This is a genomic window from Rodentibacter genomosp. 1, assembly GCF_001999285.1.
In the GTDB taxonomy this organism is placed as follows: domain Bacteria; phylum Pseudomonadota; class Gammaproteobacteria; order Enterobacterales; family Pasteurellaceae; genus Rodentibacter.
This window is the reverse complement of the sequence record NZ_MLHN01000016.1, coordinates 1-98489: the sequence shown is the minus strand read 5'-3', so window position 1 is coordinate 98489 and position 98489 is coordinate 1. Positions and strand designations below refer to the sequence as shown.

Here is a 98489-nt window from a genome sequence, read left to right as displayed (position 1 = left end):
GACTGACTGACTGACTGACAAAATGATATTTCTCCATAGCGTTACACTGCAATGAAACTATTTTATTACATATAATACATTTTCCTATGTCGATTTTAACCAATGGTTTATATAGAACTCAATATCATCATCACTATAACCAAGTAATTTCCCGATTTTTCTTTCTAAATCAGGATCAAACTTATCGTAACTTTTCAACAAAACCGAGCTTAATTCCTCTGCTTTTTCTATATGTTCCGGTCGGTATATTAAGTAATAGGAAAAATCACCCAGTGATGTTTTTAAATTAATCGTTTTTAGTTCAAAGGTCTTATTCTCTAAATAAGGGAAAAAATCCTCCGGCACCTCAGCATCGGTGTAAAATAAAGCAATCTCTTTTTGATGATTTAACATCAACTCTAATTCTCTCCCTTCATGCGGTCCTAAAACACCCATCTTATTATCTCCCAAATAATTTATTACTATTACACCAAATAACCTCTTTTATTTGATCGAATTCCTCATTCCTTAGCTCACATAAGGAATGAAATACCTGAATAATCCGCTCTGGGCGATTTGGCTGTCCCTGAAAACCAAACACCGGCATATCGGGGGAATCCGTTTCCAACACCAAGGTATCCAAAGGCAATTTTGCAATGGCTTGGCGGGTTTTATTCGCCCGTTGATAAGTAATCGTACCGCCTACACCGATTTTATAGCCCAAATCCACAAACCGTTTAGCCTGTTCGTAACTGCCTGCAAAACCATGTATCACGCCATATTTAGGCAATGAAATACGTTTTAAAAAGGTAAACACTTGATCATGAGATTTTCGACTGTGAATATTTACGGGTAAATTAAATTGTTTCGCTAAATAAAGCTGACTTTCAAAAAAATGACATTGTTTTTGCCAAAGTTCGTCCGTCAATAAATCGGGGATCGCTCGTTCCAAACCAATTTCCGCCACCGCTGTACCATTTTTATCACGCTGTTCTAACGCTTGTTCCAACAGGGATAAATCCTTTTCTGAATGTTCTTTAATATAAAGTGGGTGCAAACCCAGCCCATAATATAAATTTTCAGGATAAAGTGCGGCCATTTTTTGGATTGTTTTGAAATCCCGTTCAAGCACAGCAACAATCAAAATTTTTTGTACACCGGCTTGCTTGGCATTTTCCACTAATTGAGAAAGAGGCTCGCCGGTGAATTGCTGTAAATAATCAAGGTGAGTATGAGTATCGAAAAAAGGCATAATATATCCGCTTTGAAATGAAAGGAGAAAACCTGAGACAAAGCTCAGGTTTCCTTCATTATTCTACAGTAACAGAATTAATCACCACATCGTCTTTCGGCACGTCTTGGTGGAAACCTTTATTGCCGGTTTTCACGCCTTTGATTTTATCCACGACGTCCATACCTTCAACTACCTCACCGAACACGGCATAGCCCCATTCTTGCACCACAGTTTTGCCGAACATTTCTTTGGAACGATAATCCAAAAACGTATTATCCGCCACATTAATAAAAAATTGTGCTGTTGCCGAATGCGGATCGGAAGTGCGAGCCATAGCAATCGTACCACGCTTATTGCTCAATCCATTTGATGCTTCATTTTGGATTGGCGCATTGGTATTTTTCTCTTTCATACCGCTTTCCATACCGCCACCTTGGATCATAAATCCATCAATAACACGGTGGAAAATTGTGTTATCATAAAAACCATTTTTACAATAAGTTAAGAAGTTTTCTACTGTGATTGGTGCTTTTTCTGCATTTAATGCCAGTTTAATATCGCCAAAATTTGTGTGTAAAATAACCATTTTGATTTCCCTATGAAATTTAAAGGACGCCATTATTCCATAAATAGCCAATAAGTGCTATAAAAGTGCGGTCAGTTTCAATATCAATTTTTATCCGAGAAAAAAATGCTAAAAATCTTCAATACCCTAACCCGAGAAAAAGAAATTTTTAAACCTATTCACGAAAATAACGTGGGAATGTATGTGTGCGGTGTCACGGTTTATGACCTATGCCATATCGGTCATGGACGAACGTTTGTTTCCTTTGATGTGATCGCCCGCTATCTACGTTATTTAGGTTATAACTTAACTTATGTACGTAATATTACCGATGTAGATGACAAAATCATTAAGCGAGCATTAGAAAATCAAGAAAGCTGCGAACAATTAGTTGATCGTATGGTTACTGAGATGTACAAGGATTTTGATGCCTTGAATATTTTACGTCCGGATTTTGAACCAAGAGCGACTCATCATATTCCTGAAATTATTGAGATCGTTGAAAGATTGATTGAACGGGGACACGCTTATGTGGCTCAAAACGGCGATGTGATGTTTGATGTGGAAAGCTTCAAAGAATACGGTCAATTATCCCGTCAAGATTTAGAACAATTACAGGCCGGCGCACGGGTTGATGTCTCTGACGTGAAGAAAAATCCGATGGATTTCGTGCTGTGGAAGATGTCAAAAGAGAACGAGCCGAGTTGGCAATCACCTTGGGGTACCGGTCGCCCGGGCTGGCATATTGAATGTTCAGCGATGAACAGTAAGCAGTTAGGCGAACATTTTGATATTCACGGCGGTGGCTCTGATTTAATGTTCCCTCACCATGAAAATGAAATTGCCCAATCTTGCTGTGCCCACGGTGGCGATTACGTCAATTATTGGATTCACTCCGGTATGATTATGGTGGATAAAGAAAAAATGTCGAAATCTCTTGGCAATTTCTTCACCATTCGTGATGTGCTTAATCATTATGATGCGGAAACAGTACGCTATTTCTTATTATCCGCCCATTATCGCAGCCAACTCAATTATAGTGAGGAAAACCTCAATTTAGCCCATGGTGCATTGGAACGGTTATACACCGCATTGCGGGGAACAGATCAAAGTGCGGTCGCTTTTGGCGGAGAAAATTTTGTCGCAGCATTCCGTGATGCGATGGATGATGATTTCAACACACCAAATGCCATTTCTGTGTTATTTGAAATGGCACGTGAAGTGAATAAATTAAAATCTGAAGCGATGGAAAAAGCCAATGGATTAGCCGCACGTTTACGAGAATTAGCTCAAATTCTGGGACTATTGGAACAAGATCCGGAAACCTTTTTACAGGCAGGTTCAAACGATGATGAAGTCGCTAAAATCGAGGCATTGATCCAACAACGCAATGAAGCCAGAGCCGCCAAGAACTGGGGAGCGGCTGATGAAGCCCGAAATGCATTAAATGCGATGGGAGTTATATTAGAAGATCGGCCAAATGGAACTAGCTGGCGTAAACAATAACGATGAAAGATAAATAATATTGTTAAATCAGATATTTTTTAAGCGAATAAAGCGGAGGTTTTTCCTCCGTTTTTTCATATCATTTAAATAGTATTTTGTATCTAACTTACTGAATATAAATCAAAAATAAGTTTTCCTTGGCTTTTTCATTCTTGCTTATGGTAGAATACCAACCCTTTCAAAAACTCTTATTATTTAATTTGGATCTTCGGAGGAATCAATGTCCAATGCATCAAGTAAACGTTTTGTTATGACACTTTTCTCAAATAAAGATGACATTTACTGCCATCAAGTGAAAATTGTGTTAGCAGAAAAAGGCGTAGCTTATGAAAATGAAGAAGTTGATCCACAGGCATTAACAGAAGATTTAATGGAATTAAATCCTTATGGTTCTTTACCAACATTAGTCGATCGTGATTTAGTGTTATTTAATTCACGTATTATTATGGAGTATCTTGACGAGCGTTTTCCTCATCCTCCACTTATGCCTGTTTACCCCATTGCACGTGGTAAAACCCGTCTTTTAATGTTACGTATTGAACAAGATTGGTATCCAACCTTAATGAAAGCAGAAAAAGGCAATGAAACTGAACGAGCGGAAGCACTTGGACAGCTAAAAGAAGAATTATTGGCAACTTCATCTATCTTCCAACAAATGCCTTATTTTATGAGTGAAGAATTCAGTTTGGTTGATTGCTATGTTGCACCATTATTGTGGAAATTAAAACAGTTTGGCGTAGAATTTACCGGAGCGGGTAGCAAAGCATTAAAAGGTTACATGGATCGCGTATTTAGTCGTGATTCGTTTTTACAATCCGTTGGGGAAGCAGCACCTAAAAATTTAATGGATGATAAATAATGGAATATAAATCTTCACCAAAGCGCCCCTATTTGTTACGAGCTTATTATGACTGGCTAGTCGATAACAACTTTACACCTTATTTAGTGGTTGATGCCACTTATTGGGGAGTAAATGTGCCACTTGAATATGTTCAGGACGGACAAATCGTACTTAATCTTTCTGCTAGTGCCACGGGTAATTTGCAACTGACAAATGACTTCATTCAATTTAATGCGCGTTTCAAAGGGGTGTCACGAGAACTTTATATTCCTATGGGCGCAGCACTTGCTATTTACGCACGTGAAAACGGTGATGGCGTGATGTTTGAGCCGGAAGTCATTTATGATGAATTGAATAAAGAACCAGATACAGATCAACCTAATAATTTCACTGAAGCCGTTGTTCCCCCAAAAACAACAAAGAAAAAATCTTTGCCTAAACCAACGTCTCATCTAAGAATCGTTGACTAGACTGATAAACAGCTCAAATGCGATAATTTATACTTATTTGAACGATTAAGAGGGGTCAATCTCTCATTCAGTAAAGTTATAAATGATAAGTATAAAAAATTAGCATTTGTCTGAAAAATATGTATAATACGCAGACCCTGTAAATGCACGAATTCCCATCGTGCATTATTTTATCAAGATCACACTCGAAGGGGTGCTGATTCAGATTACTGGTTGTGTTCATTAGAACACTGGGTATCAAACTAATTTTTTGGTAATTAATTAATGAAAACTTTTGTAGCAAAACCAGAAACGGTTAAACGCGACTGGTACGTAGTAGATGCGACAGGTAAAACTTTAGGTCGTTTAGCGACTGAATTAGCACGTCGTCTTCGTGGTAAACACAAGGCTGAATACACGCCACATGTAGATACCGGTGATTACATCATCGTGATCAATGCAGACAAAGTAGCGGTAACCGGTCGTAAAGAAACTGATAAACTTTACTACTGGCACACTGGCTATGTAGGCGGTATCAAGCAAGCCACGTTCAAAGAAATGATCGCACGCCGTCCTGAAGCAGTGATTGAAATTGCGGTTAAAGGTATGTTGCCAAAAGGTCCATTAGGCCGAGCAATGTTCCGTAAATTAAAAGTGTATGCAGGTTCAGAACACCAACACGCAGCACAGCAACCACAAGTTTTAGATATTTAATCACGAGGTTTAGGATATGGCAGAGAATCAAAACTACGGCACAGGTCGCCGCAAAAGCTCTTCAGCTCGTGTATTTATCAAACCGGGCAGTGGTAAAATCACTATCAACCAACGTGAATTAGACGTTTACTTCGGTCGTGAGACTTCACGAATGATAGTACGTCAGCCGTTAGAATTGGTTGAATTAACAGACAAATTAGATCTATATATCACTGTAAAAGGTGGTGGTATTTCAGGTCAAGCGGGTGCAATCCGTCACGGTATTACCCGTGCATTGATGGAATACGATGAAACCCTACGCCCAGCACTCCGTGCTGCTGGATTCGTTACTCGCGATGCACGTCGCGTTGAACGTAAAAAAGTGGGTTTACACAAAGCACGTCGTCGTCCACAATACTCCAAACGTTAATACGGAAACTCGTTATACTTACGGATATTTATCCTTATGTATCAAGAGTTTATTCAAGAAAGGTTGGTTTTACCAACCTTTTTCTATTTTTTCAATTCCTCTATCAGCACGATAAAAATGCTCTATAAGAATTACTTGAATTCTGCATTGAGATTTCTGTTACCATAATATCCCATAGTGTTCTCTCTCCCTATCATCAAAAAATCTGACTGAAATCTCACATTCCTATTATTTCCCCTGCCCTCATCATTCCGGTAGATTCAAATCAAGAAAACTATAAAGAATATTGATGTGTTCAGAATCAGAGTAAAAATTAAACAACTCAGTATTAATTTCCTCCCATGCAATATAAAAAACAGCCTTGCTCTAAAACCGGTAACATTTTCTATATTTGTAGATTCAATAAGAAAAACGTAAAATAGTGACCGTTTTTGACTTTAATCAAGAGGAAAATCATGGTAACACTTACCGCTCAAGAAGTTATCGAGCTTCTTCATCAACGCAGTTCAACCCGCTATTACGATCCGAGTAAAAAAATCAGTGACGAAGATTTCCACGCCATTTTGGAATGTGCACGCCTTTCCCCGAGTTCTGTGGGATCAGAGCCCTGGAAACTCTTAGTGATTCAGAACAAAGCGTTAAGAAATAAAATCAAGCCATTTAGCTGGGGTATGATGAATCAGTTGGACAATTGTAGTCATCTGGTGGTTTTACTGGCGAAGAAAAACGCGCGTTATGATAGCCCGTTTTTTGTTGATGTGATGGTTCGTAAAGGGCTGACGGAAGAACAGCAGCAACAAGCGTTAGCAAAATATAAAACCTTGCAAGAAAACGATATGAAATTGTTGGAAAGTGACCGCACTTTATTCGACTGGTGTAGTAAACAAACTTACATCGCCCTAGCCAATATGCTGACCGGTGCGGCGGCGATGGGAATTGATTCCTGCCCGATTGAAGGCTTCCATTATGACTTAATGAATCAGGCGCTTGCTGAAGAAGGCTTGTTTGATCCGAATGAATATGGCGTATCCGTTGCCGCAACATTTGGCTACCGAGCCCGTGATATTACAAAGAAATCCCGTAAAGCGATGGATGAAATTGTCACTTGGGTAGAATAATCCCAGTATTATCTTACACAGATTCAATTTGTATTTATTTTGTAGGGATACACTGCATGTGTCCGTTATAAAATCAAATTATTTCAATATGTTATAAGTGGACACACGCAGTGTGTCCCTACAAAGTACATCAATTTAATTGCTTACTATCATCCATCAGACTATCGCATTCCCAACCAATATAATCTCCCATAAATTGTTGGGCTAATTTTTCAAATTTTTCGACCAGTTCAAAAATCTCACCATTATCAAGGGCGAGTTCTTGCTCAAGCTTCACCAGATAATAAGGCTCATCATCTTCATTAAACTGAATAGGTTGTGCGGAATATTGCAATGTCACGAAGGAATAATCCCCTAAGCTCAATTCATCCATAAAAGGAAACATTTTCTGTTCTTCATCAAAATGAAAACTATGTTCGACCAAATAAGTATCACTTAAATTACGCCCTTTACTTTGCAATAAGCCTAACAATTCTTCAGTGGCGTTCATTTTTATCTCAAGGGGAGAAGCAAGTAAAAAATCAAAATAAGTATCCCAATTGGGATCCTCTTGAACACTCACCTCTTCCACAAAATCAATTTGCGATAAGGTTTCAAGTAACAGCTCGGAATGTTCGCAATAAAAATGCATTTTAGCCTGTCCATTACAAATAAAATGTCCGGCAAAAAATACATTCGGAAGTGCGGTCAATTGTGCCAAAATTTTGAATATACGATTAATAAGCTTATCATATTCCCCTTCTGACGGAAGCCCACTTTCATCAGTGTCATAACTAATAGCAAATTGCACAATGCTATTACAATTTTTACCATGAAATTGATCGATATTTTCAATGTTTGCGGTAAACACAGCAGGCATGTCATTAACCATAGAACGATAATTCTGCCAATTTGCCATATCCATGTTTTCGTCCTATTTAAATTCCGCCCAAATCGGTGCATGATCAGAAGGCTTTTCCATTGCCCGAATATCCAAAGCAATACCAACATCAACACAGCGTTCTGCTAATACTTGATTTACCAAAATATGATCAATGCGTAAACCACGATTATCATCAAAGCCTTTTGAACGGTAATCAAACCACGAGAATTTATCATTTGCTGTTGGGTTTAATTTGCGGAAACTGTCCTCTAAGCCATAATCATATAAGCGCTGATACCACTCACGTTCTTCAGGTAAGAAAGAACATTTTCCGGTACGCAACCAACGTTTACGGCTTTCCTCACCAATGCCAATATCTAAATCTGTCGGGCTAATATTCATATCCCCCATGATTAAAATCGGATTAGCTTTATCGTGATCTTGCTCTAAATAACGTTGCAAATCTGCATAAAATTTTTCTTTTGCCGGAAATTTGGTTTCGTGGCTACGGCTTTCGCCTTGTGGGAAATAGCCGTTAATCACCGTCAATAAACCAAAATCCGTTTCCAAATCCGCCATAATAATCCGTTTTTGCGCATCCTCATTATCCGTCGGGAAACCACGGCGAACGGCTTTCGGCTCTTGTTTGGTCAATAACGCCACACCATAATGCCCTTTTTGTCCGTGGTGAAATACGTGATACCCCAAATTTTCTGTGATTTCATAAGGAAAAGCCTCATCCGCCACTTTAATTTCCTGTAAACCAATCACGTCCGGTTGGTATTTTTCAATCACCGCCTCCAATTGATGCGGACGTGCACGTAACCCATTAATATTAAAAGAGATAAATTTCATTTAAGTTCCTGTTTGTAAGAAAGAGGGAGAAAGTGCGGTGTATTATACAGAATCTCGCCAAATTCTCCCCTATCTAAATTTCAAGGTCTTTAATTCTTACAGAATTTATGTTTCTAGACTTTATCCTTAGCAAAGATATTCACATAACACCTTCCACATCAAAGACTTAAAGACCTGTACAATACATTGTAGTTTCTTACATTGATCTACTTTCCGTAGATAATGCTTAATGAATGTAAAATAACTATATCTTTCACTGGCTAGCATTCCAAAATTATCAACACGTTACCCCCAATGTTATTATATAAATCAAATTTAGTTCCTAACTTTACACTGTGCCAAAATATCAAGCTTTTTATCGTAAATATTTAAATCATTTTTTATATCTAACATTGAAAAAATCGTGTGAAAATAATTATCGTGAGAATATTCTTGGGTTTCAGCATTTTTACGTAAACAATTCAAGTCAAATCCCTCATTTTTTACCCATGCCGGTGAAAACCACATCACCATAGGAACTCGAGTTTGATAAACCGGGGCAATAGCGTAAGGTGTTGCATGCAAATAAATACCGTCTTCACCTAAACTTTCGCCATGATCGGACACATATAGCATAGTACTTTCCCAATCTGTTCTTTTTTCTAGAAGTTTGATTACTTCATTTAACAAATTATCAATATAAAGAATACCATTATCATAAGTATTCACTAATTGTTCATTTGAACATTTCTGAATTTCATTAGTTTCACAAGTTGGTGTAAATTGCTCAAAATCTTTGGAGTAACGCTCATTATAGGTTGGACCATGACTACCAATAGTGTGTAATACAATCACTGTATCTTTGTCCGACTTATTCAATTCCTTATCCAAATCTTTTAATAAAATTTCATCTAAACATTCCCCATTTTTACAATATTCAGGTAAATTTAATTCCGTCAGATTTTGTGTAGGAACACGTTCGCATACCCCTTTGCAGCCTGTATCATTATCACGCCATAAAACATCAACACCAGCACGCTGTAAAATATCTAATAAATTATCTTCATGTGCAGCTTTCGTCGCATTGTAATCAGAACGGGTATAGCGAGAGAACATACAGGGCACGGAAATTGCCGTTGCCGTACCACAACTTGAAACATTTTTAAAATTGATAATATCATTACGAGCTGCCAATTTTGGTGTAGTTTGGCGAGCATAACCATTCAATCCCCAATTTTGTGCTCGTGTCGTTTCCCCTACCACTAAGATAGTCACATGACGATATATATCCGGTTTCTCGACAGACGCCCCCGTCCCAATTTCTGTAAATGGTAAATTCGCTTGATAATTTTTCTTCACCAACTTTATTGTTGAGCCGATGAAATTCGACGGCACAATCAAATGCACAATTTCCTTATTATTACGTGAAAATGCCGCATAATCCTTATAGTAAAATTTCCCAATAATGATCACAACCACGCAAGAAAGTACAATCATTCCTAAACGAATCAAGATTTCTTTATACCAACGACGATAATTTATTTGTGTGCAAATATATAACCAAGCAGGAATAACCCCTAAAATAAAGATCCATAGCAAATAAACGGGAGTGATCATCCTAGAACTTTCCGCAACGTTCGTTTGAAGAACATTATTCAGCTGATCACTATCAAAATAAATACCAAAGAAAATCCCCTGATAACTAATTGCCGCACCAATGACTAAAAGCAATGGAATAATCACTTTATGTAGAATGGGTAAACTAATGAGCTGAAATGCGGCATTGAGCGTAAAGAAAACAAAAAATGGGACAGTAAATAAAAAATAGTCTTCAGAATTACCTGTAAAAGGATGGAGTTTTAATACGGTTTGATAGAATTGATAATTTAAAACCAGTGTAAAATAAAGTGAAACTAAAGCAATAAGTGCGGTTGATGAAAGAAAAAACTTTCTAAAAATATATTGTGAGAATCGCATAAAAACCTCATTTAATCTAAACACGACGCTAAGCAAATAATACAGAGTTCCCCTAAGACAATCTTATAATATTTAAAGTTCATCCTCGCTCATTCTAGTCCATTAGAACTTAGTATTTTGTTCACATCACAAAATCATTCTTTGTACAGCCTCCCTCCGCCACCATTCCCCTTCTTTCGGCATGGCTTTCACGTCAAATTTCTCACCGTGAAATTCAAATTCCAACCTTGCGGCATGTAAATAAGTGCGGTCAATTTCAGCCGTGTTTTTGCCATAGAGCTCATCACCTAAAATCGGGCTGCCCAAGCTTTTCATGGCAACCCGTAATTGATGGGTTTTGCCGGTTTGGGGTTTGAGAATAAACAAACGTAAATTCGGTTCGCAACTAACGCTTTCAAATTGGGTTATCGCAGGATTTTCTTTGCTTTGGCAAAGTTTCCACGCACCATTACGGGCTTTTTTCATATCACCGATAATCCGGCCTTGTTTCTTTTTCGGTTTTTGATGGCTTAATGCGAGGTAGGTTTTCTGTATTTTATGTTCGGCAAAAAGTCGCGAAAATTCAGCCGCACTTTCTGCATTTAAGGCAAGAATTAATAATCCTGAAGTGACTTTATCCAATCGATGTACCAACCACACTTGCGCCATACCCAGTTGATTCGCCACCTGCGTGGTGAGACCAACGGTTTCCCGATCTTTATGTACGCTTACGCCACAAGGTTTATAAATAATGATAAAATCACGATGTTGATAAAGAATCTCGAATTCCATAAGTGCGGTTAAAATTTTATGAGTTTTGAACATATTATACTGGTTTATATTGCCCCAATGATAGTTTGGGTATCAGTGATTTCTGTTACCTTGCGTTTACTCGTAAAAAAACAGGCGGTTTCTGCCACGCTTTCTTGGCTGATGATCATTTATTTAGTACCGCTTATCGGTGTCGCTGCCTATTTGGTTTTTGGCGAGATAAAATTAGGTACAAAACGTGCTAAGGCGTTCAAAACATTACACCCGAAATATAGTAAATGGTTGGCTCATTTATCACAACAATCTTCGCTTGTCGGTATGCCAAAAAATCGACAATACCGACCGCTCTTTGATTTGAATTATCAACGCCTCGGCATTCCTTGTATCAAAGGCAATGAGTTGCATATTCTAGATACCCCCGAAAGCATTATTCACAGCATTATCAAAGATATTCAACAAGCACAGCATTCCATAAATATGGTGTTTTATATTTGGTCGAACCAAGGCATGATAGAAAAAGTCAGCCAAGCCTTGTTGGATGCCAAACAACGAGGGGTAGAAATCCGCATTTTATTGGATTCCGTAGGAAGTCGCCCTTTTCTCAAAAGTAAAGCATGTCGGGCGTTACGCAAACAAGGCATCGAAATTGTCGAAACCCTTTATGTCAATCTATTTAGGATGTTTTTTAGTCGGATTGATTTACGCCAACATCGCAAAATCATTGTCATTGATAATCAAATTTCCTACACCGGCAGTATGAATATGGTCGATCCTGCTTTTTTTAAACAAAACAGCAAAGTTGGAAATTGGGTGGATATTATGGTGCGGGTTAACGGCGCGGTTTCGGCCGTGTTAAACAGCCTACACGCTTGGGATTGGGAAATTGAAACCGGCGTTGAATTGCCATTATCTTTACCAAATTGTCCGCTTGTGCCAATTGATGATTATGACACTCACTCCGTTCAAGTTATCGCCACCGGCTCTGCATTCCCCGATGATCTTGCTCCGCAAAGTTTAGCCTTGGCAATTTATGCCGCTAGAGAAAGCATTGTCATCACCTCCCCCTATTTCGTGCCAAGTCACAGTATTGCCGAAGCGTTACGCATTGCCGCCTTAAGGGGCGTAGAAGTTTCAATTATCCTACCGAAGAAAAATGATTCCCTAATGGTGGGTTGGGCAAGCCGTACGTTTTTTGACGATCTCCTTGCTGCCGGCGTTAAAATCTATGAATTTAAAGCAGGTTTATTACACACCAAAAGTGTTCTGGTTGATAATAAACTCGCCTTAGTCGGTACAATGAACATGGATTTACGCAGTTTCTTCTTGAATTTTGAACTGGCACTTGCCGTAGAAGATCTTGCCTTTGCCAATGAAGTTTCAATTTTACATGAGAGCTATATTGCCAATTCAGCCCCTCTAGACAGCGAAAAATGGCGCTCCCGACCATTCTATAACCGCATTATTGAACGCTTGTTCTTTTTATTCAGTCCATTGCTGTGAGTGGTATGGAGAAGTTGAAATAAGAATAATTTTCACATAGAATAAAACCAATTTTGTTGTTTGTTCTCGGGTAATTTGTGTTTCAACTTCAGCAAGTTTCATTTTCTATTCCCCAGCGTACCTTACTCCACCCCACAAGCCTTTCTTTTGAAAGCGGTAAGATTTATGGGCTAATTGGGCATAACGGTTCCGGTAAATCAACATTAATCAAACTCATGGCACGGCAACAATCCCTCTCGAGTGGTGACATTTTGTTAAATAATCGCACTATTCAACATTGGAATAGTCGGGATTTTGCCAAACAGGTGGCTTATTTACCGCAACATTTGCCACAAGCCACCAATATGACAGCAAAAGAATTGATCACGATGGGACGTTATGCGTGGAATGGGTTGTTTGGGCGTGAAAGAGAGGCGGATAGACAAGCTGTCACCAAAGCGTTGCAACTGACCCATACCGAAAAATTTGCCGATCAATTGGTCGATACCCTTTCCGGTGGTGAACGTTCGAGAATTTGGCTTGCCATGTTATTGGCACAAGAAAGCCGATTTTTATTACTTGACGAACCCTTAGCCGCCTTAGATATTGCTCATCAGGTAGAAGTCATGCAACTCATTCACCAGCTGAGCCGTGAATTAAACCTAGGCGTGGTTATTGTGATTCACGACATCAACCTTGCCGCCCGTTTTTGTGATCATTTAGTGGCATTACACAGTGGAAAATTATTAGCACAAGGCAATGCCCACGATATTGTCAATACCACCTCATTACAACAAATTTACGGCATTGAACTCAATGTGATCGAACACCCCGAAACCCATCGTCCTGTGAGTTTTTATTAATATGCCTAACTTTATTAAAAAAACATTCACTATTTTAACCGCACTTTTCGGCAGTCTCCAGGTGTCGGCAGGCGAATCGCAAGCCGGCTATGCGACGGTGGATTGGTCGGTGGCTGAAACCTTAATAGCACTAGGCGAACCGCCCCTTGCCGTGGGCGATGTAAAAAGCTATCAAACTTGGGTAATGGAACCCAAATTGCCTCACAATACGGTTGATTTAGGTGTGCGTTTACAGCCTAATTTTGAACTGATTTCAACCTTGTCACATTCCCTAAATGCACAACCGCTGACGTTTATTCACAGCCATTTTTATGCGGCGTTGAATGAGAAATTATCCGCTTATGGAAAAGTCTATAACGTGGAATTTTACAAAGAAGGAAATGCTTGGCATAACCTTGTAGCGGCAACCCAACAAATCGGTAATATCATAGGCAAACCACAAGCCGTACACAGCTTACTTGAAAACTATGAGAAAAAAATTGCTGAATATCGACCGCACTTAATGCCTTTTACAGATCGCCCTGTGGCTTTGGTACAATTTATTGATACACGCCATTTACGCATTTATGGCGAAAACAGTTTGCTCGGTGCGGTGATTCAGCAACTTAGCTTTCAAAATGCCTATTCACACAAAGTGAATGATTGGGGATTTCAAAATATCGAAATTACCGAACTGGCAAAATTACCCCCAAATACCCGTTTTGTGGTGATTAAGCCTTATCCGAATAATATTGCCTCGGCACTCACGCATAATACCTTATGGCAGCATTTACCGATGGCGAAAGAACCCTTGATTCTACCGGCTGTTTGGACATTTGGCGCCTTACCTTCCGCAGAACGCTTTATCACGATTTTTGCCAATGGCTTATTACAGGGCGGTGAAACATGGTAAATCGAGGTTTGGCTTTAACGCCGGTGTTAATCGGCATTTTCATTGTGCTTAGCGGTTTCTTATTGAGTGTGCAACTTCCTATTGAATATCGTGTTTTTGATCTTTTTCGTTTTACCGATAATCTTGATTTATTGTTAATACAAAGCTATACCCTTCCACGTATCACCATTGCCCTACTTGCCGGAGGAAGCCTCGCCTTCGCCAGTCTCTTATTACAACAAGTCATGGGAAATCCGCTCGCCTCCGACAGCACACTGGGTATTAACAGCGGTGCGCAATTCAGCCTATTTTTGGTGGCAATTTTTGCCCCGACGTTATTGGAATACGGTTCAAGCGTTATTGCTCTCGCCGGTGCGGCATTAAGTCTGTTATTGGTGATGACCCTTGCCATGCGTAAAATGATGTCACCGTTATTATTAATTTTAGCCGGTCTTGTGGTGAACCTGTATTTTGGATCTTTCACCGCTATGATGATGTTGTTCTACCCTGAAGAATCACGGGGTTTGGCACAATGGGGGGCAGGCTCATTAGTTCAAGAAAGTTGGCGTGACAGCCAATTATTATTGGTGCAAAGTGCGGTGAGCTTTGCCCTAATTTTTGCATTACGTCGCCCGCTCACTATTCTTGCTTTAAATGACAGTAACGCCAAAAGCCTTGGCGTACCGGTAGGAAAACTCCGCTTTATCGGCGTGGCTGTCAGTGCTTATTTAATCGCTTCCGTTGTCAGCGCAGTGGGCATGATCGGTTTTGTGGGATTATCCGCCTCCACCATCGTACGCCAACTGGGAATTCGCACCTTAACTTGGCAATTAATCTCAGCCTTTATCATCGGTGCATTGTTGTTGGCGATCACCGATTTAGTCTTACAAATCATCAATTTCTATTATCAAATCAGTCTGCCGACCGGTGCAGTCACGGCTCTGCTTGGCACACCGTTATTACTTTGGTTGATGTTCCGTGCACTACCTCATAGCGGACGTTTGACAGACGCCCCCCCCCAAAAACTTCTCCGATATCAACCGCACTTTACCCGCTTTACTATTGCCTTATTTGCGGTCAGTTTACTTGTTGCTCTTTGTCTCGGCAAAGACGCATTCCATGCACAATGGAAATTCCTCGTTCCCGATAATGCCTTTGATTGGGAGATTTTTGTCTTACGTTATCCACGCATATTGATCGCCATTTGTGCCGGAATTTTGCTTTCCGTAGCAGGCGTGTTATTACAACGTTTAACCTTAAACCCAATGGCAAGCCCCGAATTACTTGGCGTGTCATCAGGCGCAAGCATAGGAATTCTCGCCTTACTCTTTATTTTTTCCGCACAACAAACCATTTGGTTTTGGCTTGCCTGTATCAGCGGTGCGTTGATTGCCTTAATGATTCTTGCCACCATCAACCAACGCAATGGAATGCTGCCGGAAAAAGTGTTACTAACAGGGATCAGCCTCTCCGCACTATTCGACACGCTGCAACGTCTTGCCATTGCCAGTGGTGATCCACGTGCGAATCAACTCATCAGCTGGACTTCGGGGTCAACACAAAATACTGATCCGAATCTTGCCATACCCTTTATTCTATTAACATTAGTATTATTGGCGATAAGTTTAATTTTTAGTCGTTGGCTGGATTTATTATCGCTTCAAACGCCGATGGCACAAGCCCTTGGTTTGAACATCAAACGCACTCGATGGATACTGATTATTTTTAGTGCCTTTTTAACCGCACTTGCCACACTCATGATCGGCCCGTTGAGCTTTATCGGTTTGCTTGTGCCGCACTTAAGCCATTTTTTAGGGGTGTATAAAGCACGGCAACAATTACTGATTTCCGCACTGCTTGGCAGCACCATTATGCTGATCGCCGACTGGATCGGACGACAAATTTTATTCCCTTACGAAATCCCTGCGGGGTTGGTCGCCACCTTAGTGGGCGGCACTTATTTTTTACTAATGATGCGAAAAGTTTAACTTAATTTATTCACCTTCATAGAGGACTCAACATGAAGAAAACCTTTGTTTACAGCGCACTAACAAGTGCGGTCATTTTTGCCATGAATTCTGCTTATGCCGAAGAGCAAAAAGTGGAAGAATTGGATGAAATCACCGTGACGGGCGGTTCTATGTTTAGAATGGGTGAAGTACCGGTTTATCAAGCTAAATCTGCCGTAGCAATCACACGTGAAGATTTGGATAAACAAGACGTACTGAAAGCCGATGAAATTGGCCGTTATCAAGCTGGATTTGCCAATCAAATCTACGGTTCCGACACCAATACTAACTGGTTCCGCGTTCGTGGTGCGGAAGTAACGCAAGCCGTTAATGGTTTACCGACATTTTCTTACGGTTTCTTTACACCGCAGGTCGAGACCTTTGGTTTAGAAGCGATTGAAGTTACAAAAGGGGCGGATTCAATGACCTTTGGTGCGGCGCAAGCGGGTGGTTTAATTAACTATGTCACCAAACGCCCACACAAAGAACAAGTGGGTAAAGGAGAGGTAAAACTAACGGCCGGCAATAAAAATCAATATGGCATCGGGGTAGATTATACTGTCGGGTTAAATGCCGATGATTCCGTGCGTCTTCGTAGCGTATTAAGTTACGGCACACGTGATGGTGATTGGGATAAAACCGAAAATGAAACCTTCTATATCGCCCCCACCTTAGAATGGGACATTTCCGATCGAACACATTTAACCATTTTAGCCGGCTATCAACGCGATCACGGCATCCCAAGTTCAAACTTTTATCCGCAAGAAGGAACGCTCCGCCCATTACCTAACGGTGGCTATTACAGTCGTAATGTAAACTTTGGCGATCCATTAAATGACACGGAAACCAATCGCCAATACCGTATTGGTTATGAATTCAATCATGATTTTGCTAATGGCTTAAAAGGTTATTCAAGTTATAGCTATTCACACATTCAAAACTACCACCGTGGCGGATATATTTATCCTTCCGCATACTCGGCAACATTTGCCCCTGTTGCACCAAGTGCGAATAACTATATGGTCAGTGGCAATACGGTTTACAACAACGGCAAAATGATCACCCATACGCTGGATAATCACCTTAATTGGGAATATGAAAATACTTGGTTAAAAAACACCCTAAGTATTGGTATGGATTATCGTCACGCAAAAGTTGATGCTTTATATAGCCAATACGCTTTGGCTTATTCCGCTAATTTAGCCAATTATCATCAAAACTGGGGGCAATCCGCTACTCCGGTTGGTACGCTAACACACATTAAAGCCCGCCAATTAGGCTTATATTTACAAAATCAAGCCCGTATCGCTGAAAAATACGTTTTAGGTTTGGGTATTCGTCACGATAAAGCAAAACAAGATGAATATACGTCATCTCAAACGGTGAAAAACAACCATACTTCATACTCCGGTTCTTTCATGTATGAAGCACCGTATGGAATTAACCCTTATTTTAGTTATAGTGAATCTTTTAGCATTCCAGTCGGTCTTTCCGGTAATGAACGCCTTTATGATCCGCAAATCACCCGACAATATGAATTAGGTGTGAAATATCTACCAACCTGGTTGGATGGCGTAATTAGCGTAGCCGGTTTCCGTGCGAAAGATAATGGCGCATTAAGAATGAACGGTGTTGGCACAACAACCCAAGATGACAACGTATATCGCAAAGGGTTTGAACTGCAAGCCGATGTAAGTATCACGCCTAACTGGAATCTTGCTCTCGCTTACACCTATACTAAATCCGAAACCAAAGATAACGCCACTGGCGAAAAGGTTCGCAGACCATCAATTCCAACGAATGTCTTTGCATTAAGAACGAACTACACATTTAACGAGGGAGCACTTAACGGCTTAACATTAGGAGCCGGTTTACGTTATAACGGTCATAGCGTTACCTCAAAAGGCTCGCTTTACTCTCATGTACAAGTACCCTCTTACACGGTTGTTGATCTCATGGCGCGTTATGCAATTACGCCAAACTGGATTGCACAAGTAAATGTCGATAACGTTGGTAATCGCCGTTATATCGCCTCTTGTGACTACTATTGCTATTACGGGCAAGAACGTAAAATGAACGCAAGCTTAACTTACAAGTTCTAAAACAAAAATGCGCGTTATCTTGTCAAATAACGCGCATTTTTTATCACATTAATTCCTTTTCCTTCACTTTCTTATTCAATACCACCTCTTTTATTGTGGTCAAAAGTTCTTTTTGAATATGGGAAAGTTTCGGTTTTTCTTTGGGTTGGAAAGCAAGCGGACGACAAAATTCCATCGCTTTTACCCCCAAACGTGCGGTTAATAACCCCACACCGATCCCCTGTGCCGCACGAGCGGAAAGTTTCGCTGTAATATCTTGCGAAAGCCAATCCATACCAACCTCTTGTACCACTTCGGTGACACCGGCAAAGGCGATGTTCACCAACACCATACGCAATAAACGAATACGGGCAAAATAACCGAGTTCAATCCCATAAATATCTGCAATTTTGTTGATTAACCTAATACCCCGCCATGCCACAAAAAACATATCCACGACGGAAAGCGGGCTAATCGCCACGACCACGGCAGACTCTGCCACCATTTTGCTAATCAATTTTTTCGCTTTGAGATCAAAAGGTTTCAGCACATTTTGACTGAATAATTGGGCGACCTCTTGTGCGGAATACGCCTCATTCAGCAGGCTTTGCCATTGAACAATGGCAGGCGATTGCTCATCTAATTGCAAACCTTTTGCCATTTCCAAGCAAAGTTTTTTACCTTGTTCACCATCAGCTGCAAAAACATCTGCATTTTTGACCGCACTTTTCTGCCAGAATAATCGACTTTGTTGCTGTAATTTTTCACGTTTTTTCAGATAGACTAAACGCCGCCATTCACCCACAATCTCTTTTACGCCAAACAACACAACAACCAAACCGACAAGGGAAAATGCAAAATAAATCCATTGGTGATTTTGAAAACTATCCCAAATCCATTGAACAGATTGCGCCACCGTTGCTACACCGAATAAAAGTGCGGTCAATTTCAACAGCCTTTTCCAACCTTTTGATTTTGGTTTCATTGCCTGATTAAATTGTTCGTCAAGCCATTCCCCTTCTAAAGGTTCATCTTCAATGGTTTCCACATCAGTAAATTCTTGTTTTGGCTGGAAACTTTCTGCTAAAGGTTCATCATATTGGTTGAAAATTTGCTTTTCCATTATAAAATACGTCCTATTTCTTATTCTTGGTCATCATATTGAGACATGACGATGACACTCACATTCACCATAAATATCACATGACAACACAAACTAAAATTTCATTCCCAACTTACGTCCAAATGTATCCCTATTCAAAAGACCGTCCATTAGCAAAACAATTACGTGAAAGACTTCGCTATTATGCCTATACATTAATGTTCCGCAAACAATGTCATCAACTCATTGAATTTCTCAATAAAAATACACAATGGCAACCACTTTTTACACAAGATTATTATCGTTTTAATCCGCTTTTAACCACTTATTGCGATAAACGTTTTTCCGCGCCGCAACGTTTTAGTGCAATCACACAGCATTTACAACTTGCCGAAGAAAAATGGGGCTTGCCGTTCTGCTCTGCCTTACTTAAGGAGCAAGTTGTTTTGTTGAGCCAATTAACTGACGATCTTTCTCTCAATTTAAGTTTAAATTTTATCGATCCTTTTGAAGGTTATTTTGCCCTGAATATTCGCAATAAAAATGATGAACGCATCTATGATGCCTCATTTACTTTTTTATCACCAAATCAATTGCTGATTGCCTCTATGCAGGGCCCTCGCCATGGAAATTCACAGGAATTAATCAAGCAAGCAACGAAAGATTTACACGGCATTCGTCCGATGTTTATGTTGATGCATGCATTCCGTGAGTTGGCGAAACATTGGCAATGTGATTTGGTCGGTATTCCACATAAATTTCAAGGTAAATATCGCCTCTCCGCACGAAGTAAAATCTTGTTTAACTACGATGAATTTTGGCAAGAAAACCAAGGCATTTATCAAGATCGTTATTGGCAACTCCCCCTTAATATTGAACGCAAACCCTTAGAAGACATTGCCAGTAAAAAACGCTCAATGTATCGTAAACGTTACGAAATGCTGGATCGACTGACCTCTGAGATTGCAATCCATTTTAGCTAACCTAATCAAACCGATCCCCTAGCAAAAATTGTAACACGGCATCCATGCGCAAATGGGGGATCGCCTCACCTTGTTCAAGGGGTTGCGGATCAAAACTGTCAAAGTCAAACAGCACCGGTTTTCCTTCCTTTTCCGTCAAGTGCGGTTGATTTTGCCAAAATTCTTGGCTTGGTAATTTGCTCGGCACACTGCCCGGATAAAGGGTAATCCATCGCTTATCTTTGCTCCGAACGCCTTGAACCGCTTTCATCTGTTTACCGTTTTGATTGACGATCACTTGTTTCGTTGCACGAATTGCGGCAATTGCCGTGTATTCCGTTTCGATGCCTTCAAATTCCACATGGCGACCGCCTTCTTGAACCAATTGCCGCATTAGGCTCACTAAATTCGGCATTTGGTCAGTGGTAATATGATCCGCCTTCGTCGCAATAAACATCAATTTATCAATCCGTGGAGAAAATAAACGGTTCAGAAAATGCCGTTTACCATAATGAAAATTTTTGAATAACTGATTTAACCCCGTCTGCATCTCTAAAAAAGCTTGTCGGCTATGATTCAGCGGTGTTAAACAATCCGCCAGAATCACTTGGCGGTCAAATGTCGAAAAATAATTTTCATAAAACCCTTTCACAATACGATTGCGATAATAATCATAGCGTTTATTCAATACGGCAAAATAGCTATTTGGTTTTGCCTCTTTTTTAAGGCTTCTCCATTGCTCTTGTGTAAGATGCAATAAAGGGAAAAACTGCAATACCGGTGCGCCTTCCAATTCCCCCGCTAAAACAAACCGTCCCGGCTGAATAAACTGCATCCCCTGAGCTTTACATTGATGAAGATACGCCGTGTAAATGTTTGCCAGTTTTGCTAAAACATCTTCATTTACGACCGCACTTAAATCTAATTTTTTTACCTCATCCAACCAAGGTTGGGCAAGCGCCGCCCGCATTCCTTGATGAATTTGCTTTTGTTCTAAGGACCATTGTTCAAAATCCAAATGTAACAAAGGTAAATCAAGCAACCATTCCCCCGGGTAATCAAAAATATCTAAATAAAGTGTGCCTCGTTCTTTCAGATGGCGTAATAAACCGCTTTGACGCTGAAAACGAATGGCGAGGCGTGTTTCACTCACCCCTCGTGTCGATTGACACCATTGTGGCGGTTGTTGGGAAAGTGCACTAAGATTCGCTTCGTAATCAAAACGTGGCACACTCAAGTCTTGTTGCGGAACACGCTTGACAGCAATAATTGTGCCGTTTCTCGCCGCTTCCAATAACGGTAAAGGATTCCTTGAGGTTTGATTAACAGACAATAATTGATTGATGAGGCTGGTGATAAAAGCGGTTTTGCCACTACGACTCAGCCCTGTGACAGCAAGGCGTAAAGTGCGGTCAAATCCGCGATTAATTATTTGGTTGAGTTCTTGATGTATAGAATTAAACATGAGGATCTAGGATAAATTCGACAATTGCGGATTAAAGATGACAATAATCTCATCATTTTTTGATGATCAACAATTCAATATATTCAATAAAAGCAGCGTCTAGCCATTTTGACTAATATATCTTAAAATTTACAGCATAATTTACCATAACACATTCATTATGTTACGCCAAAATCTGATATTTTTCTGTATTCTGTTAAATGTGAGCTTATTTAACCAAGTTCAAGCGGCACCGCGTGTGCCGCTCAGCCTTACAGAAAATGGTTTAATTTATTGCACGAATTCCTCAGGATTTTCGTTTAATCCGCAAACTGCAGATGCCGGCACCAGTATGAATGTGGTAACAGAACAAATTTACAACAAGCTGTTTGAAATTAAAAACCACAGTGCCACTGTCACGCCATCTTTAGCACAATCTTACACTATCTCGCCCGATGGCAAAGAAATCCTCATTAATTTACGTAAAGGGGTTAAATTTCATCACACACCGTGGTTTACGCCTACCCGTGATTTTAATGCAGAAGATGTCATATTTTCTATCAACCGTGTCTTAGGGCATGACACCTATTTACCTATTTTAAATCAAGACAATCCTGAACATAGTAAAAATCCACAATATCGTATATTTCATGAACAAGCGAAAAAAGTGCGTTTCCCCTATTTTGATAGTATTAGATTAAATCAAAAAATTAAGTCCATCACCGCCGTGAATCCTTATAAAATAAAAATTGAATTATTTGAACCTGATTCCTCTATTTTGTCGCATCTTGCCAGCCAATATGCCATTATTTTTTCACAAGAATATGCTTATCAGCTAAGTGCTGACGATAATCTCACCCAATTAGACAGCCACCCTGTCGGTACAGGGCCCTATCAAGTACAAGATTACGTCTATAATCAATATGTCCGTTTGTTACGTCACGAAAATTATTGGAACAAAGATGCCAAAATTAAGCATATTTTGGTTGATTTATCCACCGAGCGCACCGCACGCTTAACTAAATTTTTCAATAATGAATGCCAAATTGCTGCTTATCCGGAAGTGAGCCAATTGGGTTTATTGCATGATAATCACGAGCGCTATTATTTACAGTCCGCTGAGGGGATGAATCTTTCCTATCTTGCGTTTAATTTTAATAAACCGCTTATGCGGGACGCTCAAATTCGCCAAGCCATTTCTCAAAGTATTAATCGGGCACGCATTGTCCGCAATATTTATCACAATACAGCTACGGTTGCGAACAATATTATTCCTAATATTTCTTGGGCATCGGATATTAATACACCTGAATTTGAGTTTGATTATTCGCCAAAACACGCCCAAAACGTGCTGGCAAACAAAAATTTACAGCTCAATATGTGGGTGCTTAACGAAGAACAAATGTATAATCCTTCCCCCCTAAAAATGGCGGAATTGATCAAATGGGATTTGGCACAAGCAGGGGTAAATGTTAATGTGCGCTCGGTGACACGGACATTTTTACTAGAACAACGGAACAAAAAAGCAGAAGATTACGATATGATTCTCACCGGTTGGCTTGCCGGAAACTTAGATCCCGATGGTTTTATGCGCCCAATTTTAAGCTGTGAAACGAAAGGTGATATGACCAATTTATCCAACTGGTGTCATCCTAAATTTAATAGCCTAATGGATAAAGCACTCACTGATACACAATTACATGAACGCGCTAAAAACTACAACCTCGCTCAAAACCTCGTGCTAGAAGAGCTGCCAATTATCCCTATTGCCAATGCAAAGCGTTTTTTAGTTGCCAATAACAATGTGAAAGGGGTGCAAATGAGCCCTTTTGGCAGCATAAATTTTTCAATGCTTTATTTTACTAAGGAGAAAAAATAATGTTGTGGTCAGCATTGCGTCATCTCCTTTGGGTTACACTGTTATTATTTATTTTAACAATCATCAGTTTTGCTATTTTAATGCGTGATCCGCTTAATGCCGAGTTCATCCAAAATAACATTTTGGCTAGCTATTTTCATTATCTCAGAGCCTTATTACAAGGGGATTTGGGAATTACTTATAATGGTGGGCAATCACTAAAATCTCTTATTTTTACGGTGTTACCCCCCACATTAGAGCTGTGTTTTACTGCTCTATTGCTTGCCTTCATTTTAAGTATTCCACTTGGTATTCTAAGTGCGGTCAATAATCAGGGTGTTTTTTCTAAAACCTTGCAAACCTTATCTTATGTGGGCTTATCTATTCCGATTTTTTGGCTAGCACCCATTTTGCTCTATATGTCTGCGATTTATCACTGGGAAATCTCCGCAATCGGACAATATAATTTGCTCTATGAAATCCAACCGATTACCGGCTTTCCTGTGATTGATGTATGGTTTATTGATGTACCTTATCGCACAAAAATCGTACAAAGCGTATTACAACATCTCGCTCTCCCAACACTCATACTCTGTATTTTACCAACCATGGAAATCATTCGGACAATTCAACAGCGGGCAGAATATATTCTTCAACAAAATTACACCAAAACAGCCGTCACCCGTGGATGGTCAAAATGGAAAATTTTGCAACAATATGTTTTTCGCAATACCTTTCCATTACTCGTGCCACAAATTACACGCGTATTCACCTTAGTCATCACCCAATGTATGCTGGTAGAAACCGTTCTCGGTTGGCCCGGTATCGGGCGTTGGCTCATTGATGCGGTAAGCATCCAAGATTACAACAGCATTTCAGCCGGTGTCATTGTATTAGGCATTTGTATTATTACAATTGATACCTTAGCCAAAACTGTGATGTTTATTCTCGATCCATTTAATAAGAAAGGTTGGTATGCAAGATAAAGAACCGGACGAATTTCGTGAAAGTGCATCGATTTATCAAATTTGGTTACAGTTTCGAAAAAATCGCCTTGCCTTAATGAGCTTTTACCTCTTTTTTCTGTTAATTTTAACCGCACTTTTCGCTCCCCTTATCGCACCATATAGTGAGAGTATGCAATTTGTCGGGCAAGAATTAATGCCCCCTTCATGGGTAGAAAAAGGACAGATCGCCTTTTTCTTCGGGACAGACGACCTTGCCCGCGATGTACTAAGTCGGGTGATTATCGGCACAAGCTATACGCTAGGATCATCCCTCATCGTGGTTATCCTCGCCGCCATTATCGGGGGGGCACTAGGCATTTGGGCTGGAATGTCCGGTGGCATTAAAGCCCGTTTCCTTGGGCATATTTTTGATGCTTTTTTATCTATCCCCATTTTACTCATTGCGATCATCATTTCCACATTTATGGAACCAAGCTTGATGAATGCTGTGATTTCCACATTATTGGCTGTACTTCCCTACTTTACTCACGCCATTTATCGTGCGATTCAACAAGAATTGAAAAAAGAATATGTGATGATGCTAAAATTGGACGGAATTTCAAACAGTGAATTGCTACGTAGTACGATTTTACCCAACATTACCGTCACCTATATTCAGGAAATTTCACGGGCATTTGTTGTCACAATTTTAGATATTAGCGCCTTAAGCTTTATTTCCCTTGGTGCACAACGCCCAACGCCTGAATGGGGGGCAATGATTAAAGACTCTCTAGAGCTCATCTACCTCGCCCCTTGGACAGTATTACTCCCCGGCTTTGCAATCATCATTACGATTTTGTTAAGCATTGTATTTACTAACGGCTTATGCAAAGCTATTAACCAATATTATCAATAACTATGGCTCTACTGGATATTCGTAACCTAAACATTGAAATCAAAACACCATCAGGCCGTGTTAAAATTGTTGACGGAGTCAATTTAACCCTCAATGACGGCGACATTTTAGGTCTTGTGGGAGAATCCGGCTCAGGCAAAAGTTTAATTGCAAAAGTCATTGGTAATGCCACCAAAGAGAATTGGGTTATCACCGCAGATCGCTTCCGTTTTAATGATATTGAACTGTTAAAACTTTCCCCCACACAACGCAGAAAATTAGTGGGTAAAGAAATTTCGATGATTTTTCAAGATCCGCTCACCTGTTTAGATCCCAGTCGGAAAATTGGTAAACAGTTAATTCAACATATTCCAAACTGGACATATCGTGGAAAATGGTGGCACTGGTTTGGTTGGAAAAAACGTCGTGCGATTGAATTACTCCATCGTGTCGGAATAAAAAATCATAAAGACATTATGGCAAGCTATCCTAATGAACTCACAGAAGGAGAAGGTCAAAAAGTGATGATTGCGATTGCGGTGGCAAATCAACCTCGTCTGTTAATTGCTGATGAACCCACTAATGCTTTGGAATCCATTACCGCACGCCAAGTATTCCGGTTGCTTTCCAGTATGAATCAAAACCAAGGTACCAGCATTCTGTTAGTCAGCAATGATATTCCCAGTGTGAGTGATTTTTGTCATACCGTATCTGTACTCTATTGTGGGCAAAATACAGAATCAGCACCAACACAAACCTTACTGGAATCTCCTCATCATCCTTATACACATGCACTGGTTCACTCTGTACCGGATTTTACCCAACCGCTCGGTTTTAAGGCTAAACTTGCTACATTAGAAGGTACTGTACCACTTTTAGAACAAATGCCGATGGGATGCCGATTTGGGCCACGTTGCCCTTTTTCACAAAAACAATGTATCAAAAAACCGGCACGTTATCGTATTAAACAACATGAATTTTCTTGCCATTTTCCGATTAACTTTCGAGAAAAACATATCAAAGAAACGGTGGTCAATTCTCCATTAACCTTATCCACTGAACCCAATAAGGACTAATCTATGCCTTTATTACAAGTCATCGATCTCTGTAAAATCTTTGATGGCCCAGCCCGTTGGTTTGGCTCAAGATCATTTAATGCGGTGGACAACGTGAGTTTTAATCTTGAACGAAAACAAACACTTGCGATCATTGGAAAAAACGGTTCGGGAAAATCCACATTGGTGAAAATGATAGCCGGAATGACAAAACCCACTTCGGGAGAAATAAAATTCAACAATCAACCTCTTGATTTTGAAAATCCTCGTTACCGAACCCAGCACATTCGTATGGTATTCCAAGATGCCAATTCAGCTTTTAACCTACGTCAAAATATCGGTCAAATTCTCGATACCCCTCTTCGACTCACAACGGATTGGGATGAAGAAACACGTAATCAGAAAATTTTTCAAACTCTCACAATGGTCGGACTTTATCCTGATTACACCAATTTAAAAATCAAACATCTTTCAATCAGCCAAAAACAACGTATTGCCTTAGCCCGAGCCCTTATTTTAGAACCTGAAATTATCATTGTGGATGATTCCCTCGGCGGACTTGACGCGTCTGTACGCATACAACTGGTTAATCTCACCCTTGAGCTTCAAGCCCGGCTTGGCATTGCCTATATTTATGTGGGACAGGATTTAGGTTTAGTCAAACATATGGCAGATCAAGTACTCGTGATGGAGGAAGGAAAAATCATTGAATACGGCCCGCCTAAAGATCTGTTTTGCACGCCTCAAACAACCGTAACAAAACGTTTAGTCGAAAGTCATTTTGGTCGCCTACTTGATGAAAGTGCTTGGATTCGTCAAAACATAGATGATTGATTGATAAGAAAAATACTTTTAGAATCAACCGCACTTTCTATTACTTAATCAGGAAAAACCATGCAAACACTACTTAAATTAACCCAATTTTTCAGTAAAACTTTTGCACTATGGGCGATCGTTTTTGCTGTTCTTGCTTTTCTATTTCCAGACACATTTAAATTTTTTACCCCTTACATCCCCTATTTACTTGGCTTGGTTATGTTTGGTATGGGCATCACACTCACTTTCAATGATTTTGGTGAAGTCGCCAAACATCCGAAAGCGGTATTTATTGGTGTGGTAGGTCAATTTGTGATTATGCCGGCTATCGCATTTTTCTTGGCTAAAGCCTTTCATTTACCCTCTGACCTTGCCGTAGGTGTCATCTTGGTCGGCTCTTGCCCCGGCGGGACTTCATCAAATGTAATGACCTATCTGGCAAAAGGTAACACAGCTCTCTCTGTTGCCTGCACCACGATTTCGACTTTACTTTCACCACTTCTCACTCCGGCAATTTTCTACTTACTGGCAAGTCAATGGCTTGATATTAATGCCTCCGCAATGTTTATGTCGGTCTTAAAAATGGTCTTATTCCCGATTTTCTTGGGATTACTCATACGTATGCTATTCAAAAACGTCATTGCTCAAGCCGGCCAAATTATGCCATTAATCTCCGTTATTTCAATTGTCTTAATTTTGTCTGCCGTAGTGGCGGTGAGCAAAGATAAAATTGTGGAATCAGGATTATTAATCTTTAGTGTCGTTGTATTACACAACTGTTTAGGTTATTTCACGGGTTTTCTTGCCGCAAGATTGTTTAAACTCAATACGGTGGATAGCAAGGCCATTGCCATTGAAGTCGGTATGCAAAATTCCGGTTTAGGGGCTGCACTTGCAGCAGCACACTTTAATCCAATTTCTGCCGTACCTAGTGCATTATTCAGCTTCTGGCACAATATATCCGGTCCGATTTTGGCAAATATTTTCTCGACGATGAAGGATAAAAAATAAGCAGTATTATGCCACTATTATACAAATCTAACGTCGGGTTTATTTGTAGGGAGATGCTTAGTAGTCCTTAAATTTCTATCCTTGAACATTTGCTGCATAATACCTAAAATAAGGATAAATTTGACCGCTCTTTATAAAAGAAAAGCAGGTATTACCCTGCTTTTTTAATTAAAATCAATTCCTTGAATACAATTTTCATATACGAATTGAAGCAATATTTCCCATTTATTTTGATCTTGATAATCAAGCAGAAAGCTTTAAATAAAATTTATCAAAATAATTTTCACTACTTCACTTCCCCACAACTCAAACAATACAAATATTGTCCTTTGGGATCATTAAATTTATTTAGCTGATTGAAATGCTGTTTAAATTGTTGGAGAGGTTTGGGAAGATCAAGCCATTGTGCAAACAGTAACTGTCCGCTTTGTCTAAAATCACGAAATAATTTACTCACCAAACCGGTATCGTCTTCAAGCATCCATTCCACTGTAAAATCTTCAATCACAGGATCACGATGAAGATTTACCAATTCACCTGCCTTTTCTACGGCACGATCAAAATCTCCCAGCTCATCTACAAGATTATGTTTGAAGGCATCTTTACCCAACCATACTTGACCTTGTGCTATGTTATCTACGGCATTTTTTGACATTTGGCGACCTTTACTGACTAAAGTCAAAAATTTATCATAGCCATGCTCAATTTCTAACTGATAAATATCTTTTGTATTTTTTGTGAGCGGACTAAAAATCGAGCCTTCAGCCAATTCTGTGGTTTTTACCCCATCTGCATTCACGCCAATTTTTTTCATCGCATTTTCAAAAGTTGGCAACATTGCAAAAATGCCGATAGAACCGGTGATGGTATTTTTATCCGCAATAATGTAATCGGAGGTAGCAGAAATCCAATAGCCCCCTGATGCTGCCATCGCTCCCATAGACACGACAACGGGTTTACCTGATTTTTGTAGATTATCGACTTCTTGACGAATCAATTCCGAAGCGAAAGCACTTCCCCCCGGTGAGTTTACCCGTAATATCACCGCTTTCACGCTTTCATCGTCATATGCCCTACGCAGTAAACGTGCCACGGTGTTGCCACCGACATCCCCTTCTGCACTTTCGCCATCAATAATCGCCCCTTCCACATTCACCACGGCAATTTTATTTTCCCCCATTGAAGAAGATGCCATTCTATCTTCAAATCCGGACAAATACGTAGAGAAATCCACCATATTCACCTCACCTTCCGTGTTTTTGCCAAAAAGTGCGGTCAATTTTTTATCTAAATCTAAATTGCTAGCAAGATCTGTCACTAATTTACGCTGTTTAGTATAAGCGGTACTGTCCCCCTTTAAGGCTTTCAAGTCGGCTAAATATTGCTTCGCATTCGGTAATAGTGTTTCCTTCGAGATATGGCGGTTCATGCTGACAATCTGAACGTAACTTTCCCACATACCGTTTAACCATTGATTCATATTTGCCTTTGCTTCCGGCGACATATCATTACGTAAAAAAGGTTCAACGGCAGATTTATAAGTACCTACACGGAAAATATGAGGCGTGATAGCCAATTTATCCAATAAATCTTTGTAGTATAAATTCTCTTGTGCCAAGCCTTGAATGGATACCTGCCCGATTGGGTTCAAATAAATTTGATCGGCAAAACTGGCTAAAAAATACTGGCCTTGGGAATAATTATTAGCAAAGGCAATAACGGGTTTCTCTGAAGTTTTAAAATCCTGAATCGCTTTGCCGATATAGCCCATCGCCGGCAAATCTCCACCGGAAAAATAATTAAGATCCAATACCAAGCCTCGAATGCTATCATCATTTTTAGCCAAGTTAATGGCATAAACTACATCGAAAGTCGATATTTGTAATGGAGTGTGATCGTTTGTGCTTAACTCTCGTAGTGCTTGTTGCCAACCAAATGCCTCATCACGATTGTCTGCTAAATAACCGTCTAGATTAAGCAACAATGCCCCTTTATCAGCAGTTAAATTCATACTGCCTTTTTTCGTATTACTAGTGAAACTAAACAGGCTAATTAACAATAAAACAAACACTAAAAAGAAAAAATTCATCACTAAATCACGAATAAAATTTAGTGCGTGCCAACAAAATTTAATCACTCGAAAAATAGGGTTCATAGGGTATTAGACAGATCAAAAAAATTGCGCCTAGGGTAACATAAACCCGTACTAAAAACTATGCTATAATCCACCGCACTTTTATTTTATATGAGAGAGAAAAATGGATGCTTTAACCCTTTTAACCACCCGCCGTTCCAATAAAAAACTCGCTGCACCTGCACCGGATAAAGCCCAACTTGAACAAATTTTCCAAGCCGCTCTTCGTACACCGGATCACGGCAAATTACACCCCTATCATTTTGTCGTTATCGAAAATGAGGGTTTAAATAAATTAGAAGGTTTGCTCAAAGATGCCGTGGTTGAACTCAACCTTGGTGAAGAGCGGTTAAAAAAAGCGGAGAATTTGGCACACCGTGCCCCTATGGTGATCGCTGTTATCGCAAAAATTAGTCCTGATGTAGCAAAAGTACCGGAATGGGAACAATTAGTCACCGCAGGTTGCGCAGCATACGGCATTCAACTTGCTGCCCATTCACAAGGCTTTGACAATGTTTGGATCACCGGTAAATGGGTAAACGGCAGCGCACTACGCCAAGCCCTAGATTGCCGTGAACAAGATGAAATCGTGGCACTCTTAATGATCGGTACGGCGGCAGAAAAAACGGATAGAGAATGTCGCCAAGAAAATATTGAAGAATTTGTGAGTTATTTATAAAAATCCTTCCTTTAAAAAAGTGGGTGAACAAGATTCACCCACTACACTATCTCCAATAAATTTAAAAAGATTTCTCAAAAATCAAATTCAGGTTTTGGCGGTCGTAGGAATACATTGTCGGGATATTACTTTTTTGTTTTCGGTAGGAAAATTGTAATTTGGGTGTAATACCGAGAAAATGCCAATCCCGTTTCCATAAAGTCAAATTCACATTAAAAATACGATCTTTACGAACTTTTCCTAAAGTAATCAGCCTGCCTAGCACCGCTTCGTCTTTGTAGTGACGTTGTGAAATGCCGAAACCCAAACGGCTTGAAATGCCTTTGCCCCATTCTTGCCCCCAGCCTAAACGGATGGATTGAGTATCGGAGCTATATTGTTTCACTCTTGTAGTTTCACGGTTAAAATCACCGCCAAAGTAGAAAAATTGCCGTGGCGTTCTTGCCCAAACCAGCGTGGCAGAAATGAGTTTTCGATTACCGTCTTGGCTGTAAGCGTCAAAATAACGCTGTTTGGCAAATTCTGCGGCACTTGAAAGTTGCCAATTCGGATTGAGCCAATGGCTTAATTCCAATCTTGCGCCATTTGCCCATTGGTAACTTTCGCCACCATACCAACGTTTTTCATAAAAGGGCTGCAGGCTCAAGGTAGATTGTGCGGTTTTATAACGCAGTCCAAGGGAAGTGCGGTTATAAATATCATCATAATCGTGATTATCCCAATAACTTTTACCCGACAGATCGTTTTCAAAGCCTAAATAATAGCGGTTGCCGAGATTAAAATCTTTGCCGAGATAGAGGTTATAAGTAATCCCGTGTGCGGTTTGCGGCATCATATCATCATTTTTCACAAAGCCCGTTTGCTCAATATTACGGCTGTCGCCCGTATTATTCACGTTGGTATCACGCACATAATAGGCGCTGGCGGAAATCTGCCATGAATCCCGTTCCTGCAAGGCATCTAAATAAGCATTGATAAGCTGTTGCACTTGGGCAGGTGTGGCAGGATCGCTCAAGGCTTTTTGAAATTGTTCAGTGGCGGCGGTGTTTTGTTTATCCTGAAATAAGGCAATGGCAAGTTCAATCCGCACAGGGTTAAGATCCGCCCGTTCTGCCAACATTTCACGATAAATCCGAATGGCTTGGCTTAACTCTCCGCTTAGTGCCGCATGTTTGGCTTCCGCAAATTGGACAAGCAAACGGTCGTTTTCAGGGAAAGTTTTGTAAATCGCCAACAATTTTTCAATCAACTGAGGATCACGAGCATAAATCGCTTGGGTTAAGAGTTGTTGGGTTAAAATCGGGTTGTTTTTTAAATCTTCCTCAGTGATGTTCATCGGCATAGCATTTTGCCCGAGTGGAGCCACCGCCTGCTCCGCTTTTTTCGGCGTTGCTACTTTGATTTTTTGTTCCAGCTCGGCAAGATTCGCTGAGGTGGGGAAAGTGAAAAATAGAGGAAAAAGTGCGGTTAGGAATGAGGTTGTTTTCATATTAATTTAATGGAATCATATTTTTATAAATAAGGGCGAATGGAATATCCGCCCCTGTATAGAATATCTAATTAATAGACATAGTATTTTTATTATTTAGGCTGTTTTTCAGCACTAAAGACAGCCTCATAACTTTGGTTGTTATTTGTACGATTAATTTGACGACCTTCATAACGAATCTGACCAACCGCTTCCGAAGCTTTTTCACCTACAAATCTTCCTTGAAGAATAAGTTCACGCTCTCTTTCTAATAAATTTCCCTCATTTTTAAATTGAATAGAACCTGAGGTTAACTCCATTCTTGATTTCCCAAATTCTCTCTTTCCTAAGGTTTTGCTATTTAACGTTGCAGTAGTAAAGTTTTCCTCAGGTCGTGAACCAAAATGGGCATTAATCGTAATATCACCGTCTTTAAATGGTTTTGTCGGCGAATAATTCTGATTTATATAACCACTTACATAAACACTATCTGTTCTCGCTAGCACCTCACCTTTATAAGTTGCTGAACCTTTCACCTCATCAATATAATCAATATAATCTGTTTTAACCCCTTTATCATTTACTCTAAATTTTCCAACAGAATAAGCATCACTGCGTTCTCCCAAGGCTGCATTACTGCCTGTTAGCATAAATAGTTTTACATCATGTTCATTCGTGTACAAAGCACCATAGGTACTATAAGGCGTATTTTTAAAAATTAAGTTAAATTTTTCTGGGCGTACTGCTTTAGTAATGTAACCATCCTTATCTAACTCTTTAATTTCAATACCGATAATCCCTTCATTCTCAAAATAACCTTCATGCCAACCATAGAAATCCGGATTTTTTTCATCTGTTCTCGCAAGGTAATCAAAATTTAACCCTTCAAAATAAGGATTATTTTGCCTTGATAATACAAGTTCACCTTCCGGACCATCATAACCTTTTACATATCCATACCGATAACTATGAAAACGCTTTGAGTAATCATACCGAGCGCCTTTACGCCATTCTTCTCCTTCTAAATTTATCGATGTTTTTTCTGGTTCAGGTTGAGGCTCTGGTTTTATTGTCGGTTTCTCTGGTTGAGTTGGTTCGCTTGGTTGAACAGGTTTAGTTGGCTGTTCCGGTTGAGTAGGCTTACTCGGTTGCTCAGGCTCTGATGGCTGTTCCTGTTGAGTCGGTTGGCTTGGTTGCTCAGGCTCTGATGGCTGTTCCGGTTGAGTAGGCTTACTCGGTTGCTCAGGCTCTGATGGCTGTTCCTGTTGAGTCGGTTGGCTCGGTTGTTCAGGCTCTGTTGGCTGTTCCGGCTGAGTCGGTTGGCTTGGTTGAGATGGATTATCCGGCACGACCACAACAGGCGGTTTATTTTGCTCGGCTTTTTTCTCAATCAAAATGTTTTGCACATTCGTCACATTGATTTGTGCTTGTTTCACATCTTGTTGTGCCACCACTAAAATTTTATTTTGCACGGTTAAGGCTTGGTTGGCTTCTGCCAAGGCATCACGTTTTTCTTTTAATGCATTGGCATCCGGTTTTTCCGCTTTTTCCAACACACTAATTTCTTGATTAAGTGTGGTAATACGACGGTTAATTTCCGTAATTTGAGTTTCCACTTGGGTAAGTTTGGTTTGGCTATCGCTTAGTACTTTTTGTGCTGTTGTCGCACTTTGCTCAAGCTGTTGTACGGATTGTTTGCTGTAATCAATCGCTTTCACTGTTGGAACAGGTTCAATCGGTTGAGGTGTATGGCTACCGGAAGAACCAAAAATTTTACATCCGCTCAACATTAAAGCCACAATCGCTGCCGCTGCTGTTTTTTTCATCGTAACGTTCATTGTTACCTCCAAATTAAATCAATTTCTGTGAGTATGTTTCTGTTTTTGCAAGCAAAAACGGCAATATCGTACAAAAAAAAAACAAAAGTAAAGCAAAAATTGAACAATTTGAGCAAAAACAATTCAACCCAATGATTTGGCGCAAGAAACCATTAATGGCTTAAAATTTGCCTGTGATTTTTCAACAAACTGACCTGTGGGAATCGTGGGATAAAGGGCGCATTTGGTTTTCAAGAAATGGAGGAATAAATCGGAGAAAAGTGCGGTCGAAAATAGGGCTAAATTTTAGATTTTTAGCTGCTGAAAATGTGATTTTAGGGAAAACGGTAGGGACACACTGCGTGTGTCCGTTTATAACCTATTGAAATTGGTTGATTTTATAACGGACACACGCGGTGTGTCCTTACGCTTTATCGTTTAGGAATTTAGGATTTATTTTTGAACAGTGGCGAGAAATTCTTTGCGTGTATCCCGGTCTTCTAAGAATACACCGCCATAAGCGGAGGTGACGGTGTAGCTGTGGGTGTCTTTAATACCACGGGCTTTTACACAAAAGTGGGTGGCTTTCACATAAACCGCCACATCATCGGTTTCCAAAATGGTTTGAAAGGCGGTGAGAAGCTGTTCTGTTAATCGCTCTTGCACTTGTGGACGTTGGGCGAAAAAGGACACAATTCGGTTGATTTTAGACAGACCAATCACCCAATCTTTCGGGTAGTATGCCACACAAACTTTGCCGTCAATGGTGACAAAATGATGTTCGCAAGTGCTGGTAAGTGTGATGTCATTCACTTGTACCATTTCACTCACTTTCATTTGATTTTTAATCTTTGTCATTTTCGGGAAATTGGCATAATCCATTCCACTGAAGATTTCATCAATAAACATTTTTGCCAAACGATGAGGCGTTTCTTCCAAACTGTCATCCGCCAAATCTAACCCAATGAGTTTCATCACTTCATTCATATGTTTGGCAATGCCAATACGGCGTTCATCTTTATTTTTGCTCGGGTCAATCATTGGGGTTTCAATGCCTTTTTCTCTTAAAGCATCTCGAACACTTAGGGCATCGGGTGAAATTTCGCTCATAACAGTCTTCCTAAAAAAATGATGCGGTATTCTAGCAAAGGATAAACCGATCGTAAAATGAGAAAAATTGCTTATTTGAATGAATGAATCTTTAGGGATAAAATAGCCGACAATTTTTCTCCAATAAGGATTTTCCTATGCTCACCTTGGATCAAGCACGCAATCAAATGCTGGAACAACTCTCCGCTCCCTCAATTACCGAAACCGTTAATTTACAAGATGCAGCAAATCGAGTTTGTGCGGAAAATGTGATTTCCCCGATTAATGTGCCTTCTTTTGATAATTCCGCAATGGACGGTTATGCAGTGCGTTTGTCAGATTTACAACAATCCCTCACGCTTTCTGTTGCGGGTAAATCCTTTGCGGGCAATCCTTTCCAAGACGAGTGGGCGCCACAAAGTGCGGTCAGAATAATGACAGGAGCAATGATTCCGGCAGGCACGGATGCCGTCATTATGCAAGAGCAAGTAACACTGAATGCAGATGGCACCGCCACCTTTTCCGAGCTTCCCCAACCAAACCAAAATATTCGCCGTATCGGTGAAGATGTGAAACAAGGCGAGATTGTTTTGACGCAAGGTTCGCCTTTAAATGCGGTTTCTTTGCCCTTATTAGCCTCTCTCGGTATTGCCGAAGTAAAGTGCTATCCACGTTTGAAAGTCGCCATACTTTCCACCGGTGATGAATTGGTTGAAGTGGGGAAACCGCTTCAAACCGGTCAAATTTATGATACCAATCGTTTCACGATTAAATTATTACTTGAGGCGTTACATTGTGATGTGATTGATGTTGGTTTACTCCCCGATAATGAAGCCGAATTTGAAAAAGCCTTTATCAATGCTCAAAAACAAGCAGACCTTGTGATAACCAGCGGTGGCGTTTCTGTGGGAGAAGCGGATTTTACAAAAACCGTGTTAGAGAAAGTAGGAAAAATTAATTTTTGGAAACTGGCGATCAAACCGGGGAAACCTTTCGCCTTTGGCAAACTTGAAAATGCGTGGTTCTGTGGATTACCGGGCAATCCGGTTTCAGCCTTGGTGACCTTTTATCAACTGGTTCAACCCTTAATTGCGAAACTTCAAGGGCAAAAATGTTGGAAAAAACCACCGCACTTTTCGTCTATCGCAGCCACAAATTTGAAAAAAACACCGGGGCGTTTAGATTTCCAACGTGGTTTTTATCAGATCAATTCGGAAGGAAAAATTGAAGTGCAACCGGTAGGATTTCAAGGTTCACATTTATTCAGTGCCTTTGTGAAAAGCAATTGTTTTATTGTATTAGAACAAGACAGAGGCAATGTGAACGCCGGTGAAACCGTCACCATCGAACCTTTTAATCATTTATTAGGTTAAAAAATGACAATACTCAATTACGAAGAAGAATTACGCTACAATCGCCAAATTATCCTCAAGGCAGTGGATTTTGACGGTCAAGAAAAACTCAAAGAAACCAAGATGCTTATTGTCGGCTTAGGTGGCTTGGGCTGTGCAGCGGCACAGTATCTGGCTGCGGCAGGTATTGGGCATTTGACCCTGTTGGATTTTGATACGGTCTCCCTTTCTAATCTTCAACGTCAAGTATTGCACTGTGATTCCCGACTTAATATGGCTAAAGTCGAGTCCGCCAAAATCGCCCTTGAACAAATCAATCCCCATATTGAAATCAAGACAATCAATGCGAAAATGGATGAGGAAAAACTCGCCGAAATTCTACCGCACTTTGATGTGGTGTTAGATTGCACCGATAATGTTGAGAGCCGAAATGAACTTGATCGCCAGTGTGAAAAAGCAAAAATCCCCTTAATTTCCGGTGCAGCGATTCGTATGGAGGGGATGGTCTCGGTATTTACCTATGAACCTCATACCCCAACCTACCGTGATCTCAGCCAACTTTTTGGTCAAAATAGACTGAGCTGTGTCGAAGCCGGCGTACTTGCGCCAATTGTGGGTGTTGTAGGTTCGATCCAAGCCTTAGAAGCCATTAAAGTGCGGTTAAATATCGGCAAAAATTTATGCGGTCGGTTATTGATGATTGACGGATTCTCAATGCACATACGAGAAGTGACATTACCTAAAATAGCAATTCCTGCCAGCTAACAGACCAATATTTTCTCACTCAGCCATTGAAAAAAGCCTGACAGTTTAAACCTCAGGCTTTTTTTTGTAGAATAGCGAGGTTTATTCGTCTTATACCCCAAAAGGAAACACAATGAAAAAACATCACGTTGATGTCCTCATTTCTGAATCTGATGTCAAAGCACGTATTGCGATTTTAGGTGCAGAAATTACCGCTTTTTATCAAGAAAAACAAATCAATAAACTGATCGTTATCGGTTTATTACGTGGTTCATTTATGTTTATGGCAGATTTAGTCCGTGAATTAAAACTGCCGGTCGAAATTGAATTTATGACAACCTCAAGTTACGGTAGCGGTATAACGACTAACCATGATGTGAAGATCACAAAAGATTTGGAAGGCGATATTCGTGGTGAACACGTACTAATCGTAGAAGACATTATTGATACGGGTTACACTCTTGAAAAAGTCCGGGAAATTCTAAATTTACGAGATCCTGCAAGCCTAGCGATTTGTACCCTATTAGATAAACCATCACGCCGTGAGGTTAGCGTGCCGGTGGAGTGGGTCGGATTTGAAATCCCCGATGAATTTGTTGTTGGCTACGGTATTGACTACGCCCAACGCCATCGTAATTTAGGTTACATTGGTAAAGTCATCTTGGAAGAATAAGAGCATAATGCGTTTAAGGGCATCATACAGATGCCCTTTACCATATTGGAATGATTTTTTATTTCGCCGATACTCTTTATCCCCGTATTATGTTGCACATTCCAAAAAACTGAAATTTCCAACGAATATAGAGATACATAGTGTGCGTCTCATATCAATCAAATGATTTCAATATAGAAAAAATGGACACAAGCAGTCCCGACAACAGAACCCAAAACCAACCAGTTTAACGCCACTACATAATATCGACGTTATTTTCTTCTTCCTTTTTCTTACAATATGTTTCCTACACCTAAAAATATTTCTCCATTCTCTTATAACTATTCCTTATAGCTAAGGCGATTTTTTTATTTGCGTTGAGATAAATTAATTTTGATAATTTGGTCATATCAAAATAAATTCCAACCGGGCAATATCAATGCCTTACCCAATAAGGAGAAAGGAGACTCTATGAAAATTCAGCAGGTTATAAAAGAAAATCGGTTGGCTCTGCTGTTTCAGCAAGGCTCTTTTGGGATTGAAAAAGAAAGTCAACGTGTATATGCAGATGGATCCATCGTCGTGACTGAACACCCGAAAAGTTTTGGCGATCGCGCTTATCACCCCTATATCCAAACAGATTTTGCCGAAAGCCAGCTTGAATTAATTACGCCACCAAATAAAAACATTGAAGACACCTTCCGCTGGCTGTCAGCCATTCATGAAGTGGTATTGCGTACTATGCCGCAAGATGAATATGTGTTTCCGTTAAGTATGCCGGCAAAGTTGCCTCGGGAAGATCAAATCAAAGTGGCACAATTGGAAAACCCGGTGGATGTAGCATACCGTGAGCACTTGGTAAAGTCTTACGGAAAAAGTAAACAAATGGTGAGCGGTATTCACTATAACTTTCAACTCGATCCTACCTTAGTTCAACAGCTCTTTAGCGGGCAAAATGACTACCAAAGTGCGGTAGATTTTCAAAATGATTTATATCTGAAAATTGCCCGTAATTTCTTGCGTTATCAATGGATTCTTGTTTATTTACTGGCAGCAACACCAACTGTTGATACCAATTATTTTCGCGACGGTACGCCACTCAAACCGGGGCAATATGTACGCAGTTTGCGTTCCAGCCAATACGGTTATGTGAATGATCCAAGTGTAAAAATTTCTTACGATAGCCTACAAGATTATGTGAACACGCTGGAACATGCGGTTAATAGCGGTCAGTTAATTGCAGAAAAAGAGTTGTACTCCAACGTCCGTTTGCGTGGCGCAAAACATGCCCGAGAACTGCTTCAAAACGGTATCCAATATTTAGAATTCAGACTGTTTGATTTGAATCCATTTGAGCCTTATGGCATCGGCTTGAACGATGCAAAGTTCGTGCATTATTTCATTTTACTTATGGCTTGGCTGGATGAAGAATCCACCGAAAGTGCGGTCAATTTAGGCAAAGAAAAATTAGCACAAGTAGCCTTGGAAGATCCATTATCTCCCACTGCGTTTCAAGCGGAAGGAGAACAGGTTTTACACCAACTGCTAGCTATGTTGGCAGACATTCATAGCGATGAGAAAATCAAAAATATTGTTAAGGATAAACTCACGCAATTTGCCAATCCAACTCAAACCCTCAGCGCACGTTTAGTAAAAGCGATTGAAGAACATGGCAGTTATCAAAAACTGGGGGCAAAACTGGCGATACGCTATAAAGAACAGGCATTTGAACGTTTTTATGCGTTGTCTGCCTTTGATAATATGGAGCTTTCTACTCAAGCCTTAATGTTTGATGCGATCCAAAAAGGGCTAAAAATTGAAATTCTAGATGAGCGGGATCAATTCCTCAGTCTGCAATTCGGTGATCATTTGGAATATGTAAAAAACGGCAATATGACTTCGCACGATAGCTATATTTCACCACTTATCATGGAAAATAAAGTCGTCACCAAAAAGGTGTTGGCAAAATCCGGCTTTAATGTTCCTCAGAGCGTAGAATTTACCGATATAAAACAAGCTATTGCCGGCTACCCTTTATTTGCGGGACGTGCCGTGGTGATCAAACCAAAATCTACCAATTATGGTTTAGGTATCAGCATTTTCCAACAAAGCGTGCATGATCGTGAGGATTTTGCCAAAGCCATTGAAATCGCTTTCCGTGAAGACAAAGAAATTATGGTGGAAGATTATCTCAGCGGTACCGAATATCGCTTCTTTGTCTTAGGCGATGAAACCTTGGCTGTGTTATTACGGGTTCCGGCTAATGTCATCGGTGATGGCGTGCATACAGTAGCGGAATTAGTTGCTCAGAAAAACGATCACCCTCTGCGTGGTGATGGTAGCCGTACGCCACTGAAGAAAATTACCTTAGGCGATATTGAACAATTACAGTTAAAAGAACAAGGCTTGACGGCTGATAGCATACCGCCAAAAGATCAGTTGGTGCAATTAAGAGCCAATTCCAATATCAGTACCGGTGGTGATTCAATTGATATGACCGATCAAATGCATCCAAGTTATAAAGCACTTGCAGTGGGCATCACTAAGGCGATGGGAGCGGCGGTGTGTGGCGTGGATTTAATTATCCCAGATCTCACCAAACCCGCTGAGCCGCATTTGGGGTCTTGGGGCGTAATTGAAGCCAATTTCAATCCTATGATGATGATGCATATTTTCCCTTATATGGGGCAATCCCGCAGGGTCACGCAAAATGTACTGAACATGTTGTTTCCAGAATTGAAATAATGTCTCTAATACTAAAGGCGAATCGCAGTAGATTCGCCTTTTTGCTTATCTAAAATAGGGGGCATTTCATCATATTTCTACTAGATAGCCACCTTCTTCTCCCTTGTATTTCTGAACATTTTCCCCATATCCTTGTCTAACCGAGCACATATTTAGAGACTGTCTATATTTTTACTTGGAGATTCTATGAAAAAAAGTCATTTTTTATTAAGCAGTATTGCATTAGGTTTAAGTGTTCTAGGCACATCTATTAGTACACAAGCAAGTTTGCCGAGTTTTATCAGTGAACAAAATAGCCTTGCTCCTATGCTTGAAAAAGTACAGCCGGCCGTGGTGACCATTTCCGTGGAAGGCAAAGCAAAACGAAATAGTCGTTCAGCACTTCCGGATGATATTCCAGAGGAGTTTAGATTTTTCTTCGGTGATCAATTCGCAGAACAGTTTGGTCACCGTGGCAGTTCACGCAACTTCCGAGGATTGGGTTCAGGTGTGATTATTAATGCAGATAAAGGCTATGTATTAACCAATAATCACGTCATCAATGATGCAGATAAAATCAATGTGACCTTACAAGACGGGCGAGAGTTTAAAGCAAAATTAGTCGGGAAAGACGAACAGTCAGATATTGCGTTAATTCAAATTGAAAAGCCATCAAATTTGACCGCACTTAAATTTGCCGATTCTGACAAATTGCGTGTGGGTGATTTCACCATTGCTATTGGTAACCCATTTGGTTTAGGTCAAACAGTAACCTCAGGTATTGTTTCCGCACTCGGGCGTTCAACGGGTTCTGATAGTGGCGCTTATGAAAACTATATTCAAACGGATGCCGCGGTAAACCGTGGCAATTCCGGTGGCGCACTGGTAAATTTAAATGGTGAGCTAATCGGTATCAATACTGCGATTATTTCACCAAGTGGCGGTAATGCCGGCATTGCTTTTGCAATTCCAAGTAACCAAGCGAACAATATCGTTCAACAAATTTTAGAATTTGGTGAAGTACGTCGTGGATTATTAGGAATTAAAGGCGGTGAATTAAATGCCGATCTCGCAAAAGTCTTCAATGTTAATGCTCAACAAGGTGCATTTGTGAGTGAAGTATTACCTCATTCCGCTGCAGAAAAAGCCGGAATCAAAGCCGGTGATGTAATCACTGCAATGAACGGTCAAAAAATCTCAAGTTTTGCAGAAATGCGTGCCAAAATTGCGACATCTGGCGCAGGAAAAGAAATTGAGCTCACCTATTTACGTGATGGTAAATCACAAAATGTGAAGGTGAAATTACAAGCGGATGACGGAAAAGGTCAAAGTGCAAGCAGTATTGAATTGCGAGCCTTAGACGGTGCAGAATTAAATAACTACAATGAGAAAGGGATAAAAGGGATTGAAATCAGTAAAATTCAACCGAATTCCCTTGCTGCACAACGAGGATTAAAAGTTGGCGATATTATCATTGGGGTAAATCGCCAAGCGGTGGAATCAACCCAAGATTTACGTAAGGTTTTAGAAGATAAACCTTCCGCAGTGGCATTAAATATTTTGCGTGGTAACAGCAATTTCTATTTACTCGTGCAATAAGATTAAAAGTGCGGTCTGTTTGACAGCAATTTTATAAAAACGGTGTTTTATCAAGCGTAAAGCACCGTTTTTTCATGGGAAAAATACCGCTTTTATGCTACAATTCGCCCAATTTTTTGATCAAAAAAGGACTACCCATGACGGATTCAATCCAATCCTCTATTACCCCTGTCAATATTGAAGAAGAACTCAAATCCTCCTACCTTGACTATGCGATGTCCGTGATTGTCGGACGTGCTTTACCTGATGTCCGTGACGGTTTAAAACCCGTACATCGCCGCGTGCTATTTTCTATGGATCGTGAAGGCAATACGGCTAATAAAAAATACGTCAAATCTGCTCGTGTGGTCGGGGATGTGATCGGTAAATATCACCCTCATGGTGATTCTGCCGTGTATGACACGATCGTCCGTATGGCACAACCTTTCTCACTACGTTATATGTTGGTGGACGGGCAAGGTAACTTTGGTTCAATTGATGGTGATGCACCTGCGGCAATGCGTTATACCGAAGTACGTATGCAAAAAATTACACAGGCATTGCTCACGGATTTGGATAAAGAAACCGTCAATTTCTCACCAAACTATGACGGCGAATTAATGATTCCTGATGTATTGCCAACCCGTATTCCCGCATTGCTTGCAAACGGTTCGTCCGGTATTGCTGTGGGAATGGCAACCAATATTCCGCCTCACAACCTAAACGAAGTATTAAACGGTTGTTTAGCTTATATTGATAACAATGACATCACGATTGATGAATTAATGCAATATATTCCAGGGCCGGACTTCCCTACTGCGGCCTTAATCAATGGACGTAAGGGTATTGAAGAAGCCTATCGTACCGGCCGTGGTAAAGTCTATGTTCGTGCAAGGGCGACTGTCGAAACCAATGATAAAGGTCGCGAACAAATTATCGTGTCTGAATTGCCTTACCAAGTCAACAAGGCAAAACTGGTGGAAAAAATTGCCGAACTTATTCGCGAGAAAAAAATTGAAGGGATCAGCAATATTACCGACCTTTCCAACAAAGAAGGGATTCGTATTGAGATCGACATCAAACGTGATGCCGTCGGTGAAGTGGTATTAAACCACCTTTATTCTCTCACCCAGATGCAAGTCACCTTTGGTATCAATATGGTTGCCTTGGATCACGGTCAGCCACGTTTATTCAACCTGAAAGAAATCATTGAAGCCTTTGTATTGCACCGCCGTGAGGTCGTGACACGTCGCTCAATTTTTGAACTTCGTAAAGCCCGTGAGCGTACCCATATCTTAGAAGGCTTAGCGGTGGCTCGTTCTAATATTGATGAAATGATCGCCATTATCCGCAATTCCAAAAACCGAGAGGACGCAGCTAATGCCATTAGCTCTCGTTCTTGGGCATTGCACAGCGATATTATCAATCTACTTGATATTACTGCACGTCCGGACGATCTTGAGGAAAACCTAGGCATTCAAGGCGAACAATATTATTTATCACCGGCACAGGTCAATGCAATTTTAGAACTTCGCTTACACCGTTTAACCGGCATCGCTTTTGAAGAAGTGGTGAAAGAATACCAAGAATTATTGGTAAAAATTGCCGATCTTCTTCATATTTTGGGCAGTGCTGAACGTTTAATGGAAGTGATCCGTGAAGAATTAGAGGAAGTGAAATCACAATTTGGTGATGAACGTTTAACGGAAATTACTACGGCTTCGGGCGATATTGATTTAGAAGATCTGATCGCTCAAGAAGATGTGGTGGTGACACTTTCCCACGAAGGTTACGTGAAATATCAACCGCTGACCGATTATGAAGCGCAACGCCGTGGTGGGAAAGGAAAATCAGCGACGAAGATGAAAGAAGAAGATTTCATCGAAAAACTACTGGTTGCCAATACCCACGACACGATTCTCTGTTTCTCAAGCCGTGGACGCTTATATTGGCTGAAAGTTTACCAACTTCCACAAGCCAGCCGTGGCGCACGTGGTCGTCCAATTGTGAATATTCTGCCGTTACAAGAAAATGAACGTATCACCGCCATCTTACCGGTTTCCGCTTATGAAGAAGATAAATTTGTAGTGATGGCAACGGCCGGCGGTATTGTGAAGAAAATTGCCCTCACCGAATTTAGCCGCCCACGTTCAAGCGGTATCATCGCCTTAAATTTACGTGATGAAGATGAGTTAATCGGTGTCGATATTACGGACGGTAACAATGAAATTATGTTGTTCTCCTCTCAAGGCCGTGTAGTGCGTTTCGCTGAAACTGCCGTGCGTGCAATGGGGCGTTTAGCAACCGGAGTTCGTGGCATTAAACTCGCCTTAACCAATGATATGTCAGAAGACCAAAGTGCGGTCGAAATTGAAGAAGTTTCTGATGAAAACACAGAAGAGTCTTTGGATCTCAATATCGACAAAGTGGTTTCCTTGGTTATTCCAAAAGGTGAAGGTACCATCTTAACGGCTACACAAAACGGCTACGGTAAACGCACTCAATTAAGCGAATATCCAACTAAATCCCGTAATACAAAAGGGGTGATTTCGATTAAGGTAAGTGAACGCAACGGAAAAGTCGTCGCCGCCACCCAAGTGGAAGAAACTGATCAAATTATGCTAATCACTGACGCCGGTACGCTTGTTCGCACTCGTGTCAGCGAAGTGGGAATTGTCGGACGCAATACTCAAGGTGTACGCCTAATCCGTACAGCAGAAAATGAACAAGTGGTCAGCCTTGAGCGAGTGTGCGATATGGATGATGAAGAGACCTCAGAAGAAACAGGGATAACAGAAGAATAACTCTAAAAGCTAGGACTTCACTCAAAGTACGAGTGAAGTCCTTTTTTTGGTACCGGATTTCTCCCCCTATTCCCTTATCTTATAAAAAGAGCGGCCAAAAAATTCGGTATTATGTAGCAGTTGCACAAATCTGTTTTTGGGTTATCTTGTAGGGACACACTGCGTGTGTCCGTTATAAAAATCAAGTTATTTCAACAGGTTAAAATTTGGACACACAGTGTGTCCCTACATATCGCTGAAATTTATATTTTGTGCATTTGCTACATAATACCGAAAAAATTCATGTTTTTATGACCGCCCTTTTTTCTTAAAGATTAACAGGTTTAACTATTTCACTGGGATAACAACCTAAAATTTTTAAGTAATGGCTATAAGCTTTCAATTCTTCCAAAGCTTTTTGTGTATCAGGATGATGAATATTCGCCTCAATTTCCAAATAGAACATTTCTTCCCAAGGTTTTCCATAAATGGGTCTGGATTCAAGTTTAGTCATATTAATTTGATATTTTTTGAATACCAAAAGCGCATCAACCAAAGAGCCTGCCTGCTGTGGTGTCGTCATCAGCAATAAGGTTTTTGTATGAATTTGTGGGGAAACCTCTTGTGGTTCTCTTGATACCACAATAAATCGAGTTAGGTTATTTTCTTGATTCGCGATGTTACTTTTCAACATCGTTAATCCATATAACTTTCCGCCATCCTCATTTCCAAGTGCGGCAATATTTGGCTTATCCAGACTTGATACCAACTGCATTGCATGCGAACTGCTTTCACAATACTCAATATGAACACGCTCTAAGCTATGAATAAATTGACTACATTGTTGAATCACCTGTGGGTGACTATACAAGGTATCAATTTGACTTAAATCCGTTGTTCCATTGACTAAAACACAATGCTTAATCGGATAAGCAAGTTCACCAACAAGCGATAAGTCAGTATGCTGAAGCAGATCATAAACTTCATTAATCGCACCTGATGTCGTATTTTCTAAGGGCAGAACACCAACATCAGCTTCGCCATTTTTCACTTTTTCAAATACTTGTTCAAACGACTGGCATCCAACTTCCACAAACGGCTTTTGATAGCGTCCAGCATAATTACGGGCTGCTAAATTGGAATAGGAGCCTCGTTTTCCTAAAAAAGCGATATGCAAATTTTGGCTACGTTGTTCATTCAGTTTATTTTGTAAATAAACCTGCTGAGTCAATACCGAATCTTCAATGATCTTTTGAAAAATAGACGTAATATATTGTGGCTCAAGCTGATAATTTTCATTTTCCGCAAATTGCACAAGATCTTGCAAAAGTTGTTGCTCCCGTTCTGCATCACGTAAGGCTTTTTGAGTGATTTCTTTACTTCTTACCACATCAAAAGCCAAACGATGGCGTTCAGACAATAACTTTAAAAGACGTCGATCAATTTGTGTAATGAGCTGCCGAATTTCAGATAATTCTAACGCCATATTCATCCTTATTTAAAGATTATTTCATCTTTTGGATCATATTTCGATGCATCAAGCGGGGCTTTTTGTGAATTTTTCCAAATATATTTAGCAAGTACTTCCGCATCAATAAAACCAGTATTTAAGAATGTTGGATTTTTTGTTACAACCGGATAACCATCTCCACCGGCGGCGTTATAGCTTGGTAAAGAAACACGATAAGTTTTATTTAAATCTAGTGGCTTACCTTGAACTTTAACATTTTCGACTTTTTGTGCCTCTTTGTTCACGACCATAGAAATGCCGGAATATTGTGCATAAGCACCTGAATCCACTTCTTTTAATGCCACTACATTCAAATAATCAATCAACTCTTTGCCTGTAAAATCCACATAGCTCACAATATTGCCGAATGGGTGAACTTTTAAAATATCACGATAAGTCACTTTACCCGATTGGATCGAATCCCGAATTCCACCTGAATTCATAATTCCAACATCCGCCCCCGCACGTTCACGTTGCGCTTCAGCAATTAAGTGGCCAAGATTGGTTTGCTGAAAACGAATAATAGTACGATCACCTTCCAGCTTGCCTTTTAATTCGCCTAGTTCACGTCCCAATAATTCATCACCTTTATTTTGATAAACTTTTAATAAGCTCTCAATTTCTGGATCTTGAGGAATCACTTCACCATAATTGACATACTCGATTTTACCATCTTCTTTTGTGACTTTTTTCTTCAGGTTCACCGGAATTAATTCGTAATTCACAAGTTTTAATTCACCATTTTTGAACTCAAAATCCGCACGTCCTACATATTTTCCCCATTCGTATGCCTGCATTATCCAAGTACCATTTTGGAAATCCGGCTTGCAGGGCTGAGTCGGTTTATAATCCTTAACCCATACGCCTTTTTCATCTACACATACGGGATCATGGCTATGTCCCCCCACAATCATATCAAATGCCCCTTTATCTAAATTACGGGCAAGTGAAACATCACCGGGTGCATTGGATCCATATTGGGCATCGTAATAGTAGCCCATATGCGTTAATGCAATTTTCACATCCGGTTTTTCATTTTCACTTAGCATTTTAAGGGTTTCTTTCGCAGATTCTGTCGGATCTTTAAAAATCACGTTACCGGTATATTCTGGATTACCCAATTTTGCTGTGTCTTCTGTTGTTAATCCCACCACTGCAATTTTCAATCCTTGTTTATCTAAAATTGTATAGGGTTTAACAAGTGGTTGATTAGTTTTCTTATTAAATACATTTGCCGATAAGAACGGAAATTTAGCCCAAGATTCTTGCATAGCAAGCATTTGTAGAGGGTTATCAAATTCATGATTACCCAATACCGTCGCTTCATACCCCATTGCATTCATCGCTTGGATATCAGGTTCTGCATTTTGCATATCAGATTCAGGTACCCCCGTATTAAAGTCACCGGCATTTAATAAAATCACTGATCCACCTTTCTTTTCTACTTCCGCTTTCACACGATTAATGATTGTTTTTTGAGCAGGAAAACCATACTCGCCTTTACTGTTTGGCCAAAAATGCCCGTGAGTATCATTAGTATGAAGAAGTGTGAAATGGTAGGTCTTGTCTTGTTCATATGCCATTGCAGCAGAGGTTACAAGAACTAAAGGTAAAACAGTCAATAATTTTTTCATGAAAACTCATCCTAAATTAACCGCTCTTTTCTCGAGCAAACACAAACAAAAAAGCTATACTTCTTGTGGAAATATAGCTTTTTTACAAAACATAACTAGATTAGTACTTGAACAGGAGTAACATATCCATGAGGTACTTGTTCCTTATTTTCAAAAGTCACAAACTCCCATGCATCCTGATTTGCCAAGGCAGCACGAAGTAATTTGTTATTTAATCCGTGACCGGATTTATAAGCTTTAAAATCACCAATGATGTTATAACCTGCCATATAAAGATCACCAATCGCATCTAACATCTTATGACGTACTAATTCATCTTTAAAACGCAAGCCTTCCTCATTCAAAATACGATAATCATCCAACACAATGGCATTATCTAAACTTCCGCCTAATGCCAAACCTTGTGATTGAAGATATTCAATATCTTTCATAAAACCAAAGGTTCTTGCGCGACTAATTTGGTGAATAAATGCTTGAGTGGAAAAATCCATGACATAATTTCGCACATTTTTACCAATCGCAGGGTGCTCAAAATCTATAGTGAAATCTAAACGAAAACCATTATAAGGTTTAAATTCAGCCCATTTATCACCTTCTTCTACCCGCACTTTTTGTTTGATACGAATAAATTTTTTCGCAGCATTTTGTTCCTCAATACCGGCATCTGATAATAAATAGATAAATGGACTTGCACTACCATCCATAATTGGAATTTCAGGCGCATCCACCTCAATAATGATATTATCAATACCAAGTCCTGCCAATGCTGCATTTAAGTGTTCAACGGTTGAAACACGGACACCTTGTTCATTTACAAGAGCTGTACAAAGCATTGTGTCTCGTACACATTCAGCATTTGCAGGGAAAGTTACCGGTGGATTTAAATCCGTACGACAATAAATAACCCCCGTGTTCGGCATTGCAGGACGCAAGGTTAATGTCACTTTTTTACCACTGTGTAAGCCAACACCCGTCACTTTAATGCTTTGTTTTAACGTTCTTTGTTTAATCATATTTTTGCCTTATTGTTTGACAACAAGATCTTATTTGCTATTTATCATTTTGATCCATTACTTTTGGATCAAACTTTTGAAAAGAAGACAAACGCTCAGTAATCGGTTTTTCCAATTCGCTACGATATTCTTTAGGCTGCGGAATCGAGTCTTGAGAATAAGAAGAGCGAATTGGCTCAGGTTGTCTGAATGATGTCGTTGTTTGTTCTTGTGTTCTTAATGAAATTCCTTGAACATTTTCACTCGGGTGATGAAGCGGTGGCTGTGACGGCTGAATTGTTTTTTGAACCTGAATACTTTCATTAGGTGCAATTTCCCCCAATCCCGTAGCAACGATAGTCACTCGAATTTCATCACTCATTTCCGGTACCAAGGTTGTACCAACAACAATAGTTGCATCTTCCGAGGCAAAGCTGTGAATGGTATCACCCACGACATTGAATTCATCAAATGCAATATCAAAACCACCGGTAATATTGATCAAAATACCTTTAGCATTCGTTAAATCTACTTTTTCTAATAAATCGTTACGAACTGCAATTCTCGCGGCTTCTTCGGCTCGACCTTCACCTGGCGCGCCCTTTGCAGAACCAAATCCAATCATTGCTTGCCCCATTTCGGACATAACAGTTCTAACATCTGCAAAATCCACGTTAATCATACCAGGCGAGGTAATCATATCGGAAATACCCATCACAGAGTTACGCAATACGTCATTTGCAGCAGCAAATGCATCAATTAACGTTGCATTTTTAGGGAGAACTTTCTGAATTTGCTGATTAGGAATAATGATCATTGAATCAACATATTGTGCGAGATCCTTAATACCTAACTCTGCAAACTGCATACGTTTTTTGCCTTCAAAAGCAAAAGGTTTTGTTACAACAGCGACAGTCAAAATACCCAATTCTTTTGCAACCTTAGCAACAACAGGGGCAGCCCCTGTCCCTGTACCACCACCCATACCGGCAGCAATAAAGACCATATCAGCGCCTTCAAGCATTTTACGGATTTCTTCTTGATCATCTTCAGCCGCTTTACGACCCACATTAGGATTGGCCCCAGCACCAAGTCCTTTTGTCGTCGCACCACCGATCTGCACAGTTTGTTGAACTTGGCTTTTACGTAATGCTTGTGCATCAGTATTCACTGCATAGAAAATAATTTTTCCATGTTCCTCACTATCAAACGAATTTTCCCCAAGAAAAGTACCACCGATGTCTTGCTTAATCATATTAGCAACCATATGGTTAACAGCGTTACCGCCACCACCGCCAACACCGACCACCTTAATCAGTGCACCTGATTGTTCTTCAAAATCACCGTAATCTGGGTATAACATTTATGTTCTCCGTTCCGCTAATACTCTGCTAGCACATTAATAAAAGTTAAATTTTTTGTATTGTAGATGAAAAATCAAAATAATCAAAACTCTGACTTCACTTTATTTGCAATTTTTTTAATCCAAGACCAGAGTGTACTTAGAAGATTGCTTTCAGAATGATCACCACCAATAAGTTCATCATCACTGTTGCTATGACTGTATTGTAATAAACCTATAACAGTTGAATACTGTGGACGATTCACATAATCGGTTAAGCCGGTAATATTTAGCGGGCTACCAATTCGCACTTGGCAACCAAAAACATCCATCGCACATTCTCTCAGATCTTCAATTTGTGCCCCACCACCGGTAATCACCACTCCAGCAATTAATTCAAACTTAATATGTTTACGTTCTAAATCTGCTTTTAATTTATCTAATTCGTCCTTTACAACGCCAAGAAGTTCCGTATAACGGGCTGATGTAATTAAAGATAAATCGCTTTTCGTTAAAGATCGAGGGGCTCGTCCACCAATACCCGCGACTTCAATTTTCTTATCACCCTGTAAACGCGCAGGATATATTGCGCTTGCGTAATTGACCTTAACACGTTCTGCTTCAGCACGAGAAATCGTACAAGCATGGGCTATATCATTGGTCACAATGTTTCCCGCATAAGGAATGACTTTACTAAAACGTAATGCACCGTTAGTAAACACCATAACATTCATTGTACCGGCACCAAAATCAACTAAGCAAACACCAAGATCTTTTTCATCGTCAGTTAAAACCGAATGGGTTGCAGCAAAACCAGAAAACACCACTTTATCGACCTGTAAGCCACAACGCTCCACTGCTTTTTTCAGATTATTTTGCCAATCTTGATGACAAGTAATTAAATGGACATGGGCATTTAAGCGAACCCCTTGCAAACCAAGCGGATTTTTAATATTTAATTGACGATCCACCGCATATTCTTGTGGGATCACATGTAATAAAGAAACGCCTTCGGGCAATTTGATTGTACTCGCATTATATAAAGCGGAATCAACTTCATCTTGGGTCACCTCCGTTTCACCAATAGGAACAAATCCACTTTCATTTAAACTTTGAATATGCTCCCCGGTAATCGCTAAAGTAACACTCATGATTTGACAATCTGCCATTGATTCTGCAGCTTCAATCGCACGCTGAATAGCATTGACGACTGCATCTAAATCTGTAATGCTTCCACGGTCAATTCCCTTTGAGGGGCAGCTTCCCACGCCAAGTACATTCACCACGCCATCGGGTAAGACTTCCCCTACGACAGCTACAACTTTTGACGTTCCCACTTCAAGTCCGACAATTGCTTTTGTTTCAACTAGTTTTGCCATTATCTATTACACCCACCGAATTTTTATTTATCGACCATTCCCACCGCAGCGCCCGAGCTATACCGTAAATCCACATAGCCAATTCGTTTATTTTCCGATACTTCAATTTGTGGATAAATTGTCACAAAACGCTCCAATTTTGATTTCCATGCGCCTCGCCCAAGTTTCAGTACTATATCATTATCAAGAGTCACTTGCCATGCGCCCCGCTCGTCAATTGTGATGCCTTTTACGTTTAAATTTTTTGCTTTAAAGTCTGCATAAATCTGGTTCCAAGCTTCAAGTACTTTTAAGCTCTGGTAATCAGGCCCGCCTAAATAAGGTAATGTCTTATTTTTCAAACGTTCCATTGGCAACTGAAAAACTGTCCCATCTTTTGTAACGAACTCTGTTTTATTCCAAATTGCCACCGGCATATACTCCGTCAACCAAATACTCAGACGATTAGGCCAAACCTTACGAACAACCGCCCCTTTCACCCAAGGTAACGTTTCCAGCTGTTCTTGAACAGCCTTAACATCTTGTCCCCAAAAACCTTTTAGATCCCCCATTTTCAGAAGTACGTCTTTCACATCCGCATAATCCGTAAATTCTGTTTTCCCGACTAATGCATAGGCAGTAATCGGCTTTGAATCAAAACTTTCTAACCAATCCTGCCAATTTGAATAAACGAAATAGCCAACCCCGACACACAATAGCACAATCAACAAGCGAATTTGTATAAGATATTTAAAGGTTGATTCACCATATCGAACATTTGACGTACTTTTGCGTTTCAGTACATTCATTACGCACTCAGCTCCAAAATTTTCACAACCAGTTGTTCAAAAGAAATGCCCACTGTCGCCGCTGATTTAGGAAATAAGCTATGGCTTGTCATCCCCGGATTAGTATTAACTTCAACTAAACGAAAATCACCTTTTGCATCACACATCACATCAATACGACTCCACCCTCGGCACCCTACTGCATCATATGCCCGTTTCACTAATACAGCTAATTCCTGCTCACGTTCGGGTGTCAAGCCGGCAGGGCAAAAATACTGGGTATTATCGGAAATATATTTTGCCTCGTAATCGTAAAACTCACCTTCAGGTACAATACGTACTGCCGGTAACACTTGCTCACCTAAAACCGGTACGGTCAATTCATCACCTGCAAGCCATTCTTCAATCAGGATAGTATTATCAAATTTAAGTGCAAATTCGACCGCACTTTTCAGATCTTCTTCACGGCTAACCTTTGTTAATCCTACGCTCGATCCTTCTAATGAAGGTTTAACCATTAAGGGTAAACCTAATTTTTCCACAATTGCTTTCGTATCTAACTGCTCAATAGTCTCGCGTGTTACCACTTCCATATCAGCCACAGGTAAACCAAAGGCTTTCCATAACATTTTGGTACGCATTTTATCCATCGTTAACGCGGATGCCATCACGCTACAACCGGTATAGGGTAAACCAATTTGCTCCAACAACCCCTGCATCGTACCGTCTTCACCGCCCCGACCATGCAAAATATTGAATACACGATCAAAACCGTCTTTTTTAAGATTTGCCACATTATATTCTTTCGGATCAATCGGATGAGCATCATAACCTTGAGCGATAAGAGCGTCTAATACTGCTTTACCGGAATTTAACGAAACCTCACGTTCAGCAGATGTTCCTCCTAATAAAACAGCTATTTTTTCTTGTTTTAAATTCATCTTTTTATCCTACCATTATAATTTTTTGTTACGATTTGGCTTTTCATATATGAACATTAATTCATATCACAACATTAATTTTTCCAAGATTCGGCTAAATTACGAGAAATTTTACTCACGCTCCCCGCCCCTTGTGCCAATACCAAATCACCATCTTGAATAATTTGATCAAGTACCTCACCTAATTGTTCGGTATCAGAAACTAAAATCGGATCAACCTTTCCTAAATTACGGATTGAGCGACAGAGTGCTTTGCTGTCTGCCCCAACAATTGGCGATTCGCCGGCAGCATAGACATCTAGCATAATGAGCGCATCCACTTGTGAAAGGACTTGAACAAAATCATCAAATAAATCACGGGTACGTGAATAACGGTGCGGTTGGAAAATCATCACAACACGTTTCCCCACCCAGCCTTCACGGGCTGCCTTAATCGTGACCCCAACCTCCGTCGGGTGGTGTCCATAATCATCCACTAGACGAACTTTTCCATTTGGACGAATAAATTCACCTAATTGATCGAAACGACGCCCTGCACCTTGGAAATCGGCGAGAGCTTCCAAAATTGCTTCATTACCAATCCCTTCCTCTTTTGCTACTGCAAGTGCCGCTGTTGCATTTAACGCATTATGTTTACCCGGTACATTTAACAACACATTAATACGTTCGCCATTCGGACAAATGACTACATAATGTCCTTGGAAACCGGTTTGTTCATAATCCTCTATTCGATAATCAGCGTTCTCATTAAAACCATAAGTCACCACTTGTCGTCCTACTCTTGGCACTAATTCCATCAATACCGGATCATCGGCACACATTACCGATAAACCATAGAAGGGCAAATTGTGTAGAAATTTCACATAAGTGGCTTTCATTTTTTCAAAATCGCCTTCATAAGTATCCATATGATCCGGCTCCATATTGGTCACTACCGATACCATAGGTTGCAAATGTAAGAAGGACGCATCACTTTCATCCGCTTCCGCTATTAAATAACGACTTACACCAAGATGTGCATTTTTTCCGGCTGATTTCACTAACCCACCATTGACAAATGTTGGGTCTAATTTCGCTTGGGTATAAATCATTGAAATCATCGCAGTCGTGGTTGTTTTTCCATGGGTTCCAGCCACTGCAATACCGTGGCGGAAACGCATAATTTCTGCCAACATTTGCGCTCGCTGAATAACAGGAATACGTTTTTGTGTTGCGGCAATAAGTTCAGGATTATCCTCACAAATCGCACTGGATACCACCACAACGCTTGCCCCCTCAATATTTGAGGCTGAATGTCCAATAAAAACCTTAGCCCCGGCTTGTACAAGACGTTGCGTCACCACGCTATCGGCAATATCCGAGCCTGAAATTCGATAACCTTCATTTAAAAGAATTTCAGCAATACCACTCATACCTGCACCGCCAATGCCAATAAAATGAATTTGTTGAACACGTCGCATTTCGGGGATTATTTTTCTAATTTCTTCGTAAGAATGTTTCATTTTCTTTTCCTTATATCCTTTAATAAAAATTGTCACCTTTTCCAAAAGTGCGGTCAAAATTCCAAAGGATTTTTATATTATTTTGCATTTTCAATAATCACGTCAGCAACACGCTGTGTAGCAAATGGTGTGGACATGGTCTTGGCTTTCATTGCCATTTGTAAAAGCTCATTTCGAGTAAAATTCTGCAAATAATTAATCAAAATTTCAGGTGTTAAATCGGCCTGTTCCACAATTTTAGCCGCCCCTACATCAGCGAGATATCTGGCATTAAGGTATTGTTGTTTGTCCTTATGCTGAAATGGAACAAAAATTGCTGCCGCCCCTACTGCCGCAATTTCACACACGGTTAAGGCTCCTGAACGACAAATTACAACATCCGCCCATGAATAAGCCTCAGCCATATCATCAATAAATTCTGTTATTTTTACTTGCGATGCATTTTCACCATAGCGCGCCATCACACTTTCGACCATACCTTTCCCGACTTGATGGCGAACCTCTAATTTACTTGCTAGTTGTTCAACCACTTTTGGCAATGTGTGGTTCAATACACGCGCCCCCTGACTACCGCCCACCACTAGCACTCTTAGTTTTTCACTACGGTCAGCAAAACGCACCTCAGGTATAACCATATTAAAGAAATCCTGACGAACCGGATTCCCAACCACTTCAGCATTTGGAAATGCATTAGGAAAACCTTGTAATACACGAGTTGCAATTTTGGCAAGCCATTTATTTGTTAAACCCGCAATTGCATTCTGTTCGTGTAAAATAATGGGTACCCCACAAAGTTTTGCTGCCACACCACCCGGCCCGGAAACATAACCGCCCATACCAAGCACCGCATCAGGCTTTTCCTCTTGAATAATTTTTTTCGCTTGAAGCACTGCCCGAAAAATAGCATAAGGTGCCGTAAGTAGTGCTTTAATCCCTTTACCACGTAAACCGGAAATTTGAATAAAACGGAGCGGAATACCATGCTTAGGGACAATTTGGGCTTCCATTCGATCTTTTGTCCCCAACCAACAAATATCCCACCCCTGCTTTTGTAAAGTTTGCGCTACCGCAACAGCAGGAAAAATATGACCTCCCGTTCCCCCAGCCATAACTAATAATTTTTTCTGTTTATTCATTTTTATTCCTAATCGTCACGCAAGTGTGCTTGTCCACCATGTTGTAAACGGTTTTCGTGGTCAATACGAAGCAAAATACCAATGGTGGCCGACATAATCATAATACTCGAACCGCCGTAACTCACTAATGGGAAAGTCAACCCTTTCGTTGGCAACATCCCAAGTGCCATTCCTAAATTCACAAAACCTTGGAAGAAAATCCAAAAACCGATACCAAAGGCAAAAAATCCTCGGAAACGCTGTTCTAACAACAACGATTCACGCCCGATTTTTAGTGTTCGGAATACTAATAATCCTAATAAAAACACGACGACTAAAATACCGATAAACCCGAATTCTTCACCAATAATTGCCATAATAAAATCCGTATGCGCTTCCGGTAAGTAATCTAATTTTTGAATAGAGTTACCGAGCCCCTCTCCCGTAATTTCTCCACGACCAAATGCCATCAGTGAATTGGTAAGTTGGAAACCTTTTCCATAAGGATCTTTAAAAGGCTCTAGAAAACCAATAAAACGGTTAAAACGATAAGATTCGGAAATGACTAACCATATAAATAATAATGTACCGGTTCCAATTAAACCGATAAATTGCCAAAAGTTTGCGCCAACAATAAAAAGCATCCCAAAGGTAATCACAAACAATACCACGGTACTACCTAAATCTGGTTGTTTCAGTAAGAAAACTCCCAGTACGCCCATTACAATAAAGGGTTTAAAAGCACTTAGCTTATTTACCCGCACCTCATCATAACGTCGGGTAAAATAACCGGCTAAAAAACAGGTTAGTGCAAGTTTAGCAAACTCTGCCGGTTGGAAATTAAGGATTCCGAGGGAAATCCAACGTTTTGCACCATTTACAGATGAGCCCACAATGAGTACAGCAATCAGCAAAGCGATGGCCAGGAAAAAGATATTTACATGCCATTTTTCCCATTTCTGGGTGGAAATTTGCATGGTGAAATAGCAAGTCAAAAGAGAAAGAGAAACATAAAGTGCATCACGTTTTGCAAAATAAAAAGCATCATTAAATAATCTTGAACTATAAGGGATAGAAGCAGATGTTACTGCAACCAAACCAACAATTAATAAAATTACAAAAAGCAAGAATAATGCCCGATCATATAGCAATCCTTGAGGCGTAATTCGAGTCCAATCATCAAGATTGTGTTTAATTTTCTGAATAAATTCCATCGTTCTATTTATTAATTTAATTTTGCTAAACGGCTAAATTCCTCACCACGCTTTTCAAAAGAAGCAAACTGATCAAGACTTGCACAAGCCGGTGACAATAATACGATATCACCGGTTTTTAGTGTTGGGCGTAAAAACTCAATCGCTTGTTCCATGGTTTCAAACAAATAGCCTTGCGAAGAAAGTTTTACTAATTCCGCCCCATCACGACCAAAACAATAACAAATAATATGGGGTTGATTAATCAAGGTTGCCAATTCTGAAAAATCAGCGCCTTTACCATCTCCCCCTAGTAACAAATGCAATTTGCCTTCTACAAATAACCCCGTCAGTGCGGCGATAGTACTACCAACATTTGTTGCCTTAGAATCATTGATCCAGCGTACCCCATTTGCGTTATGCACCAGTTGAAAACGGTGATCCAAGCCTTTAAAGTGACGAAGTGTGGTACGAATTGCTTCTAGATCTATCCCTACCGATTGTGCTAACGCCGTTGCCGCAAGAATATTCATATAATTATGCCGCCCAACAAGCCCCACGTCTTCGCAAGGTAAAAGCACCTCATTTTTCACCATTAAATACTGTTTACCTTTTTCTGTTCTGATCCAATAATCCCCATGATGTTCTGCAAAAGACAAAATCTGTTCTGCTTGATTTTCACCTTCGCCAACAGTTAGTTGATCTTCGCCATTCACAACGGCGACATCCGCATTCTGATAGATACGTAATTTGGCTTGGCGATATTCTTCCAAATTCTCGTAACGATCCATATGATCTTCTGTCACATTTAGCACCGTTGCTGCGGAGGCTTTTAAGCTATAAGTCGTTTCTAACTGGAAACTTGATAATTCCAACACATAAAGCTCATCATCTTCTTTTAATAACGATAAAGCGGGAATACCGATATTTCCCCCCATTCCCACTTTTATGCCTGCCGACTTTGCCATTTCATACACGAGTGTCGTTACCGTGCTTTTACCATTTGATCCTGTAATTCCCACGATAGGTTTAGTCGCAGCTCGGCAGAATAATTCAATATCACCGATAACTTCCACGCCGGCAGAAAGTGCGGTCTGAATTTCCGGTGTTTTTACCGAAAGTCCTGGGCTGATAATGATTATATCGCTTTCATTCAACCACTGTTGATTTAACCCTCCCGTGTGAAGCGGAATATTTTTGGCAAGTTTATCAGCACCTAGCGGATTTTTTCTCGTATCCATAACACGAATATTGGCATGTTGAGATTGGAGATAATCAACACAAGATAAGCCTGTCTTACCTAGACCAATAACCGTAATCGTTTTATTTTGGTAATGACTCATTTTATTTCTTCTTTTTTGATTCTTTATAATGATTCGGTCAGGTTTCGGTTAAAGTTAACTTCCCTCAATAAGGACAGAGCGAAACCCAATAAATATCAACGTAGTTTTAGTGTGACCAGTCCCATCAATACTAATATCAACGAAATGATCCAGAACCGAATAATCACTCTTGGTTCCGGCCAACCTTTCAATTCAAAATGATGATGAATAGGCGCCATGCGGAAAATACGCTGTTTACGCAACTTATAAGAGCCAACTTGTAGAATTACAGAAAGTGCCTCAACCACAAACACACCGCCCATAATCACTAATAAGAACTCTTGACGAACTAAAATTGCAACAACACCTAATGCACCACCTAATGCTAATGAGCCCACATCCCCCATAAACACTTGTGCAGGATAAGTATTAAACCAAAGAAAACCTAACCCAGCCCCAACAATTGCGGTACAAAATACAACAACCTCTGAGCTATATTTAATGTAAGGAATGTGTAAGTATCCAGCGAAATTTACATTCCCTGTTGCCCATGCGATCAATGCAAACGCCCCTGCGACCAATGCGGTCGGCATAATTGCCAAACCATCTAGTCCATCGGTTAAATTTACTGCATTCCCCGTACCAACAATCACAAAATAAGATAGCACAATATAAAACAAGCCTAATTGAGGCATAATATCTTTAAAGAAAGGAACAACTAAACGAGTTGCATCAGTATCATGTCCAAGCCAGTACAACCAAATAATCACTACCAGCGCCACAACTGACATCCAAAAATATTTCCAACGAGCAATTAGACCATCCGTATTTTTTCGAGTAATTTTACGATAATCATCAACAAAACCGATTGCCCCATAACCAAATAATACAAATAGACAAACCCACACATAGGGATTGGTTAAATTTGCCCAGAGTAGTGTACTGACACCAATGGAAAAAAGGATCATCACGCCCCCCATCGTTGGCGTGCCTTTTTTAGCAAAGTGGCTTTCCGGACCGTCGTTACGTACCTCTTGGCCAAATTTTAAAATTTGCAAGCGTTTAATAACTTTTGGGCCAATCCAAAGTGAAATAATCAGTGCGGTCAATAACGAAAGAATTGCGCGCACGGTAATATATGAGATTGCGTTAAACGCCGTTTCATAACGAACAAGAAATTCAGCAAGCCAAACTAACATTTAATTTTATCCTTTAATGAATAAATCACATCTTCCATTTTCATTGAACGGGAACCTTTTCCTAGTACCACAACATATTGATCTTGTTTCAATTTTTCCTCAATAAGCGGAACCAAGAAATCTACCATTTCGGCTTTATCGACAAAATGTTTTCCCAAAACAGCCTCAGAAATGACCGCACTTTCATTGCCAAAAGAGCAAACTAAATCCAAAGCAGCCTCCTTAGCGTACAGCCCTACTTTACGATGAATATCAAGAGAATCTTCGCCCAACTCTTTCATATCCCCCACACATAAAATACGGAAGGCCGGATAATTTTTGAGTACATCAATTGCCGCACACAGTGAATCTTGATTCGCATTATAGGTATCATCTAATAGGAGCAAATTGTGATTAACTTGAATAGGGAACAAACGACCTTTTACCTGAGAACGTTGCTCTAATCCCTTTTTTACATCCGTTAAAGCCGCCCCCACATTCATTGAAAGTGCGGTCGCTGCCAAGGCATTTTTTACGTTATGTACACCTAAATAAGGTAAATTAATTTCAACTTTTCCTTTCGGTGAAACTAATGTAAAACTCGAACCTTGTTCATGATATTGAAGATTTTCAGCGTAAAAATCCTTTCCGTTAAAATATTGGATCGGATGCTCACCTATTTCTTTTTGCCAAATATCAAGGTAATTATGCTCTGCATTGATAATCGCAATACCATTAGATGTTAATCCCCTATAAATTTCACCTTTAGCCTTTGCAACCCCCTCTAGAGAGCCAAAGCCTTCTAAATGAGCAGGAGCAATATTATTGATCAGTGCCACATCAGGCTGAGCAAGCTTTGCCGTATAATCAATTTCACCTTGATGATTTGCCCCTAGTTCAATGACCGCAAAACGGTGTTTTTCTTCTAAACGTAACAAAGTGAGCGGTACTCCAATATCATTATTGAAATTGCCTTGAGTGAAAAGTACCGCTTCCGGATTTCCTACGGCTTGTTGCAAAATACTCGCTGTCATTTCTTTTACAGTCGTTTTACCGGAAGACCCTGTCATTGCCACTGTACGAGGGTTAATTTTTTCACGCAACCATTTAGCCAATTGCCCCAATGCCAACCGAGTATTCTCAACCACAAGTTGTGGAATATGAATCGTAGGATCGGCTTTCTGAACGACCAAAGCAGTAGCCCCCTGTGCTACTGCTTGATGAAGATACTGATGAGCATCAAATGTTTCGCCTTTTAATGCAAAAAACACGTGATTTGGCACAGATTGACGTGTATCCGTATTGATATTCTCAACAACAATCTGCCCATTACCCATCAACGAAGCATTAACAACTTCAGCAAGTTGTTGCGTGGTTAAATTAATCATAAATAAGTCAAATACGTTTATTGATTTAAGTAAAACATGACGGTTTCTTGATCAGAAAAATGCAAAGTTTCGTTACCAATAATTTGATACTCTTCATGCCCTTTTCCTGCAATCACAATCAGATCATTTTCACCCGCACCTTGAATCGCAAATTCAATAGCCTGCTCACGATCAGAAATTAAGCCTACTTTATTCATATCGCTAAAACCGGCAACAATATCAGCTTCAATCTTATCAGGATCTTCTGTACGGGGATTGTCTTTGGTCACAATAATCATATCCGCAAATTGCTCTGCGACCTTTGCCATTAACGGGCGTTTACCTATATCACGATCACCGCCACAACCAAAAATACACCAAAGTTTTCCTGTGCAATGTTCACGTGCAGCAATAAGCGCCTTCTCTAACGCATCCGGTGTATGCGCATAGTCAACAATAACAGCTGGTTTTCCGTTTACTTTAATCATTTCCATTCTTCCACGAACTCCTTTTAATTTTGAAATATGACTTATTAAGTCATCCAATGAATAACCCAATGCCAATAACGTTGCCATTACCAGCAACAGATTACTCACATTAAATGCCCCAATTAATGGGCTATTTAACGTTCCATTTCCCCAACTGGATTCAAAATCAATGATTGCACCTTCTTGGGTAAAATTCACTGATGTCGCTTTTAACCATTTCTCAGTCTTTGGTTGAAAATTTACATGAATACTGACAGCAATACCCTTTGGTAATTCATCTAACCATGCAGCACCAACAGAATCATCCGCATTCACAACTTTCAGTTCGGGATTTAGTTCAAAAAGAAAACGTTTTTTAGCTTGAGCATAGTTTTCCATGGTTCCGTGATAATCTAGATGATCACGGCTTAAATTAGTAAAAATTGCGGCGTTAAAATCAAGTGCTTCTACACGATGTTGAACTAAGCCGTGGGAAGATACCTCAATCGCAGCAAAATCCGCCCCTGCCTCAACAAACGAAGCAAGTGAAGATTGAATTTCAACAGGTGACCCGGTAGTATTTTTAGCTTCAACAATGTGCCCTAATAATCCGTTTCCAATTGTTCCCATCACCGCAGGTTTATGCCCTAACTGTTGAACCCACTGTGCTAACAACTGAGAAACTGTCGTTTTTCCATTTGTACCTGTTACCCCAACAAGGGTCAATTTTTTAGAAGGATAATCATAAAACTTATCCGCAATTTCAGATAACTTTGCCGATAAATTATCGTAGTAAATAACCGGTACCTGCTGTTGATATTTTATACGTAGATGCTCATCTACCGAATCGGTTTCAGCGACAACCGCACTTGCCCCAGCTAAAATGGCTTGTTCAATAAAGCGAGTTGCGTCAACTTGTTGCCCTTTTATTGCAACAAATAAATCACCGGCTTTCACTTTTCGGCTATCTAAAACCAATTCATGAATATCAAGTTCCGGAAGTGACGGCAAATTAAAAAGTGCAGTTAATTTTTTCATTGTTTTTCCTTAATTTACCCGTTCTACTTGATTTTGTTCAACTTTACGAGGTGTAATACGAACTGTACGTTTTGCGGTTTTTTCTGTGCTTTCAGCATCCGGTGCAATACCATTTGTACGCAAGGCATAACCCATAATACTTGAGAATACCGGTGCAGATACTGCGCCCCCATAATATTGTCCGGCTTTTGGATCATTAATTAAAATAACAAGCGCATAACGCGGATCACTAATTGGCGCAACACCTGCGGTAAATGCGACATATTTATTCACATAACGACCATTTTCAATTTTACGTGCGGTACCGGTTTTCACGCCCACTCGGTATCCCTCTACCATAGCCCGTTTATTTTTGACCGCAACTTGTTCTAGCATATTCACAATTTCTTTTGTCGTTTTCTCAGAGAAAACCCGTTGCCCAATCACAGGCGGATCAACTTTGGTAATAGAAAGAGGGCGATAAATGCCAAAACTTCCCAATGTAGCATAGGCTCGCGCCATTTGTAATGGCGTTGCAGTAATACCATAGCCATAGGCAACGGTTGCCCGATCAATATCAGCCCAACGTTTACGATTAGCATTTAGCAAACCCGCTTGCTCTCCGATCAATCCCAAATCGGTCGCTTTCCCTAAACCGGCAGATTGATAGGTTTCCATCAATGCGCTTGGCGGCATACGTAAAGCAAGGCGACTCACACCACGGTTACTAGAGTTAATTAAAATTTCATCTAATGTTTGCTGGGCTCGGGGAGCAACATCCATAATTTCTTTTCCGCTTACAACAAAAGACCCCGTATTAATCACCTCATTACGTTTCACGACACCTCGTTGAAGTGCGGTCAAAACCACAAAAGGTTTTACCGTAGATCCCGGTTCAAAGACATCAGTGATCGCACGATTACGCATAAGTTCGGCTTTAACCCCAACACGATTATTCGGGTTATAAGAAGGCGCATTTGCCATAGCCAGCACTTCACCTGTTCTGACATCAACAAGCACAGCAGTACCTGATTCAGCTTTATTTTCAGTCACGGCTTTTTTAATTTCACGATACACCATAGATTGCAACTTTTCATCAATACTCAACGTCACATCTTGGGCATCGTATTTTTTCTGATCGGCAATATGTTCAACCACATTTCCACGCTTATCCTTACGGACTAAACGTGCCCCATCTTTCCCAACAAGCATAGAATTAAAGCTCTTTTCAATGCCTTCAATGCCATTACCATCAATATCGGTATAACCAATTAGATGTGCAGTCTCCTCTACCCGAGGATAAAAACGTCTTGGCTCATTTTCTAAAGAAATGCCCTTAATTTTTAACTCTCTAACATATTGTGCTTTACCGGCTTCAACTTGACGGGCTAAATATAAAAAGCCTGATTTTGGATTTTTCTCAATTTTTTTTACTAACTCGTTATAACTGATACCCAATACTTCAGCGAGAGCCTTAATTCGTTCTTTGTCATTAAGAGAACCTTCTTTAAAGATACGTTTAGGATCTGCCACAACCGCACTCATCGGCACGCTGACAGATAATAATTGACCGTTACGATCTAAAATTGAACCACGAACAGAAAGAACTTCATCTTTACGTAAGGAGCGCTTATCCGCTTCACCGGAAAGAATATCGGAATTAATGGATTGAACATAAGCGGCACGAGTAACCAATGCAACTAATCCTAAAAAAATAGCACCTGTCGCAATAATATAACGCCCACGTAAAAAACACTTCTCAAACACCGTTTTAGGCTTATTGGATTTTACTGCCGTTGTGGATGTTGCGAGTTTTCTAATCGTCTTTTTAGATTTATTTGATTTTTTTGGCGAATTAAACCGAACCATTTATTATTATCCTATTCCAACTACTATGCTTACTCCAAAATTACAACCTCTTGGTCACTCTCAATTCTTTTCATTTTTAATGTCCCAATTGCGATAGATTCAACTCTTGTACTATCACCCTCCGTTGCCTCTTGCAATTGCAGATTCCGGTATTCATCCTCTAGTGCTTGATGTTGTAAAATCAACTGACCGTTTTCAGATATTAATCCTCGGGTTTGATGTGTCACCCAAATCGTCGCTATCGCAGAAATTAAAATCAGCGATAACAGTAAGATAGCTAATTTATTAGATGAAAATAAATCTTCCACTAAAATATTTTGTAAAGGGTAACGCTCGCTGTTCTCTAACATTTTTTCCTCTAACTTAGTTTTTCCGCAATGCGTAATACCGCACTTCTTGAACGAGGATTAGTTTGAATTTCTACTTCTGATGGCTGAATTGCTTTACCAATTATCTTTAATTTTTGATTTCGTTGAATTTGATCTTCCCGTAGAGGCAAACCTTTAGGAATCGGCTCCCCTTTACTTTGTTTTTTCATGAAATGTTTAACCATTCGATCTTCTAAAGAATGGAAGCTAATGATTGATAAACGCCCTTCGGGTGCAAGCATATCCAAGGCAGAATTTAACACACTTTCTAACTCATCCAGTTCAGAATTAATAAAGATTCGGATTGCTTGAAAACTACGGGTAGCTGGATGCTTATATTTATCTTTAAAAGGCACAACTTGTGAAATTAATTCGGCTAATTGAGAAGTACGAGATAAACATTCTCCACCATTTTTGACCGCACTTTTATTGTATTCTACGATAGCGGCTGCAATGCGTTTAGCAAAACGCTCTTCACCAAAGGTTTTTAATACCCAAGCCAAATCGTCCTCTGAAACTTGTTTTAACCACTCAGCAGCGGATAAACCTTGGGTTGGATCCATACGCATATCCAATGGACCGTCTTTCATAAAACTAAAGCCACGCTCAGCCTCATCAAGCTGTGGGGAAGACACGCCAAGATCGAGCAAAATACCATCGACTTTGCCTACCAAATCTAATTTTTCACAGATATCGGGAATATGAGAGAAACTGTTATGTTCAATATGAAAACGGGCATCTTGTATTTTTAACGCTTCAGCAATCGCTCGGGGATCACGGTCAACCCCAATGAGCCGCCCCTGTTGAGAAAGTTTTGAGAGGATTAAACGAGAATGCCCACCACGTCCAAACGTACCATCAATATAAATACCATTTTCTTTCAAAGCCAAACCTTCCACAGCTTCATGAAGTAGAACCGTGGTATGTTCCGGTGAAGAAAAGGGATGTTGCGTAGTCATAAACGTTAGTTAATAAAAAATAAATTGGGGGAAAAGATAATTCGGTGCAAAGCACCGATTATCCTGCTAGTGCTGCTGTTCTTTTTCTAATTTAATTTAGAGTGACAGCATATTTAAATTCGAGTCCATTGCAAATTCAGCGGTTCCTGCCACAGCAATATCTTCTTCAATTTGAGCGTTCCATTCAGAATCGCTCCAAATTTCAAATTTATTTAATTGCCCAACCAACATTAAACCTTTCTCTAATTTTGCATGCTGGCGCAATGGACCACTAAGTAGAATACGCCCCTGGGCATCCATTTCACATTCTGTGGCATAACCAAGCATCACACGCTGTAAACGTCGTTGATTGGGATCAAAATTGGATAATGAGAGGAGTTTTTGCTCAATCTTTTCCCATTCATCTAAAGGGTAAAGTAACAAACAAGGCTGACGAATATCGACAGTACAAACCATTTGACCTTGATTTTTTTCAATGATTTCAGCACGATAGCGAGTCGGGATTGCAACCCGTCCCTTAGAATCTAAATTTACCGCTGCCGCACCACGAAACATTTTTTAAGCCTTTAAAATTAAAACTTTGGAAAAATCACCACAAAAAACCACTTTTCACCACTTGTTTGTAAGTTTATCGGTTGTAAGGCAAAGTTGCAAGCTATTCCAATGTAAAATGCGGTAAATTTTTAGCAAGAAAAAAACCGTCCAAGTTTTCACTTGAACGGTTTTATTAACCTTGAAAATTTATCACTTTGTTGTGTTTACATAAGCTTCTTCATCACTCTCACCTAATGGTTTTAACAAGGTGAAGAATAGTACGATACACACAACCGTTGTTGCCAAGCCAAGATACACGGATAATTGATAATCTAGATTGAAGCCAATTTTATTGTAGTACAAGTAAGTGGCACATACCGTAGTAATAAACCAAGCCGGAATAGAGGCAACCCAGTGGAATTTATGATAGCGATATAAATACGCTGCCGCAGTCCATAACATTACCATTGCAGTCATTTGGTTTGCCCAAGTGAAGTAACGCCATAAGAGACTAAAATCGATCGTTGATACAAAATACCCTAATACAAACAATGGAACCGCAATCACTAAACGCTTGGAAAGAGAACGTTGATCAATATTGAAGATTTCTGCTAATTGCAAACGTGCTGCGCGGAATGCTGTATCACCGGATGTAATTGGAAGCACAACCACACCTAGTACAGCGAAGATACCGCCAATAAATCCTAGGAAATGCAACGAACTGTCATATACAACTTTAGACGGGGAACCTGCTGAAATCGCATCTTGTAATGCTTGTGGATTTTCATAGAATGCCAGCCCAACCATACACCATACTAATGCAATAATTCCCTCTGTAATCATTGCCCCATAGAAAATAAAACGACCTTCACTCTCATTTTCTGCACAACGAGCCATTAACGGTGTTTGTGTTGCATGGAAACCGGATAGTGCGCCACAGGAAATGGTTAAGAACAGTAACGGCCAAATCGGCACATCACCTTTCACTTGGAAATTTTGTGCAAATTTTTCCCATGTTAACCCCTGTCCGTCAGCATTAACAGTACGGAAAAATTCAATTGGATCGACCGCACTGAAATGAGCCGATACCAAACCATATACCATTCCCACAGACATAAAGAGCAATAAAGCTCCAAAAAGTGGATAAATTCGACCAATAATCTTATCAATTGGCAATAAAGTGGCAAGAATGTAGTAAGCGAAAATAATCACAGTCCAGACAGCAACAACTGTCGCTTTATCCATTCCCCATACTTTTACACCTCCGGCTTCTACAGCCTGATGAACGGCCTCGGCATCGCCCAATTGTAATGCGCCTTGAGAAGCACCGAGTACATCCATGGTAATCGTCCCCATTAATTGTGCTGGGCTTGCAACGAATACAACACCAACCAATAATAACAGCACTAATGCGAGAATATTGATAAATACTTTTACAGGACGACCTAAAAATTTACCGGCCAAGTAAGGCATTGTTGCGCCACCATGGCGAATACTTAACATTCCACAAAAATAGTCATGTACTGCACCGGCAAAAATACAACCGATCACGATCCAAAGCATGGCAACCGGCCCGTATAATGCCCCAAGAATCGGTCCGAAAATAGGGCCTGTTCCTGCAATATTTAATAACTGAATTAACCAAATTTTGGTTTTAGACATTGGCATATAATCCACGCCATCATTGATTTGATAAGCCGGCGTTTGACGCTTAGGATTAATGACAAAGATTTTTTCGATAATTTTTCCATAAATAAGATAGCCAAGAATCAAAATGGCTACACAGAAGAAAAACCACAACATAGAAGCACCTCAAGAAATAATCATACGGTTGTTTAAAACGCTCTAAACAAGCCGGGGTATTCTATGCTAAATTCCACTAAACAAAAAATTTAATTTACGAAATTTCCACAAAATTGTGATAAATATCACATTAACTGCTACTTCAATTTTAACGATAAAATAATATCTTACAAATAATACCTAATAAGGATTAAAAAATGGCTCTTACCCTCTGTCCTGAATGTCGAAAAAAAATTATCGAATACGCAAAAACTTGCCCAAATTGTGGATTCTCTTTTAAGCAAGAAGATTTGGAAATCTATAAACAAAAATTAGAAGAAAGACGTCTGCAAAATGCAGAAATTAACCGAAAAAGCACAAAATTACACTTAATTTGGTTTTGCATATTTGCCTTATTCATTCTCATTGCAAGTTTCATTACTCAACCATAAAAAATGGGTTGCAACCGCAACCCACTGATTCTCTTAAAATACTGACCGCCCTTTACGCTTTTTTTATATCCAAACGTTCAAAAGAGAGAACTTTGTTTTCAAGTTTACGCAATAATAACGTTGCGACCCCGGTAATCACTAGGTAAATACCACCAGCAATACCATAAATTGTGAGAGCATCATATTCCGTGCCGTAAAGCTGACGAGCATATCCCATAATATCCATAATCGTAATCGTTGATGCCAACGCCGTTCCCTTAAATACCAAAATAATTTCATTACTATAAGAAGGCAATGCCCGTTTTAATGCGTAAGGAATCAAAATTTTCAATGTTTGCACTCGGCTTAACCCTAATGCTACACAACCTTCCCATTGCCCTTTTGGAATAGCTTTGACCGCACCATGAAACAATTGCGTTGAATAAGCCGCACTGTTTAATGCCAATGCTAAAGCGGCACAAAACCAAGCGTTCGATAATAGCTGCCAAAAAGGGCTCTTCACTATCCATTCAAATTGACCCGGGCCGGCATAAATCAGGAAGAATTGTACAAGCAATGGCGTGCCGGTAAACAAAGTTAGGTATAAATTGACCGCACTTTTTATCCATCTCTTTTCCATAGAAAGTAAAAATGTGAGGAATAAGGCTAGGAAAAAAGCAATGAATAGTGAAACCACAGTCAGCAATAAACTCGTTGGAATTCCCTGTGCAATGACTGATAAATATTCCTGAAACATTATTTTACTCCTCTCTCAAAGCGGGTAAAACGTCTCTCTAGACGATGAATACCAAACTGACTGATTAATGTCACCGCCAAATAAATTAACGCCGCAATACCATACCAAGTAAAGGGTTGATGGGTATTAGTATTAATTAACTGTGCTTGACGCATTAAATCATCGACACCGATAAGGGAAATTAATGCAGTATCTTTCAATAATACCAACCATTGATTGCTTAACCCCGGCAGGGCATGACGCCAAACTTGCGGCATAACAATATGAATGAAGGTATAGCTTTTGTTTAATCCCAATGCGACTCCCGATTCCCACTGACCTTTGGGAATAGCCTGAATCGCACCACGCAACGTTTGTGAAGCATAGGCCGCAAAAATAAGGGATAACGCAAATACCCCACAGCCAAATGCCCCAAACTCAATGTATTCGCCAGTCAACATTTCGATAATTTCCGTTGAACCGAAATACACAAGTAAAACAACAAGAATTTCCGGTAATCCCCGCAATAATGCGACAAAAACCGCCATCGGTTTCCCGACTAATCGATTGGCTTCCAATAAAGCGAATATCACGCTCAATAACAGACCAACCACCAAGGAACAAACTGCAAGCCCTAGTGTCATTAGGGCTGCCGTAAACATTAGAGAAAGAAAATCAGCAAACATAGATTACTTCGTCATCCATTTATCATAGATTTTTTGGTATTCACCATTTGCTTTAATTGCCGCTAAACCTTTATTTAAACTTTCGGCAAGTATTTTATTTGATTTATTCATAGCAATGCCTAATCCATTACCAAAATATTTTTTGTCAGTCACTTTCTCACCGACAAATTGAATGTCAGGCTCTTTATTAATCATATCAGCCAATACCGCAGTATCACCAAAAATAATGTCGATACGCCCATTTTTTAAATCTAAAATCGCATCTTGTAAACTCGCATAGGCTTTTGGAGCATATTGTTTTGTTTCAGCGACTGTATATTGTTGGAAGGTGGTACCATTTTGCACACCAATATTTTTTGCTGTTTCTAACGTGGCTTTACCTTTTAACGCCACATAGCTTGCCGTGCTGTCATAGTAAGCATCCGAAAATAACACTTGTTTTGACCGCACTTCGGTAATATCCATCGCAGAAATCGCTGCATCAAAACGTTTTGCTTTTAAACTTGGAATTAATGCATCAAAAGCTTCACCTTTAAATTTACAGGTAGCTTTAATTTCGTTACAGATTGCATTTGCAACATCCACATCAAAGCCAATGATCTCACCTTTTTCATTCGTAAATTCAAACGGGGGATAACTTGGCTCCATAGCGAAAGTAATATCCTGTGCATTGACCATTGTAGCGGATCCGAATAATACTGCTGTTAAAAGTAATTTTTTCATAGTTTCTCCTTATTTTTAATGGGAAAGATATTGTTTAAATTGCTCGGTTTGTGGATGTTCAAAGCAATCTGCAGAGCCCATTTCCACAATTTTGCCCTGTTCCATATATACCACTTTAGTTGCCACCTTTTGTGCGACATTCACTTCGTGAGTCACCACCACTTGTGTAATACCGGTTTGTTGTAACTCCTTAATAATATCAACTACTTGTGCAGTAATTTCCGGATCCAACGCTGCGGTTGGTTCATCAAATAGTAACACCTGCGGTTTCATCATCAATGCCCGAGCAATCGCCACCCGTTGTTGTTGCCCCCCCGATAAATGTAGGGGAAAACGATCAGCATATTCCTCCAAACGTAAACGTTTTAGTAACTCCATTGCTTCTGCTTTTGCTGTGGTTTCATTAATGTCCAACACTTTCATCGGCGCTTCAATTAAATTTTCAATCACGGTTAAATGTGGCCAAAGGTTATACTGTTGAAATACCATTCCTACATCTTGGCGTAACTGACGAATAGCTTTCGGATTAGCCGTTGCTTTTGATAAATCAAATTCATTATTGGCAATACTTAATTGCCCTGAGGTCGGCACTTCTAATAAATTCAAGGTTCGGATTAACGTACTTTTGCCTGCTCCACTTGGACCCAGTAATACCACGGTATCCCCTTCTTCCGCCTCCAAATTAATATCAAATAATGCTTGGGAAGCCCCATAGAAAAAGTTTAAATTTTTAACACGAATAGCCATTTCAATTCTCTATACTTGACAAGATGAACAAATATTACGTTTTTGTGCATATTTATGCAATAGTTTAAAATAAAAAAATCCCAAAATATTTTGGGATTTTACAAAATAGTATCAAAAGCAACCGCACTTTAGGCAACTTTTGCCATTTCAAACTCAATTAGCATCATCAATATATGGATCACTTTAATATGAATTTCTTGAATACGATCCGCATAACGGAAATGCGGTACACGAATTTCCACATCAGCAATCCCTGCCATTTTTCCTCCGTCTTTCCCCGTCATCGCAATCACTTTCATTCCTTTAGCTTTCGCGGCCTCAATGGCATTCAATACATTTTTAGAATTGCCTGATGTAGATAAACCAAATAACACATCGCCTTTTTGCCCCACAGCCTCGACATAACGTGAGAATACATAATCATAGCCAAAATCATTACTGACACAACTTAAATGGCTCACATCGGAAATTGCAATTGCCGGATAGCCCGGGCGATTTTCGCGGTAACGCCCAGTAAGTTCTTCCGCAAAATGCATCGCATCACAATGTGAACCGCCATTACCACAAGACAAAACTTTACCGCCTTGTTTGAAACAATCAGAAATTAACAGCGCCGCCTGCTGAATTAATTTAATATTATTCTCATCAGAGATAAATTTATTTAATACATCTTGCGCTTCCACAAGTTCTGCTTTGATTTGATCCAAGTACATTATTGCTCCTTTTAAGAAATGAGAAAATTTCGCAATATTCTATAGTAGATATCATCTTTTATCTAGGGTCAGAAAACCTTTGTTTTTACTCATCAAGTCTTATTTTCTCGATCAAGATCGCAAAACACGTTCAAAATACTTTAAAAAACAACCGCACTTTTTTAACCTTTATTCAGTTTTTGATCGATAAATTAAGAAGGGATCTTATGAACTTAGTCCTTGCGATTTTCATAATATTTTTTAGTATAAAAACTTACGCCAATATTGATGTGATGCTTTTGAAAAACTATGAAGGTCAAAATATTGAAGGCTGGGTGATGTCCGAAAAGCTTGACGGAGTCCGTGGTTATTGGGATGGGACACAACTATTAACACGTCAAGGGCAACCCTTGTCGCCACCTGCCTACTTTATTAAAGGATTTCCGCCTTTCGCCATTGATGGCGAGTTGTTTAGCGAACGCAACCATTTTGAAGACATATCCTCCATCACTAAATCCTTTAAAGGCGAGCACTGGGAAAAACTTAAGCTGTACGTATTTGATGTACCAAACGCAAAAGGAAATTTATTTGAACGGCTCAACATTCTAAAAACCTATCTTTCAACACAGCCTACGCCCTATATTCAAATCATTGAACAAATCCCTGTACGGGACAAAGCCCATTTGTATGAATTTTTAAAAGAAGTCGAAGCCCAACAAGGGGAAGGTGTGGTAGTCCGAAATCCTAATACGCCCTATGAACGAAAACGTAGTTCACAAATACTCAAATTGAAAACGGCTCACGATGAAGAATGTACCGTCATTGCTCACCACAAAGGTAAAGGGCAATTTGAAAATGTGATGGGATCATTAACCTGCAAAAATCATCGAGGAGAATTCAAAATCGGTTCAGGATTTAATCTTAATGAACGTGAAAATCCCCCATCAATAGGCTCGGTTATCACCTATAAATACCGAGGATTAACAAATTCCGGTAAACCTCGATTTGCTACTTACTGGCGTGTAAGAGAAAGCGAATAATCAAAATAAAGGCTGGTATAAAACCAGCCTATTAAAACTATCCGTGATAACGCCCCACACCGAGTTCATCTTCTTTTCGTGTTCGGTTCATCACTTCTTGTGGTGATTGTGCAATACGTAATCCCATTTCTTCTTCAGTCCGAACGACCTCGCCACGTAAAGAATTGGTATAGACATCAGTGATTTTCACATCAACAAATTTTCCAATCATATCAGGTGAACCTTGGAAATTCACAATACGATTCGTTTCCGTTCTACCGGTAAGCTCCATCACATCTTTTTTCGATGGTCCTTCAACTAACACCCGTTGCTCAGTGCCCAACATACGACGGCTAAATTGTGCAGCCTGCTGATTAATACGTTCTTGCAAGACATATAAGCGTTGTTTTTTCTCCTCTTCCGTCACATCATCAGGCATATCTGCAGCCGGCGTTCCCGGCCGTGCGGAATAGACAAAGCTGAAACTCATATCAAAATTCACTTGCGCGATAAGATTCATGGTTTGCTCAAAATCTTCTGCCGTTTCCCCCGGAAACCCTACAATAAAGTCAGAGCTAATTTGAATCTCAGGGCGAACTGCACGTAATTTACGAATAATGGATTTATATTCTAAGGCGGTATGACCACGTTTCATCATCGTCAGAACACGATCGGAACCGGACTGAACAGGCAAATGTAGAAAACTCACAAGTTCTGGTGTATCACGATAGACATCAATAATATCGTCGGCAAATTCAATTGGATGACTTGTGGTAAAACGTAAGCGGTCGATCCCATCAATTGAGGCGACTAAGCGAAGTAATTCAGCAAAGCTACAAATCTGTCCATCATGAGTTGGTCCACGGTAGGCATTCACATTTTGACCAAGTAAATTAACTTCACGTACACCTTGTTCCGCCAGTTGGGCAATCTCAAATAATACATCATCTACCGGACGGCTAACTTCTTCACCACGGGTGTAAGGCACCACACAGAAAGTACAGTATTTGTTACACCCTTCCATAATAGAAACAAATGCTGTCGGTCCTTCCGCACGAGGTTCAGGTAAACGATCAAATTTTTCAATTTCAGGGAAACTGACATCTACCACCGAGCTTTTACCGCCACGGATTTGATTAATCATTTCGGGTAAACGGTGTAATGTTTGCGGCCCGAAAATAATGTCCACATAAGGCGCTCGATGACGAATATGTTCACCTTCTTGCGAGGCAACACACCCCCCGACACCAATCACTAAATTAGGGTTTTCTTTCTTTAACTCTTTCCAACGCCCTAGCTGATGGAATACTTTCTCTTGTGCTTTTTCACGGATAGAGCAGGTATTTAATAGCAGGACATCCGCTTCTTCAGGAATATCTGTTAATTCAAGTCCATGGGTGCTTAATAACAAATCAGCCATTTTTGATGAATCATATTCATTCATTTGGCAGCCCCAAGTTTTAATATGTAATTTTTGCGTCATCTTTCTAAAATTGTGAGTCAATTCAATAAAAACAGTCGGCTATTGTACAAATTTGTTCCCACTCTTACCAGTCAAAATTTACTTTTGCTACGATTGAAAACGACAATATTATGTAGCAACGACACAACGTTGTTTTTTGTTCTCTTGTAGGGACACGCGCATTTTGTCCCTAGATTTTGCTAAAATTTACTTTTTACACATTGGCGACATAATATCGGAAAAGTAAAAAAAGTGCGGTCATTTTTAACCGCACTTTTTTAAATTTAGTAGCCCTCTTCCTGCATATTAGGTAAAAATACTGCCTGCCGGATTCGTTTCACATTCGTCACAATAACGCCATCCGAATGTAATTCAATTTCCCGCCACCCCGGTTGAGCGTCGTCTAAGGCAAAATGTTGGCTATCGGCTTTAAACTGAATACAAGTTGAAGGGGTTGCCATCACTTTATAGCCCTGCCAGCAACTATCCACTTGTTGATGAATATGTCCATATAAAATACCTTTCACATTTTTGAACGGCGCAAGCACATCAAATAGTTCATGGGAATTCCGTAAATTATGCTGATCAAGCCAAGCGGAATTAGTCGGTAATACATGATGATGGAATACAATTAAAGTGTGGCGATCAGGATATTTTTCCAATGTTGTTTTTAACAAATCTAACTGATACCGGCTCAATTCACCATGAGCTACCCCATAAACTTGACTATCTAGCAATAAAACCTGCCAATACTCCCCCAACAAAATATGTTTTGCTTTCTCCATTGGTGGCTGATTGAGATTTTCAACCATTTTAGGTTGAAAATCATGATTACCAGGAATCCAAAAGACGGGTAATCCAAAAGGTTTTACCATATTCACAAAACGCTGATACCCCTCATCACTGCTATCTTGCACTAAATCACCAGTGGCTAATATGACATCAAATTCAGTATTTTCTTGCTGAATTTCCTTCAAAACCTGTGCAAAACTAGTCTGTGTATTCACACCTAATAATTCATTGTTTTCATCTTTAAATAAGTGCGAATCAGTAATTTGTAGCAATTTCACAATCGGTTTACCCGAACGATAAACAAACGTATTTCTCATAGATGACTCCCAATTTCATTGCCAACGTTGTTGCAACTGCACATAATTTAACTGAAGCCATTGCAATCCCATTACTGCAATGCCATTATCAATTTTCCCTTCGCACATCCATTGATACGCCTGTTCACGTTTCACAACATGCACTTGAATATCTTCATTTTCGCAAGCCAAACCGTGAATCCCTTTTGCTTGTGTACTATCCACTTCCCCTGCAAATAAATAAATCCGTTCTACAACGCCACCGGGACTGTCCCACACACTTAAGCAATGAGTAAGGTTCTTCACAGTCACGCCCGCTTCTTCTTCACTTTCGCGGAGTGCCACATCCTCAGGTCGTTCACCTTTTTCCACCATACCGGCAATTAGCTCCAACAGCCAAGGAGAACGATTTGGTTCAGGATGATAAGCCGCCCCAATACGAACCTGTTCGACCAACACTACCGAATCTTCCTTCGGATCATAAGCAATCACTGCGGCAGCTGCCCCCTTGATAAGCAATTCACGTGTAACAACGCCACTTTCACCACCGGCAAAAAGTTTATGTTTAAATTGAATTTTCTTGAGCGTGAAAAAACCCTCATACACAACATCCTCATTAAGAATCTCAATATCACGCTGATTAAATTGTTGAATTTTAGACATCTTTCTCTCCAAATACTAAGGTAAAAATCATACGCTCAAAAGACGATAAAACAAATAAAAGGTTTATACTTTTTGTTGAAACTTTGACATTGCTCACAAAAAATAAAAACCAGTGATTGATTTATGATCACTGGTTTTTAACGAAAGCAGCATATGTAAAAACAAGGTAATTAAAAATCCATATCATAGCTATGACCCTGTAAAAACCTTATTTTTTCTCCTAGTTAATACTCCGCAATCAAATTCAAAATCCGTTTATCCGATACTTGATATTTTGTTCCTAACTGTTGAGCAAATAAGCTCACCCGCAATTCTTCGATCATATAGCGAATTTCCGCCACTTCATCAGAAATCGGTTTGGATTTGGGTAATTTTGCCAATAGTTGCTGATAGGCTTGTTGCACTTGTTCCACACGCAGCATTGACGCACGATCACGATTCACATCTTGAGTCAGTTTGTCAATGCGTTTGTCAATAGCTTGTAAATAACGCAATAAATCCGGCAAACGATGATAGCCGCTTTTTTGCACAAAGCCTTGATACACCAACCCGCTCAATTGTGATTTAATGTCCGAAAGAGCGAACGCCATAGTAAAATCCATTTTGCCTTTTAAACGTTGGTTTAATGCATGATTAAAAGTGAGAATTTGCTCTACTTTTTGTGCGATATCAACGGTCACATCATTCAGATTTTCACGCACGAAATCCCGTAGTCTTTCAAAGCCCTCTTCAGTCCAAACAAAACCGCCAAAATCCATGATAAGTCTATCCACTGCACAAGCAATGCAATCATCAATTAAATCTAATACCCGTCCAAAAGGCGTGAAATAAAGACCAAGTTTGGATTTATTGGGTAATTTTTCGTGTAGATATTTAATCGGTGAAGGGACATTAAGTAGCAATAATCGGCGTAACCCTTGCTGCATTGCCACCTTTTGCTCAAACTCCGTTTCAAAAAGCTTGATCCCCACCGATTCTTTTTCATCCACTAGGGCAGGAAACGCCTTCACACTGAAACCTTGTTTTTTTTGCTCATAAAATTGCGGTAAATCAGCAAAGTTCCAAATATGTACACCCGTCTGTTCAATAGCATCATCCGCTACAGCAGAAATGCTTTCTTGTACACGCTCTTTGAGATCAAATTTGAGCGCATCCAAATCCATAGATTCGGCAATTTTCTTCCCTTTTTCATCAACAACACGGAAAGTCATTTTTAAATGGCTTGGAATTTGTACCCAATTCCAATGCTCTGCATCTACGGTGACGCCCGTCATCCGCCGCAATTCATAGATAAGCGTATCCAATAACGGTTTTTCTAAAGGAACCGCACGGCCTAAAAAAGCTTGAGCATAATTTGGAGCCGGAACAAAATTACGTCGGTATGATTTTGGCAGTGACTTAATCAACGCAATCACTAATTCCTCACGTAACCCGGGAATTTGCCAGTCAAATCCAGTCATCTCTACTTGATTCAGCAATGGCAACGGGATATGTACCGTTACCCCATCCGCCTCTATCCCCGGCTCAAATTGATAAGTGAGCTTGAACTTCAGATCCCCCTGATGCCAGAAATTTGGGAAATCCAGTTGACTTACTTTCTCCGCCCCTTCATTAATCAGAAACGCACGTTCAAAATTCAGTAACTCTGCATCCTGTTTTGCGGCTTTTTTCCACCAAGTATCAAAATGTTTTTGCGATACCACTTCTGTACCGATACGTTGATCGTAAAATTCAAAAAGGGTTCGCTCATCAACCAAGATGTCCCGACGACGACTTTTGTGTTCCAGTTCTTCTATTTCATTGATCAACCGTTGATTTTGTTTGAAGAAATGATGTTTAGTATGCCAATTTCCTTCCACTAAAGCAGATTGAATAAAAATCTCTCGGCTTACAACAGGATCAATAGCACCATAATTTACCGGTCTTGCCACAACAATCGGCACACCGTATAAACTCACTTTTTCATCCGCAATCACAGCCCCTCTAGATTTTGACCACCGAGGCTCGGCATAAGATTTTTTCACTAAATGCGCTGCAAGCGGTTCAATCCATTCCGGTTCAATCTCTGCCACCATACGTCCCCAAAGTTTTGAGGTTTCCACCAATTCCGCTGCCATCACCCATTTCGGCTGTTTTTTGAAAAGTACGGAGTTAGGGAAAATTGCAAAATGGGCATTACGCGCGCCAAGATACTGTTGTTTTTCGACCTCTTTCAGTCCGATATGGGACAATAAACCACTTAAAAGTGCGGTATGAATTTGCTGATATTCTGCTTTTTCAGAATTAATCGGTAGCCCCATTTCACGCACAGAAAGACGAATTTGATGATAAATATCCTGCCATTCCCGGATGCGTAAGTAATTTAAAAAGTCTTTTTGACACTGGCGGCGGAATTGATTTTTACTCAAGTTTTTTTGCTGTTCTTGAATATAATTCCAAAGATTCAAAAAAGCTAAGAAATCAGATTTTTTATCCGCAAAACGACGATGCTTTTCATCTGCCGCTTGCTGTTTTTCTGTTGGGCGTTCACGCGGATCTTGAATGGATAACGCAGAAACAATCACCATCACTTCATAAACACTGGCAAAATTGACCGCACTTAACAACATTTTTGCCAATCGAGGATCAACTGGAAGTTGGGCGAGCCGGCGACCGGTTTGGGTCAATCGTCGTTTTTCACCAAACTTTGTTTTAATGGTTTCAAATGCACCCAATTCTTCCAACAATTTCACCCCATCTTGGATATGCCGTCTGTCCGGTGCATCGACAAAGGGAAATGCTTCAATATCATCTAACCCTAATGCCGTCATTTGTAAAATCACGGAAGCCAGATTCGTGCGTAGAATTTCCGGATCGGTAAATTCCGGGCGAGAATTAAAATCTTCTTCCGAATAAAGACGAATACAGATGCCTTCACTCATACGACCGCAACGCCCCTTACGCTGATTAGCGGAAGCCTGTGAAATCGGTTCAATCGGTAAACGTTGAACTTTTGTTCGATAGCTATAACGGGAAATCCGAGCTGTGCCAGGGTCAATCACATATTTAATCCCCGGTACAGTAAGAGAGGTTTCTGCCACATTTGTTGCAAGAACGATACGATTCAATCCACTAGGATGGAAAATTCTGTTTTGTTCCTGAACAGAAAGACGAGCAAAGAGCGGTAAAATTTCCGTATGTTTTAAATTTTGTTTTTGTAACGCTTCTGCTGTATCACGAATTTCTCTCTCACCATTCATAAAAATTAAAATATCGCCTCGGCCTTCTGCCTGAAGCTCATCTACTGCATTTAAAATGCCTTGTAGCTGATCTTGATCTTCCTCATCAACAATTGGGCGATAACGCACTTCCACAGGATAAGTTCTACCGGATACCTCAATGATCGGTGCATGGTTGAAATGTTTAGAAAAGCGTTCCACATCAATGGTTGCAGAAGTAATAATGACTTTTAAATCCGGACGACGTGGCAAAAGCTGTTTGAGATAACCGAGGATAAAATCATTATTTAAACTGCGTTCGTGGGCTTCATCAATAATCAGACAGGAATATTGATTGAGGAAACGATCTGTTTGAATTTCTGCCAACAAAATCCCATCGGTCATGAGTTTAATTTGGGTATTCTCACTGATTTGGTCATTAAAACGGACTTTATATCCCACCAAATCGCCCAACTCCGTCTGTAATTCTTCCGATATGCGTGTTGCAACAGAACGGGCAGCAATTCTGCGGGGCTGGGTATGCCCGATCATCCCTAATCGACCTAATCCTAACTCTAAGCACATTTTAGGCAATTGTGTCGTTTTACCCGATCCCGTTTCCCCTGCTACGACAATAACCTGATGCTCAGATAACAGTTTTTCAATTTCTTTTCTACGTTGGCTAACCGGGAGATCTTCAGGAAAAACAATAGGATTTTTAACCTCACTTTCACGCCGTTCTACACGCAATTTTGCCTGTTGAATTTGCTGTTCAATTTCTAATGCCACTGCTTGCTGTGTATCTTGGTTTTTAATTTTACCGATACCCTGAATACACGAAAATAACCGACGCTTTTCCACAAGCATCAAGTTATCAAGTTGAGAAAAAAGAGATTGTTGTAAAGAATTAAATTCGGATTTTATCGTTCTTTTCTTCATTCTGATTTACTTTTGAAACTGCCGTAGGCTAGGCTAAACCAGCCAACTAAAAATAAAGTCCCGCCAATTGGTGTCATCCAAACGACCATCTTACTTACACCAAAGGCAAGGGCATATAAACTTCCACAGAAAAATACCATTCCCACTGACCACGCCATTGCAGCTAAGTTTGCAAATTTGTCATTTTGCCATACCGACAGCCCGACAGCTAAAATCGCTAAAGTATGAAACAGCTGATATTTCAGACCGGTATCAATCCATTCAAGCGCTTTGTGATCCAAAATATGAGTTAATCCATGAGCAGCAAATGCGCCTAACGCTACGCCGAAAAAGCCACTTAATGCGGCAATAAATAACCATTTGTTTTTCATTTATTATTTTCCTAATAATAGTGCCAGCATACCTGCTGCAATAAGCGGTCCAACGGGAATCCCTCCAAGAAAGGCTACGCCTGCCACTGTGCCAATTAATAACCCGGTAACTAATACAGGTTGTTCTCCCATCAGCGAAACGCCTTTTCCAGCCAACCATGCCACAAATACGCCAACAATAATAGAAAGCGCCATTTTCCAGCTTAGAAAATCCGCCAAATTAGGGAGTTTGATTTTTCCTGAAACCAGCGGACTTAATACACCGGCAGTAAGAATGATAATACCAATTTTTAAACCGTATTTTTCCAAGAACGGGATATATTCAGATAAAAAAGTTTGTTGCATAATCAACAACACGGCGGCGGAAACAGTGATGGCACTGTTATGGCTTACAATACCGAGAATAATGAGGATCACCAATAATAAGGCGATCATATTGAATTGTAATGACATACCTCTCCTAAATGACTGATAAAGTGCGTTTTAGAAATATAAGGTCGTGGATTATAACAACTTCTTAAATTTACTGTACCTTTTATTCTCTACGATTTTACTACACCACTAAATCCAACATTTCTTTCGCATTTGCCAATGCAAGCTCTGTTACTTGGCTTCCCCCTAGTAAACGAGCCAACGCAGAAATGCGTTCTTCCTGTGAAAGAGCGGTCATTTTAGTTTCTGTTTTTTCATCGACTGTAAATTTTTCAACATTAAATTGGTGATGCCCACAACAAGCAACTTGTGGTAAATGCGTGACACAAAGCACTTGGCATTTATTTCCCAACTGACGTAATAATTTCCCCACAACACTCGCCGTTGAACCGCTAATTCCTACATCCACTTCATCAAAGATTAGCGTAGAAATCGCAGATTGATCTGAAGTTAATACTTGAATAGCCAATGAAATTCGGGAAAGCTCACCACCCGAGGCGACTTTTGCCAATGGTTGAGGCTGTTGTCCTAAGTTACTGCGTAAAGTAAAAATAATTTGATCCGCACCGTTAGAAGTGATTTTTTCATCATCAGTTTTGACTTCTACATAAAATTCCGCATTTTCCATTGCAAGCTGTTTAATGGAAGCGGTCACTTGTTTTGCTAATGTATTGGCTGATTTTTGCCGGCTTGCGGTTAATGCCCCCGCTGTTGCTTGCATTTGTGTAAAAGCCACTTTTTCTTGTGCAATCAACCATTCTTCACTTTCAGAAAAATCTAAAAGTGCGGTCAATTCTTCTTTTAATTTTTTATGCCACTCGACCAATTCTTCAGGTTTTACATTATGTTTTCTTGCCAGCTGTAATGCTTGCCCCATACGCTGTTCGATTTCTTGCAATAACATGGGATCTTGTTCAATATTTGATGACAAATGCTGCACTTCATTTGTGGCCTCCTGCACTTGAATCAACGCTTCATTTAATAAATTTTGCACATCCGCATAACGGGGATCAAGCTCAACAAGCTCATCAATATATTGAGTAGTACGATATAGCATCGTATCAATATTCACCGTTTCATTTTCACTTAAAATTTGTAAGGCAGATTGAGAAAGCTGAGTAAGCTGTTCACTATTCGATAAACGACATTGTTCTTCTTCTAATTCGAGGTATTCATTTGGACGAAGATTAAATTCATCTAATTCTTCAACTTGGTATTGTAACAGTTGCTTTCTTGATTCATTTTCCGCTATTTTTTGCTGAAATGTCTTAACTTGAGTTTGTAAATTTTTCCATGCCCGATAGTCATCACGCATTTGGTTGAGCAAATCAGCATGTTGTGCAAAGCTATCGACTAATTGAAGTTGGTAGTCATTTTTAAGTAGAAGTTGGGAGGCATGTTGGCCATTAATATGAATAAGATACTGCCCAATTTCTTTAAGTTGAGCCGCAGAAACAGGTGTGCTATTGATAAATGCTTTGGAGCGACCGTCAGCATTGATCACCCGGCGTAAAATACATTCGAAAGGATTTTCGGAATCCTGTAATTCTTGTTCCTGTAACCAATGATAAGCAGGATTATGGGGAGCAAGGTGAAAACTCGCACAAATCTCAGCACGTTCTTGCCCATCTCTTACCATTGAACTTTCTACACGTTGTCCTAAACATAAACCCAAAGCATCAATAGCAATGGATTTACCGGCACCGGTTTCACCGGTAATCACAGACATTCCTTTGGCGAATTCAACATCTAGCTGACGAACAATCGCAAAATTATTAATAGTAAGTTGGGTAAGCATAATAAAATCCTTGTTTACTGTATATTTATTATATTAATACTGTTTCAATATACAGTAAAGATTTTATTTAGAAATTTTTTAACCAGCCCAACTTTGTACTTAATACGTTGTAATAATTATAATTTTTTAGATGAAGCAAACGTAATTTATGTTTGCTTTTTTCAATATGAACCACATCATCCGGTGAAAAGCCCAATGCAATTTGGCTATCACACCCCACTTCCAACTGAGAGGTATTATGCTCGGCAAAACGGATAGAAATTTTACTGTCGCCATCAATAACGAGAGGGCGTGATGAAAGTGTGTGAGGAAACATTGGCACTAACGCAATCGCATTTAAATTTGGTGTTAAAATCGGCCCTCCAGCGGAAAGGGAATAAGCCGTTGATCCTGTTGGGGTCGAAACAATTAACCCGTCAGAACGCTGAGAAAAAGCAAATTTATCATTAATATACACATGGAAATCAATCATATGTGCAATTTTTGCAGGGTGAATAACAGCCTCATTAATTGCATTTCCTTTAGCAATAATTTCTCCATTTTGCTCAATTTGGGCTTCAAAGAGAAAACGCTCTTCCACAAAAAATTCGCCTCGTTCTAAACAGGCTTCTAATTGGGCATAAGCATTTTTCGGGTCGATATCCGTTAAAAAACCAAGGTTACCACGGTTAATTCCGATAAGAGGAATATTATATTTTGCAAGAATACGCGCACGTCCAAGCATATTACCATCTCCCCCAATTACAATCACAAGCTGTGCCAGCTGCCCGATTTGCTCTAATGTCGCCAGTGTGTGTTCAGGAAACTCAAGTTTTTCTGCGACCTCTTTTTCAACTAATACCTGATAGCCACGCTCAATTAGCCAATGGTACACATTTTTGTGCATTTGCAGATTCACGTCATTACGTGGTTTCCCTGCTAAGCCAATAATTTTAAAGGAGTTATGTAGTTCGTTCATCTTCATTAATTTAGGCGGAATATCAACCGCACTTGAATTCAAAATTTTTGCCATTATATTACATAGCACTTTAATTTTGCTAAAATGTCGCCAATTTTTGAATTAATGGAGAACAAAATGTCTGAACAAGAACAAAAATTTAATGCGAATGAAGAAATTGTTGAAGAAACGCAACAAGAGAATGTTGAGCAAGCACAATCCGATGATCCTTTAGAAGAAGCCATTGCCCGTGTTCAGGAGCTTGAGGAACAACTTAAAGCACAAGTTGAAGAAACCGCTAAAAAAGAGCAAGATCTTTTACTCCGTACCCGTGCAGAAATTGACAATATTCGTCGCCGTACAGAGCAAGACATAGAAAAAGCCCATAAATTTGCCTTAGAAAAATTCTCAAAAGATATTTTAAATACGATTGACAATTTAGAACGAGCACTTGCTACGCCGGCTAACACCGAGGATGAAAGTATAAAGGCGTTATTTGATGGCGTAGAACTCACCTTAAAAGAACTCATTTCAACTGTCGGTCGCTTTGGTGTTGAAGCGGTAGGTGTAGTCGGTGAGGTATTCAACCCTGATTTACACCAAGCTATTTCAATGCAACCGGCTGAAGGATTTGAATCTAACCAAATTACGACAGTTTTACAGAAAGGCTATACTTTAAACGGGCGTGTTATTCGTCCCGCCATGGTGATGGTCGCAGCATAATCTTTGTAACTGAAATAAAAGTGCGGTCGATTTTTCGACCGTTTTTTATTGCTCCGCTGTTCTTATATAAAATCTTGATCAAGATCACAAAAATAACATTTATTTGAGATTAATTCTCATACAAAAAATTCACCTCTCCCCTTTGAAATCAAGGCACTACCCTATTTCTATCTGTAAAACAAAACAAAAAACACTACATATTGTGTGTTGATTATATTATTTTACCTATATATAGTATGCCACGCATTTTAAACATACTATATCTTGGAGTATACAATGAATAGTTTTAGCGTTATCAAACGCGATGGCTCACGTGCGGACTTTGAAATTCAACGCATTATTCACGCCATCAAAAAAGCCTCAAGTGCGGTCAATATTCATGATGAATTTTATTGTCATCAAATTGGACATGACGTGGGAAATGAAATTTTTACCCATCATCAACAAGAAATCGACATCAATCAAATTCAAAAAATCGTTGAAGATAAATTAATGGCAAGTCGCTATCCTCAAATAGCACGTGCTTATATTGAATATCGCCATGATCGCGATTTAGCCCGTGAAAAACGCAGCAAACTCACCAAGGAGATTGAGGGATTAATTGAGCAAAGCAATGTAGAATTATTAAATGAGAATGCTAACAAGGATGCAAAAGTCATTCCGACCCAACGGGATTTACTCGCCGGTATTGTGGCAAAACATTACGCCAAACATCATATCCTGCCACGTGATGTAGTCGAAGCACACGAAAAAGGAGAAATTCATTATCATGATTTGGACTATGCACCGTTTTTCCCAATGTTCAACTGTATGTTAGTGGATTTAAAAGGCATGCTCTCCCAAGGGTTCAAAATGGGCAATGCCGAAATTGAACCACCCAAATCCATTGGTACGGCAACCGCTGTGACGGCACAAATCATTGCACAAGTTGCCAGCCATATTTACGGTGGCACCACCATTAATCGTATTGATGAAGTACTGGCCCCCTATGTACAGTTAAGTTATGAAAAGCATTTAAAAAATGCCCAAGAATGGCAAGTACCGGATGCAGAAGGCTATGCAAAAGCGTTGATTGAAAAAGAATGCTTTGATGCCTTTCAATCTCTAGAGTATGAAGTGAACACCTTACATACCTCAAATGGGCAAACGCCTTTTGTGACCTTTGGATTCGGTCTAGGCACAAGTTGGCAAGCCCGTTTAATTCAACAATCGATTTTAAAAAACCGTATTCGTGGTTTGGGTAAAAATCATAAAACACCGGTTTTTCCAAAACTCGTGTTCACCATTAAAAAAGGGCTTAACCAAGCAAAAGGCGAGCCAAATTATGATATTAAACAACTGGCGCTTGAATGTGCCTCTAAACGGATGTATCCGGATATTCTTAATTACGATCAGGTCGTGAAAGTAACAGGTTCTTTCAAAGCGCCAATGGGCTGTCGGAGTTTCTTAGGCGCTTATGAAGAACAGGGTAAGGAAATTCACGATGGGCGTAACAATTTGGGCGTGGTAAGCCTGAATCTACCTCGTATCGCTTTAGAATCAAAAAATGAGACAGAATTCTACCGCACTTTGGATGAGCGCCTTGCTATCGCCAAAAAAGCCTTAATGACAAGAATAGCCCGACTTGAAAATACGAAAGCCCGTGTCGCGCCAATTCTTTATATGGAAGGCGCTTGTGGGGTACGTTTAAATGCCGATGATCATGTTGCCCAAATTTTCAAAAATGGACGAGCCTCCATTTCACTCGGTTACATTGGTATTCACGAAACCGTCAATGCTCTTTATCACAAAGGCCATATTTTTGATGATGCACAATTACGTGAAAAAGGAATTGAGATTGTTCGTCATTTGCATCGTGCTGTGAAACAATGGCAACAAGAAACGGGCTATGCTTTCAGCCTCTATTCCACACCGAGTGAAAATTTATGCGACCGTTTCTGCCGTTTGGATACCAAACAATTTGGCGTGATTGAGGGTGTCACAGATAAAGGCTACTATACCAACAGCTATCATTTAGATGTAGAAAAGAAAGTCAATCCTTACGATAAATTGGATTTTGAAATGCCTTACCCACCTTTAGCCAGTGGTGGATTTATTTGCTATGGCGAATATCCGAATATCCAACATAACTTAAAAGCACTGGAAGATGTGTGGGATTACAGCTACGACCGTGTCCCTTATTACGGTACCAACACGCCAATTGACGAATGCTACGAATGCGGTTTCACCGGGGAATTTGAATGCACCAGCAAAGGTTTCGTTTGCCCGAAATGCGGTAATCACGACAGCAGTAAAGTATCGGTTACCCGCCGTGTATGCGGTTATCTAGGCAGCCCTGATGCACGCCCTTTTAATGCCGGAAAACAGGAAGAGGTGAAACGTCGAGTGAAACACCTATAACCTGACACTTAATCGCACAAGCGATTGGAATCATATAAAATTTACAATCGCTTTTTTATTAAGTCGAAAGTCCCCGCCCGCTCTAAAGGGATTGAAACTCCATCTGTTAACTTTTGGTATTCCCTAAAATCTTCGTTAAAATAACCGCACTTTTATTCAACAGGGAAAGCAAAATGTCAGGAGCGCTTAATCATTTAATTCATCTGCTTAAACTTAAACAAATTGATGATTTGATTTTTCGTGGAGAAAGCCAAGATTTAGGGCTTCGTCAAGTATTTGGCGGGCAAGTGGTGGCACAGGCGCTGTCTGCGGCGATGCAGGTTGCGCCGAAAGATCGACTTTTACATTCATGCCATGCCTATTTTCTTGCACCGGGTGATAGTCAATATCCAATTATTTACGATGTGGAAACGCTACGTGAAGGGAGAAACTTTTCAACTCTTAAGGTAAAAGCAGTTCAGCATAACAAGCCTATTTGTCATATCACCACATCCTTCCAAGTATATGAAGAAGGTTTTGATCATCAAAATAAAATGCCGGATGTCGAGTTACCTGAAAAGTTCATTGACGAAAACGCAATGATACAAAAAATGGCATCCGCCCTGCCTGAATCATTAAAAGAGAAATTTATGGCTGAACGTCCTTTTGAGATACAGACAAAATATCTCAATAATCCGTTCAATGGTGTGAAATTACCGGCGGAACAATATTCATGGTTTAGAACACAGGGTAAGGCATATCTTGATCTTGCCATACAGCAGTGTTTGCTTGCCTATTTTTCTGATTTTCACTGTCTCTTGACCACACTTCACCCTCATGAGAAAGGTTTTCTACAACAGGGAATGAAAGTGGCGACGATTGATCACAGTATTTGGTTTCATCGCCCATTTGACTTGAATAATTGGCATCTTCATGCAATCGAAAGTAATAACGCTTTTGCCGGACGTGGATTAGCTCGTGGGCAAATTTTTTCACTGGATGGAACATTAGTTGCAACCACACAACAAGAAGGCTTAATTCGTTATCAAAAATAACCGCACTTGAGGAAATAATGAAAAAAGAATTTTGGCATAAGGTCACTGAAGCCTTGCAAGAAACCGATCCGAACACTAAATGTACGTTTGTTAATCAACTCTATGATGAAATTTTACCGACAATCTCACTCTTGGAAATCAATGATTTTCCACAAATTAGTGTTGAGCAAAATATTGCCAGATTCCCTTCAACGCCTATTTTAGTTGCGCCAAAAGATGTTCCTAAACGTTCTTTTGCATCAAAAGAAGGCTATGCTGCCACCTTGCATGCCATTGCGCATATTGAATTTAATGCAATTAATCTAGGCTTAGATGCAGCCTGGCGATTCGGGCGAAATGCCCAAGAAGAATTGGGTGAAGGACAGGCTTTTGTGAAAGATTGGTTGCGCGTCGCACGTGAAGAAAGCACGCACTTTAGTTTGATCAATGAGCATTTGAAAACATTGGGTTATCAATACGGAGACTTTGAAGCCCATGCCGGTTTATGGGAAATGGCACAAGCCACCGCTCACGATATTTGGGAGAGAATGGCACTCGTCCCAAGAGTCTTGGAAGCCCGTGGTTTAGATGCAACCCCTGTATTACAAGAAAAAATTGCCCAACGTAAAGACTTCGCTGCCGTTGATATTTTGGATATCATTTTGCAAGATGAGATTGGTCATGTTTATATTGGCAATCATTGGTATCACGCACTTTCTGAGAAACGCGGATTAGATGCAATGAAATGTTTCACTGAATTGTTGCATAAATATCGCATTGTGATTTTTAAAGGTGTAATTAATACTGATGCACGTATTCAAGCAGGCTTTACCCAATATGAATTAGATTGGATTTATGAGGTGGAGCAAACATTGAAATCTTATATCCAGAAATGAGATTGTATAAAACAAGGGTAAAAAAAGCGGCCAAATTTGACCGCTCTTTTCTAACATCTATCTAGAAGAAAACGTTACTCTTCTTCATTTTTTTCTGAAAAGCGCTCAATTCTTGCCCCTAAGCAACGTAATTTTTCTTCAATATGTTCGTAGCCACGATCAATATGGTAAATACGATCAACGATGGTTTCACCTGTTGCAATACAACCCGCTAGAACCAAACTAATTGACGCTCGCAAATCTGTTGCCATCACTTCTGCGCCGGAAAGCTGTTCCACACCGTGACATACCGCTGTATTCCCTTCAATTTCAGCCTTACCTCCCATACGAATTAATTCCGGGATATGCATAAAACGATTTTCAAAAATTGTCTCGGTGATAATACTCGTTCCCTGTGCCACCATATTTAATAGGGTGAATTGCGCTTGCATATCCGTAGGAAAACCTGGATGCGGGGCAGTACGAATATTTACTGCTTTTGGGCGATTACCGAACATATCTAATGTAATCGTATTTTCCGTGACATCAACTTGGGCACCCGCTTCACGTAATTTATCAATTACCGCATCCAAAGTATCCGCTTTTGTATTTTTACAGACCACTCGGCCACCTGAAATAGCCCCAGCCACTAAGAACGTCCCGGTTTCAATGCGATCCGGTACGATACTATGCTCACAACCGGTTAAGCGATCCACACCTTCAATCGTAATATGATCCGAACCGGCGCCACTGATTTTTGCTCCCATTTTATTGAGGAAGTCCGCCGTATCCACAATCTCAGGTTCACGGGCCGCATTTTCAATCACAGTTTTCCCTTTCGCGAGCGTTGCCGCCATCATGATAGATAAAGTTGCCCCTACGCTGACTTTTTCCATGACAAGACGCGTACCGATTAAACGATCCATAACCTGAGCTTTTACATAGCCTTCTTCAAGCACAATATCCGCACCCATTTTTTCAAGACCGCTAATATGTAAATCCACGGGACGAGCGCCAATTGAGCAACCTCCCGGTAAGGAAACCTGCCCTTGGTGAAAACGAGCAACGAGGGGGGCAAGCGCCCAAATTGAAGCCCTCATTGTTTTTACTAAATCATAAGGTGCAATAAAATGGTCAATTTTTGATGCGTCCAATAACACAGCCCCGCTTTCATCACGCTCTGCGACCACGCCTAATTTACGTAAAATTTTAAGCGTAGTTTCAATATCCTTGAGTTCCGGTACATTAGTGAGTTTTACCGGCTCTGTCGCTAAAATTGAGGCAAAAAGGATTGGAAGTGCAGCATTTTTAGCACCTGAAATAGTGACGGTACCACTTAAACGGGACTGTCCGCCATAAACACGAAATTTTTCCATGTAAGAAATCCTAATAATTTAACTGAATTGATGTAAAAGACGATCCATTTTCCACTTTTCAGTGGTGTAAGTTTTAATGGTTAAGGCATGAATTTCACCGGTACTAAAGTAGGACATAAGAGGGGCATAAACAGCTTGTTGCTGTTTTAATTTGGATAATGCAGCAATTTCATCACTCACCACAATCACGCCGAAATGCGCATTTTCACCTTGTGCGTACACTTCATCAACATTTAACGATTCTTTTAAAATTCGTTCAATTTCTTTCAGTTCCATTCAGGTTTCCATTTTAATGATATTCAACAAAAGCAGTGAGCCAATCAGATAAATTGGCTAAATCTGCAAGGGTTAATAATTGTTGAGGAGGATTAACTAAGCATACTGTTTTGTTTGGCAATTGTTGACTGGTATATAAGAAATCACAAAGCAAAGCAAAGCCTGCGGAATCAATTCTTGTTATCTCCGTTAAATCCCATTCAATAATTGACCGATTTAACTTAGCCTCTGATAAAAAAGAAGCACGTCGCCGCCACAAGGCTAGCAACGTGTTACGAGATAGCTCCCCAAAAAATCGGAGCGCTATCTTATCATTCTTTTGAACGAAATCCCAATTTAATGTTGTCATGGATTATTTGCTTAATGTAACAGGTTGAGCCGCTGATTTTTGAATTTGAGCCGTTAATGCATCAATACCTTGTTGGCGTAAAATACCGCTCCATTCATTTTGTTTCGTCACAACCATACTTACGCCTTCTGCGACCATATCATAAGCCTGCCATTCCCCTGTTTTGCTATTTTTACGCCATTTAAAATCTAATTTAATCGGCGCTGCACCACCACTTTGAATAATATTTACACGAATACTCACTAAGTTTTTATCCCCCACCTCTTTTGCAGGTTCAATTTGAATATTCTGATTGCTGTATGCCGTCAAAACTTGAGCATAGGCTTGCTCAATAAAATCACCAAAGGCTTTGAAAAATTTTTCACGTTGTTCCGGCGTGGTTGATTTAAAATGTGATCCTAACACTAAGGAACCGGCGTAGTTCACTTGTACATAAGGTAATAAATCATTACGTACAATGGTACGAAGATAGTTTGGGTTCTGTTTAATTTTCGTTTGATTGTTTTTAATATCTGCAAACAATTTGTCTGAGGCTTGTTGCATTAAGACATAAGGGCTGGTTTCAGCCATTACTGTACGAGTAACAAAAAGTGCGGTCATTGCAAAGGCTAAAATTGCAAACCATTTTCTCAACTGAGTGATTTTCATCATAAATCTCCTAATTAAACATTGTTATTATTTTGCTGCCGGTTCTGCGTTTTCCGCATTTCCTTCAGATTTTTTGTCGCCATAGAGGAACTGACCTATCAGATCTTCCAATACCATAGCTGATTTTGTATCTTGAATCTGGCTACCGTTTTTCAACATGGCGGTCTCTCCATCATCAAATCCCATCGTTAATGCGATATATTGCTCTCCCAAAAGCCCTGATGTTTTGATGGATAATGAACTATTTTCCGGAATTTCATTATAGTCTTCATTAATAGCAATATTCACTTTTGGTAAGTAGGTTTTCTCATCCAGTTCAATACTACTTACCCGACCAATCACAACCCCTCCTACTTTTAACGGCGCACGGACTTTTAGTCCGCCAATATTGTCAAAAGTTGCAGTAACCATATAAGATTTATTCTCACCGAAACCTTGCACATTTGCTACACGTAAACCTAAAAATACGAGTGCACCAATGCCAAGCAATAAGAATAATCCGACCCAAAATTCATATTTAACAGTTTGTCGCATAAAAATACCCTTTTAACCTGCCCCAAACATAATGGCAGTTAAGATGAAATCTAATCCGAGTACCACTAACGAAGCGTGTACAACGGTTCGAGTTGTGGCTTGACTAATACCTTCCGAAGTGGGGACACAATCATAGCCGTTAAATAATGCAATCCATACCACCGCAATGGCAAAAAACAGACTTTTAATAAATCCATTGAGAATGTCATAGCTCCAGCTGACAGAATTTTGCATCACAGACCAAAAACTCCCTGCATCTACGCCTTTCCAATCTACGCCCACAAGTGACCCGCCCCAAATACCAATAGCAATAAAAATAACGGAAAGAATCGGCATCGCCATCACACCCGCCCAAAAACGCGGAGCAATGACCCGACGCAAAGGATCCACAGCCATCATTTCAAGACTTGAAAGCTGCTCGGTCGCTTTCATTAAACCAATTTCTGCCGTTAAAGCCGAACCTGCGCGCCCGGCAAATAAAAGTGCGGTCACAACGGGGCCTAATTCCCGTAAAAGCGATAATGCCACCAACTGTCCAAGACTGGTTTCAGCGGAAAAATCCACGAGCACCACGTAACCTTGTAATCCTAATACCATTCCGATAAACAAACCGGAAAGAAGGATAATCAGCAAAGATTGTACGCCCAAAACGTGTAGCTGTTTAATCAAAAGTGGAAAATGTTGGCGAATTTGAGGTTTCCCCACCAACGCTCCAAACAGCATTAAACCGGCACGCCCTAAAGCACGAAAAAAACGGATAACCTTACGTCCAAGAGAAGAAATCGTTTCAATCATCATTGGAATAACGCCTCCACATAATTGCTAGCCGGATAATGAAATTTCACCGGTCCGTCAGCTTCACCTTTTAAAAACTGTAATACCTGTGGATCTTGGCTTTCGAGTAATTGTGCTGAAGTCCCTTCTGCAATGACCTGCTTATCGGCAATAATATAGGCGTAATCTGCAATACTTAATACTTCTTGTACATCGTGTGAAACCACAATTGATGTCAAATTAAGCGCTTCATTTAACCGTTTAATTAAACTGACAATAACCCCCATACTAATCGGATCTTGTCCTGTAAAAGGTTCATCAAACATAATCAAGTCGGGATCCAACGCAATGGCTCTCGCCAATGCTGCACGGCGTGCCATACCACCGGAAAGTTCAGAAGGCATTAATTGTGCAGCACCGCGCAATCCAACTGCTTCTAATTTCATCAATACAATTTGACGAATTAACGTTTCCGGCAAACGTGTGTGCTCACGAATAGGGAACGCAACATTATCAAAGGTAGAAATATCGGTAAAAAGTGCACCGGATTGAAACAACATTCCCATGCGTTTACGTAGTTCGTACAATTCACGATTAGAAAGACGACAAATATTTTTACCATCAAACCAAATTTCGCCTTTCTCAGGCTGCAACTGCCCACCAATTAATTTTAGCAAGGTTGTTTTTCCGATTCCTGACGGCCCCATAATTGCCGTAATTTTGCCCTTTTGGACTTTTAAATTCAGGTTATCGTAAATCACCCGTTCGCCTCGCTTAAAGGTGAGGTTTTTTACTTCAATTAGATTTTGACTCATTAAAATCTCATTCTTTTAGGCGGAATGGAATTATCACCCCACCAATACTATTCAATCTGTGATGAGCAAGCCCATCAAATAAAGTGCGGTCGTTTTGACTATTGTTTTTCTGAAAGGTTCATACGGCGACGAATAAACATCATCAGACCACGTAACATTAAAAACAACAACGACAAACCATAAAGCGGCATATTCCCCAACACTGAATAAGGTGTTTTGCCTTCAGTCGGTGCAATTGTATAGGTTAAAGTGGTTTCGACAAATTGCGACGCTTGTGCCAAAACCTCCCCCATTGCCCCAATAAACACCGAAATCCCTGTATTAGTTGCACGAATTAAAGGTTTACCTAATTCCAACGCTCTCATTCTCGCCATTTGTAGATGCTGCCAAGGGCCAATAGAATCACCAAACCAAGCATCATTAGAAATCGTCAGTAAATAATCTGTGTCCTTTTTGACGCTTTGACGCACTTGCTCACCAAAAATAATTTCATAACAAATTGCCGGTGAAAATGCGCGTTGCTTTGCTATAAAAGAAGGCTGTATTGCCTCACCACGTTGAAAAGCAGACATAGGTAAGTTAAACACGGAATTTAGCGGGCGCAACCACGTTTCCAGAGGAACATATTCACCAAAGGGAACTAAATGATGCTTACTATACCGATTATTTGTGGACAATCGGTAAGGAAAATCAGGATTACCTGCGCTAACAATAGAGTTAAGCAATTTACCCGATTCAATATCTTGATATACCGTGCCAATCATAATCTCCGTCTTCTTTTCTTGTGCCACCCGATCAAGACTTTCAAAAAATGGGACAATATGATTTTCCAAAGTCGGCAGCGCTGATTCAGGTAACACAATAAGATCGCTTTTGCCTAAATTTTCTGCGATTAATTTTTGATAGATTTCTAAGGTTGAATAGAAATACGCCGGATCCCACTTGAGATTTTGCTCAATATTACCTTGGGCAAGAGTGACCGTCAGAGCTTTATCCTCAACAGATTTTACAAAAGTGATATTTTTCGTATAAGTAGCTAAACAACCAACAACAGCAAGCTGTAGAACATTGACTACTAACAACTTGATATTTTTTTCTTTCAATACCGCAAAAGTACCATTAAAAATGACCGCACTTGCCCATAAGGTAAAGAAAGTTAGTCCATCCACACCGAATATTGGTGCAATACCTGCAAATGGACTATCTATTTGAGTGTAACCAAATTGTAACCAAGGAAAGCCGGTGAAGACCCATCCCCGTAAAAATTCTGTGAATGTCCAAATTACCGCAAAAATAACGGCACTTTTAACCTTAAAACGTTGAACAAGATAGGTGAAAAGCATCGGGTAAAGAGCAAGATAGGCTGAAAGTAATCCTACAAGGAAATAACTCACCCCAAGCGATGCGCCGCCAAACTGATGAATACTGACATTCAGCCAACTGACACCAAAACAGAAAAAGCCCATTGCCCATAAGAAAGTACCTAAAAGTGCGGTAGATTTTTTCGGTGTTTTAGCGACATAAAGTAGCCCAAATAAGGATACATACGCCATTCCCCAATAATCAAAAGGGGAAAAGGCGAAAACACCGATAACACCGGAAAAAATGGCAATGAAATAAGTCAATAAATTTTTCATTTTATTTCAATATCACAAAAATCCCCCTCAATACCAAGGGGGAAAACAATTTTACCAAAAGGCACTACTCTGTTTGTTCTTCTGTCGTTGTCATATCCGACAAGTGCTCATCCGGCACAGTGACACGTAACTGAATTAAACGGCGGCTATCTGCAGAAGTCACTTTGAATTGTAAGTTACCTAAAACAATTTCCTCACCACGTTTTGGTAAATAGCCAAAGGCTTGCATGACAAGCCCCCCTATGGTATCCACTTCTTCATCATCAAAATGTGTATTAAATTGTTCATTAAAATCATCAATATCAGTCAATGCACGCACGGCATAGGCATGGCGGGAAAGTTGACGAATATCTGCAATTTCTTCTTCGTCAAATTCATCTTCAATATCGCCCACAATTTGCTCTAAAATATCTTCAATCGTCACTAAACCGGACACCGCACCAAATTCATCCACCACAATCGCCATATGGAAACGTTCTGAACGGAAATCCTTTAGCATGCGATCGACACGTTTACTTTCCGGCACGATCACCGCTGGTCGAAGAAGCTTCTCTATATCAAATTGTTCCGCATCTTCACGCAAGAATTTGAGTAAATCTTTAGCATGTAAAATCCCTGCGATATTGTCCCGATCATCCGCATCGGCAATCACAGGAAAACGGGAATGAGCAGAATCAATAATGGTATTCAAGCAAGCATTCAAATCTTGTTCATCTTTAATAAAGATAATTTGAGAACGGGGGATCATAATGTCACGCACACGAAGTTCTGCAATTTCCATTACGCCTTCAATCATTTCACGCGTATTTTGATCGATTAAATCGTTTTGCTCGGAATCACGGATGACCTCCACAAGATCTTCGCGATTTTTTAATTCGCCTTGAAAAAAGCGTCCAAATAAAGATTGGAAAAAAGATTTTTTAGAATTTTCCGATTGAATTAAATGTTGTCCGTCACTCATATTGTTTTGTTTTGAAAGTCCAAACTAGCGCGGAAAAGTACCACATTTCGACTGATTTCGCAAAATAAAGCACATGAAAAATAAAGTGCGGTAAAAAAATTCGGTATTATGTAGCAGTTGCACAAAGATTTAATTTGTTGTTTCTGCTACATTTTCTTATCTTTTATGTACAAAAGGTAAGAATAGTCAATGACAAAACAAAAATCAACTTTGGAAAATGCGCTTGAAGAAGCAATTGAAGAAATTGAAACCGAAAAGAAAGAAATTGCAGCGCAAATCAAGCAACTCTATAAAGAATTAAAAGATCTTGATCGGAAGATTTCCGACTATCGTGTAGTATTAAATCACGCAAGAGGTCGAGAAGAACCGCCTTTACCTTCAAACCCCAAATTTAGAAATCTTCGCTTCAAAACTTCACCTCAACAGTTGATTGCTCAGGTACTAAAACAAGAGCCTTCAAAATGGTTAAGTGTGAAGGAGATTACATATCTGGCAATGAAGTTAGATGGGCAAGAGATTGAAGAAGTCATACCGTATAAACAATCACAAACGATTGCTTGTACATTAAACTATTTAAAGTATAAATCGTTAGTGGAAAAATGCTTAATAGATAACTCACAACATTGGCGATTGAGAACACTTGAGCAAGGATAGTAAATAGCGGTAGAAATACCGCTATTTTTGTTTCCATTGCCAGTGAACCTCATTTCGGCTGATTTGAACTCTATTAATCCATTCCCTTTTATAAAACTCATTCAGTTGTTTACGAACGGAATCAAGATGCTTTTCAGACGGTGTCTCAGGATTTTGTTCAATATCAAAAATGCGCTGCGTAAGCTCGGCAATTGTAAAGGCTTTATTAGGTGCTTCTCGCATCATTTGTACGATGTATTTACGAATTTTCCCTTTAAAGAGCTTATATTTGGAACGGTACACAAAATTGTCCGTATTATAAAGGGCTACATCACTTTCCTGTTGAGTAAGCTCAATAGCACGTTTTAATGTGGCAATGTTCGCATCGAGTAACGCAAGATGATGCAATACTTGTTTACGTTCAAACTCAAATTCTTTGAGCTTCTTATCTAGGTTGTATGCCATATATCTACTGCCAAATCACTTCTTGATGAATAATTTTTCGTTGCCAATAACCGCACCATTCATTGTTATCATTGGCGGTTTTCAAACATCGGCTTAATACATCAATAAACTGCGCTTTATTTGAGGTACGGCGATTGTCCTCACGGTACGCAATTTCATTAGCATAGTTAAGTAAGTATTCGTTGCTGATACGGTGAACT

Annotated in this window: 87 protein-coding genes and 1 pseudogene; 32 read left to right on the top strand and 56 right to left on the bottom strand. The window is 39.9% G+C overall.

All coding sequences use genetic code 11. The annotated features are described in order from the left end of the window. Window positions 1–84: 84 nt before the first annotated feature. Genes BKK54_RS09250 through BKK54_RS09240 form a run of 3 tightly spaced genes read right to left on the bottom strand, consistent with a single transcriptional unit; the run spans window position 85 to window position 1799 of the window. Complete coding sequence (locus BKK54_RS09250; protein ID WP_167366624.1) at window positions 85–393, bottom strand: hemocin immunity protein; 309 nt, start codon at window positions 391–393, stop codon at window positions 85–87. Between the two features lie 46 nt (window positions 394–439). Then, entirely contained in the window at window positions 440–1231 is a 792-nt protein-coding gene (locus BKK54_RS09245; protein WP_077542795.1) for a TatD family hydrolase, read from the bottom strand. Between the two features lie 58 nt (window positions 1232–1289). Next, the gene (locus tag BKK54_RS09240; protein ID WP_077494940.1) at window positions 1290–1799 is read right to left on the bottom strand and encodes a peptidylprolyl isomerase; all 510 of its coding nucleotides are present in this window, start codon (window positions 1797–1799) and stop codon (window positions 1290–1292) included. Window positions 1800–1904: 105 nt separating this feature from the next. Between BKK54_RS09240 and cysS the strand changes: the two genes are divergently transcribed. The 6 genes from cysS (at window position 1905) to BKK54_RS09210 (ending at window position 6815) form a co-directional block, all read left to right on the top strand. Next, on the top strand, window positions 1905–3284 hold the full coding sequence (gene cysS, locus BKK54_RS09235; RefSeq protein WP_077542794.1) for a cysteine--tRNA ligase: 1380 nt from the start codon (window positions 1905–1907) through the stop codon (window positions 3282–3284). A gap of 220 nt (window positions 3285–3504) precedes the next feature. Beyond that, window positions 3505–4143 carry a stringent starvation protein SspA gene (sspA, locus tag BKK54_RS09230; RefSeq protein WP_077542793.1) on the top strand — a complete coding sequence of 213 codons (639 nt, stop codon included), beginning with the start codon at window positions 3505–3507 and terminating at the stop codon, window positions 4141–4143. Continuing rightward, the gene (locus tag BKK54_RS09225; RefSeq protein ID WP_077542792.1) at window positions 4143–4595 is read left to right on the top strand and encodes a ClpXP protease specificity-enhancing factor; all 453 of its coding nucleotides are present in this window, start codon (window positions 4143–4145) and stop codon (window positions 4593–4595) included. Before sspA ends, BKK54_RS09225 begins: the two co-directional genes overlap by 1 nt. A gap of 264 nt (window positions 4596–4859) precedes the next feature. Further along, window positions 4860–5288 carry a 50S ribosomal protein L13 gene (rplM, locus tag BKK54_RS09220; RefSeq protein WP_077416350.1) on the top strand — a complete coding sequence of 143 codons (429 nt, stop codon included), beginning with the start codon at window positions 4860–4862 and terminating at the stop codon, window positions 5286–5288. A gap of 16 nt (window positions 5289–5304) precedes the next feature. Beyond that, window positions 5305–5697 (top strand): 30S ribosomal protein S9, encoded by a 393-nt coding sequence (gene rpsI / locus BKK54_RS09215; RefSeq protein ID WP_077542791.1) that lies wholly within the window; start codon window positions 5305–5307, stop codon window positions 5695–5697. A gap of 455 nt (window positions 5698–6152) precedes the next feature. After that, on the top strand, window positions 6153–6815 hold the full coding sequence (locus tag BKK54_RS09210) for an NAD(P)H-dependent oxidoreductase (RefSeq protein WP_077542790.1): 663 nt from the start codon (window positions 6153–6155) through the stop codon (window positions 6813–6815). 130 nt (window positions 6816–6945) lie between these two features. Here the strand turns inward: BKK54_RS09210 and BKK54_RS09205 are convergent, their stop codons facing one another. From BKK54_RS09205 to BKK54_RS09190, 4 genes are all read right to left on the bottom strand, one after another. Then, a complete protein-coding gene (locus BKK54_RS09205) occupies window positions 6946–7719 on the bottom strand; it encodes a TIGR01619 family protein (protein WP_077542789.1) in 774 nt (257 codons plus the stop codon). A gap of 9 nt (window positions 7720–7728) precedes the next feature. After that, window positions 7729–8532 (bottom strand): exodeoxyribonuclease III, encoded by an 804-nt coding sequence (gene xthA, locus BKK54_RS09200; protein ID WP_077542788.1) that lies wholly within the window; start codon window positions 8530–8532, stop codon window positions 7729–7731. A gap of 315 nt (window positions 8533–8847) precedes the next feature. Continuing rightward, window positions 8848–10488: a phosphoethanolamine transferase gene (locus BKK54_RS09195; protein WP_077542787.1), complete on the bottom strand. Its 1641-nt coding sequence runs from the start codon at window positions 10486–10488 to the stop codon at window positions 8848–8850. A 126-nt stretch (window positions 10489–10614) separates the two neighbouring features. Further along, window positions 10615–11259: a TIGR01621 family pseudouridine synthase gene (locus BKK54_RS09190; RefSeq protein ID WP_077542799.1), complete on the bottom strand. Its 645-nt coding sequence runs from the start codon at window positions 11257–11259 to the stop codon at window positions 10615–10617. A gap of 18 nt (window positions 11260–11277) precedes the next feature. Here BKK54_RS09190 and cls point away from each other — a divergent pair, with 18 nt between their 5' ends. From cls to BKK54_RS09165, 5 genes are all read left to right on the top strand, one after another. Next, window positions 11278–12738, top strand: a complete 1461-nt coding sequence (gene cls / locus BKK54_RS09185; RefSeq protein WP_077542786.1) for a cardiolipin synthase — start codon at window positions 11278–11280, stop codon at window positions 12736–12738. Window positions 12739–12815: 77 nt separating this feature from the next. Continuing rightward, window positions 12816–13580 (top strand): ATP-binding cassette domain-containing protein, encoded by a 765-nt coding sequence (locus BKK54_RS09180; protein WP_077542785.1) that lies wholly within the window; start codon window positions 12816–12818, stop codon window positions 13578–13580. A gap of 1 nt (window position 13581) precedes the next feature. After that, complete coding sequence (locus BKK54_RS09175; RefSeq protein ID WP_077542784.1) at window positions 13582–14472, top strand: iron-siderophore ABC transporter substrate-binding protein; 891 nt, start codon at window positions 13582–13584, stop codon at window positions 14470–14472. After that, on the top strand, window positions 14466–16439 hold the full coding sequence (gene fhuB / locus BKK54_RS09170) for a Fe(3+)-hydroxamate ABC transporter permease FhuB (RefSeq protein WP_077542783.1): 1974 nt from the start codon (window positions 14466–14468) through the stop codon (window positions 16437–16439). The genes BKK54_RS09175 and fhuB overlap by 7 nt, the downstream gene beginning before the upstream one ends. 32 nt (window positions 16440–16471) lie before the next feature. After that, window positions 16472–18562 carry a TonB-dependent siderophore receptor gene (locus BKK54_RS09165; protein WP_077542782.1) on the top strand — a complete coding sequence of 697 codons (2091 nt, stop codon included), beginning with the start codon at window positions 16472–16474 and terminating at the stop codon, window positions 18560–18562. 43 nt (window positions 18563–18605) lie between these two features. Here BKK54_RS09165 and BKK54_RS09160 read toward each other — a convergent pair whose 3' ends face one another. Beyond that, window positions 18606–19664 carry a TIGR01620 family protein gene (locus BKK54_RS09160; protein ID WP_077542781.1) on the bottom strand — a complete coding sequence of 353 codons (1059 nt, stop codon included), beginning with the start codon at window positions 19662–19664 and terminating at the stop codon, window positions 18606–18608. An 80-nt stretch (window positions 19665–19744) separates the two neighbouring features. Here BKK54_RS09160 and BKK54_RS09155 point away from each other — a divergent pair, with 80 nt between their 5' ends. Continuing rightward, on the top strand, window positions 19745–20626 hold the full coding sequence (locus BKK54_RS09155; protein WP_077542780.1) for a VirK/YbjX family protein: 882 nt from the start codon (window positions 19745–19747) through the stop codon (window positions 20624–20626). Window position 20627: 1 nt separating this feature from the next. Here BKK54_RS09155 and BKK54_RS09150 read toward each other — a convergent pair whose 3' ends face one another. Further along, window positions 20628–22070, bottom strand: coding sequence for a YcjX family protein (locus BKK54_RS09150; RefSeq protein ID WP_077542779.1), 1443 nt, complete (start codon window positions 22068–22070; stop codon window positions 20628–20630). A 160-nt stretch (window positions 22071–22230) separates the two neighbouring features. Between BKK54_RS09150 and BKK54_RS09145 the strand changes: the two genes are divergently transcribed. Genes BKK54_RS09145 through BKK54_RS09120 form a run of 6 tightly spaced genes read left to right on the top strand, consistent with a single transcriptional unit; the run spans window position 22231 to window position 28631 of the window. Then, complete coding sequence (locus BKK54_RS09145) at window positions 22231–23928, top strand: ABC transporter substrate-binding protein (RefSeq protein ID WP_077542778.1); 1698 nt, start codon at window positions 22231–22233, stop codon at window positions 23926–23928. Continuing rightward, the gene (locus BKK54_RS09140) at window positions 23928–24893 is read left to right on the top strand and encodes an ABC transporter permease (RefSeq protein WP_077542777.1); all 966 of its coding nucleotides are present in this window, start codon (window positions 23928–23930) and stop codon (window positions 24891–24893) included. The genes BKK54_RS09145 and BKK54_RS09140 overlap by 1 nt, the downstream gene beginning before the upstream one ends. Continuing rightward, complete coding sequence (locus BKK54_RS09135) at window positions 24883–25770, top strand: ABC transporter permease subunit (RefSeq protein WP_077542776.1); 888 nt, start codon at window positions 24883–24885, stop codon at window positions 25768–25770. The genes BKK54_RS09140 and BKK54_RS09135 overlap by 11 nt, the downstream gene beginning before the upstream one ends. Window positions 25771–25772: 2 nt before the next feature. Next, the gene (locus tag BKK54_RS09130) at window positions 25773–26825 is read left to right on the top strand and encodes a peptide ABC transporter ATP-binding protein (RefSeq protein WP_077542775.1); all 1053 of its coding nucleotides are present in this window, start codon (window positions 25773–25775) and stop codon (window positions 26823–26825) included. A 3-nt stretch (window positions 26826–26828) separates the two neighbouring features. Further along, window positions 26829–27638 (top strand): peptide ABC transporter ATP-binding protein, encoded by an 810-nt coding sequence (locus BKK54_RS09125; protein WP_077542774.1) that lies wholly within the window; start codon window positions 26829–26831, stop codon window positions 27636–27638. Window positions 27639–27698: 60 nt separating this feature from the next. Further along, window positions 27699–28631 carry a bile acid:sodium symporter family protein gene (locus BKK54_RS09120; protein WP_077542773.1) on the top strand — a complete coding sequence of 311 codons (933 nt, stop codon included), beginning with the start codon at window positions 27699–27701 and terminating at the stop codon, window positions 28629–28631. Between the two features lie 286 nt (window positions 28632–28917). On the opposite strand, the gene sppA is transcribed toward BKK54_RS09120, so the two are convergent. Further along, on the bottom strand, window positions 28918–30777 hold the full coding sequence (sppA, locus tag BKK54_RS09115) for a signal peptide peptidase SppA (protein ID WP_077542798.1): 1860 nt from the start codon (window positions 30775–30777) through the stop codon (window positions 28918–28920). Between the two features lie 112 nt (window positions 30778–30889). Here sppA and BKK54_RS09110 point away from each other — a divergent pair, with 112 nt between their 5' ends. Beyond that, the gene (locus BKK54_RS09110; protein WP_077542772.1) at window positions 30890–31444 is read left to right on the top strand and encodes an NAD(P)H nitroreductase; all 555 of its coding nucleotides are present in this window, start codon (window positions 30890–30892) and stop codon (window positions 31442–31444) included. 61 nt (window positions 31445–31505) lie between these two features. Here the strand turns inward: BKK54_RS09110 and BKK54_RS09105 are convergent, their stop codons facing one another. The 3 genes from BKK54_RS09105 to folE all read right to left on the bottom strand — a co-directional run bounded on the left by BKK54_RS09105 (window position 31506) and on the right by folE (window position 35839). Next, window positions 31506–32933 (bottom strand): surface lipoprotein assembly modifier, encoded by a 1428-nt coding sequence (locus BKK54_RS09105; RefSeq protein WP_077542771.1) that lies wholly within the window; start codon window positions 32931–32933, stop codon window positions 31506–31508. A gap of 92 nt (window positions 32934–33025) precedes the next feature. Next, complete coding sequence (locus BKK54_RS09100) at window positions 33026–34750, bottom strand: hypothetical protein (protein ID WP_077542770.1); 1725 nt, start codon at window positions 34748–34750, stop codon at window positions 33026–33028. 432 nt (window positions 34751–35182) lie between these two features. Beyond that, window positions 35183–35839, bottom strand: coding sequence for a GTP cyclohydrolase I FolE (gene folE / locus BKK54_RS09095; protein ID WP_077542769.1), 657 nt, complete (start codon window positions 35837–35839; stop codon window positions 35183–35185). Between the two features lie 137 nt (window positions 35840–35976). On the opposite strand from folE, the gene moeA reads away from it, so the two are divergent. From moeA to gyrA, 6 genes are all read left to right on the top strand, one after another. Beyond that, a complete protein-coding gene (gene moeA / locus BKK54_RS09090) occupies window positions 35977–37191 on the top strand; it encodes a molybdopterin molybdotransferase MoeA (RefSeq protein ID WP_077542768.1) in 1215 nt (404 codons plus the stop codon). Window positions 37192–37194: 3 nt separating this feature from the next. Continuing rightward, window positions 37195–37935 (top strand): molybdopterin-synthase adenylyltransferase MoeB, encoded by a 741-nt coding sequence (moeB, locus tag BKK54_RS09085; RefSeq protein WP_077542767.1) that lies wholly within the window; start codon window positions 37195–37197, stop codon window positions 37933–37935. A gap of 112 nt (window positions 37936–38047) precedes the next feature. Continuing rightward, entirely contained in the window at window positions 38048–38587 is a 540-nt protein-coding gene (hpt, locus tag BKK54_RS09080) for a hypoxanthine phosphoribosyltransferase (protein ID WP_077542766.1), read from the top strand. Window positions 38588–39037: 450 nt separating this feature from the next. Beyond that, window positions 39038–41311, top strand: a complete 2274-nt coding sequence (gene gshAB, locus BKK54_RS09075; RefSeq protein WP_077542765.1) for a bifunctional glutamate--cysteine ligase GshA/glutathione synthetase GshB — start codon at window positions 39038–39040, stop codon at window positions 41309–41311. 186 nt (window positions 41312–41497) lie between these two features. Then, window positions 41498–42889, top strand: a complete 1392-nt coding sequence (locus BKK54_RS09070; protein WP_077542764.1) for a DegQ family serine endoprotease — start codon at window positions 41498–41500, stop codon at window positions 42887–42889. Window positions 42890–43026: 137 nt separating this feature from the next. Then, entirely contained in the window at window positions 43027–45672 is a 2646-nt protein-coding gene (gene gyrA, locus BKK54_RS09065; protein WP_077542763.1) for a DNA topoisomerase (ATP-hydrolyzing) subunit A, read from the top strand. Between the two features lie 307 nt (window positions 45673–45979). On the opposite strand, the gene BKK54_RS09060 is transcribed toward gyrA, so the two are convergent. From BKK54_RS09060 to BKK54_RS08970, 19 genes are all read right to left on the bottom strand, one after another. Then, window positions 45980–47137: a chorismate mutase gene (locus BKK54_RS09060; RefSeq protein WP_077542762.1), complete on the bottom strand. Its 1158-nt coding sequence runs from the start codon at window positions 47135–47137 to the stop codon at window positions 45980–45982. A gap of 8 nt (window positions 47138–47145) precedes the next feature. Continuing rightward, on the bottom strand, window positions 47146–48795 hold the full coding sequence (gene ushA, locus BKK54_RS09055; protein ID WP_077542761.1) for a bifunctional UDP-sugar hydrolase/5'-nucleotidase UshA: 1650 nt from the start codon (window positions 48793–48795) through the stop codon (window positions 47146–47148). Window positions 48796–48890: 95 nt separating this feature from the next. Next, window positions 48891–49808 carry a UDP-3-O-acyl-N-acetylglucosamine deacetylase gene (gene lpxC / locus BKK54_RS09050; protein WP_077542760.1) on the bottom strand — a complete coding sequence of 306 codons (918 nt, stop codon included), beginning with the start codon at window positions 49806–49808 and terminating at the stop codon, window positions 48891–48893. A 37-nt stretch (window positions 49809–49845) separates the two neighbouring features. Further along, on the bottom strand, window positions 49846–51150 hold the full coding sequence (gene ftsZ / locus BKK54_RS09045; RefSeq protein ID WP_077542759.1) for a cell division protein FtsZ: 1305 nt from the start codon (window positions 51148–51150) through the stop codon (window positions 49846–49848). An 83-nt stretch (window positions 51151–51233) separates the two neighbouring features. Beyond that, a complete protein-coding gene (gene ftsA, locus BKK54_RS09040) occupies window positions 51234–52508 on the bottom strand; it encodes a cell division protein FtsA (RefSeq protein WP_077542758.1) in 1275 nt (424 codons plus the stop codon). A gap of 23 nt (window positions 52509–52531) precedes the next feature. After that, window positions 52532–53296 (bottom strand): cell division protein FtsQ/DivIB, encoded by a 765-nt coding sequence (locus tag BKK54_RS09035; RefSeq protein WP_077542757.1) that lies wholly within the window; start codon window positions 53294–53296, stop codon window positions 52532–52534. Then, window positions 53296–54216 (bottom strand): D-alanine--D-alanine ligase, encoded by a 921-nt coding sequence (locus tag BKK54_RS09030; protein ID WP_077542756.1) that lies wholly within the window; start codon window positions 54214–54216, stop codon window positions 53296–53298. Before BKK54_RS09030 ends, BKK54_RS09035 begins: the two co-directional genes overlap by 1 nt. Before the next feature lie 74 nt (window positions 54217–54290). Next, window positions 54291–55718: a UDP-N-acetylmuramate--L-alanine ligase gene (gene murC, locus BKK54_RS09025; RefSeq protein WP_077542755.1), complete on the bottom strand. Its 1428-nt coding sequence runs from the start codon at window positions 55716–55718 to the stop codon at window positions 54291–54293. Between the two features lie 77 nt (window positions 55719–55795). Then, entirely contained in the window at window positions 55796–56854 is a 1059-nt protein-coding gene (murG, locus tag BKK54_RS09020; RefSeq protein WP_077542754.1) for an undecaprenyldiphospho-muramoylpentapeptide beta-N-acetylglucosaminyltransferase, read from the bottom strand. Between the two features lie 8 nt (window positions 56855–56862). Further along, on the bottom strand, window positions 56863–58047 hold the full coding sequence (gene ftsW / locus BKK54_RS09015) for a putative lipid II flippase FtsW (RefSeq protein WP_077542753.1): 1185 nt from the start codon (window positions 58045–58047) through the stop codon (window positions 56863–56865). 11 nt (window positions 58048–58058) lie between these two features. Continuing rightward, complete coding sequence (gene murD / locus BKK54_RS09010) at window positions 58059–59369, bottom strand: UDP-N-acetylmuramoyl-L-alanine--D-glutamate ligase (protein WP_077542752.1); 1311 nt, start codon at window positions 59367–59369, stop codon at window positions 58059–58061. A 95-nt stretch (window positions 59370–59464) separates the two neighbouring features. Continuing rightward, complete coding sequence (gene mraY, locus BKK54_RS09005; protein WP_077542751.1) at window positions 59465–60547, bottom strand: phospho-N-acetylmuramoyl-pentapeptide-transferase; 1083 nt, start codon at window positions 60545–60547, stop codon at window positions 59465–59467. Beyond that, complete coding sequence (murF, locus tag BKK54_RS09000; protein WP_077542750.1) at window positions 60541–61914, bottom strand: UDP-N-acetylmuramoyl-tripeptide--D-alanyl-D-alanine ligase; 1374 nt, start codon at window positions 61912–61914, stop codon at window positions 60541–60543. Before murF ends, mraY begins: the two co-directional genes overlap by 7 nt. A gap of 17 nt (window positions 61915–61931) precedes the next feature. Next, window positions 61932–63398, bottom strand: a complete 1467-nt coding sequence (gene murE / locus BKK54_RS08995) for a UDP-N-acetylmuramoyl-L-alanyl-D-glutamate--2,6-diaminopimelate ligase (RefSeq protein ID WP_077542749.1) — start codon at window positions 63396–63398, stop codon at window positions 61932–61934. 9 nt (window positions 63399–63407) lie between these two features. After that, window positions 63408–65246 carry a peptidoglycan glycosyltransferase FtsI gene (gene ftsI / locus BKK54_RS08990; RefSeq protein WP_077542748.1) on the bottom strand — a complete coding sequence of 613 codons (1839 nt, stop codon included), beginning with the start codon at window positions 65244–65246 and terminating at the stop codon, window positions 63408–63410. Window positions 65247–65275: 29 nt separating this feature from the next. Continuing rightward, on the bottom strand, window positions 65276–65596 hold the full coding sequence (gene ftsL / locus BKK54_RS08985) for a cell division protein FtsL (RefSeq protein WP_077542747.1): 321 nt from the start codon (window positions 65594–65596) through the stop codon (window positions 65276–65278). A gap of 8 nt (window positions 65597–65604) precedes the next feature. After that, entirely contained in the window at window positions 65605–66573 is a 969-nt protein-coding gene (gene rsmH, locus BKK54_RS08980; RefSeq protein WP_077542746.1) for a 16S rRNA (cytosine(1402)-N(4))-methyltransferase RsmH, read from the bottom strand. 96 nt (window positions 66574–66669) lie between these two features. After that, window positions 66670–67128 (bottom strand): division/cell wall cluster transcriptional repressor MraZ, encoded by a 459-nt coding sequence (gene mraZ, locus BKK54_RS08975; protein ID WP_077542745.1) that lies wholly within the window; start codon window positions 67126–67128, stop codon window positions 66670–66672. A gap of 189 nt (window positions 67129–67317) precedes the next feature. Beyond that, on the bottom strand, window positions 67318–68910 hold the full coding sequence (locus BKK54_RS08970) for a carbon starvation CstA family protein (protein WP_077542744.1): 1593 nt from the start codon (window positions 68908–68910) through the stop codon (window positions 67318–67320). 197 nt (window positions 68911–69107) lie between these two features. On the opposite strand from BKK54_RS08970, the gene BKK54_RS08965 reads away from it, so the two are divergent. Further along, complete coding sequence (locus BKK54_RS08965; RefSeq protein ID WP_077542743.1) at window positions 69108–69341, top strand: zinc-ribbon domain-containing protein; 234 nt, start codon at window positions 69108–69110, stop codon at window positions 69339–69341. 52 nt (window positions 69342–69393) lie between these two features. Here BKK54_RS08965 and artM read toward each other — a convergent pair whose 3' ends face one another. The 5 genes from artM to lpcA all read right to left on the bottom strand — a co-directional run bounded on the left by artM (window position 69394) and on the right by lpcA (window position 72925). After that, a complete protein-coding gene (gene artM / locus BKK54_RS08960) occupies window positions 69394–70077 on the bottom strand; it encodes an arginine ABC transporter permease ArtM (protein ID WP_077542742.1) in 684 nt (227 codons plus the stop codon). Next, on the bottom strand, window positions 70077–70742 hold the full coding sequence (gene artQ / locus BKK54_RS08955; protein WP_077542741.1) for an arginine ABC transporter permease ArtQ: 666 nt from the start codon (window positions 70740–70742) through the stop codon (window positions 70077–70079). The genes artM and artQ overlap by 1 nt, the downstream gene beginning before the upstream one ends. Before the next feature lie 3 nt (window positions 70743–70745). Further along, window positions 70746–71465, bottom strand: coding sequence for a lysine/arginine/ornithine ABC transporter substrate-binding protein (locus BKK54_RS08950; RefSeq protein WP_077542740.1), 720 nt, complete (start codon window positions 71463–71465; stop codon window positions 70746–70748). A 15-nt stretch (window positions 71466–71480) separates the two neighbouring features. Next, the gene (artP, locus tag BKK54_RS08945) at window positions 71481–72212 is read right to left on the bottom strand and encodes an arginine ABC transporter ATP-binding protein ArtP (protein ID WP_077542739.1); all 732 of its coding nucleotides are present in this window, start codon (window positions 72210–72212) and stop codon (window positions 71481–71483) included. A 128-nt stretch (window positions 72213–72340) separates the two neighbouring features. Beyond that, window positions 72341–72925 (bottom strand): D-sedoheptulose 7-phosphate isomerase, encoded by a 585-nt coding sequence (gene lpcA, locus BKK54_RS08940; protein WP_077542738.1) that lies wholly within the window; start codon window positions 72923–72925, stop codon window positions 72341–72343. Window positions 72926–73131: 206 nt separating this feature from the next. Here lpcA and BKK54_RS08935 point away from each other — a divergent pair, with 206 nt between their 5' ends. Beyond that, window positions 73132–73944: a DNA ligase gene (locus BKK54_RS08935; protein ID WP_077542737.1), complete on the top strand. Its 813-nt coding sequence runs from the start codon at window positions 73132–73134 to the stop codon at window positions 73942–73944. Between the two features lie 37 nt (window positions 73945–73981). Here the strand turns inward: BKK54_RS08935 and miaB are convergent, their stop codons facing one another. The 8 genes from miaB to BKK54_RS08895 all read right to left on the bottom strand — a co-directional run bounded on the left by miaB (window position 73982) and on the right by BKK54_RS08895 (window position 84831). After that, window positions 73982–75406: a tRNA (N6-isopentenyl adenosine(37)-C2)-methylthiotransferase MiaB gene (gene miaB / locus BKK54_RS08930; protein WP_077542736.1), complete on the bottom strand. Its 1425-nt coding sequence runs from the start codon at window positions 75404–75406 to the stop codon at window positions 73982–73984. Window positions 75407–75669: 263 nt separating this feature from the next. Further along, entirely contained in the window at window positions 75670–76494 is an 825-nt protein-coding gene (cpdA, locus tag BKK54_RS08925) for a 3',5'-cyclic-AMP phosphodiesterase (RefSeq protein WP_077542735.1), read from the bottom strand. Window positions 76495–76509: 15 nt separating this feature from the next. After that, window positions 76510–77136 (bottom strand): ADP-ribose diphosphatase, encoded by a 627-nt coding sequence (gene nudF / locus BKK54_RS08920; RefSeq protein WP_077542734.1) that lies wholly within the window; start codon window positions 77134–77136, stop codon window positions 76510–76512. Window positions 77137–77360: 224 nt separating this feature from the next. After that, window positions 77361–81272, bottom strand: a complete 3912-nt coding sequence (gene hrpA, locus BKK54_RS08915) for an ATP-dependent RNA helicase HrpA (protein ID WP_077542733.1) — start codon at window positions 81270–81272, stop codon at window positions 77361–77363. Continuing rightward, window positions 81269–81643: a DUF423 domain-containing protein gene (locus BKK54_RS08910; protein ID WP_077542732.1), complete on the bottom strand. Its 375-nt coding sequence runs from the start codon at window positions 81641–81643 to the stop codon at window positions 81269–81271. The genes hrpA and BKK54_RS08910 overlap by 4 nt, the downstream gene beginning before the upstream one ends. 3 nt (window positions 81644–81646) lie before the next feature. Then, a complete protein-coding gene (locus tag BKK54_RS08905; RefSeq protein ID WP_077542731.1) occupies window positions 81647–82096 on the bottom strand; it encodes a DUF441 domain-containing protein in 450 nt (149 codons plus the stop codon). A 100-nt stretch (window positions 82097–82196) separates the two neighbouring features. Further along, complete coding sequence (recN, locus tag BKK54_RS08900; protein WP_077542730.1) at window positions 82197–83873, bottom strand: DNA repair protein RecN; 1677 nt, start codon at window positions 83871–83873, stop codon at window positions 82197–82199. Between the two features lie 67 nt (window positions 83874–83940). Beyond that, a complete protein-coding gene (locus BKK54_RS08895; RefSeq protein ID WP_077542797.1) occupies window positions 83941–84831 on the bottom strand; it encodes an NAD(+) kinase in 891 nt (296 codons plus the stop codon). Window positions 84832–84948: 117 nt separating this feature from the next. On the opposite strand from BKK54_RS08895, the gene grpE reads away from it, so the two are divergent. The 4 genes from grpE (at window position 84949) to BKK54_RS08875 (ending at window position 89842) form a co-directional block, all read left to right on the top strand. Continuing rightward, the gene (gene grpE, locus BKK54_RS08890) at window positions 84949–85533 is read left to right on the top strand and encodes a nucleotide exchange factor GrpE (RefSeq protein ID WP_077542729.1); all 585 of its coding nucleotides are present in this window, start codon (window positions 84949–84951) and stop codon (window positions 85531–85533) included. Between the two features lie 276 nt (window positions 85534–85809). Beyond that, the gene (nrdD, locus tag BKK54_RS08885) at window positions 85810–87933 is read left to right on the top strand and encodes an anaerobic ribonucleoside-triphosphate reductase (RefSeq protein WP_077542728.1); all 2124 of its coding nucleotides are present in this window, start codon (window positions 85810–85812) and stop codon (window positions 87931–87933) included. Window positions 87934–88106: 173 nt separating this feature from the next. Further along, a complete protein-coding gene (tesB, locus tag BKK54_RS08880; RefSeq protein WP_077542727.1) occupies window positions 88107–88967 on the top strand; it encodes an acyl-CoA thioesterase II in 861 nt (286 codons plus the stop codon). 17 nt (window positions 88968–88984) lie between these two features. Further along, window positions 88985–89842: a ferritin-like domain-containing protein gene (locus tag BKK54_RS08875; protein ID WP_077542726.1), complete on the top strand. Its 858-nt coding sequence runs from the start codon at window positions 88985–88987 to the stop codon at window positions 89840–89842. 74 nt (window positions 89843–89916) lie between these two features. Here the strand turns inward: BKK54_RS08875 and murA are convergent, their stop codons facing one another. The 9 genes from murA to corC form a co-directional block, all read right to left on the bottom strand. Further along, window positions 89917–91197: a UDP-N-acetylglucosamine 1-carboxyvinyltransferase gene (murA, locus tag BKK54_RS08870; protein WP_077542725.1), complete on the bottom strand. Its 1281-nt coding sequence runs from the start codon at window positions 91195–91197 to the stop codon at window positions 89917–89919. An 18-nt stretch (window positions 91198–91215) separates the two neighbouring features. Further along, on the bottom strand, window positions 91216–91473 hold the full coding sequence (locus tag BKK54_RS08865; RefSeq protein WP_077542724.1) for a BolA family protein: 258 nt from the start codon (window positions 91471–91473) through the stop codon (window positions 91216–91218). Between the two features lie 13 nt (window positions 91474–91486). Further along, on the bottom strand, window positions 91487–91822 hold the full coding sequence (locus tag BKK54_RS08860) for an STAS domain-containing protein (RefSeq protein WP_077542723.1): 336 nt from the start codon (window positions 91820–91822) through the stop codon (window positions 91487–91489). Between the two features lie 3 nt (window positions 91823–91825). After that, entirely contained in the window at window positions 91826–92470 is a 645-nt protein-coding gene (gene mlaC, locus BKK54_RS08855) for a phospholipid-binding protein MlaC (protein ID WP_194199160.1), read from the bottom strand. A 27-nt stretch (window positions 92471–92497) separates the two neighbouring features. After that, window positions 92498–93004, bottom strand: a complete 507-nt coding sequence (gene mlaD, locus BKK54_RS08850) for an outer membrane lipid asymmetry maintenance protein MlaD (RefSeq protein WP_077542721.1) — start codon at window positions 93002–93004, stop codon at window positions 92498–92500. A gap of 12 nt (window positions 93005–93016) precedes the next feature. After that, the gene (gene mlaE / locus BKK54_RS08845) at window positions 93017–93799 is read right to left on the bottom strand and encodes a lipid asymmetry maintenance ABC transporter permease subunit MlaE (protein WP_370581582.1); all 783 of its coding nucleotides are present in this window, start codon (window positions 93797–93799) and stop codon (window positions 93017–93019) included. Further along, window positions 93799–94593: a phospholipid ABC transporter ATP-binding protein MlaF gene (gene mlaF / locus BKK54_RS08840; RefSeq protein WP_077542719.1), complete on the bottom strand. Its 795-nt coding sequence runs from the start codon at window positions 94591–94593 to the stop codon at window positions 93799–93801. The genes mlaE and mlaF overlap by 1 nt, the downstream gene beginning before the upstream one ends. A gap of 98 nt (window positions 94594–94691) precedes the next feature. Beyond that, window positions 94692–96230, bottom strand: coding sequence for an apolipoprotein N-acyltransferase (gene lnt, locus BKK54_RS08835; protein ID WP_077542718.1), 1539 nt, complete (start codon window positions 96228–96230; stop codon window positions 94692–94694). A 64-nt stretch (window positions 96231–96294) separates the two neighbouring features. Further along, window positions 96295–97191: a CNNM family magnesium/cobalt transport protein CorC gene (corC, locus tag BKK54_RS08830; RefSeq protein WP_077542717.1), complete on the bottom strand. Its 897-nt coding sequence runs from the start codon at window positions 97189–97191 to the stop codon at window positions 96295–96297. Window positions 97192–97380: 189 nt separating this feature from the next. Here corC and BKK54_RS08825 point away from each other — a divergent pair, with 189 nt between their 5' ends. Continuing rightward, window positions 97381–97845, top strand: a complete 465-nt coding sequence (locus BKK54_RS08825; protein WP_077542716.1) for a hypothetical protein — start codon at window positions 97381–97383, stop codon at window positions 97843–97845. A gap of 21 nt (window positions 97846–97866) precedes the next feature. On the opposite strand, the gene BKK54_RS08820 is transcribed toward BKK54_RS08825, so the two are convergent. Together BKK54_RS08820 and BKK54_RS08815 are read right to left on the bottom strand one after the other, a co-directional pair. Next, complete coding sequence (locus BKK54_RS08820; protein WP_077542715.1) at window positions 97867–98289, bottom strand: hypothetical protein; 423 nt, start codon at window positions 98287–98289, stop codon at window positions 97867–97869. Window positions 98290–98293: 4 nt separating this feature from the next. Then, a pseudogene (locus BKK54_RS08815) lies at window positions 98294–98489 on the bottom strand (IS1595 family transposase); the annotation flags it as partial.

Coding starts and splice junctions, on each gene's coding strand:
- BKK54_RS09070 (WP_077542764.1), top strand. CDS start 41,498: ATGAAAAAAAGTCATTTTTTATTAAGCAGTATTGCATTAGGTTTAAGT.
- BKK54_RS09195 (WP_077542787.1), bottom strand. CDS start 10,488: ATGCGATTCTCACAATATATTTTTAGAAAGTTTTTTCTTTCATCAACC.
- rpsI (WP_077542791.1), top strand. CDS start 5,305: ATGGCAGAGAATCAAAACTACGGCACAGGTCGCCGCAAAAGCTCTTCA.
- BKK54_RS09245 (WP_077542795.1), bottom strand. CDS start 1,231: ATGCCTTTTTTCGATACTCATACTCACCTTGATTATTTACAGCAATTC.
- ftsZ (WP_077542759.1), bottom strand. CDS start 51,150: ATGTTATACCCAGATTACGGTGATTTTGAAGAACAATCAGGTGCACTG.
- BKK54_RS08825 (WP_077542716.1), top strand. CDS start 97,381: ATGACAAAACAAAAATCAACTTTGGAAAATGCGCTTGAAGAAGCAATT.
- murE (WP_077542749.1), bottom strand. CDS start 63,398: ATGAAAAAATTAACTGCACTTTTTAATTTGCCGTCACTTCCGGAACTT.
- BKK54_RS09135 (WP_077542776.1), top strand. CDS start 24,883: ATGCAAGATAAAGAACCGGACGAATTTCGTGAAAGTGCATCGATTTAT.
- BKK54_RS09155 (WP_077542780.1), top strand. CDS start 19,745: ATGACAACACAAACTAAAATTTCATTCCCAACTTACGTCCAAATGTAT.
- xthA (WP_077542788.1), bottom strand. CDS start 8,532: ATGAAATTTATCTCTTTTAATATTAATGGGTTACGTGCACGTCCGCAT.
- rplM (WP_077416350.1), top strand. CDS start 4,860: ATGAAAACTTTTGTAGCAAAACCAGAAACGGTTAAACGCGACTGGTAC.
- BKK54_RS09145 (WP_077542778.1), top strand. CDS start 22,231: ATGTTACGCCAAAATCTGATATTTTTCTGTATTCTGTTAAATGTGAGC.
- BKK54_RS09210 (WP_077542790.1), top strand. CDS start 6,153: ATGGTAACACTTACCGCTCAAGAAGTTATCGAGCTTCTTCATCAACGC.
- BKK54_RS09100 (WP_077542770.1), bottom strand. CDS start 34,750: ATGAACGTTACGATGAAAAAAACAGCAGCGGCAGCGATTGTGGCTTTA.
- BKK54_RS08910 (WP_077542732.1), bottom strand. CDS start 81,643: ATGAAAAACAAATGGTTATTTATTGCCGCATTAAGTGGCTTTTTCGGC.
- BKK54_RS08950 (WP_077542740.1), bottom strand. CDS start 71,465: ATGAAAAAATTACTTTTAACAGCAGTATTATTCGGATCCGCTACAATG.
- lnt (WP_077542718.1), bottom strand. CDS start 96,230: ATGAAAAATTTATTGACTTATTTCATTGCCATTTTTTCCGGTGTTATC.
- nrdD (WP_077542728.1), top strand. CDS start 85,810: ATGAATAGTTTTAGCGTTATCAAACGCGATGGCTCACGTGCGGACTTT.
- BKK54_RS08895 (WP_077542797.1), bottom strand. CDS start 84,831: ATGAACGAACTACATAACTCCTTTAAAATTATTGGCTTAGCAGGGAAA.
- cysS (WP_077542794.1), top strand. CDS start 1,905: ATGCTAAAAATCTTCAATACCCTAACCCGAGAAAAAGAAATTTTTAAA.
- BKK54_RS09140 (WP_077542777.1), top strand. CDS start 23,928: ATGTTGTGGTCAGCATTGCGTCATCTCCTTTGGGTTACACTGTTATTA.
- BKK54_RS09240 (WP_077494940.1), bottom strand. CDS start 1,799: ATGGTTATTTTACACACAAATTTTGGCGATATTAAACTGGCATTAAAT.
- ftsA (WP_077542758.1), bottom strand. CDS start 52,508: ATGGCAAAACTAGTTGAAACAAAAGCAATTGTCGGACTTGAAGTGGGA.
- mraZ (WP_077542745.1), bottom strand. CDS start 67,128: ATGTTTCGTGGTGCGGCAGCGGTAAATTTAGATTCTAAGGGACGGGTT.
- ushA (WP_077542761.1), bottom strand. CDS start 48,795: ATGAAAAAATTATTGACTGTTTTACCTTTAGTTCTTGTAACCTCTGCT.
- BKK54_RS08935 (WP_077542737.1), top strand. CDS start 73,132: ATGAACTTAGTCCTTGCGATTTTCATAATATTTTTTAGTATAAAAACT.
- BKK54_RS09205 (WP_077542789.1), bottom strand. CDS start 7,719: ATGGATATGGCAAATTGGCAGAATTATCGTTCTATGGTTAATGACATG.
- BKK54_RS09175 (WP_077542784.1), top strand. CDS start 13,582: ATGCCTAACTTTATTAAAAAAACATTCACTATTTTAACCGCACTTTTC.
- murA (WP_077542725.1), bottom strand. CDS start 91,197: ATGGAAAAATTTCGTGTTTATGGCGGACAGTCCCGTTTAAGTGGTACC.
- BKK54_RS09105 (WP_077542771.1), bottom strand. CDS start 32,933: ATGAAAACAACCTCATTCCTAACCGCACTTTTTCCTCTATTTTTCACT.
- BKK54_RS09190 (WP_077542799.1), bottom strand. CDS start 11,259: ATGGAATTCGAGATTCTTTATCAACATCGTGATTTTATCATTATTTAT.
- BKK54_RS08860 (WP_077542723.1), bottom strand. CDS start 91,822: ATGACAACATTAAATTGGGATTTCGTTCAAAAGAATGATAAGATAGCG.
- fhuB (WP_077542783.1), top strand. CDS start 14,466: ATGGTAAATCGAGGTTTGGCTTTAACGCCGGTGTTAATCGGCATTTTC.
- folE (WP_077542769.1), bottom strand. CDS start 35,839: ATGAGCGAAATTTCACCCGATGCCCTAAGTGTTCGAGATGCTTTAAGA.
- BKK54_RS09130 (WP_077542775.1), top strand. CDS start 25,773: ATGGCTCTACTGGATATTCGTAACCTAAACATTGAAATCAAAACACCA.
- mlaE (WP_370581582.1), bottom strand. CDS start 93,799: ATGATTGAAACGATTTCTTCTCTTGGACGTAAGGTTATCCGTTTTTTT.
- BKK54_RS09160 (WP_077542781.1), bottom strand. CDS start 19,664: ATGGAAAAGCAAATTTTCAACCAATATGATGAACCTTTAGCAGAAAGT.
- mlaF (WP_077542719.1), bottom strand. CDS start 94,593: ATGAGTCAAAATCTAATTGAAGTAAAAAACCTCACCTTTAAGCGAGGC.
- corC (WP_077542717.1), bottom strand. CDS start 97,191: ATGAGTGACGGACAACATTTAATTCAATCGGAAAATTCTAAAAAATCT.
- BKK54_RS09150 (WP_077542779.1), bottom strand. CDS start 22,070: ATGTTTAATTCTATACATCAAGAACTCAACCAAATAATTAATCGCGGA.
- BKK54_RS09060 (WP_077542762.1), bottom strand. CDS start 47,137: ATGGCGTTAGAATTATCTGAAATTCGGCAGCTCATTACACAAATTGAT.
- tesB (WP_077542727.1), top strand. CDS start 88,107: ATGTCAGGAGCGCTTAATCATTTAATTCATCTGCTTAAACTTAAACAA.
- nudF (WP_077542734.1), bottom strand. CDS start 77,136: ATGTCTAAAATTCAACAATTTAATCAGCGTGATATTGAGATTCTTAAT.
- mlaC (WP_194199160.1), bottom strand. CDS start 92,470: ATGAAAATCACTCAGTTGAGAAAATGGTTTGCAATTTTAGCCTTTGCA.
- moeA (WP_077542768.1), top strand. CDS start 35,977: ATGCTCACCTTGGATCAAGCACGCAATCAAATGCTGGAACAACTCTCC.
- artP (WP_077542739.1), bottom strand. CDS start 72,212: ATGGCTATTCGTGTTAAAAATTTAAACTTTTTCTATGGGGCTTCCCAA.
- cls (WP_077542786.1), top strand. CDS start 11,278: ATGAGTTTTGAACATATTATACTGGTTTATATTGCCCCAATGATAGTT.
- murC (WP_077542755.1), bottom strand. CDS start 55,718: ATGAAACATTCTTACGAAGAAATTAGAAAAATAATCCCCGAAATGCGA.
- mlaD (WP_077542721.1), bottom strand. CDS start 93,004: ATGCGACAAACTGTTAAATATGAATTTTGGGTCGGATTATTCTTATTG.
- recN (WP_077542730.1), bottom strand. CDS start 83,873: ATGCTTACCCAACTTACTATTAATAATTTTGCGATTGTTCGTCAGCTA.
- lpcA (WP_077542738.1), bottom strand. CDS start 72,925: ATGTACTTGGATCAAATCAAAGCAGAACTTGTGGAAGCGCAAGATGTA.
- BKK54_RS09125 (WP_077542774.1), top strand. CDS start 26,829: ATGCCTTTATTACAAGTCATCGATCTCTGTAAAATCTTTGATGGCCCA.
- gshAB (WP_077542765.1), top strand. CDS start 39,038: ATGAAAATTCAGCAGGTTATAAAAGAAAATCGGTTGGCTCTGCTGTTT.
- moeB (WP_077542767.1), top strand. CDS start 37,195: ATGACAATACTCAATTACGAAGAAGAATTACGCTACAATCGCCAAATT.
- artQ (WP_077542741.1), bottom strand. CDS start 70,742: ATGTTTGCTGATTTTCTTTCTCTAATGTTTACGGCAGCCCTAATGACA.
- ftsW (WP_077542753.1), bottom strand. CDS start 58,047: ATGGAATTTATTCAGAAAATTAAACACAATCTTGATGATTGGACTCGA.
- BKK54_RS08905 (WP_077542731.1), bottom strand. CDS start 82,096: ATGTCATTACAATTCAATATGATCGCCTTATTATTGGTGATCCTCATT.
- BKK54_RS08865 (WP_077542724.1), bottom strand. CDS start 91,473: ATGGAACTGAAAGAAATTGAACGAATTTTAAAAGAATCGTTAAATGTT.
- lpxC (WP_077542760.1), bottom strand. CDS start 49,808: ATGATTAAACAAAGAACGTTAAAACAAAGCATTAAAGTGACGGGTGTT.
- BKK54_RS08875 (WP_077542726.1), top strand. CDS start 88,985: ATGAAAAAAGAATTTTGGCATAAGGTCACTGAAGCCTTGCAAGAAACC.
- murG (WP_077542754.1), bottom strand. CDS start 56,854: ATGAATAAACAGAAAAAATTATTAGTTATGGCTGGGGGAACGGGAGGT.
- hpt (WP_077542766.1), top strand. CDS start 38,048: ATGAAAAAACATCACGTTGATGTCCTCATTTCTGAATCTGATGTCAAA.
- BKK54_RS08820 (WP_077542715.1), bottom strand. CDS start 98,289: ATGGCATACAACCTAGATAAGAAGCTCAAAGAATTTGAGTTTGAACGT.
- ftsL (WP_077542747.1), bottom strand. CDS start 65,596: ATGTTAGAGAACAGCGAGCGTTACCCTTTACAAAATATTTTAGTGGAA.
- mraY (WP_077542751.1), bottom strand. CDS start 60,547: ATGTTAGTTTGGCTTGCTGAATTTCTTGTTCGTTATGAAACGGCGTTT.
- BKK54_RS09225 (WP_077542792.1), top strand. CDS start 4,143: ATGGAATATAAATCTTCACCAAAGCGCCCCTATTTGTTACGAGCTTAT.
- rsmH (WP_077542746.1), bottom strand. CDS start 66,573: ATGACTACGCAACATCCCTTTTCTTCACCGGAACATACCACGGTTCTA.
- BKK54_RS09165 (WP_077542782.1), top strand. CDS start 16,472: ATGAAGAAAACCTTTGTTTACAGCGCACTAACAAGTGCGGTCATTTTT.
- ftsI (WP_077542748.1), bottom strand. CDS start 65,246: ATGGTTCGGTTTAATTCGCCAAAAAAATCAAATAAATCTAAAAAGACG.
- murD (WP_077542752.1), bottom strand. CDS start 59,369: ATGAGTCATTACCAAAATAAAACGATTACGGTTATTGGTCTAGGTAAG.
- BKK54_RS08965 (WP_077542743.1), top strand. CDS start 69,108: ATGGCTCTTACCCTCTGTCCTGAATGTCGAAAAAAAATTATCGAATAC.
- BKK54_RS08970 (WP_077542744.1), bottom strand. CDS start 68,910: ATGTTGTGGTTTTTCTTCTGTGTAGCCATTTTGATTCTTGGCTATCTT.
- grpE (WP_077542729.1), top strand. CDS start 84,949: ATGTCTGAACAAGAACAAAAATTTAATGCGAATGAAGAAATTGTTGAA.
- cpdA (WP_077542735.1), bottom strand. CDS start 76,494: ATGAGAAATACGTTTGTTTATCGTTCGGGTAAACCGATTGTGAAATTG.
- murF (WP_077542750.1), bottom strand. CDS start 61,914: ATGATTAATTTAACCACGCAACAACTTGCTGAAGTTGTTAATGCTTCG.
- BKK54_RS09110 (WP_077542772.1), top strand. CDS start 30,890: ATGGATGCTTTAACCCTTTTAACCACCCGCCGTTCCAATAAAAAACTC.
- hrpA (WP_077542733.1), bottom strand. CDS start 81,272: ATGAAGAAAAGAACGATAAAATCCGAATTTAATTCTTTACAACAATCT.
- BKK54_RS09120 (WP_077542773.1), top strand. CDS start 27,699: ATGCAAACACTACTTAAATTAACCCAATTTTTCAGTAAAACTTTTGCA.
- miaB (WP_077542736.1), bottom strand. CDS start 75,406: ATGACGCAAAAATTACATATTAAAACTTGGGGCTGCCAAATGAATGAA.
- gyrA (WP_077542763.1), top strand. CDS start 43,027: ATGACGGATTCAATCCAATCCTCTATTACCCCTGTCAATATTGAAGAA.
- BKK54_RS09030 (WP_077542756.1), bottom strand. CDS start 54,216: ATGAATTTAAAACAAGAAAAAATAGCTGTTTTATTAGGAGGAACATCT.
- artM (WP_077542742.1), bottom strand. CDS start 70,077: ATGTTTCAGGAATATTTATCAGTCATTGCACAGGGAATTCCAACGAGT.
- sspA (WP_077542793.1), top strand. CDS start 3,505: ATGTCCAATGCATCAAGTAAACGTTTTGTTATGACACTTTTCTCAAAT.
- BKK54_RS09035 (WP_077542757.1), bottom strand. CDS start 53,296: ATGAATGTACTGAAACGCAAAAGTACGTCAAATGTTCGATATGGTGAA.
- BKK54_RS09250 (WP_167366624.1), bottom strand. CDS start 393: ATGTTAAATCATCAAAAAGAGATTGCTTTATTTTACACCGATGCTGAG.